Below are 99,876 nucleotides of genomic sequence, written 5' to 3'. Positions count from 1 at the left end.
GGGTGAAGGAGCGGTGTCCGGTGCGTGCGGTCGCAAGGCGCCGGAGCGTCCTTGTAGCGGAGCTACCAGGGCGGTTCGGCAACGCGGCGAGCGTGCGTGCCGGGCGCCGCGACGCCGCGGAGACCCGTCAGACACCCCCTAGGCACGCGCCCTGCCCTTGGGTGCATCGGTGTGCCCGAGGCGGGGCGTTCGCCATGGGCCCAGGGTGGCGTCGCTGACGGTAGGCTCGGCCGAGCCCGCAAGTACCGGGGCGCGCCCACGCCGCAAGGAGCCCCGCATGCCGCTGCCGGTGCTGACCGCCGTGGTCCTGGCCGAGCTCCGCAGCCGCTTCGGACCGGGCCTGTTGGAGCCGCGACCGCTCGCCATGGGCGCGTGGTCCCGCGCGTACGCCCTCGCCGTCGACGGCCGCGAGCTGGTCGTCCGGGTCGGTCACCACGGCGAGGACTACCTCAAGGACGCGGCAGCGGCCACCAGGTTCGCCTCGTCCGTGGTGCCGGTCCCCGAGGTCCTCGCGGGCGGCGAGGCCGACGGGCTGTGCTACGTCGTCTCCGAGCGCATGCCCGGCACCGCGCTCGACGACCTCGACGCGGAACAGGTCGAACGGGTGCTTCCCTCGCTGCTCGGGGTGCTCGACGCGATCGGGTCCGCCGATCTGGCCGGCACCGCGGGCTTCGGGATCTGGCGCTCGGACGGCACCGCCCCGCACCGCGGATGGGCCGAGGCCCTGCTCGAGGTCGGCGAGGACAGACCGCGCTTTCCCGGCTGGCGCGACACCCTCGCGGCCTCGCCGATCGGCATGGGCCCCTTCGAGCGGGGGCTGCGACAACTGCAGGGCCTGGTAGGGCAGTTGCCGGACCTGCGGGAGCTGGTCCACTCCGACCTGCTCAGTCGCAATGTCCTGGTCTCGGGGGACACCGTCGCCGGGGTGCTGGACTGGGGCAACTCGATGTACGGGGACTCCCTCTACGACGCGGCCTGGCTGATCTTCTGCTGGTCGCTGTACCCGCAGTGGAAGTCCGTCGACATCCGCGCGCGGCTCAGGGAACACCTCAGCGTCGGCGGCCGGCCGCCGGCCGGTTTCGACGAGCGTATCCACACCTATGAGATCCACATCGCCCTCGGCGCCGTCGCGGCCTGCGCCTTCCGAGGACGCTGGGACCAGGTCGAGTTGTTCGCACGGACCGTGTCACGCCTCGCCGCAGCCTGACTACTGTTCAGCCCCACCCGGGGCCGGCTCGTCCTGAGGGGTTGCGGCCCGCCGGTCGGCCGATCGGCGTCCAGTGACGAACACAGCGACGATCGACACCGCACCCGTGCAGATGATCGCCGCGCCCTGCGTCTTCGCGCCCACGTCGAACGCATGCCACGCGACAACCGCCAGAACAACCAGGGCGGCAAGGCCTGTCGCGTGTCCTATCGACTGGGCGATCAGTCCGGCCCAGGCCAGTCGTTGCCGGTGTCGCTGATCATGCCGTTTCTGTTCCAACAGCACGCGGGCCACCTCAGGAGCCCTCTCGTTCAGGAGGGCAAGTTCCCGTACCGTGAACTCGCCGCCGGACGACGATCTCTGCCGTGCTGACCGGGATCCCGTGGATGAGCTCATACGGACCCACCCACCGGGTTTTCGTCCTCGACCCTGAGGCCGAGAGCGAGACACAGCTCATGGACATCGTCGGCGAGGGTGGCTTCGAATGCTGGAAGCGGTTCGCGCGGCCGGTCCGCACCGCCCAACAGATCGAGGGTGCCGCCCACCCCGGCCAGGAACGCCCGCCATGTCGCCCTTGTTCTCCGGCTCCTCTCGGCCGGTTCACCGGTTGCCGCGACGGTCTTCGGCACCGCGATGCGGGCCACGTCCAGCGCACGGAGCCAGGCTTCGGCAGTCGGAGGTCCTGCCCGGTCCGCGGCACCCGGGCCGAAGGCGACTCGCGCCAGCTCCTGGAGCGGTGGCGGCAGCGCCTGTGGATCGACCGTGCCGCGGGGCGCGGTATCGCTGCCGGTGAGGAGTCGGAAGATGAGCACCGCGAGCGCGAAGTCGTCGCTCGCCGCGGTGGCCGGCTCTGCCGTGCCGGGGAAGTATTCCTCGGTCACCGGGTCCGTGAAGGAGACGGATTCGAATTCAATGAATTCAACGAACCCGTTCCGATCGACGACCACACTGCTGCCGGACAAGTCGCCGATGACGATGCCATCGCCATGCATGCGGGCCACCATGAAGGCAAGATTCCAGCAGACACCCAGCAGGAACCGCTGGTCCGGTCCTTCGGAGAGCCGAAACCGGGATGAAGGGTCAAGCAGCTCCTCCAGCTTGACGTGATCGCCCAGGAGGGGCATCGCGTATCCCAGCACCGCACCTTCCCGGCTCTGCACGAGCGCGGTCGGCCAAGCGACTGCGGGCTCCGGGGCCTCCTCACCGGAGCGGCTGCCGAACGGCATCCCCAACAGCCCCCGCAGTCTCCGTTCCTGCAGGGGGCCGGGTGGCTCACGGTAGATCTTGACGATGTAGTCCGCGCGGCCCTCAATGCGATAAAGAGCCGCCTGGTCGTCGACCTCTGACGGCACCTCAGCAAGCGGTACCGGCACGCCGTCCAGCAGTACGGTCCGTCCGGTCACCGGATTACCGCCCTCAGCAGAGTTTTGCTCCAAGGCTATCGGATCGAAGCAGCGCGGTCAGCGCCTTGCCGGGAACCGCTGCAGCGCCCGACACCGCCGGCCCAGCGGGGATCACGAGCCAACCAGAACACAGGTCCGAATAGTAGGCAGTCGAACGATGATCCCTGGAATCGCAGCAGTTCAGTGCCACCGATAACCCTCCCGGCCGACAGGAAAAGCCGCGATTTCGGGCCGTTCGCCAAAGAATCTTGCCGGACATCCTTGCTGTGGATCTTCCCGCCGCCCCAATATCTTAGTTGCCGAGAACCAGCCGGGGATTTAGGCGTTCCTGCGCCTACGCCCATGACTTCACCGCCGCCAGGCCGATCAGTTCGGTCTCTTCGGCATGAGTGAACGCCCTCAGCAGCAACGTCACCGGAATAAGCGCGGCGGGCCCCATATCCGGCTGCCGACAATTCTCGGAATTCCACTCCGCGAGACCACGCGACCAGAATGAGGTCCTGCCATGACTGTGTCATCCGTTCCGATTCCCGGTACCACCCTCGTCGGCCAGGCGCGCTCGGTGGTGTGTTCCAGCCTCCTGATGCAGGACGCACTTCCCACCGGCGGAATCTCGGTGCGGGAGGGGGAGAACCAGATGGCGTTGTTCGCCAACCCCTTCCTGGACGGGAAGGAGGAGGCGCTCGTCCTCAACCAGAGCGGCGCGCTGACCTATGTGCAGCGCACCGCGTCGTCCGCCAGCGGCTGGCAGCAGGTGTCCGTCGACACGTCCGCCGGCGCGCCGCCCCTGCTCGGCGGCGAGGTGGCCGTGATCGTCAACCCCTACGACCTGAGCGTGTGGGCGGTGTACACCGCCGCGTCGGCGGCCGAGGCGGAGCAGGTCTCCGCCTTACGCCTGACCGCGCAGACCGTCGACGGGGTGGCCAGCTGCAGCTGGCAGGCCATGCCCGGGGCGATATCGTTCGCCGGCGCGTCGATGCCGGCGATCTCGCGTCTGCGGGTGGCCTACGACGGAACGACGCCCCACGTGGTCGGGCTCACCGAGACCAACACCCTCGGCTACATCAACCCGCTGTTCACCATCGCACCCGGGGGCACCGCCTTCTTCGGCTGGTCGGTCCTCCCGAACCCGCTGACGGGCGCTCCCACCGACAGCTTCGACTACACCGTGCAGTTCGGGGTCAACCAGGCCCCGGAGGTCTACCTGCTGCAGGGCCCCAACCTCAGCATGCTGACCTTCTTCCCGGTGTTCTCGAGTGCGCCGGTGTCGGGCACCGCCGCCGAACTGGTGGGCGCCTACCAGCTGCCGAGGGGCAGCCGCGGTTCGGCGACGGGCTGCGTGTACCTGGACGCCGCGGGCGATCTGGTGACCTACAACAGCGTGTACGGCATGAACGGCCCGGTGGCCCACTTCGGCACGACGTCCGGGCTGGGCCTGATCACCGCCAGCCTGTGGACCGACGCGAACCGCATGCTGCATGTGTTCGGGCTCGACACCGACAAGACCCTCCGGCTGCTGAACCAGGCCAGCTGGGCCGACGGGGCTCCGGCCTGGGCCCAGGCGGTGTCCCAGGACGGAACCACGACCACGCCGGCGCTGATCGGGGTGCACCCGGGCGTCGCCGGCCTGGTGCTGGACCCGTTCCCCGACCTGCTGCCCAGCGAACTGCTGTGGCAGGAGGGGACACAGGCCGCCGACATGTGGTGCGTGTGCACCCAGGACGTCGCCTCGGCCCGCTGGGCCATGGAGCCGATCCGGCTCACGGATGCCGCCTCGCCGATCGTGACGGCCGCCCACTACGTCTCCGACATCACCGTGCTGGACGGGGTCGGCACCCCGTTGGGCGGCCTTCCGGTCCAGGTCTCGGCCGAGTCGCGGCTGGAGATCATCTCCGGCGGGATGTCCTGGCTGGTCGGGCCCGGCTACTCGGCGACCCTGACCACGAACCGGCTGGGCCGGATCCGCATCGCCGTCCCGGCCCGCGCGCTGGTACCGCCCGCCATCCACGTCGACGCCCCCGGGCTGGTGCCCGGCGCGGTGATCCAGCCGGCCTCCGACGTGCACGAGTACCTGGCCGGGACCGGCACCCTCGCCTCCCAGTCCGCGCCGTTCAGCGGCACCGCCCTGCTCGCCGCCACGGCCGGCGGGGTCAATGTGGTCAAGCCGGGGACGACGCTGGCGGAGGCGACCGCGGCGGCCACCGGAGTGCAGCAGGCCTTCACCGCCGCCGCGGGCAAGCCGCTGACCTCCCGGCTGCTCACCGGCCCCGGTCCGGCCCCGGAGATCCACGGCTGCGCGGTGGGCACGATGGCCGACGGCCGGGTGGGGTACCGGGAGTTCGGCAGCGCCAAGGAGGTCGAGGACTACCTCGCGGGGATCAGGGCGCTGCCCGAGTACGGCGGGATCCTGGACGAGTTCCTCGACTTCCTCGGCAACATCTGGGAGGGCATCAAGAACGGTGCGATCGAGGTCTACAACGTCTACCAGGCCGAGGGCTTCTTCGGGGTGGTGATCTGGATCGGCGGGAAGATCGTCGAGGTCGCCAAGGTCGTCATCGACGGGGTGGAGACCGCCGGACAGGTCGCCGAGGCCTACTTCAACACCGTGGTCCAGGACATCACCGACGCCCTCGACTGGCTGCAGTCGCTGTTCGACTTCAGCGCGATCTGGAACACCAAGAAGGCCCTGGCGGACGGCCTCACCAAGGTCGTGGACCTGGGCATCGCCACCCTCGACTACGCGGGCACCCTGGCGGACCGCTGGTTCCAGGAGAAGGAACAGGAGGTCACCACCCTGTTCACCACGCTCAAGAAGCAGTTCGCCACCACGGCGGTCGGCGACTTCGCCAACATCACGCCGCTGCCGCCCACCGCCAACGGCAGCGTTCCCACCCAGCAGGAGCTGCGCGGCAACCCGCAGGCGACCTGGTTGCTCAACCACCTCATGGATTCCGAGAGCAGCGGCGCCCTGCTCGGCAGGGCCGCCGTCAGCATTCCCCCGGACTCGCCGCTGGTGACCGCGTTCACCCAGTTCCTCCAGGACCTCAACGCCAGCGCCCTGGTGGACGACGTCACCACCACGCTGGGCGACCTGGCCACCGCCGCCTCCGTGCTGTTCGACCCGGCCAACCCGGCCGTCGCCCAGACCACTTCGGTGCTGGCGCTGCTGAACGACATGGAGAACCTGGCACTTGACGTGCTGCAGGCGCTGGACACCCTGGTCAACAAGATCCTCGGGCTGGCCGCGACCATCGCCCGCAGCGTCGACGACCTGCTGGACAGCAGCCTGGACCTGCTCGGCCCGATCGGCAGCCTGATCCAGTGGATCCTGGAGGAGGTCGACGGCCCCGACATCGACCAGCTGACCCTGGGCGACTTCCTGCTGCTGGTCATCGCCTTCTACGTGACGACGCTGTACAAGCTGTTCTACGGCGTCGACGAGCAGCCGTTCCCCACCGGGGTGTTCCCGCTGCTGCCCGGCCCGCCCTCGGCCACCGGCGTGGCCGGCGACGAGCCCGACCCGGACTCCATGCACACCTGGCAGCTGTTCTGCGGGTTCGCCGGGGTGTTCAACTCGCTCCTCAACTTCTACGGCGACCTGTGCATCATGTGGGACAAGGTGGATCCGGTGCTCAACCCCCTGATCTGCATCGGCGCACTGCTCACCCAGGTGCTCAGCGGTGTCGCGCTCTCGGCCCCGCCGGTCACCGGCCGGGAGTGGGAGGGGCCGGCCACCGGGGCGTTCGTCGCGCAGCTGTTGGAGTGGCTGCTCGGCTTCGCGGTCTGCGCCGCCAGCCTCTCCGAGGTGGCCGAGGCCGACACCGTGTGGCTGAAGAACCTCAACGGCATCGCCGGACCGGTCGTCAACACCCTGTTCGGAGTGGCGAACCTGGCCTGCCTGGCCGCCGACGACGCCCAGGCCAAGGCGACCGCCTACACCTGGGGCAGCGACATGGTCTCCGTCATCGGCGCCCTCGACTCGGTGATCCGGATCGACACCGGCCCGGAGGAGCCGGACGAGTCGCTGCCGTGGCGGGTCGGGATCACCGCCGGGGTGAACGTGGGCACCAACCTGACCGCCGCGGTCATGACCATCGTCTCCGGCGTGACCCGCACCCGGCCGGAGATCACGTTCGACAGCCTCGATCCGATCGCCGAGGGAACCGCCGGCCAGCCGTTCGTCCTCGACGTCAAGAAGCACACCACCGGCGGCGACAAGCCCTGCAACAGGCCGCTGCAGAAGTTCACCATGACCGGGGCCGAGGGCTCGGGCCTGACCATCGACCCGGACACCGGCCAGGTCACCGGCACCCCCACCAGTGCGCTGAGCTACGACGTCACCTTCACGGTCAGCGACAGCAACTGTCCGGCCTACGAGTCGGAAGCGGTCACGGGAAAGATCACCATCGGGAGTTCGCTCTCCGCGCCGCCCCACCCCCGGGGCCACGGCGACCACCACGACCACTCCGGCCACCACGACCACGACGGGCACAAGCACAAGGGCCACGGCGGCCACCGCGCCGACTCGTAGACCCAGCTATTGGGTGACCCCGGGCTGGGCGACGCTGGTCGTCCAGCCCTGGTCGAGCAGGCGGCAGACCTGGTCGACCGCGGCGGCGGGGTCGGGGCGGGAGCCGGCGAACGCCAGGGTCTCCAGGGTGAACCGGGCGTAGGCGGCGCAGAGCAGATCGTCCTGCGGGCGTCCGGTCTGCTCGGCGAGGGCGTGGGCCAGGGCGGTCTCGTGGCGCAGGGACATCGCGTGGGCGTACTCGCGCAGGGCCGGGGTCTGCCGGACGAGCTGCTGGAGGGCGGCGAAGCGCGGGTCGCGGGTGTGCGGCGAGGTGACGTACTCGGTGAAGTGGGCCCGCAGCGCCTCGGGGATGGTCAGGCCCGGCGGCCGGTCGGTGACCGCGCCGACCAGGGCGGCCTCATGGCCGGCGTCCTCGTCGAAGACCAGGGCCTCTTTGCCCTGGGGGAAGTAGTTGAACAGGGTCGACACCGACACATCGGCGACCTCGGCGATCTCGCGCACGCCCACCTGGTCGTAGCCGCGTTCCAGGAACAGCCGCAGCGCGGTGTCGGCGATCGCCTGCCGGGTGGCGGCCTTCTTGCGTTCGCGCCGCCCCACGGGCGCCGCGCTGTCGGTCGTCGTCCTGTCCATCCGCCCAGCCTACCGGGAATATTGCGATTGCACCATAATTGGAACTGTTGTAGTTTTGGAGCTGTTGGAGAAATTAGCACCGAAGGGATTCCCCATGAGCTCCGTAGCACCCACCCACGCCAGGATCAGCGTCATCGGCGCCGGACCCGGCGGCCTGACCTGCGCCCGCATCCTGCAGCGGCGCGGCCTCGCGGTCACCGTCCACGACCGCGACGCGGGCCCCGAGGTCCGCAACCAGGGCGGCACCCTGGACCTGCACGCCGACAACGGCCAGATCGCGCTGCGCGAGGCCGGTCTGCTGGAGGAGTTCTTCCAGCTGGCCCGCCCCGAGGGGCAGGAGATGCGCCAGTTGGATCCGGCCGGCGCGCTCCTCTCGCACCAGCTCCCGAAGGCCGACGAGCTCTTCAAGCCGGAGATCGACCGCGGCCGACTGCGCGACCTGCTGCTGGACTCCCTGCAGCCGGGAACCGTCCAGTGGGGCCACGCCCTGGAGTCGGTCGACGGTCCCGCCGACGGCCCCCGGCAGCTGCGCTTCGCCGACGGCAGCACGGTCGAGACCGACCTGGTCATCGGCGCCGACGGCGCCTCCTCCCGGGTGCGCCCGGCCGTGTCCCCCGCCGTCCCGCAGTACTCCGGGGTGAGCTTCCTGGAGGCGTGGTTCAACGACGTCGAGAACAGCCACCCCGAGATCGCCGAGCTGGTCGGCCAGGGCGGTGCCCACGCGGCCGACGGCGAGCGCGGGATGTTCGCCCAGCGCAACGGCGGCAACCACATCCGCGTCTACCTCATCCAGCGCGTCCCGGTCGACTGGATCAGCCGGAGCGGCCTGGCCGCGGACGACACCGACGCCGTCCGCGCCCTGCTCCTGGAGCGCTACGCCCACTGGTCGCCCCGGCTGCGGCGGCTGATCACCGACAACGAGGGCCGCTACATCCAGCGTCCGATCTTCGCCCTGCCGGTCCCGCACACCTGGGAGCACAACCCGACCGTCACCCTGCTCGGTGACGCCGCCCACCTGATGCCCCCGCTGGGGGTGGGCGTCAACCTCGCCATGCTCGACGCCGCCGAACTGGCCGTGGCCCTGGCCGAGTCCGCCACCGTCGCCGACGCCGTCCGCGCCTACGAGCGGACCATGCTGCCGCGCTCCGCCGAGAACGCCAAGATCCTCGAGGGCGGCGCCGAGTTCCTGCTGTCCGTCGAACTCCCCGACCTCGGCGACGACGAGGGCGACGACAAGGGCGACGACGCCGTTCGGCACGCGGGGCGGTGAGGTCCACGTCGGTCAGGCGCAGGCCCGGGGCCGTATGCCAAGCTGAAGGCCGACTGTCACGAGGGAGTGCGGCAATGCTTGGTTCGTCTCCGGTCACGGCGTTCCTGCCGTCCACGGATCCGGTCCGGTCCCGGGCCTTCTACGAAGGTCTGCTCGGCCTGACCGTGACCGCGTCCGACGGGTTCGCGCTAGTGCTGGAGGGCGCGGGAACCACCATCCGGGTCACCCGCGTCGAGACGTTCACTCCCCAGCCGTTCACCGCGCTGGGCTGGGTGGTCCAGGACATCGCCCGGGTGATGAGCCAACTCGCGGAGCAGTCGGTCGAGTTCGTCGTCTTCGAGGGCATGGGCCAGGACGCCGACGGCGTCTGGACCGCTCCGGGCGGCCACCGGATCGCCTGGTTCAAGGACCCGGACGCCAACCTGCTCTCACTGACCCAGTACGCCTGACCCGGTCCCCCGCACCGGCCCCTGGTCCGTGGACGCGTCCAGGATCAACGCGCCCTTGTCACCGGCGTAGTTGTACAGCGTGTTGCGCGCCGGCCCGGACCAGTTCATGGTGCTCCTCGACGCCGGCGGGGACCGGGCGGCGCGTCTCTATTTGCGTATGGACGCAATTAAGGGGAGACTGCTCTCGGCACCGTCCCCTGCCGCGCCGCGCGCGCCGGGCCTGTGCCGGTACGACCGGAACGCTGGAACCGCATCCCCGATTGGAGGCAGCCATGGGCGCCGACCCTCCCAGTCCCCGCTGCCCCCAGGGCAGTCGCTGACGCACTGATTCGCCCGCTCCGGGCCGCCCCCGGAGTAGTCCCGCACGGCCGTCCGGGCCCTTCGGTCCGGCCCGCCGAGCCTGCCTGCCTACTTGGCTCCCCCTTCTGATTTCTCTCCACGCCGGACGCCGTCCCGGCCTGCCCGCACCCCTGTTCCGCTACCGCCCGCCTGCCGCGCGGTCACGGGAACGCGGCTGGGCCGGGCCGGACGCGTCCACCGTGTGGCTGGAGGTTCCTGTGATGCCGTTCCGTACGAGCGGCCCCGCCGCCTCGCGCGCCTCGCTGCCGTCCCGGGCAGCGGGCCGCCTCGCCCGCACCACCTGGGTGGACCTGGTGGTCGCCGCCGCGGTCCTGGTGCTGCTGTATCTGACCCTGCGCGTGGGGCAGGGCACCACCGTGCGCTTCTCCACCAGCCAGAGCGCCAAGGTCGACACCGACCCGGCCCGGCTGCCCTACGACGCGGCGCGCAGCCTGCTGCGGATGTTCGTGGCCCTGGCCGCGTCGGTGGTCTTCACCTTCGTCTACGCCTACACTGCGGCGCGCAGCCGGCGCCTGGAACGGATCCTGATCCCGGCGCTGGACATCCTGCAGTCGGTACCGGTCCTCGGCTTCCTGACGGTGGCGGTGAGCGGATTCATTGCGCTGTTCCCCGGATCGATGCTGGGCCTGGAGTGCGCGTCCATCTTCGCCATCTTCACCTCGCAGGCCTGGAACATGACCTTCGGCTTCTACTACTCGCTGACCGCCATGCCGCGCGAACTGGACGAGCTCTCCCGCTCCCTACGCTTCACCCGCTGGATGCGCTTCTGGAAGGTGGAGCTGCCGTCGGGGGCGATCAGCCTGGTCTGGAACGGGATGATGAGTTTCGGCGGCGGCTGGTTCTTCCTGGTCGCCTCCGAGGCGATCAGCGTCAACAACAAGGACTACGCCCTGCCCGGGGTCGGCAGCTACGCCGGGGCGGCGATCGCCGACGGCGACCTGGGCAAGGTCGGCTGGGCGATCCTGACCATGGCGGTCATGGTGATCGGCGTCAACTTCCTGTTCTGGCGCCCGCTCACCGCCTGGGCCGAGAAGTTCAAGAACGAGCAGTCCGAGGCCACCGAGGTCCAGCGCTCCTACGTCCTGGACCTCCTGCGCCGCTCGCACTGGCCCCGGCTGCTGGGGTACGTGCTGCGCCCGGTGGGGCGCGGCCTGGGCCGGGCCGCCCGGATCCTCGGCACCGACGACCGGCCGCTCACCCATGACCCCGCCCGGCAGCGCACCGGCGACATCGCCTTCGCGGTGGTGGCCGGCGGCCTGATCCTCTGGGGGCTGGCCGGGCTCGCGGAGTACCTGCACGACACCTCCGGCCTCGGCGTCTTCGGCGAACCCCTGCTGCTGGGGCTGGCCACCCTGGGCCGGGTCCTGCTCCTGGTCGCCGCGGCCACCGTGGTCTGGGTGCCGATCGGCGTGCGGATCGGCTTCTCGCCGAAGCTGACCCGCATCGCCCAGCCGGTGATCCAGGTCCTGGCCAGCTTTCCCGCCAACTTCCTCTTCCCGCTGGCCGTCTGGTTCTTCCTGCGGACCGGGCTCTCGATCGACGTCGGCGGAATCCTGCTGATGGCGCTGGGCGCCCAGTGGTACATCCTCTTCAACACCATCGCTGGGGCCATGTCCATCCCCACCGACCTGCGCGAGGCCATGGACGATCTGGGCGTGCACGGCTGGCAGCGCTGGCGGCGGCTGATCCTGCCCGGGATCTTCCCCTCCTATGTCACCGGCGGCATCACCGCCTCCGGCGGCGCCTGGAACGCCTCCATCGTCGCCGAGGTGGTCACCTTCGGCGGCACCACGCTGACCGCGACCGGCCTGGGCGCCTACATCGCGCAAGCGACCGCCGGCGGCGACTTCCCCCGCCTGATCGCGGGCGTGGCCGTGATGAGCCTGTATGTCGTCGCCCTCAACCGCCTGCTCTGGCGCCGCCTCTACCGCCTCGCCGAGACCCGCTACACCCTCTGACTCCGACCCGCCGCGCCCTCTGACCCACCCTCAGAACGGCCGATCTGCAAAGGAGCCTCCCATGGTTCTGAGCGCCCTGCGCAACCTGCGCACCACCCGCACCACCGCTCCCGGCGGCAGGACCGCCACCGCCCCGCCCCCGGCGGACGGCGACGTCCTGCTCGCCACCGCCGCCCTGACCAAGTCCTACGCCGGGGCCGACGGCGAACTGCCAGTGCTGGCCGGCATCGACCTCCAGGTCCGCGCGGGCGAGATCGTCGCCCTGCTGGGGCGGTCCGGCTCGGGCAAGTCCACCCTGCTGCGCTGTCTGGCCGGGCTGCTGCCGCCCAGCTCCGGCACCGTCTCCTACCGCGGCACGCCGCTGACCGGCGCCAACCCCGGTACGGCCATGGTCTTCCAGACCTTCGCGCTGCTGCCCTGGCTGACCGTCCAGCAGAATGTCGAGGTCGGCCTGGAGGCCCGCGGCGTCCCCGCCGACCGGCGCGCCCTCGCCGCCGTCCAGGCCATCGACCTGATCGGCCTGGACGGCTTCGAGGACGCCTACCCCAAGGAGCTCTCCGGCGGCATGCGCCAGCGCGTCGGCTTCGCCCGCGCCCTGGTGGTGGAACCCGACGTGCTGATGATGGACGAGCCCTTCTCCGCCCTGGACGTGCTCACCGCCGAGAACCTGCGCGGGGAGCTGATGGAGCTGTGGGAGTCGGGCCAGTTCCCCACCCGGGCCATCGTCCTGGTCACCCACAACATCGAGGAGGCCGTGCTGATGGCCGACCGCATCGTGGTCCTGGGCTCGCGCCCCGGCACGATCCGGGAGACCTTCCAGGTCGACCAGCCGCGTCCCCGGGACCGGCAGTCCGCAGACTTCGAGGACCTCATCGACCGCGTCTACCGGACCATGACCGGCCGCGCCAAGGAGACCCGCACCCCCGGCCGCACCGAGCCGGTCGGCCTGGAGAAGCGCACCATGGCCAACACCCCGCTGCCCACAGCGAGTGTCGACGGACTGTCCGGGCTCGCCGAGATGGTCGCCCACCGCGGCACCCGCTGCGACCTGGCCGACCTCGCCGACGACCTGGGCCTGGACGTCGACGACGTGCTCCCCCTGGTCGACGCCCTGGAACTGCTGGGCCTGGCCAAGGTCAGCGAGGACGACCTGATCCTGACCGAACGCGGCACCACCTTCGCCGGCGCCGACGTCCAGCAGTCCAAGGAGATGTTCGCCACCGCCGCGCTCGACGCCCCGCTGGTCAGGCTGATCACCACGAGCCTGCGGCAGAACTCCGACGGCGTCCTGCGGGCCGGCTTCTTCCGCGACCTGCTCGCCCACCACTACACCAGCGAGCAGGTCGCCCAGCAGCTGGAGACCGCCACCGACTGGGGCCGCTACGCGGAGCTCTACTCCTACGACGCCGACCGCCAGTCCTACCGCCTCGACCGAGACCCCCGCCCCGACCAGGCGCCGGAAGCGCCTCCCGGCCCCTGAGCCCCGCCGGAGCCCGCCGGGCGGGGCCGGGCGGGGGCCGGGGCCTGGCGGGCCGGGGGTCAGCCGTGGGCCGGGCCCACCCCGCGCAGCGCCACCAGGCCCGAGCAGGGCGGACCGGGCCCGCCGGGCCGGGGCCGGGACGGGCCAGAGCCAGACCGGGGCCGGGACGGCCTACTGCCCGGCCGCCGGCCGCCGCGCCCGCAGCGGGCCGGCGGCCCGTCCCGACTGCTCCTTCGCAACTCCCGCAGGCTCTGCGGGCTCCGCGACCTCTGCGGGAGCAGCCGCTACCGCCGCCCGCCCACCCGAGCCGCTCAGCGCCGCGCCTGCCACGCCAGCCGCGGCTACCAGCGAAGCCTCCTCCAGCAGCCCGCGCACATGCGGGCCCGCTGCCCGGTAGATGATCCGGGTCCCCTCGCGCCTCGACTCCACCAACCCCGCCGCCCGCAGCTTGGCCAGATGCTGCGACACGGCCGCGACATGCGCGCCCAGGAGCTCCGCCAGGCTGCCCACCGGCAGCTCCCGCCGGCTCAGCGCCCACAGCAGCCGGTACCGCGTCGGATCGGCCACCGCCTTCAACACCGCGACCGCCCGATCGGCCCCGGCCGCATCCCATGCGTCAACTTGCGTTCCCATGCAAATACCCTAACCGCCCGGCCCACGGGCAGTGGGGCGACGTCGGCGTGTGCCTGCGACGGGCTGGAGCCTGCCCGCTAGGGTTCGCCCTGACCAGAACGTCCCTGAGGAGGAGTCACGATGACCGAGCGCCGGACCGGCACGGCGGGCCTCGCGCTGATGATCGGCGCCCTCGGGGTGGTCTTCGGCGACATCGGGACCAGTCCGATCTACACCCTGCAGACCGTGTTCGATCCGGACGACCCGCATCCCGTGCCGGTCTCCACCGCGAACGTCTACGGGGTGGTCTCGCTGGTGTTCTGGTCGGTCGTGATCATCGTCCTGGTCACCTACGTCCTGCTGGCGATGCGCGCCGACAACGACGGCGAGGGCGGCATCATGGCGCTGATCACCCTGCTGCGACGGACCGGCTCGTCCCGGGGACGGCGCACCACCGCCGTCCTCGCCGCGCTGGGCATCTTCGGCGCGTCGCTGTTCTTCGGCGACAGCATGATCACTCCGGCGATCTCGGTGCTGTCCTCGATGGAGGGCCTCAAGGTGGTCCAGCCGTCGCTGGACAGCGCCGTCGTGCCCGGCACGGCGGCGATCATCGTGGTGCTCTTCCTGGTGCAGCGACGCGGCTCGGCCGCGGTCGGCCGGCTGTTCGGCCCGGTGATGATCGTCTGGTTCACCGTCATCGGAGCCTGCGGCGTGCGCGGGATCGTCGACCACCCGCAGATCCTGCGGGCGCTGTGGCCGAGCTACGCCCTGGGCTTCCTGGTCGGCCACTTCGGCACCGCGTTCTTCGCCCTGGCCGCGGTCGTGCTCGCGGTGACCGGCGCGGAGGCGCTCTACGCGGACATGGGCCACTTCGGCCGCCGGTCCATCACCCGCGCCTGGCTCTTCCTGGTGTTCCCGGCCTGCGTGCTCAGCTACCTCGGCCAGGGCGCGCTGATCCTCGCCGACCCGCACAACATCAGCAGCCCGTTCTTCCTGCTCGCCCCCGGCTGGGGCCGACTGCCGCTGGTGATCCTGGCCACCGCGGCCACCGTGATCGCCTCCCAGGCGGTGATCACCGGCGCGTTCTCGGTCGCCTCCCAGGCGGCGCAGCTCGGCTATCTGCCCAGGCTCCGCATCGCCCACACCTCCGAGTCCACCGTGGGCCAGATCTACGTGCCCTGGATCAACTGGCTGCTGATGGTCTCCGTGCTCACCCTGGTCTTCGCCTTCCGCAGCTCCGCCGCGTTGGCCTTCGCCTTCGGCATGGCCGTCACCGGCACCATCACCATCACCACACTGCTGTTCTTCTACCTCGCCCGGGCGCGCTGGCACACGCCGGTGTGGCTGATCACCGTCGGCGCGACCCTGCTGCTCACGGTGGACCTGCTGTTCGTGGCCGCGAACGTGACCAAGCTCGTCCACGGCGCGTGGCTGCCGCTGCTGATCGGCTTCACGGCGTTCACCGTGATGACGACCTGGCGGCGCGGGCGCAAGATCGTCACCGCGGAGCGGGAACGGACCGAGGGCCCGCTGCGCGGGTTCGTCGACCAGTTGCACTTCCGGGAGGTCCCGGCGGCCCGGGTGCCCGGCACCGCCGTCTTCCTGAACCGGGGCTCGCTGACCACGCCGCTGGCCATGCGCGCCAATGTCGAGCACAACCATGTGCGCCACGAGCAGGTGGTGATCCTCTCCATCGAGACGGAGACCGTGCCGCGCGTCCCGGACGATCAGCGGACCACCGTCGACAACCTCGGCTACGCCGAGGACGGCATCATCCACGTCACCGCCCGGTTCGGCTACATGGAGACCCCGGACGTGCCCGCCGCCCTGGCCCTGCTCGACCCCGCCGACACCGAGGGGCAGCTGCGGCTGGACCAGGCGTCCTACTTCCTGTCCACGATCGAACTGCGCTGCGGAGAGGCCCCGACCATGGCCAGGTGGCGCAAGCGCCTGTTCATCGCCACCTCCCACATCACCGCCGACGCCGCCGAGTACTTCGGCCTCCCCCGCGGCCGCACCGTCATCATGGGCTCCCAGATCGAGGTCTAGGGTCTGCCCGGCCGCTGCGGCGGCGTCAAAGTAGCGACCATCTGCATATGGGAAGCGTCAAGGCGCTTTGCTCGGCCCACCCCTCAGATGTTGCATGAATACCAGGAGGTCCCACGGATCTCCCTGCGAATCGAAATGCAGCCGCAGAGCAGGCAGAGGGAAGCGAACCACCATGGCTGAGAACGTCCGGATCGTCGTCGGCGTCAGCGGATCACTGAGCAGTCTGGCCGCGCTGCACCACGCGGTGGCGGAGGCGCGGCGGCTGGACGCGGTGCTGGTGCCGGTCCTGGCCTGGCACCCGGTCGGCGGGGAGTTCGCCTACCGCTCCTCCCCCTGCCCGCCGCTCCTGCGCGAATGGCAGCAGGCCGCCCGCAAGCGCCTGGACACCGCGTTCGAGCAGAGCTTCGGCGGCTACCCCGCCGGGCTGCGGATCCAGCCCATGGTGGTGCGCGACGACCAGCCCGGGCGGGCCCTGGTGCAGGTCGCCGACCGGCCCGGGGACCAACTGGTGGTGAGCACCGGGCGGCGCGGCCGGCTGGTCCGGCTGTTCCACGGCTCGGTCAGCCGCTACTGCCTGGCCCACGCCCGCTGCGCGGTCACCGCCGTACCGCCGTCCGAACTGCTGGAGGCACTGGAACTGGCCGCCCGCGACGGCGAGCCGATGACCCTGCCGACCCGCTGGGGCCGCGCGGCCCACAGCGCCTGAGAGCGGTCGGGACCGATCCGAGGGGTGGTCGTGACGGTGCCGGTGGGGCGGGTCGTCGTGGGGGTCAACGGGTCGCCGAGCAGCCTGGAGGCGCTGCGCGCGGCGGTCGACGCGGGACGGCGGGAACGGGTCGAGGTGCTGGCGGTGCTGGCCTGGACGCCGGTGGGCGGCGAGACGGGCTACCGCCGCGCCCCCAGCTCCGACCTGCTCGCCCTGTGGGAGGCGCAGGCCTGCGTGCGACTGCGGCAGAGCTTCGAGCAGGCTTTCGGGGGTTATCCGAGCGGGGTGGCGATCCGCCCCGTGGTGGTGCGTGCCGAAGCGGGCCACGGCCTGGTGTCCATCGCGGACCGGCCGCACGACCTGCTGGTGGTGGGGGCCGGCGAGCGCGGCTGGCCGGCCCGCTGGTTCCATGGCGCCACCTGCCGCTATGTCGTCGCCCACGCCCGCTGCCCGGTGCTGGCGGTCCCGCCGCCCGCCCTGCTGAGGGAACTGCCCCTGCGGCAGCGGCACCGGCTGTACACCGCCTCCTCCGCGGAACTCCAGGCCGCCGCCCCGGCGTCGCGCACGACCCCACGCCCCGACTCCCCGGCCGCCCCGGTCACGGACGAGGGCTGATCCGGGTCAGGAACGGAAGCGCGGACGCGTCACCGGGTTGCGGGGTGCCGCACAGGGCCAGCAGGGCCTGGTACCTGAGCTCCACGTCGCGCCGGTCGACTGCCTCGGGCACCGTGGCGTCGCAGGAGTTGAGGATCAGCTGCGCCTGGACCAGCAGCACCTTCCGCCGCTCCGGATACACGGTCTGCTCCCCGACCTTGTGCAGGGCGTCGAGTTGACGGATCATCACCGCAGGCATCCCGGCGGCGGCCTGGCGGATCTTCTCGAAGGCGCGCTGCACCAGCCGGTCGTAGTCCACCTGGTAGGCGATCACCCGCACGTAGCCGTGCCTGTCGCGGTGGATCCGCTGCGGATGCCAGCCCAGAGTGATCCGGCAGAGGCAGTCGCTCAGCCAGTCGATGCAGGTCAGTGCGGTGAAGGTGTCGTTCACTGCGGGCGAGAGGGCGCGGATGGCGATCTCGACCAGTTGGTCGATGCCGAAGGAGATGTCCTGGGTCAGCGTCCGGTAGGGACCGGTGACCTGTCCCTTGGCCAGGTTCGCCGCCACGTGCGGGGCGGCCTCGGCCGGCCACACCACCGCCAACGGGCTTCCCTCGACCAGGAAGTGGCCAGGACGGTAGGGCAGGTGGATGACGGCCTCGCTCTCGCGGGCGATCCGGATCAACCGGTCGTGGCGCAGGTACTGCAGATACCCGCTGGCCGGGGTCGGGATCACCGCACCGGCGCTCTCCATCCGTGACAGCAGCTCCGCCGAGGACAGGCCGCGCTCGCGTCCGTCCACCCCGCCGGCGTCGGCGCCGCCCTGCTCGGCGATCGCCCGGGCCAGGTCCCCGGCGATCGCGGCGATCACTTCGGGGAGTTGGATGGCCTTGGCGATGTGGTTGATGAAGTAGATCAGCATCGCCAGGTCGATCACCGTCAGCGCCAGGGCGACGGTGATCGACAGGTGCGGGACGAAGTCGCCGTGCGGCCCGGGGCCCACCGCCACCAGGACCAGGATCATGTAGAGGAAGCTGGCCACGAAGGTGCCCAGGGTGAGCTGGGTGCCCCGGTCGCGGATGAAGTTGCGCAGCATCCTGGGGCCGAACTGGGTCGAGGCCAGGGTCAGCGCGACGATGGTGATCGAGAAGACCAGGCCCACCACGGTGATGACGGCCGCCGCGACCGTGGTCAGGACCTGCCGGGCGCCGTCCGCGCTGCCGGCCAGCACCCAGTCGGGGAAGTGCAGCCGGCCGTTGTAGGCGATGCGGTCCAGGGCGACGGTCCCGGCCCAGAGCACGACCGCGAGCAGCGACTCCAGCGCGGGGACGAGCCACAGGTTGGTACGCAGCGCCTCGCGCCGCCAGTCGGCGGCGCGAAAGCCGTAGCGGTGGTGGCGGTAGCGCAGTGTGTGAAAGGGAGAGGTCAGCACCGGGAGCTCCTGAGGGCAGCGGAGGAGGCGCGGACCCCCTGGGGGTACCGCGCGCCGCCGACCAGACTTCCCGGCTCACCTGAGCCCGAGCCTATCCGACCGCCCCGGCGGCCCGCCCCTGATATCCGAACCACCGGGCAGCAGCGGGGCGCGGACCTGTTCGTAGCCGGAGGCCATGACGCGGCCGGTGCCCGGCTAACCCGAACGACTCCTAACGCACCACGCGGTAGCGGAGGTAGACGATTTTCGAACCGAAGGTGCGGGTGTCGAGGAGTTCGAGATTCGCCCGGCGCTCCTCCCGGGGGAAGAACGGGATGCCGCCGCCGACCAGTACCGGGTGGACCCTGGGCCGGTACTCGTCGATCAGATCCAGCGCCGCCGCCTGCGCGGCGAGGGTCGCCCCGCCGATCGCGATGTCGCCCTCGCCCGGCTCCGCGCGCAACCGCTCGATCTCCTCCGCGAGACCGCCGGAGGCCAGCCGGGCATGGCCCTGGACCGTCGACAGCGTGCTGGAGAACACCACCTTCGGCAGCGGCTTCCACAGCGCGGCCCACTCCAGCATGGGGGCGTCGAGCGTGGGGTCCTGGTCGGCGGTCTCCCAGTAGAGCATCGTCTCGTACAGCCGACGCCCCATCAGATGGACGCCGACCTCTCGGATCTCGTCGGTGACGAAGCGGAAGAGCTCCTCGTCGGGTTCCGACCAGTTGAAACTGCCGTCCGGCCCGACGATGTAGCCGTCGAGTGAAACGCCCATCGAACAGGTCACGTTGCGCATCAGAAGTCCACCTCCGCCACCAGGTTAGCCGCGGAGGCATGAACCGCGCACGAACCGCGCCGTGGGGACGGCACCGTCCGTACCGGGTGGAACCGCCCCTTGGAAAGGCCCGCCAAGAGCGTCCACGCTGCGGAACAATGCGGGCATGACGGAACTCCTCCCCGGTGCCAATGTCCCTGCTCCCCCGGGCCCGCTGACCCTTGTGGTCCGCTGGTCCTGTGGCTCGGTGCTGGACGCCTCGGCCGTGCTCGTGGGCGCGAGCGGCAAGGTCCGGACGGATGCGGACCTGGTGTTCTACAACCAGCCCGAGGCGGAGGGCGGCGCGGTGCGCCACCAGGGCGGCGCGCCGGGACGCCAGTCGCTGCTGGTGCAGCCGGAGCGGCTGCCCGCCGGCGTGCAGCGGGTGGTGATCGCGGCCACCCTGGACGACGGCAGCTTCGCCGACGTGCGCGACCTGGCGCTGGAACTGCACGACGCCGGCGGCGCGGTCACCGCCGTCTTCCCGGTGCGGCGGGCGGCCCAGGAGACACTGCTGCTGCTCGGCGAGGTCTACCGGCGCCAGGACGGCTGGCGGCTGCGGGCCCTCGGCCAGGGCTACGACACCGGACTGGCCGGACTGGCCGCCGACTTCGGCGTCGCCGTGGACGAGGAGCCGCCCCCGAACGGGGCCGCGCCGCAGGCCGCCCCCACCGACCCGGTCTCGCTGCGCAAGGAGATCGTGCGGGTGAACCTGGCCAAGCGCGGCGCCGCCGGGGTGCGGGCCCGGGTCGCGCTGGTGCTGGACCGGTCGGGGTCGATGCGTCCGCTCTACAACGGCGGCACGGTGGGCCGCCTGGTGGAGCGAATGGCTCCGGTCGCCGCCGTGATGGACGACGACGGCTCCCTGGACGCCTGGATCTTCGCGGACCACTGCGCCCGGCTGCCCACCCTGACGATCCCTCAACTCGCGGAGTGGATCGAGCGCAACGTCTATATCCGCTCCGGGCACCGCCAGCTCCCGGAACTCCCGGGCGGACGCTCCCGCGTCCCCGACCACCTGGTGGACGTCTTCGGCGGCAACAACGAGCCCGAGGTGATCCGCGACATCCTGGCGTACTACGCGGAGCGGCCCGGCGATCCGGTGCTGGTGCTGTTCTTCTCTGACGGCGGCATCAACCGCAGCAAGCAGATCCAGGAGCTGCTCACCCAGGCCGCCGCCAAGCCGCTGTTCTGGCAGTTCATCGGCCTGGGCAAGTCCGAGTACGGCATCCTGGAGCGCTTCGACACCCTGCCCGGACGGGTGGTCGACAACGCCGGGTTCTTCCAGGTCGACGACTTCGACCGGATCACCGACGCGGAGCTCTACGACCGCCTGCTGGGCGAGTTCCCGCAGTGGCTGACCGAGGCCCGGCGGCTCGGCATCCTCTGACGTCCTCCGTCTTCCGTCTTCCGTCTGACGTCTTCCGTCTGAGTCTCCTCACCGAAGCCTGCCCGGAGCGGCGCGAGCCGCCGCTCCGCCACGCCCTGACGGCGCCGCAACGCCGCCCCGCCGAGGGCCGGCCCCGCCCGTGGCAACTTTTGGCAAGCGCTTTCCCGCCTGCGGCAGCGAGATTACAGTCCCATTTCCAACCGTTTACCGATACTCAACTCGTCGCCTTGGAGGCGCCCATGAGTACTCGTTTCCGCGCGGTCGCAGCCGCCGCGGTCGCCCTGGCCTTAGCCGCCGCACTCGGCGGCCTGCAGGCAGCCGACGCGGCCGACAGCCCGCCGCCCGCGCAGTACCAGGAGATGCACGCGGACTGCACCGTCAACCACGAGCTCTCCGACGACCCGATCGTCTTCCCCGGCGTGCCCGGCGCGTCGCACAACCACACCTTCATCGGCAACCCGACCACCAACGCGTTCTCCACTCCGGACTCGCTGGTCGGCGGGGCGAGCTCCTGCGAGGACCCGCTCGACGCCTCGGGCTACTGGTTCCCGACGCTGTATCAGAACGGTGTCCCGCTGATCCCGGACAAGCCGGTGATCTACTACAAGTCCGGCGTCAAGGACTACCGCACCGTCCAGCCGTTCCCGGCCGGCTTCAAGCTCCTGGTCGGCGACGCCCACAACACCGTCCCGGCGAACTTCACCGGCAGCTGGAAGTGCCCGGGCAACGCCGGCACCGACTTCCCGGCGTCCTGTCCGAACGGCAGCTCCCTGGTGGTCCGGCTGCAGGCGCCGAGCTGCTGGGACGGCGTCCACCTGGACTCCGCCGACCACAAGTCGTACATGGCGTGGCCGGTCAAGGGCGTCTGCCCGGCCGACCACCCGGTGCCTCTGCCCATGCTCGAAGCCAAGATCCCCTATCCGCTGGCGAACGGGAACACCAGCGGGCTGACCCTGGCCTCCGGCCCCGCCTACACCTTCCACTACGACTTCATGAACGGCTGGAACGCGGCCCGCCAGGCCTACTTGGTGGACTACTGCATCCACGGTGGCCGCCAGTGCAACGGCTACGGAGTGGACACCAAGAACCCGTAGCGCATGCCCTTCGACGGCGGCGCCCTGCCCTCGGGGCGCCGCCCCACCCACCCCGTCAGGGAGACACCATGCGCGTCCCGATCCTCCGAGGCCGGATCCTCTCCGGCGTCCTCACCGCGGCACTCGCCGCCACCGGTCTGATGGCCACGGCCGGCGCCGAGTCGGCGCACGCGGCCACCTGCGACACCGCCACCGATGTCGCCCTCAACAAGCCCGCGACCGCCTCCTCGGTCCAGGGCAACAACTACCTTCCCGCCAAGGCCGTCGACGGCGACACCGGCACCCGCTGGTCGAGCCAGGCCAGTGACCCGCAGTGGCTGCAGGTGGACCTCGGCCCCGGCACCGCGGTCTGCCAGGTGGTCATCAACTGGCAGACCTCCTACGCCAAGTCGTTCCAGTTGCAGTTGTCCGACGACGGCAGCACCTGGAACCCGATCTACTCCACCACCGCCAACACCGGTGGCGTGCAGACCATCAACGCCGCCGGCACCGGCCGCTACCTGCGGATGTACGCGACCCAGCGCAACAACGGCTACGGCGACTCCATCAAGGAACTGGTGGTCCACAGTTCGTCCGGCGGCGGAGGCGGGGGCGGCGGCAGCTGCCAGACTCCCCCGCCGGTCGCGCAGGACCTCGGGCCGAACGTGGTCGTCTTCGATCCGTCGATGTCCAGCGCCACCATCCAGAGCAGGCTGGACGCCATCTTCGCGCAGACCGAGACCGACCAGTTCGGCGACTACCGCTACGCGGTGATGTTCAAGGCCGGCACCTACCACGACATCAACGTCAACACCGGCTTCTACACCTCGGTGATGGGCCTGGGCCGCAACCCCGACGACGTCACCATCAACGGTGACGTGACCGTCGACGCGGGCTGGCTCAAGGGCAACGCCACCCAGAACTTCTGGCGTTCGATCGAGAATCTGGCGATCACACCCAGCCACACCGCCGACCGCTGGGCCGTGGCGCAGGGAGCCCCGATGCGCCGGGTGGACATCCACGGCGACCTCAACCTGGCTCCCAGCGGCTACGGTTGGGCCAGCGGCGGCTACATCGCCGACAGCAGGGTCGACGGCTCGATCAACCCGTACTCCCAGCAGCAGTGGTACACCCGGGACAGCCAGATCGGCGGCTGGGGCAACGGCGTGTGGAACATGGTCTTCTCCGGTGTGAAGGGCGCCCCGGCCACCAGTTTCCCCAAGCCCCCGTACACCACCCTGCCGACCACTCCCGTGGTGCGGGACAAGCCCTACCTCTACCTCAACGGCGACAGCTACAACGTCTTTGTGCCGAGCCTGCGCACCAACGCCTCCGGGACGACCTGGGCGGGTGGTTCGACACCGGGCACCTCGGTCCCGCTGACCCAGTTCTACGTCGCCCGGCCCGCCGACTCGGCCGCCACCCTCAACAACGCCCTGGCCTGCGGGCTGAACCTGCTGTTCACCCCGGGCGTCTACCACCTGAACCAGACCCTGAACGTGACCAGGCCCGACACCGTCGTGCTGGGCATCGGCTACCCGACGCTGATCCCGGACAACGGCGTCGGCGCGATGAACGTCGCCGACGTGGACGGGGTCAAACTCGCCGGGCTGCTGTTCGACGCGGGCCCGGTCAACTCGCCGAACCTGCTGCAGGTCGGCCCAGCCGGCGCGACCACCAGCCACGCCGCGGACCCGACCACCGTCCAGGACGTGTTCTTCCGGGTCGGCGGGGCCGGCCCCGGCAAGGTCACCACGGCGCTGGTCGTCAACAACGCCAACACCATCATCGACGACATCTGGGCCTGGCGCGCCGACCACGGCTCCGGGGTCGGCTGGACGGTCAACCCCTCCGACACCGGCCTGATCGTCAACGGGGCCAATGTCTCCGCCTACGGGCTGTTCGTCGAGCACTTCGAGAAGTACGAGGTGCTGTGGAACGGGCAGGGCGGACGCACCGTCTTCTTCCAGAACGAGATGCCCTACGACCCGCCGAGCCAGTCCGCCTGGCGCAGTGACGCGGGCGGGTACGCGGCCTACAAGGTGGCCGACACGGTCACCTCCCACGAGGCGTGGGGCCTGGGCTCCTACTGCCTGTTCACCGCCGATCCGAGCATCGTGGCCGACCGCGGCTTCGAGGCACCCGACAACCCGAACGTGAAGTTCCACGACATCTTCACCATCTCGCTGGGCAAGGGCTCCATCGCGCACGTCATCAACAACACCGGCGGGTCGACCGGCACCACGGTCAGCCCGGTGCCGATCGTCAGCTACCCCTAGCGATCGGCAACAGCCCTGGCGCGGGGTCGGCGCGGGGCGGGACCGGTCGACTCCCGTACCACCAGCTGCGTCGGCAGCACGGCGGACCGCCGTGCTGCCGACGCGCTGCCGTTGTTGGTACGGCTGCCGCTGTCGCCGAGGCGGGCCAGCAGCATCGACACCGCGACCCTCCCGGCCTGCTCGATCGGTGCGGTGAGCGTGGTCAGGCCGGGGTGGCAGAAATCCGCCCCGAAGATGTTGTCGCAGCCGACGATGCTGATCTCGCCGGGTACGGCGACACCCCGTTCCCGCAGGCGGGCCAGCATGCTGATGGCGAGCAGGTCGTTGAACGTCATGCAGGCCGTGGCACCGGTGCTGATCAGCGCTTCGGCCGCGGCGGCCCCTGGTTCCCGGCCGACCGGGAACGGTCCGATCCGCCGGACCGGCAGCCCGTGCCGTCCCGCCGTCTCGACCAGGGAACGCCAACGGGCCTCGTTGGCCCAGGAGTTCTGCGGACCGGAGAGGTAGACGATCTCGCGGTGCCCCAGCGCGACCAGATGCTCGGCCGCCTGGACCACCCCGGACGGCGAGTCGATCACCACACTCTGGACCCCGTGCACCCTGCGGTTGATCACCACCAGGGGCAGGGTGGTGTCCAGTTCCGCGAGCTGCCTGCCGGTCAGCCGCGAGGCGGCGAGGATCGCCCCGTCGATCGACTGCCGCAGCTTGGACAGCATATGTGATTCCAGCTCCGCGGAATTCTCGCTGTCAATGAGCAGGTTGGCGTATCCCGCGGCTTTGAGCTGGTGCTGCGTTCCCCGGATCAGCCCGAAATAGAACGGGTTGGTGACGTCGGAGACCAGAACCGCGACAGTTTCGGCGCGGCCCAGCGCCGGCGCACGCGTATGCGTGCCCGGCACATAGGACAATTCCCGGGCCACGGCCTCGATCCGCTCACGGGTGACCACGTTCACCCGGCCCGGCCGCGACAGCGCACGGGACACCGTGGACGCGGCGAACCCGGTAGCCGCCGCGATGTCGTTGATGGTGACGCGCCGTGAGCGTTCCCCGCTGTCACGATTGTCCATGGATTCAAGGAACCACGCCCGCCAATACATGGCAAGCCCCGTGCTCGCATTTTTCGCACGACCGCATTTCACCCGGTTCCGGGAAATCTCTTTCGCGGGAATTCAGTTGAACACGGGATTTCTTTTCCGAGTCCGTCCACGATGTGCTTACCGGAGCCGCACAGAACCGATGCATTCCCGTCCTGTCGGTCATGCCGGTACCCGCAGGAACCTCCGGTCGCGCGCGGCGACCGCACCGCGCGATCCGCACGCCCGCAGGACGACGTCCAGCACCGCCGCCGGGTCGGCGGCGTAACTGTGGGCGAACCAGGGCATGTTGGCCTCGACCACCGCCCACTGCTCCTGCCCACTGTCGGGGTCCTGGAGCAGACCCACGTCCACCGCCACGGCGCTGGGCAGCGAGTCCCGCTCGGCCGCCAGCAGCCGCTCCGCGAACGCCCGCACCGGCTCCCGGTTCGGGTCCTGGTCCAGCGGGGCGGTGTCGAGACGGCCGTAGCGGGCGTAGCGGCTACCGGTGACAACGCGCCCGTCCAGCACGAACAGCCGGTACTCCACCGCGAAGGTCACCACGTCCGAGACCAGCACCGCGGTGTCGGGGCCGATCCGCTCGCCCTGGCGCGGCAGTCGGCTCCCGTCCGGGTAGACCGCGGCGGGGAACTGCTTGTCGCTGGGCGGCTTCACAAACACCGGGTGCCGCAGCGCCCACGCCTCCGAGAGCGTGGTCAACTCGATGCGTCGGCCGGTGAACTCCTCCGGCAGCCCGGCGAGCCAGTCGTCGGCGGGCTCCAGCAGCGCCAGATCCAAGGCCCCGGCCATCCGGTCCGCCGCCAAAGGGCCCCCGTACCAATGGACCTGACGCCCCGCCAGCGACTCCAGCGGCGCCGCGCCGTCCAGCACCACCACCTCCAGGCCACGCCGCACGGCGGCCTCCGCGAGCAGCAGCGACGTACTGCTCCGCTGCGCCGGCAGTAGCAGGACAGCCCGGTCGTCGGTCGTATTCACGCCTGCGGCCGAAACTCATGGACGACCTCGATCGGCCCCACGATGTGCTGGTTGAACTCCTGCAGATCCTCGGCAGGCACCCAGAGCTCCAGAATCGTCCGCCCGCCCGCCTGCTGGACCGGGTAGCGGGCCAGGTAGTCGGCCTCGACCTCGAAGCGGGTGACGTAGCCGACGCCGGAGGCGGGCACATTCCAGTCCCGGGCGATCCGGATCGCGTAGTCCTCGTTCAGGACCGGGTAGAAGATCGGCTGCTCGGGCAGCCGCGGCGGCCACGCAGCCCAACCCGACGCCTCGACCAGGGCCAACTCCTCAGGACCGGTCGGACGCCACAACGTCGTCGTCGCCACCACCCTGCTCATCGCGCACACTCTCCACTGCTCCGCACCCACCCGGCCGCCCACCGTAACCCGAGCACCAGGCCCACAACCAGCGGATATCCCCGCGCCCCAGGTCAGTGCAACGGTAAGTGGCTTGCCCCGGCACGCCCGGCCAGGGCATGCTCGCCGATATGACTACACGCATGGGCGGTCGGCCCACCCACCGTTGACCGCCGAGCGGTGGGCACCGGGCGGTACTCGCACCCACAAGAAGCCCACCCTCCACGACCACGCCCTCGCGTTGCGCGCACGCCACGGCCCCGGCCCTTGGCCGCACTACGGTGACCCGCTCCCGGACGCGCTGCCGGACCCCTCGCGCATCCGGCTCATCGGCGGCGGCGCGGATGGCCTGTGCCTGCCCGAAGGCACCGAGTCTTCCATCCCGAGCGCCGCTGCTCTCGCCGACCGCATCCAGCGCATCACTGCCACGCGCCTGGACCACGAGGCGGTAGCCGAGTTCCACGACGCGCTGACGCATTGGCGTGCACTGGCGTTCGCCGACGATCTCAGTACCGAACTCCGCCGTCGCGCCCTGCCCCGCACCGGCCTGCGCGTACTGGGCAGACGGCTTGCCGCACACGGCACCCACCGCAACCCCGTGAAGATCGGCCTGCTCCTGCTCGGCCTCGGCGGCGACCACAGAGATCGGGAACTCCTGCTGCTCCTGGGCACGTTGGACGAACTCACCCTCTTCGCCGCGGTAGCCCTCCTCCGCTCACAGCCCGACCCGGACACCGCCGTGCACACGCTCGCGCAGCGGGTCGCCGGCTGGGGCCGGATCAACGCCGTCCGGCGGTTGCAGGGCACCGACGACCCGGTGATCCGGGCCTGGCTGCTGCGCGAGGGCTTCCGCAACACCGTCATGAACGTTTACCTGGCCCCTCTCGCCGCCACCACGGGCCGTCTGCACGAGGCACTGGCCGCCTCGTCCGTCGACCAGCAACTGCTCGACGGCGCGGGCAGCATCCTCGCCGCCCTCGCCGACATGCCCTCCAGCGATGTGGGGCCCGGCCTGGCCGAGTACCCGCACTCCGTCCCTGTGCTCCGCCGCTACGCCGACCTGGTCGACACCGCGGCACCCACCGTCGACTGCCTGGAGAACCTTCTCACCATCGCCGGCTTCCTCCGCCGGGCATCCGAGGACCTCGCCTGGTCACCCGCCGACCTGCAGCAACTGACCGGCCGCTACCAAGCCCTGCTCAACGATCCACGTTGGCCCGGGCTCCTCCGCGCCCACCTCGCCGACCCGCACCGTCCTGACTTCCATGCCGCGCTCGGCCCCGCCTCGGCCCTCGGGATCGACCCCATGCCCGAGGCACTCGCCCGCCTGGACAGCGCACCACCGTTGACCGACTACACCTGGTACTGGGCCCTGCGTCACACCGACGACCGCGACCAGGCCGAGCACATCGCCACGCTGGCCGCACTCCAACTGACCGAATCCCTACCGACCGCGCCCCGCCCCGGCAACAGCGGCCACATCCTGCGCATACTCGCGTCGGTACTCGGCCGCCATCCTGGAGTCGGCTGGCCAATCCTGCACGCCGCTCTGCTCAGCTCCGACGCCGACACCCGAGGCGCCTCGCTCCGCACCCTCGCCGCCTGGCCCAGCGAGGAACTCCCCGCCGAAGCCATCGCGTACCTGGGGCGATGCTGACAACACGGCGACCCGCTCGTGGGGCGGGGGTCAGTTCTTGCGGGCCAGGAGGCCGATCTGGGGGAGGGCCTGCTCGTCGGGGCCCGCTTGGTAGCCGAGGTCGGGCCGCCAGTTGGCGCAGTAGACCACGCCGGGTTCGATCAGCTCGAAGTCGCTCACCAGGGAGGCGAGTTCCTCCTTGGACCGCAGCTTCATCGGCGCGATGGCCTTGGAGTACAGCTGGGCGGCCCGCTCCAGCCGTTGGGCCGCGCCCGGCTTCGCGGTGCCGTGGGAGATCATGAGGTAGCTGCCCGGCGGCATGGCCGCCCCGTAGGCGGCGATCACCGCGCGCACCTGGTCGTCGTCGGTGATGAAGTGCAGCACCGAGCTCAGCAGCACCGCGAACGGCTCCTGCGAGCCCAGCCGCAGGAGCCGGGCGGCCTCGGGGTCGCCCAGGACGCGGTCGGCGTCGCGCAGGTCGGCCTCGATGCTCAGCGCCCGGTCGTTGCCGGCGACCAGCACCCGCCGCTCGCGCGCGGCCAGGGGGTCGTTGTCGACGTAGACGGTACGGGCGGTGGCGTCGGCGGCCTGCGCGATCTCATGCACATTGTCCATGGTCGGGATGCCCGCACCCAGGTCCAGGAAGCTGCGGACGCCCGTGTCCGAGAGGTGCCGCACGCAGCGCTTCAGGAAGTCCAGGCTCACCCGCAGCAGCGCGGGCAGCTCAGGCATGACCTCCACCACGGCCTCCGCCGCCCCGTCGTCCGCCGGGAGGTTGTGCCCACCGCCCAGGTACAGGTCGTAGACCCGGGCGATGCTCGCCCCCTGCTGCTCCTGGGCCTTGTCCGCCCCGGGCTGATCCCCCATCACCACACGCCTTTCCGAGTCCTGCGTCCACCCTTCCGGGCCCGACGATCATCCCAGCTGCGGGCAGTTCCGGGCAATCACACACGCAGGCTGTCTGACGGTTCGTTCCCGGCTCCGGCGACGGCCGCCGAGGTCGTGCCGGGGGCACACCGGCCAGACCTCGCAGGGCCGCGGGTTAGAGTCCTTCAAAGGGTCACGGACCGGGAGGACATGTGCGACGCGGCGACGTCTGGTGGGTCGAGTTCGACGAGCGGCGGCCGGTGGTACTCCTGTCGGAGGAGGAAGCGGATGGGTTCCGGGCGATGCAGGTGGTGGCTCCGGCGGAGGTCGACATCAGCGGTCTCGGCGTCGAAGTAGCGCTGGGAGCCGCAGAAGGACTGCCCTTTGCGGGCGTCCTGCGGTTCGCCGTCCCGCACCCGGGCTTCACCCCCTGCACCTGGCTCACCACCGTCTCCCGGGACGACCTGATCGAGCGGGTCGGCAGCCTGTCCCCCGCGAAGCTCGGTGCCGTTGACGACGCCCTCCGCCTCGGCGAGCAGGAGCAGGAGTGGACCCCGGCGACGGCCAGGATGTTCAGCGACATCAGGGACGCCCTCCGCGCCGGGAACGCCCCTGGAACACCCCCGGGACGTTAGGCCGACCTGCGCCGGGAGCGGGGTGCGGGGCCGAGGGCCGCGATGAGCTGCTCGCGGGTCATCTTCGAGCGGCCGGCGATGTCCTGCTCGCCCGCCATGGCGTAGAGCTCGGCCTTGCTGAGCCCGCTCAGATCCTTCGTGATCTTGGTGACGGTCGCCTCCTTCCTGCTCTTCTCCTCCTTCCCCTTCCCCTTCTGCGCGTCGCCCACGGACGCCGCGCCCGCGCCCGCGCGGTTGAGGCTGGCGCGCAGCGCCTCCATCAGGTCCACGACATTGGTGGCTTCGGGCGCGGCGTCGGCGCTGACGATCTCATTGCCGGCGCGCTTGGCGTCGATCAGCTCGTGCACCCGGTCCTCGTAGGAGTCCTGGTACTGCTCGGGGTCCCAGTCGATGCTCAGCGCGTCGATCAGCCGCCTGGCCGCGGCGAGTTGGTCGTGGTCGACCTTGGTGCGCTCCGGCATCGAGGGCAGTTCGTCGGCGGGCGTGCGGACCTCGTCGGCGTAGTGCAGGGTGTGCAACTGCAGGACGGGGCCGCCGGGGCGGATCGCGGCCAGGTACTCCTTGCCGCGCATGACGAAGTTCGCCACCGCCGCGCGCCGGCTGTCCTCCAATGCCTCCAGCAGCAGGCTGTAGATCTCCTGGTACTCCTTGCCGCGCGGGGCGAGGTAGTAGGTGGAGGTGAAGTACACCGGGTCAACCTGGTCGAGCTCGACGAACCCGGTCACCTCGATCACCCGCGAACGCCCGGGGGCGATGTCCTCCAGTTCCTTGGGCTCGATGACCACGTACTGGTCGTCGCCCAGGTCGTAGCCCTTGACGATCTCCGAGAACTCCACCTCCTGGCCGGTGCGTTCGTTCACCCGGCGGATCCGGACCCGGTCGGAGGTGCCGCGCTGGATCTGACGGAAGGAGGTCGTATGGTCCGCGGTCGCGGAGTACAGCGCCACCGGGACGGTCACCAGGCCGAAACTGAGGGCTCCGGTCCAAATCGCTCGCGCCATCTCTCTGCTCCCTTGTCCCTTGTCTGACGGGTTCTCGGTCAGGCTGCTCGGTCAGGCTGCTCGGTCGGCGAGGTGCTGCTGGTGGGCTGCCGCGTCCCGGGCGCGGCCCTGGGCCTTGCGGGCGATGCGGTCGGTCTCCTCGACCTTCGCCCGCGCCGTCCGCTCGGCCGCGGCCAGCGTGCGCTCCAGGTCGCGGGCCTGCTCCAGGCGCTGCCGCAGGTCCTCGACCTTGCGCTGGACCCGCTCGCGCTCCCGGGTGGCCTTGTCCAGGGCGCGACGGGCGGCGTCGGCCGCGGCCTGGGCCTGCTTGGCCTCCTGCTGTGTCTCCGCGGCCTGCCGCCGTGCGGCGGCCTGCTTGTCCCCAGCGTCGGGCGGGACGCCAAGGACGCGCGCCCGAAGCGGCCCCGACGACGGCGACGAGGGCGACCGCGGCGACGACCCCGCAGCAGCCGTGGCCGCGCCGTGGAGGGTGGTCAGCCGTCCGCCGGCGAACGCGGCGGCGCGCTGCGGGTCGGCCAGGACCGCCATCAGGTGTTCCTCCAGGTCGGACAGGGCGGCCTCGCCCACCGGGTGGCCGGCCTCGGTGGCGGCGGCCCTGGCCTGACGGGCCAGGGCGTTGACCACCGCCCGGCGCTGGGCGGTGAGCGCACGCAGCTCCGGGCCGTCCAGGGCGTCCTGCGCGGCGCGCAGTTCCGCGCCCAGGTCCAGCAGCGCCCCGGTCTCCTGCTGGTGCCGGCGCACCAGCAGGTTGGCCAGCCAGGCGCCCTGGGTGGGCCGCCGCAGGGCCTTGATCCGGTTCGCCAGCGCGAGCTCCGGCACTGCCCTGGCCTGCTCGAACGCGGTGTCGCGGGCCCGGGTGAACTCGGGCGGGGGCAGGCTGTAGAGCTGGTCGGCGACCTCGTCGAAGTCCACAGCACCGCCTCCTCCCCCTGTCGTGTCCCACATGTCGTGCTGACCATTTTCAACCAATTTGCCATGATTCGGTATGCGGAAGCGGCCGAAGGGGATACGTCCTGCCATGGAGCCCGTGGAAGCGCTGGAGCGGATCGCGTTCCTGCTGGAGCGCGCCCAGGCGCCGACCTACCGGGTGCGCGCCTTCCGCCACGCCGCCGAGGTGGTGGCGCCGCTGTCGCAGGTGGAGGTACTGCAGCGGGCCCTCGCGGGTCGGCTGACCGCCTTGGAGGGCATCGGCGCCACCACCTCACGGGTGATCGCCGAGGCCGCCGCCGGCCAGGTCCCGACCTATCTGGCCGATCTGCTCCAGCAGCGGTCCGAGAGCCCGCTCACCGAAAACGGTGCAGGTCAGACCCTACGGACGGCGCTGCGCGGTGACTGCCATCTGCACTCCGACTGGTCCGACGGCGGCAGCCCGATCGTCACCATGGCCAAGGCGGCCCGCTCGCTGGGCCACAGCTGGGCGGTGCTGACCGACCACTCCCCGCGGCTGAGGATCGCCGGTGGACTCAGCGCCGAGCGGCTGCGCGAGCAGCTGGACGTGGTCGCCGCCCTCAACGCCGAACTGGCGCCGTTCCGGCTGCTGACCGGGATCGAGTGCGACATCCTGTCCAACGGCGCGCTGGACCAGGAGGACGAGTTGCTGGAGCGGCTGGACCTGGTGGTCGCCTCGGTCCACTCGGGCCTGGCCATGGACCCGGCCCCGATGACCCGACGGCTGGTGCGGGCGGTGTCGAACCCGCTGGTCGACGTGCTCGGGCACTGCACCGGACGGCTGGTCGCCGGAAAGGGCCGGGCCGAGTCGCGCTTCGACGCGGAGCTGGTGTTCGCCGCCTGCGTCCAGGGCGGCACCGCCGTGGAGATCAACAGCCGGCCCGAGCGGCTGGACCCGCCCCGCCGCCTGCTCGCCGCGGCCCGGGACGCCGGAGCGCTGTTCGCGATCGACTCCGACGCCCATGCCCCGGGCCAGCTCGACTGGCAGATCCTCGGCTGCGCCCGCGCCGAGGAGTGCGGCATCACCCAGGACCGGGTGATCAACACCTGGACCGCCCCTCAGCTGCTCAGCTGGACCCGCACCCGCCGCACCCCACGGGCGACGACCCGGCAGCAGGGCCGATGAGCAGCGCCGAGCGCGCCGGTCACGCCTCGCGCACCGTGGTCGACGTCGGCGGGCGCCCGGTGCGGCTGACACATCTGGAGCGGGTGCTGTATCCGGAGTCCGGCACCACCAAGGCCGCGGTCCTGCACTACTACAGCCAGGCCGCGCCGGTGTTCCTGCCCCATCTGGCCGGTCGGCCGGCCAGCTTCCTGCGCTGCCCCGAGGGGGTGGCGGGCGAGCGGTTCTGGGCCAAGAACATCCCCGCCGGGGCCCCGGACTGGGTGCAGACCCTCGACGTCCCGGTGCACACCAAGAGCCTCCGGCAGGTGGTGGTCGCCGACCTGGCCACCCTGACCTGGGCCGGGAACCTCGGCTGCCTGGAGATCCACACCCCGCAGTGGCAGCACGCCCCGGAGCGGCACGACCGGCTGATCATCGACCTCGACCCGGGCGAGGGCACCACCATGCTGCACACCTGCGCCGCCGCCCTGGCGGTCCGGCTGGCGCTGGCCGACGACGGCCTGCGGGCGTGGCCGAAGACCAGCGGCTCCAAGGGGATCCATCTGATCGCGCCGCTGCGCCCGGCACCGGCGGACATGGTCAGCGGCTACGCGAAGCGGCTGGCGGCCCGGCTCCGCGACCAGTACCCGCAGCTGATCGCCGACAATGTGCGCCGCGACCGCACCGGCCTGGTCCTGCTCGACTGGTCGCAGAACACCGGCGCGAAGACCACCGTGGCGCCCTACTCGCTGCGTGCCATGCCGACCCCCACCGTCTCCACCCCGGTGACCTGGGAGGAGATCGCCGCATGCGAGGATCCGGCCGGGCTGGTCTTCACCCCCGACGACGTCACCCGCCGCATCGCCGAGCACGGCGACCTGCTCGCCCCGCTGCTCGACCCCGCCACCGGCCAGGACCTGCCGCAGTGAGCAGCGCCAAGCCGGTGCTGCAGCCTCCCCTGGAGGTGATGCGCCCCAGGGCCGTGGCGGCGATCCCGGAACCGGACTCGCTGCCGGGCGGGGTGCGCTACGAGATCAAACTGGACGGCTACCGCTGCCTCGCCTTCGCGCGCGGGCCCGAACCGCCGGTGCTGCAGTCCCGTTCGGGCCGGGACATGGCCGCCGACTTCCCCGCCATCGCCGCGGCCGTGGCCCGGCTGCCCGCCGGCCTGGTGCTGGACGGGGAGGTGTGCGCGTGGAAGGACGGCCGGCTTGCCTTCGGAGCCCTGCGCACACCCGCCGCGCGCACCGGGGCGGACGGGATGTCGCTGGCCCTGGTGGTCTTCGACCTGCTCGCCCTGCCCGGCCGCGACATCCGGCCGCTGCCGCTGCGCGAACGGGTCGCCCTGCTGGACGAGGTGCTGAAGTCCGGTACCCCGCCCGGGATCCAGGCCGTGCTGGCCACCACGGACGAGGCCGAGGCCCGGCACTGGTACGAGACGCTGGAGCCGCAGGGCATCGAGGGCCTGGTCTGCAAGGCCCTGGACAGCCCCTACCTGCCGGGCGGCGCGGGACGGTACTGGCGCAAGGTACGCCACCACGACACCGTGGACGCCGCGGTGCTCGCCATCACCGGCACCCCCCGCCGCCCCCGCCTCCTGCTGCTGCAACTGGCCGATGGGACAAGGGTACTGACGAGCTCTCAGCTCGACCCGCCACAGGCCCGAACGGTCGGCGAAGCCCTGGCTGGTCTGATCGGCGCGCCCGAACAGGACCCGGACTTCGGCCCCGTGCGCCCGCTGACCGAACCGGTCACCGCCGAGGTCACCACCGGTACCGGACGCCACATCGTCCACCGTTTCATCCGCCTGCGCGGCGACTGACTCCCCCGCCCGACGGGCCACCGCCGAGGACGGGGCGCTACAGCCAGCCGCGGCGGACCGCCTGCGCACCGGCCTGGAAGCGGCTGGTGGTGCCCAGCCGCTCCAGCAGGTCGGTGATCCGCCGACGCGCGGTGCGTTCGCTGATGCCGAGCTGCCGGTGGATCGCCTCGTCCTTGAGCCCGGCGTTGAGCAGGTGCAGCAGCGAGAGGTCGGCTTCGGTCAGGTCGGGGTGGGGGCCGGCCTCGGCGGCGGGGCCGGCGAAGACCGGGGTGGCCTGGGCCCAGTGCACCTCGAACAGTTCGCGCAGCGCGTCGCAGAGCCGGGAGGGCCGGACCAGGGCGGCCGTGGTCCTGGTGCCCTCCTCGCTGGCGGTGAGCGGGATGACGGCGTTGCGGCCGTCGACCAGCACCATCTTCAGCGGCACCCGGGGGACGACTCTGGCCTCCTCGCCCAGGGCCACCAGGTCCCGCAGCCGGTCGGCCCGGTCCGGGATGGCCAACACCTCGGTCGCGTACAGGGCACGCACCCGGATGCCGCGGGCGAGCAGGTGGCGCTCGGAGTCGGACGCGCTGGTGTCGGCGGTGACATAGGGCGGGGTGTCCAGGGCGAGCACCTCCCGTTCGGCGCCGGCCATCAGTTCCGCCAGCCGGGCGGTGATCTCGGTCGGCCCCTCGATGACCTCGACCAGGCCGTTGGTATTGGAGCGGAGTTGGCGCTCGTGGTACTCCGCGCTGTAGACCTCCAGCGCGCTGGAGGTGCGCTCCAGTTCCAGGCGCCGGGTGCGGATCAGCGCGGCGAGGCCGATCCGCGGGTCCACGGCGGTGTAGCGGGTGGGGCGTCCCGCCGTGGGGATCGCGAGCCCTGCGGCGATCAGTTCGTCCAGCATCCGGCGGGCGGTCTCGGTGCCGCAGGACTGCTGCCGGGCCAGTTCGGCCACGGTGAGCTGCGACGCTCCCACCAGACGGCGGTAGGCGCGCTCGGTCGCGTCGTCAAGGCCAAGGGATTCCAGCACGCGGTGTCCGTTCCTCGCTCGGTGGCCCCCGACCGGAGGGAACCATGGCCGATACCGGTACCTGGCCGGACCCGGCCAAGGTTTTCCCTCCCCCTGGGGCTGGTGCGGGTGGAACAGTACCTGACATTCGCTCACCCCCATTCCCGCGAAGAGAGACGTCCGGTCAATTGAGAAGCACACGAAGGTACATACGCTCCCGTGCGACGACGGCAGCGACCGTGCTGGCGCTGGGCGCGGTCCTGCTGAGCGTCCCCGCCGCGCACGCGGACGGCTCCGCGCAGCACAGGACCGTGCGGCTCACCGCCGGTGCGATCGCCCAGCTCAGCAAGCGCTTCCAGAACCGCATCGACGGCACTCCGGCCCAGGTCGCCTCCGTCGAGGCCGCCAGCACTGCGGCCACTCCGCAGGCCGCACCCGCTGCCGGCGGTGAGACGACGGCCGCGCCCTCGCTGAACCTGCGGCAGACCGGTCAGTTGGAGACCGCCCGCGGTTTCGCGGAGACCATGACGCTGGGCGGCACCGGCGACTGGGTCGGCGTCTTCACCGGCGGCACCGTCATCCGCTACGACGCCCAGGGCAATCCCGTCTGGGACCGCGGGGCCACCTCGCTCTACCAGGACTGGAAGGTCACCCCGAACAACTGGTACCAGACCGACCCGTACCTGCCGAACCTCTACGAGGGCTACAACCCCTACGAGATGTCGGCCACCGGCACCCACCCCTACGCCACCGGCGACTTCAACCACGACGGTGTGGCCGACGTGGCCGTGGCCTACGCGGTCGGCGACAACCCGTTCCGCCCGTCCGCCTCGCCCGGTTCCCAGCTCACTTACGGCACCTTCGTCACCGTCCTGGACGGCCGCAGCGGCAGGACGCTCTGGAGCAAACTGGTCCCGAACTACGTCGGGAACCTGCTGGTCGAGGACGGCAAGCTGATCGTGGCCGACGACACCGGGCCCAACTGGCAGTACGACCCCACCGCCGAACAGGGCGACTCCCGCAGCAATCTCACCGCCTACGGCTTCACCCCGGCCAAGGGCGGCACACTCACCGGCACCGCGGCCTGGACCTACTCCACCCATGCCCCCAACGCGAGTTGGGGCGACCTGGAGTCGCTGGGCAACGGCCGGCTCACCGCCTCCTGGTCCGACACCCCGATGGGTCTCGGCAGCCCGCGCCCGGCCGCCGGCCAGGTGCTGGTGCTCGACGCCGCCGACGGCCGCGTCGCGGTGGACGCCAAGACCCCCGGCTACCCGCGGATGCTGGTCAAGGACCCCAGCGGGAACCGTGTCCTGGTCGTCGAGCAGAACGACCCCTTCGACGCCGTCCGCTGGGACCTGACCGCGATCGACGCCCGCAGCGGCGCCCGTACCGTGATCACCTCGCGCGAGGGCACCATTCCCGAGGCGTTCCAGGTGGTCCCCGACGCCCATGGCCAGCAGGCCCGTTACGCGGTCGCCGAGCTGGGCATCAACGCCGATCTGACGGATGGTCAGAGCAGCGTCTCCGGCCTGGACGCCCACGGGAAGACCCTCTGGCAGCACACCACCGCCTCCAGCGTCGGCGGTGCCAACGCCCCCACTCTCGCGCTGAGTTCCACCTCCCGGGGCAGCGGCGAGGTGGTCGCCTCGGTCTCCGATCCGGAAGCCGACTCCGCCGCCGACCCGGACGGCCCGCAGCACACCCAGGTGATCGGCTTCAACGCCACCAGCGGAGCCGTCGACTGGAAGCAGCAGGGCGCCCTCTCCGGTGACCAGTTCACCAGCTACCAGGGCCGGTTGCTCACCGTGGGCTACGACGACACCGCCTACACCTTCGACCCGCAGCAGGGCCGCCCCAAGGCGACGCCGCTGCTCGGCGACATCTTCAGCGCCGTCGCCGCAGACGTGAACGGCGACGGGGTCAAGGACCTGGTCGTGGGCGGCCAGAGCCGCGGCGTCTTCGCCGTCGACGGCCGCACCCTCAAGAAGCCCATGCCGACGATCCTGTGGCGCTCCACCGTCAGCGGCTCGGTGCACGATCTGAAGGCCGCCTCCTTCCCCGACCAGCACGGCCGGGGCGGCGCATCCGTCGTGGCGGCGACCGGCTCCGGTTTCGCGGTGCTGGACACCCGTACCGGCGCGGTCCGCAGCGATGTCGACACCCGCAGCGGCTACGTCGGCTCGGTCACCCTCAGCGACGACGGCCGCGGCGGCTCCGAGATCGTGGTCCCGTCCGACACACTGACCGCGTACCGCGCGGACGGCAGCAAGGTCTGGAGCTACCGGCCCGCCGGAACCAGCGGCAAGAGCCTGGCCTTCTCCGACGTCGCCACCGACGGCGCAGGCCATCTGCTGCTCGAGTACGGCGGCACCAAGTCCGACTCCGACCCCGCCGCCAAGCTCTCCGACCCGGCTCCGACCGTGGTCAGCCTGAACGCGGCCACCGGAGCACCGCTCTGGAGCGAAGCCCCGAGCGATCCCGGCGCGCTGTGGATGTCGCCCGGCGCCAGCGTCTACGCCGACCCGAACGTCCCCGGAGCGGACGGACACGGTGTCGCCGTCGCCCTCCGCGGCCAGTTCCCCGGCGCCGCCAACGAGCACCTGGTCCAGATCCTGGACGCCCGCACGGGTGCCGTGGTCAGCAGCCATGAGGACTCGGGCTACAACTCCTTCGAGTCCTTCACCGCCGCCAAGGCCTACGGCCTGGTCGAGACCCTCTCGTTCGGCCACACCGTCTACCCGGCGGACGGCGGCGCGCCGTACAACCTGACCGACTACCTCAACGCGCACTCCGGCGCGTTCGCCACCGGCGCGGACGGCAGCCAGGCGTATGTCGCCGCCGAGGAGGGCCTGAGCGCCTACGCCCTGCCCTTCCCGACCAACGGTGACACCGTCCTGGACGCGGGCAGGGACTTCGCCCTGGGCGCGAACGCGGTCACCACCGCGCAGTTGAGCGACGGCCCGGGAACCGACCTGATCGGGCTGGCCTTCGACTGGTTCGGCTACGACATCCCGCTGCAGGCCGTCGACGACGGCGCCGACTTCTCCCCCGACTACTACCCGCACGGCATCACCGTCGACAAGCTCAGCGCCGCCGAGGCCCGGGCTGGGGCCAAGGCCCAGGTTTCGAGCAGGGCAAGGGTGCACAGCACCGCCGACATTCCGACCGCCCCGACCACCCCGACCGCTCCGGTCAGCGCGCCGGTGCTGCCGGATCCGGGCCTGCCCAGCGGCATCGTCACACCCTCGATCGAGGTCAGGTCCACCACCTCGGTGACCACCGCGGGTTCGGACACCACCGCGGCCGAGGTGACCAGCGGCTACACCCCGCAGCAGATCCAGACCCGGTTGGGGCTCAAGGGCGACGGCAGCGGCCAGACCGTCGCCATCGTCGACGCCTACGACTACCCGACGGCCGAGGCCGACCTCAACCACTTCGCCGCGCACTTCGACCTCCCGCAGACCTGCGACTCGGTCAGCAAGGGCACGGACTGCTTCGACTTCCAACAGCACTACGCGGACGGCACCCGGCCGGCCGGCAACAGCGGCTGGAACGAGGAGGCGGCACTCGACATCGAGTGGGCCCACGCGGTCACCCCGCACGCCGCCATCGTGCTGGTGGAGTCCGCCGACGCCGGCATGGCCGCGCTGGAACGCGCCGACGACGCGGCGGCAGCCCTGCACCCCGCCGCCGTCAGCAACAGCTGGGGATCCGGGGAGTTCTCCGAGGAGGGCTTCTACGACAGCCACTGCAGGCTCGCCGACTCGGTCTGCGTCCAGTCCACCGGTGACAACGGCTACCCCAGCGGCTACTCCGCGACCAACCCGTACGTCCTCGCCATCGGCGGCACCAGCCTCCACCTGGACCCCGACGGCACCACCACCGGTGAGACCGCCTGGAGTTCGACCGGCGGCGGGCTGAGCTTCTTCGAGAAGCGCCCCGCCTACCAGGACGGCGTCCAGCCCTCGGCCCTGCGGGCGACCCCGGACGTCAGCATGGTCGCGGACCCGAGGACCGGCGTGCCGGTGTACGTCTCGCTGTTGCAGGGCAGCACCCTGCGCTCGCTGTGGCTGGAGGTCGGCGGCACCAGCCTGTCGGCCCCGATCTGGGGCGCCGTCCTCAGCTCGGCGGACCAGCTCCGCGCCGCCGCCGGCAAGCCCCACCTGGCCTCGTCCGGCCCGGACGGCGACACCGCGCACGGCGATGTGTACGGGCTGGGCAGCGGCTACCTCAGCGACATCACCTCCGGCTCCAACGGCGCCTGCGGCGCCGAGTGCACCGCGGGGCCCGGCTACGACACCGTCACCGGCTTGGGCTCCCCCACCGCCGGAGTGGACGCCGCGCTCGCGGCCATGAAGTAACCGCCTGAACGAGCGACCCCTTCGCCCCGCCGGGCCCGTGCCCGGCGGGGCGAAGCCATATATTGACAGTCGACTCCCATTTAGGAGTTACTCTCTTTTAGAGGTTCACTCCTAGGAGGTCGTCATGGACCGTTCCCCCCGCCGTTGGCTGGCGCTTGCCGCCCTCACCCTCGCGGTGCTGATCGTTGCGCTCGACGGCACCGTCATCAACGTCGCCCTGCCCACTCTCTCCGCCGAACTCGGGGCCGACAGCGCCCAGTTGCAGTGGATAGGCGGCGGCTACCTGCTCGCCCTCTCGGTCGCCATGCTGCCGGTCGGCCTGCTCGGCGACCGCTACGGGCACAAGCGGCTGCTGCTCGCCGGAGTCGGGCTCTTCGGTGTCGCGTCCCTGGTCGGCGCGTCGGTGCACAGCACCGGCGCGGTGATCGCGGTCAGGGCCGTGCTCGGCCTTGGCGCGGCGATGATCCTGCCGCTGTCGATGGCGGTGCTGCCCCGGATCTTCGACCAGGAGGAACTGCCCCGGGCCATCGGCGTCTGGACCGCCGCCACCGCGCTCGGCATGCCGGTGGGGCCGGTCGTCGGCGGCTGGCTGCTGAACCACTTCTGGTGGGGCTCGGTGTTCCTCTTCAATGTGCCGGTCGCGGCCCTCGCCCTGGTCGCGGGCCTGTGGCTGCTGCCCGCCGACCCGTCCCGCGGCTCCGCCGGGGCGAATCCCCGCGCACCGTTCGACAGCCTCGGCACGGTGCTCGGGGTGCTCGGCATCACCGCCCTGGTCTACGGCACGATCCAGGCCGCCGGGCAGGGCTGGGGCGACCCGGTGGTGCTCAGCACCCTCGGCGCCGGGGTACTGCTGCTCGCCGTGTTCCTCCGGCACGAGCGCCGGTTCGCCCACCCGCTGGTCGACCTCGGGCTGTTCGCCGACGCCCGGTTCCGCTGGGGCGCGGTGATCGCGGTGTTCGTCAACTTCGCGGTGATGGGCATCCTCTTCGTGGTCCCGCAGTACCTGGAGGCGGTGCTCGGCAACGACGCCTTCGGCACCGGGCTGCGGGTGCTGCCGCTGATCGTCGGACTGATGCTGTCCGCCGCCGTCAGCGAAGCCCTGGTGCCCCGGCTCGGGGTGCGGGTGGTGGTCCCGACCGGACTGCTGCTGCTGGCCGGCGGGGCGTTCCTCGGCGGAACCGCGGGCACCGGCGACGGCTACGGCTTCACCGCGCTGTGGCTCAGCCTCACCGGCCTCGGTTTCGGGGTCGCCGTGGTGCCCGCGACCAGCATGGTGATCCAGTCCCTGCCCAGCGAGCGCACCGGCGCGGGAACGAGCCTGCTGGAGACCGTGCAGCAGCTCGGCAGCGTGCTCGGCGTGGCCGCCCTGGGCACCCTGCTCAGCCTCGGCTACCACGCCCGGCTCCACCTCGGCGGGCTGCCCGCGGACGCCGCGCACAGCGCCCGCGAGTCCGTCACCGCGGCCGGCGCCGTCGCCGAGCGGCTCGGCGACCCCGCCCTGGGTACCACCGCGCACGCCGCCTTCGTCCACGGCATGGACCTGGTGCTGCTGTTCTGCGGGGCGGTCGCCCTGCTCACCGCGCTGGCCGCGGCCCTCCGGCTGCCGCGCCGGACGGCGGCGCCGGGCCCCGCGGCCGAGGAGGTGCCCGCGGTTGTCGCCGCCGCGCGGTAGCACGGAGAATCACCGCATGTGCACCGAGAAGACCCCGGTCGTGACCGCGCCGCAGCCCGCCCCCGCCGAGGGCGGGCTGCGCGCCCGCAAGAAGCAGCGGACCCGGGACAGCATCCGCCGCCACGCCTACCAGCTGTTCGCCGAACAGGGCTACGAGGCAACCACGGTGGACCAGATCGCCGCCGCCGCCGAGGTCTCCCCCAGCACCTTCTTCCGCTACTTCCCGGCGAAGGAGGACCTGGTCCACGCCGACGACTACAACCCGATGCTCGCCGAGGCCCTGCGCTCGCGTCCGGCGGACGAACCGGTGATGGACTCGATCCGGCTCACCCTCGCCGAGTCCTTCGACCGGATCCTCGGCGGCGACCGGGAGGAGCTGCTGCTCAGGACCAGGCTCACGCTCACCGACCCGGCGGTCAGGGCCGGCGCCATGGACGAGCAACTGCGCAGCCAGGCCGACGTCGCCGCGATGATCGGCGAACGCACCGGCCGCCCCGCCGACGACCTGGACGTCACCGCCGCCGCTGCCGCGATCATCGCCGTGTCGATGGCCGTGGTACACCACTGGGCCGAACGCGACGGAGCCCCCGACCTCGCCGACCTCTACGACCGCCAGTTCGCCCGCCTGGCCGAGGGCCTGCGCTTCTGAGCGCCGCAAGGGCCGGGAGTAGGGGTTTGCCCACCTCGGAAGTGGGTTTCGGTCCATAGCGTCCCTGCGGGCCCTCACCGCAGCATGATCCCAAGGCCACAGCGTGGCCCGTGCTGTGTCAGAGAACCCCTGGGAGGGCCCGTGGTCACCACTCCGTCCATCGACCAGATCCGAGACCGAAGCCGAGACCGAAGCCGAGGACGAGCGCTGATGACGCGCCGTCATCTGCTCGGGACCGCGCTGGCCGCCGGTGCAAGCCTGCCGATCGCCGCAGCCGGCCGGGCCTGGGCGGCTCCGACCGGCTCCGACCCGCTGCTCCCCGGGCCGCTGCGCCCCGTCCTGCCCAGGCCCACCGGGCCGTACCCGGTGGGCACGGTTGCGCTGCACCTGGTCGACCGTTCACGTCCGGATCCGGTGGCCGGTCCCGGGCACCACCGCGAGTTGATGACCTCCGTCTGGTATCCGGCCCGGGGCGTCGGGCGGTATCCGACGGCGCTGTGGACGCCGCCCGCCGTGCTGCGCCCGCTGCTCGCGTACAACGGCTTCCCGGCCGACGTGGCCCTTCCGCCCCGTACGGTCGGCCATCTGGGCGCTCCGCTGCGGCGGACGGCCGAGCGCCTTCCCGTCATCCTGTTCTCGCACGGCGCGCACGACCACCGGGCAGAGAGCACCGTCGTGGTGCAGGAACTCGCCAGCCACGGATATGCGGTGGTGACGGTGGATCACACCTACGACGCCTTCAGTGAGTTCCCCGACGGTCGGATCACCGTCCCGCTCGACAACCCGTCGTTGGGCGCGGCGGACTTCGCCACGGACATCCGGTTCGTGCTGGACTGCGTCGAGGAGCTCGCCGCGGGCCGCAACCCGGACGCCGACCACCGGACGCTGCCGACCGGACTGGCCGGCTCCCTCGACCGGCATCGCATCGGGATGTTCGGCAACTCGAAGGGCGGGACCGCGACCGCCCTGGTGATGAGCGCGGACCCGCGCGTCCGGGCCGGGCTGAGCATCGACGGCCCGATGCAGCCGCTGATCACCACCGAGCTGGACCGTCCGTTCATGATGATCACAGCCGAATTCACCAGGGCCCTGGAGCCGAGCGTGGCCGAGTTCTGGTCGCGGTTGCGGGGCTGGCGGCTCAACATCCAGGCCGCGGGCGCGGTCCACTCGTCCTACAGCGACACCCAGGTGCTGATCCCGCAACTGGCGAAGGCCGCCGGGATGAGCGACGCGGATCTGCTGGACTGGGTCGGCACCCTCCCCCCGTCCCGGGCGGTGCGCATCCAGCAGGCGTACCCGCTCGCGTTCTTCGACCTGCACCTGCGGCAGCGGCGGGAACACCTGCTCGACGGCCCCAGCCCGGCCTTCCCCGAGGTGACGTTCCTCCCCTGACGCCATGACACCCTGGCGCAGCAGTTCAGGGGCCGGGCTGTACGGACGGGGACGAGGCGTCCGGGATCAGCAGTCGGGGGGTGCCGCTGCCGTCGGCCGGGACGGACCAGACGTCCCAGCCGTCGCCGGAGGGGCGGACCCGGCCGTACAGAACGGTGTGTCCGTCCAGCCAGGCCGCCTGGTCGTCGATGCTGTGGAGCTCAGCGAGCGGGGTCTCCGTGAGCGTCGCCAGGTCCAGGACGTAGAGCCGCCAAGGCCGGTTGGCGCTGGCGTTGACCCGCTTCTTGAAGACGACGCGGGTGCCGTCCGGCGACAGCGAGGGGCATTCGACGTTGCTCAGCAGGGTGCGGGCGGTCCAGCGCCGGTAGTCGCCCCGCACCAGGTAGGTGCTGCCGCCCGTGCGCACGGTGGCGTAGAAGGTGTTGTCGTCCGCGGCGAAGCCGACGCCCCAGTAGTTCACGTCCGAGGCGTGGTACGCATGCCCGTTGAGGGTGAGCGGAATGCTCTCGATGCTGTCGGTGAGCCGGCCGGTCCTGGTGTCCAGGATCGAGGTGCGGGTGGAGAAGTCGTCGCGGAGGTACGAGTCGCCCTGGACGAAGGTGGTCCAGGACAGCATCCGGCCGCTGGCCGAGACCCGGGCCCGGTTGGGGAAGCCCGCCGTCCGCACCTGCCGGACCTGGTGCAGGCCGCTGTCGAGCACGGTGACATAGGTGGCCGGCACCGGGCCCTTGCGCTGCAGGCAGATGCCGGTGCCGCGGGCAGCGTACAGCCGGTCGCAGAGCAGGCCGCCGGTGCTCCGCGGGCCGTCCGGACGGGCGGTCGGCACGCTGGCCAGTTGGCCGAACCCCGGGCCCGGCGCGGTGTCGCGGAACAGGATCCGGCCCGGCGCGTCCAGCCGCACCTGCCCGTGGGACGACCCGTGGGACGACCCGCCGGCCGCCACGGCGGACGCGTCGCCGCGCGAGCGCAGCACATAGCCGGTGAGGCCGACGGTGAGGGCGAGCGCGACGGCCACCAGTACCAGCAGTCGGAGGCGTGTGGTCACGGGCGTCGTCCTTCGTCGCGGAGCGGGAGGATCCAGAGCGCGGCGAGCACCGCCGCCACCAGCGCGGCCAGGGCCAGTGCGACCGCCGGGTGCAGTCCCCACCGGGTCCAGGCCGCGCCGAAGAGCACGGACGAGCCCAGCGCGGCGACCGCCTGGCCGGTCTGCACCAGGGCCATGCCGCTGGCCCGCAGCTGCTCCGGCAGCATCGGTCCCACCGCGGCCATCAGCACCCCGTCGGTGGCGGCGTAGAACAGCCCGTGCAGCACCAGCGTCACCGCCAGCAGCGCCACGCCGCCGAGCGGGCCGAACAGCAGCAGGTACGCGCCGAGCAGCGCGCCGTACCCGCCGAGGAACACCCGCAGTCGGCCCAGCCGGTCGGCGACCCGGCCCAGCGGCACCGCGAGCAGCAGATAGCCGGCCGCGGTGCCCAGCGGCAGCAGCGGGAAGTACGCCGCCGCGATGGCCAACCGCTGCTGCAGCAGCAGGTAGACGAAGGAGTCGCTGAGGGTGACCGCGCCCAGCAGCGCGGCGCCCAGGCAGACCCGGCGGAAGCCGGGGAGCAGCAGCAGTCCCAGCGCGCCCCGGAGCGAGGCCGGCTCCGCGGCGTCCAGGGCCTGGCGCCGGTCGCGGACCAGCAGCACCAGCATCAGCACCGCGAAGGCGGCGACGCAGAAGCTGGCGACGAACACCGTGTCGTAGCGGTCGGGCGCCACCAGCAGCAGGCCGAAGGCGGCCAGCGGGCCGAGGAAGGCCCCGGTGGTGTCCAGTGCCCGGTGCACACCGAAGGACCGGCCCAGCGTCTCCGGGGTGCTGCTCAGCGAGATCAGCGCGTCCCTGGGCGCGGTGCGCAGCCCCTTGCCGGTACGGTCGGCGGCGATCACCGCGCCGAGCAGCGGCACCGACGAACCGGCCGCCAGCAGGCCCAACTTGCAGAGCGCGGAGAGCCCGTAGCCGACCCCGGCCACCAGCTTGCGGCGCCGGCGGCGGTCGGCCGCGTGGCCGCCGGCGAGGCGGACCAGCGCGGTGACGCCGAAGTACATGCCGTTGAGGGCGCCGAACTGGAGCGGGTTCAGGCCGAGGGTGTAGATGAGGTACATCGGCAGCACTGCGGTGATCATCTCCGAGGAGATGTCGGTGACCAGGCTGACCGATCCCAGCGCCAGCACATTGGGCGCGACGGACGCACGGGACCGGGCCGGGGCGGAGCCGGACGCCGGGTGGGCGACGGCGCGGCTCGACGAGATGTACATGACTGTCCTCCGGGGCTGGACGGGCGGGGCGAGCGGTCGGAACCGGTCGCCCCGCCCGGGTGACGCGGTGTCAGCCGGCGATGGTGTACGGGTCGCCGTACGTGTGCCAGGACAGGGACGGGTTCAGGTCCAGGTCGCCCTGGTCCAGGAAGACCCGCTGCTCGGTGTCGACCCTGCTGGTGTCGCCGTGCGGGGCGTCGGCCCGCATCGCGGCGGTGCGGGCGGTCAGGAAGGCGTCGAGGTAGGCCGTCTCGTCGCCGCCCTGCGCCGGGGTCCGGGCCTGCCGCAGGGCGGTCGCACGGATCCGGGCGAACTCGGCCGGGCCCGCGCCGGGGCCGGGGGTGACCAGTGCGTCGAAGTAGACGAACTGGCCGAGCGCGTGCAGCCCGTCGGCCTTGGCCTGGGCCACCGCCGGGTCGAAGGACTCCCGGTTCAGCTCGTCGTCCTGCGCCGTGCGGAACACCGGGTCCGCCGCCGCGCGGTGCCAGGCGGCGGTGAACGGCGCACCGAGGCCGGTGTGCGCATGGCTGCCGTCCACCCTGCGCAGCGCCGGCAGGTAGCCGGCCAGTACGTTGTGCGGCTCGCGCCGGGTGTAGAGCTCGACCAGGGCGAGCAGGTCGCCGGTGCTGGAGTGGAAGCCCGCGATACCGGCCGTGTAACCGCGGCCGTCGCCGATGTCGTCGATGTAGGTGTACTGCTCCTTCCAGTCCAGGGAGGAGTTCGCGGCGCTGGAGACCACTTCGAGGGCGATCTCCCGCTTTCGCGGGTCGGTCAGGTCGCCGGTCGACCTGGGCACGGCCGCCTGCACGGCCCCGGCCCCGGCCCCGGCCTTGGCCGCCGCTGCGGCGGTGCCGTAGACCTCGAACTCGTAGAGCGAATAGCCGTAGCTGGTACCGCGCTTGGTGCCGTACATCCGGACGTAGCGGCCGGTCCCGCTCAGGGTCAGGTCGTCGGTGCCGCCGTTGCCGGAGGCGGTGCTGTAGACGGTGGTCCAGGTCTTGTTGTCGTCGGAGGTCTGGATGCTGTAGGCCTTGCCGTAGGCCGCCTCCCAGCTCAGCTTGACCCGGCTGAGAGCGGTGCTCCTGCCCAGGTCCACCGAGATCCACTGCGGGTCAGTGCCCTCCTTGCTGCCCCACCGGGTGGTGGACTTGCCGTCGACCGCGTTGGCGCCGCCCAGGCTGGTGCTCTCGGTCGAGGAGGTGGTGGTCGGCCGGTTCAGCGCGAGGTTGGCGCCGCCGGCCGGCGGGCTGGTCGGCGGAGAGGTTGGCGGCGTGGTCGGCGGTGTCGTCGGCGGCTTGGTCGTCGGCGTGCCGCTGGTGTCCCAGATCCCGCTGATGGCGCTCGCCGAGGCGGCGCTGCCCAGGGCGGGCAGCCCGTACATGTCCTCCAGCGTGCGCAGCAGCGAGTAGTGGGTGTACTTGGTGGCGGAGGTCGCACCGGGCTTGACCCGGGCGCCGACGATCATGGTGGCGATCTGGTTGGTCGAGTCGTCGCCGTCGTCCTCGTCCCAGGTCAGCACCAGGGCGCTGTTGTGGGTCTTGGCCCACTGGATGTAGCCGTCGAAGTTGCTCTTCAGCCAGGTGTCACCCTGCTTCACCGTGCCGTCGTGCATGTCGTCGTTCAGGGTCGGCGTCACGAACGAGACGGTCGGCAGCTTGGTGTAGTCGGTGGGGAAGCGGCTGTAGCGCAGGTTGGACGCGGCCGGGATGTCGGCGAAGTCGACCCAGCCGTTGTGCTTCCTGGCGTAGCCGCTGTCGCCGTCGTCGCCGCAGTCCTTGGAGCCGTCGGAGGGCAGCGCCTCGGAGTAGCCGACGAAGGTGTGACCGCTCGTCAGCAGCTGGTTGCCCAGGTTGTCGGCGCTGAAGTCGTGCGGGCAGTCGTCGTCGGCGACGCCGTGCGTGGAGCCGGAGAACAGCGCCACGTAGTTGCCCTGGCTGGGGTGCGTGGTGCCGTGGAAGTTGCTGAACGACGCGCCTTGCGTGGCAAGGGAGTTGATGTACGGGGCGTCCTTGCTGCCGACGATGTCGTCGTAGAACTTGTTCTCCTCCATCACCACCACCACGTGGTCGTACAGCGGCAGCCCACCGGCCGCGGCCTGCGGCTGCGCGGCGCCGGCGGGGCCCGCGGCGGACGGCACGGCGGCGGCCGAGGCCGCCACGCCCAGCACGGTCAGCGCGAGGGCGGTGGCGGCGGCGATGAACCCCCGCCGGGTACGCCGGGAGGACGTGGATGCGGACGCGGCCATGGACGCGGGCGTGGGCGGAGGGGGGTTGGGCGGTGTCATCGGGTTCTCCTTGCCGGGCGGGGAAGGCCCCCTCGGCACGGCAGGCCGGAGCGCCGTCCGACGGCAGGAGTCGGGCGTGCGTGGGACCGGTGGCACCGCGAGAGAGGGCGGGCACGTGCCGCGAAGGGGCACAGGCGGCATAGGGCCGCGTGCAGCCGGGTCAGAGACACCTGAGCGCGTCCAGTTCTGAACTTCCGCGCCAAGCTGCTGAGAGAGGTTTCTACTAGCCGTGACGACGACCTGTCAATCGTTTGGCCCGGGCTGCGGGCGTCCCCGGGTTGGCCGATCTGTTCAAGACAGCGCCGACGGAGGCCGATAGCGTCGCGAGCATGGACACCACGGCAGCGGAATCCCGTCACCTCAGCACCTATGTCGACCGGCCCGCCCAGCAGGTCTACGACTACGCCTCGGACCCGTCCCACCTGCCCGCATGGGCGCCCGGCCTGGGCAGCTCCGTCGAGGAGGTCGACGGGAAGTGGATCGTGGACTCCCCCATGGGCCGGGTCGAGGTCGCCTTCGCGCCCAGAAATGAGTTCGGCGTACTCGACCACACCGTGGCACTGCCCTCGGGCGAGACCTTCTACAACCCGATGCGGGTGACCGTCCACGGCACCGGATGCGAGGTGGTGTTCACCCTGCGCCGGCAGCCGGAGCTGAGCGACGAGGAATTCGCCCGCGACGCGGACGCGGTGTCCGCCGACCTGGTCGCGCTCAAGCGGGTGATGGAGAGTACAGACTGACCTGCTGCCTACTGGCCTCGGGAGAGGGGCAGTCGGACGGCCGGGGGAAGCGGCGTCAGCACCGGGTCGGCCTGGAAGGACTGCAGCATCAGGGCCGCGAAGCGGCGCGACGCCGCCACCCTCATCCCGGGCGACTCGGCCCGGATGCCCTCGTTCGCCATCAGCGCCAGGCTGATGTCCTCCAGCACGAAGTCGTCCCGCAGCAGCCCCGACTCCTTGGCCCGCCGCACCAGTTCGAGCAGCAGGCGCAGCGTCCGCTCCCGGTCCGCCGCGAGGTAGGCCGCCTCCGGCAGCTCCGAGGTGAAGGCCCGGGCGAAGCCCCGGTCCAGGGCGTGCACCTCCATCAGCCGCTCGATCACCAGGCTGAACCCGCTCCAGGGGTCGTCCGCCGCCAGCCCCTCGTGCACGATCGCCGAGCAGGAGGCCATCTGCTCGGCAAAGGCCTCGGCCAGCAGCGCGTCCTTGGTCTGGAAGTGCCGGTAGACGGTCGCCACCCCGACCTCGGCGCGCCGGGCGATCTCCCGGATCGGCACGTCCAGGCCCTCGGCGGCGAAGGCCGCGCGGGCGACGGCGAGGATCCGCCCCCGGTTGTCCCGGGCGTCGGAGCGGAGCTTCGTTATCACTTGGGCCGTCACCGCTCTCACTTTAGCCAAACGGACGGGGTGCTCCGTTACGTTCGGCGCCATGAGAGCCATTCAGTTCACCGAGTACGGGCCGCCCGCCGTCCTGCACACCGCCGAGGTGCCGCCGCCGCAGGCCGGACCGGGCCGGATCCGCATCGCCGTACGGGCCTCCGGGATCTCCCCCGGGGAGACCTACATCCGCGCCGGGACGCTGCGTGACGTGGTGCCCACAACCTTCCCGTACCGGACCGGGTTCGACGCCGCGGGCGTGGTGGACCAGGTCGGCGACGGGGTCACCGGCGTGGCCGTCGGTGACGAGGTGTTCGGCATGACCACGATGGCCGCGCGCGGCGCCAACGCCGACTTCGCGGTGCTGGCCGCCTGGGCGCCCAAACCGCCCGCCTGGAGCTGGGAGGAGGCGGGCGGCGCCGCGGGCAGTGTGGAGACCGCCACCCGGGTCCTCGACCGGCTCGCGGTCGGCGCCGGGGACACCGTGCTGGTGCAGGGCGCGGCCGGGGGTGTGGGAGCGGTCGCGGTCCAGTTCGCGGTCGCCCGCGGCGCCACCGTCATCGGCACGGCGAGCGAGGGCAACCACGCGTTCCTGCGCTCCCTCGGCGCGCAGCCGACCAGCTACGGGCCGGGGCTGGTCGAACGGGTCCGCGCACTGGCCCCGGCCGGGGTGGACGCGGTGTTCGACTGCGCCGGAGGGTCGCTGCCGGATCTGATCACCATCGCCGGAGGCACCGCGCAGGTGGTCACGATCGCCGACTTCGCGGCAGCGGCCCACGGCGTCCACATGTCGCACGGAGTGCCGGCCGACAGCACCGGCACGGCCCTGGGCTCCGCCGCCGACCCGCAGGCGGTGCACGGTCTGGCCCTCGCGGTCGCCCTCGCCGCCGAGGGCCGGCTGCGGGTGCCGGTCGCCGCGGCCTTCCCGCTCACCGAGGCCGCTGCCGCGCATGAACTGAGCGAGAGCCGCCACGCCCGGGGAAAGATCGTGCTGGTCCACTGATCCGCTATTGAGTACAGTTGACTGTATCGAATTGGTCAGCCGTCCTCAGGAGCAGCCCGTGAGCAGCACCGTTCCCGTTCAGACCGTCGCCGACGGTGTCGACCGCCTGGGTGACCGGGCGGTCAACTTCTACCTGGTGCACCACCCCGACGGGCTGCTGCTGATCGACGCGGGACTGCCCGGCCACCTCGCCCAGTTCCAGCGGCACCTGGCCGCACTGGGACGCGAGCCGGCCGACATCAAGGCCGTGCTGCTCACCCACGCCCACCCCGACCACACCGGCCTGGTCGCCCCGCTGCACCGGGCCGGCGCCGAGGTGTGGGTCCAGCGCCAGGACGCGGCCATCCTGAGCGGCGGTCCGCGCAGCGCGATGCGGCTCGCCAAGCCGGAGGGGTCGATGCTGCGCTACCTGCTGCGCCGCCCGAGCGGCATCGGCGCCCCGCTGCACATGGCGCGGAACGGCGGCTTCACCGCGCCCCCGTTCGCCGAGGCGCGCGAGTTCGAGGGCGACACCGCCTTCGAGACGCTGCCGGGCCGGCCCCGGGCGGTGGCGGTCCCCGGCCACACCTCCGGCAGCACGGCCTATGTGTTCGAGGACCGCGGCCTGGTCTTCACCGGCGACGCGCTGGTCACCCACGACGGCCTCACCGGCCGTCGCGGGCCGGGGACCGTCAGCCGCGCGTTCACCCACGACAGCGCCGCCGCCCTCGCCTCCCTCGACCGCCTGCCCGAACTGCCGGACGCGGTCCTGCTGCCGGGCCACGGCGACCCGTTCACCGGCGGTATCGCCGCCGCCACCGCCGAGGCCCGCCGCAGGGGCGTCGCCTGAGACCGGGCGCCGCGGTCACCTCCGGTCGGCCCGGGCGCCGATCACACCTCGATGACGATCTTGCCCCGGGCGTGCCCCTCCTCGACGGCGCGGAGCGCGGCGTCCGCCCGGTCGAGCGGGAAGGTGGCGGTCACCAGGGGGCGGAGGGCGCCGTCCAGCACCAGCTCGGCCACCGCGTCCAGGACCGCGGCGGTGCGCTCGCGGGCGACCGCGGCGCCGCCGAGCTTCGCCACCGTCTCCCGGTCCGCGCCGCTGATCAGTCTGGCGCGGTCGGCGAGCAGTTCGGCCGCGTCCTCCAGCGCGCTGCCGCCGACCAGGTCGTAGACCGCGTCGACGCCTTGCGGCGCGGCGGCCCGGATCCGGTCCACGACGCCGGGGCCCGAGGCGACGTGCACCGCGCCCAGCGACTCCACGAACTCCTTCTTGGCGGCGCTCGCCGTGCCCACCACCTTCAGCCCCCGGTGCAGCGCGATCTGCACCGCGGCCACCCCCACCCCGCCGCCGGCCCCGGTCACCAGCAGCGTCGCCCCCGGCGGCAGCGCCAGCTGGAGCACGCCGTCGTAGGCGGTGGCCGCCGCGATCGGCAGGGTGGCCGCGTCGGCCCAGGACAGCGCCTCCGGCTTGTGCGCGGCGACCGCCACCGGCAGCAGGGCGTACTCGGCGTAACCGCCGGCCACCGTGTTGCCGAAGACGGCGTCGCCGACCGCGAAGCCCTCGACCCCCTCCCCCAACTGCTCCACCACACCGGAGACCTCACCGCCGAACACCGCGGGCAGCACCGCCGCCGGGGCGCCCAGGGGGCTGTAGCCCGCGCGGCGCTTCCAGTCCACCGGGTTCACCCCGGCGGCGCGGACCGCCACCAGCAGCTCGCCCGGGCCCGGCACCGGACGCGGCAGCTCGGCGAAGGACTCGACCTCGGGACCGCCGTGCCGGGAGTAGGTGTAGGCCTTGGCCATGGCATTTCCTCGCTTCGTCGCAGATACGTCGTCGTCCGGCACCATCATCGTCGCCGAGTATTGACCGCATACTGCGGCAACATGTCACTGCGATAGCCTCGCCGGGTGAAGGCTTATGTGATCCATGAGAACCCGGACTGGTACCCGCCGTTCGCGGCGGCCTTCGAGGCCGAGGGTGTGGACCACGAGCCGTGGCTGCTCGGCGCGGGCGTGCTGGACCTGGACGCCGAGCCGCCGCGCGGGGTGTTCTGGTCCCGGATGAGCGCCTCCGCCCACACCCGCGGCCACGGGCTGGCCAAGGAGCACACCCGCTCCGTGCTCAACTGGCTTGAGGCGCACGGCCGCAGGGTGGTCAACGGGCGCCGGGTGCTGGAGCTGGAGATGAGCAAGGTGGACCAGCTCACCGCGCTGCGCGCGGCCGGCATCGAGGTCCCCCGCACCCTGGCCGTGGTCGGCCGGGAGGCGCTGCTGGACGCGGCGGCCGGGCTGCCCGCGCCCTTCATCGCCAAGCACAACCAGGGCGGCAAGGGGCTCGGAGTCGCCCTCTTCGAGAGCGCCGACGCCTTCGCCGACCATCTCGCCGACCCCGGCTACCAGCCGCCCGCGGACGGCACCACCCTGCTGCAGGAGTACCTGGTCGCCGCCGAGCCGCGGATCACCCGGGTCGAGGTCGTGGACGGCGAGGTCGTCTACGCGCTGACCGCCGACACCGCCCGCGGCGGCTTCGAGCTCTGCCCGGCCGACGCCTGCGCGATCGACGGCAGCGACGGCGGCCTCTCCGCCCCGAGCCTGTTCGCCCTGCGCGAGGGCTTCGACCACCCGGTGCTCAAGCAGTACCTGGACTTCGCCCGACGGCACCGGATCGAGGTGGCCGGCTTCGAGTTCATCGAGACCGCCGACGGCCGCCTGGTCACCTATGACGTCAATACCAACACCAACTACAACCCCGAGGTCGAGGCCGCCGCGCCGCGCTCCGGGCCCCGGCAGGTCGCCCGCCTGCTCAAGCGGCTGATCGCCGAAGAGGAGAGCTCCTGATGCGCTACGGGTACTGGATGCCGATCTTCGGCGGCTGGCTGCGCAACGTCCCCGACGAGGAGATGTCCGTCGACTGGCCGTACCTCCGCGACCTGGCCGTCGCCAGCGAGGGCCAGGGCTTCGACCTCACCCTGATCGCCGAACTCAACCTCAACGACATCAAGGGCCACCGCGCGCCCAGCATCGACGCCTGGACCCTCGCGCCCGCCGTCGCCGCGGTGACCACCCGGCTCGAGCTGATGCTCGCCGTCCGGCCCAACTACCACCAGCCCGCGCTCACCGCGAAGGCCCTGTCCACCCTGGACACCATCGCCCCCGGGCGGCTCAGCCTGAACGTGGTCTCCTCCTGGTGGAAGGACGAGGCCGCCCAGTACGGCGTGCCCTTCGACGTGCACGACGCCAGGTACGCCCGTACCGCCGAATGGCTGGAGGTGCTGCACCGGCTGCTCACCGAGCGGACGGTCACCCACCACGGGCCCCTCTACGACCTGGAGGGCGCGGTGCTCGAGCCCAAGCCGAGCCGCCGGCCCACCGTCTACATGGGCGGCGAGTCCCCCACCGCCAAGGATTTGATCTCCGCCCGCGGCGACGCCTACGTCATGCACGGCGACCCGCCGGAGACCATCGCCGCGAAGATCGCCGACATGCGCGAGCGCCGGGCCGCGAAGGGCCTACCGCCGCTCACCTTCGGCGTCTCCGGCTATGTGGTCTGCCGCGACACCGAGCAGGAGGCCCAGCAGGAACTGCGCCGGATCCTGGACGTGCGCTCCTCCCCCGAGGCGTACGCCTCCTACCAGGACTTCGTGGAGGGCTCGCACCTGGAGTCGGCGGTCTCGCTGCAGGAGTACAGCGTCTCCAACCGCGGGCTGCGGGCGGACCTGATCGGCACCCCCGAGCAGATCAGCGCCAGGATCGACGCCTACGAGCAGGCCGGTGTCGATCTGATGCTGCTTCAGTTCTCGCCCCAGCACCGCGAGATGGAGCGTTTCGGCCGCGACGTCATCGCCCCGGCGCGAGCGCGGTGACGGGGGACTCACCCTGGTGACCCGGCTTGGCGCATTGCGGTTGGAACTTAGGCAAGGCTAACCTCAGCTTGCCTGTGGTTCCCCCATGCGAGCGAGAACGGTTACCCATGCCCTTTTCCAGTCGGATACCCCCTGCCCTGACCTCTTCAGCGGCGCCCGCCCCGTCGACCCCGCTGGGTCCTTTTGCGGACAGCGCCGTGGCCTGGACGACCTGGGTGACCCTGATGGGATTCGTCGGACTGACCGCCCTCGCCGTCCTGGCCGCCGGGCCTGCCGCCCGCCGGGCCGGTTCCGACACCCTGGCCGCGGTCACCGCGCGGCTCGCCCGGGCCGCGGTCGTCCTGGGCCTGCTGGCCGTGCCGGCGGTGCTCACCGACCTCGCCCGGGGCGCGTCCGAGACCGGCGGCTACGACTACCGCGCGGCCTGGAACTCCCTGTACGACGGCAGCAACGACGGACGGCTGTCAGGGCTGGAAGTGACGCTGATTCTGGTCGGCGCCGCGCTGATCGCCCCGCTCACCGTCCGCGCCGTCGCGGCCGGTCCGGCCCGGCGGTGGCTGCTGGCGGCCGGGCTCGGCGCCGGGGCGGTCGCGCTCGGGACCACCAAGTTCCCCGACCGGACGCCCGACGACTGGGGCCGCACCGGCTTCGAGACGCTGATGTGGATGCTGCACCTGCTCGGCGGCGGCGTCTGGCTCGGCGGGCTGATCGGCCTGGTGCTGCTCGCCCTGCCCGGCGCCGTCGCCCCCGCCGACCGGGGCGGGTTCTGGGCCCCGACGATCCGCCGCTTCTCCGCCGCCGCGATGAGCTGCGTCGCCGCCGTCACCCTGTCCGGCCTGTTCCTCTACTGGGAGCATGTCGACGGCCCGTCACAACTGCTCAGCACCATGTACGGACGGGTGCTCGGGGTGAAGATCCTGCTCTTCGGCGGCCTGCTGCTGCTCGGCGTCTTCAACCAGTTCTGGCTGCACCCGCGGATCGAGGCGCTGCGGGCCGGCGGCGACCGGCGTCCGCTCGGCACGCTGCTGCTGCGGAGGTTCCCCGCCGTGGTCGGCACCGAGGTCCTGCTCGGTCTCACGGTGCTGTTCGTCGCGCCGTTCCTGCACGGCTCGGCCCGCAACCAGGCCTTTCAGGCCGGCCTGGCCAAGCACTCCGCCGCCGTGACGGACACCCTGCCCAAGCTCGCGCCCAAGGTGGCGCACGCCTCCACCTGGGCCTGGGGCACCGCGGAGACCGTCCTGGTCATCGCCCTGATGATCGTCGGCTACCGGATCTCCGCACGCCTGGCCCGCCGCCGCGGCGCCGCCTTCACCGCGGCCGTCACCCCCGCCGACCCGGGCGACCTGGTCGAGGCCTGACTACGGGGTGACGATGTTGAACTCGGGGTCGAACACGTCCATCACCGAGGCGAGGGACTCCCAGACGGAGGGGTCGCCGTCGACCGTCAGGCCGTACTTGGCGATGACGGCGGCGGCGTGGGCCGGGTCGAGCAGCAGGGCGGCCATGGCGGCCTTCGGGCCGGTGACGGTGAGCTGAGCGTCGGCGGCGTGGCCGGGGCGGGCGTTGAGGACACCGTGGCGGACCCACATCGTCCACGGCTCCCCGCCCTCCCCCTCCGGGCTGCCCGGCCCGGTAAAGCCGAGGTTGAGGCGTACCTCGACCTCGGCCGCGGCCTTGCCGATGACATGGACGCCGATGAAGTCGAAGAGCAGCTCGATCGGCATGGCCAGGATCGTGTCCAGGTTGTCGGTGTGGACCACGCTCTTGGCCCGGACCCCGTCGCGCAGCTCCTGGGCGGCGGTCAGGAAGATGGCCCGGTACTGCGGCACCTCGGCCTGGTAGCCGAGCTGCTCGTAGGCGTCGGCCTGGAGGTTCTTGGCCTCGGCGTCGGCGGGGTCGGCGAAGACCAGGTGGTGCAGGACCTGCACGGCCCAGCGGTAGTCGCCGGTGCCGATCGCGTCGCGGCCCTCCTGGAGGATCCGGTCGCGGCCGATCAGTCCGACATGCCGCCTGGCGTCGTCCTGGGGCAGCAGCGGCATGATGCTGGCCGGGTCGCCGTCCCAGAAGCCGAGCTCCTTGTGGAACACCGCGCGGACATTGTGGTGCAGCCCGCCGTGGTAGTAGCGGTTGAACCACTTCTGCCCGATGGCGTCCGGCAGTTCGACGATCTCGGCGGCCTCCAGCGGGGTCAGCCCCTGGTTGGCCAGCCGCAACGACTGGTCGTGGATGTACTTGTACAGGTCCCGCTGGGAGGCCAGGAACTCGGTGACCGTCTCATTGCCCCACACCGGCCAGGTGTGCGGCCCGTAGTGCACCTGCACCTCCGCGCCCCAGCGGACCAGGGTCTCGTCCAGGTAGCGGGCGAAGTTGCGCGCGTCGCGGGTGCGGGCGCCGCGGATGGTCTGGATGTTGTGCATGGTGTGGTTGGCGTTTTCGGCGCAGGTCAGCGCCTTGATGGCGGGGATCCAGATGTGCATCTCCTCCGGCGCCTCGGTGTCCGGGGCGTAGAGGAACTCGAACTCCCAGCCGCCCAGCGTCCGCTTCTCGCCCGTACGGGTGATCGGGTCGGTGGGCGCGATGTAGCTGAACCTGGTGCGGAACCCGTCGTCCTCGGAGCCGATGCCGCCGGTGACCACTCCGCAGTCGCAGTGCGGCAGCAGCAGGCCGAAGGTGTAGGCCATCCGCCGCGACATGGCGTTGCCGGTGATCACGTTCTCGCCGATGGCGTACTTGTTGAAGGAGGCGATGGTGCCGGGGGCGATGATCGGGACCTTGCCCGAGGCCACGTCCGCCTCGTCCACAATGCCCTTGACCCCGCCGTAGTGGTCGAAGTGGGTGTGCGTGTAGATCGCGGCCACCACCGGCTTGTCATTGCCCAGCTCGCGGCGGAACAGCTCGAGGCCCGCCTTGGCGAGCCCGACGTCGGTGCCGAAGTCGATCACGACCAGGCCCTCGGGGGCGTCGACGATCGTGATGTTGGCGCTCAGCCGCACCTGGTAGAGCCCGTCGACGACCTTGTACAGGCCCTCACGCTTGATCAGCTGGGACTGACGCCACAGGCTCGGGTTCACCGAGTCCGGCGCGGGGGTGTCGTCGGCGATGTAGTCGAGCATGTGCGCGTCCCGCAACAGCTCGCCCTCGTCGCTGAACAGCTGGTCGGGGAAGCCGGCCAGGAAGCCGCGGTCGACGTCGGCGAAGTCCTCCCGGTCCTGCATGGCGTAGCGGGCCACTGCGTCCCGGTTGACCTGGGCGGTGAAACTGCTCGCCTGCTGCGCCTCAGCCATGCTGCACTCCCCTGAGCCCGATATGCCGGAAAACACCAGAAAGTCTCTTCGCAGGCTAGGGGAGCGCCGTCCGGTGCGCGACCTGGGCCCGGGCAGCCCCGGGGTCACCCCAGAGGAGGGTTCGCGGGCGAGTACTCCGGCTCGGTCCAGCGCAGCGGCAGCGCCCCGGGCAGTTCGACCGCGGCGGTGAGCTCGAAGGTGACCGACCGGTCCGCCCAGTCGGTCCTGGCCTCGCCCGTGAGCAGCAGCAGGCCACCCGACTCCCAGTCCGGGAGCAGGAGTCCGGCCCGGGGGTTCTGCTCCAGGTTGCCCAGGGTCATGAAGGCGCCGTTGCCCGGGTACTCCCGCCAGCGCAGCGCCGTCGGCGACAGGGACTCGACGAAGCCGGGGTTGCCGCCCCGGTGCGAGGCGTCGGGCCGGCCCTCGCCGTCCGCGGTGGCGAGGAAGAAGGTGTCGGCCGTGCTGACGGTGAGTCGCTGAACCGTCGTCAGCGCGGCGGCCCGGCGGGCCGGTCCCGGTCCGGGGGTCGGGGCGGAGTTCGGGGCGGCCGGGACCGGACGCCGCTTCTGGATGTACTTGGGGCAGTTGGCGAAGACCTGCTCGGTGTGCAGCACAAATCCCAGCTCGTCCGCCCGGGCCGTGCCGTTGACCCGCATCCGCCGCCGGGTGGCCGGCTCCAGCGCGATCGTGCCGATCGGCACAGCCGCCCGCCCGCGCAGGGTCTCCCGCAGCGGGTCGTCCGGGTGCGGGGCGGCGGCGACCCGCACCGAGCGCTCGTCGGGGACGCCGAGGAAGCCCGGCTCACCGGCCAGCGCCGTCGCCCACATCCGCCCGGCACCGTCGGCCGCGCCGACGACCAGCAGCTGACGCTGCGCCAGGAACTCGGCGGCGACGGCCGGGACCGTGTCGCGGAAGCTGCGGCCGAGGTGGTCCGCACGTTCGGTCTCCCCCGCGAGCGCCTGGGCCGCGCGCTCGCCGCTGTGGTAGCCGGTGGCCGCCACGGCTAGAAGAATCCGCAGGTGGGGGCGTCGGAGAAGGGGGCCTTGCCCTCGTCCGCGACACCGCTGCCGGTGAAGACCTCCAGCCGGGTGCCGTCCGGGTCGCTGAAGAAGACGCCGCCGGAGTCGCGGCCCTCCCCGTGCGGGACCACGCCGTCGTACTGGAAGGCGGCGCCGCGCTCCTTGAGCGCCCACTCCGCCTCGCGCACCTCCTGCACCGTGTCGACCTCGAAGGCCAGGTGGTGCAGCCCGGCCCGGTCGGACTGGTGCGCCCCGGCCGCCTGCTGCCAGATGGTGAGCACCAGCCTGCCGTCCTTGCCGAGGCTGGCGACCCGGCGCTCGGGCACGGTGCCGGGTGCGGAGCCGCCGAGCACCTGCAGGCCGAGGACGTCACGGTAGAAGGCGACCGAGCGGTCGAGGTCGGTGACATTGATGCCGACGTGTCCGGTGCGCAGCGAGGCGGGCATGGCAGGGCTCCTGATCTCAAAGGGTGACTCTAACCGTTCACCTTGACCATAAAGGTTAGTCAGCACAGCCTGCAACCCTTCCCATGGATCTGAACGGTTAGAGTGGAGGCCATGGACGCCCTTGCCGACCCCCGACCGCTGCGCGGCGAGCCGATGTCGCTGGACCTGCTCAACACCCGCTGGCACGACAGTGCGCTCTTCCACCGGCCCGACGGGCTCGCCGTCTGGCTCGGATCCAACGGCCTGACCGGCCGGGCCCCCGACGCCCCGGCGACCCTCGCGGCCCTCCTGGAGACCCGGAACGCCCTGCTGGCGCTGCGCGCGGACGCCCGCGACGGCGCCGCGCTGAACGCCGTCCTCGAGCACGGCCGGGTCCGGCGCACCCTGGACGCCGACGGGCTGCCGCAGCACGAGCCCGAGGTCGCCGACCCGGTCTGGCTGCCGGCCTGGCTCGCCGCCGACGACTACCTGCGGCTGCTGCAGCGCGGGCCGCAGCGGATCCGCGAATGCGCACACGAGCGCTGCATCCTGACCTTCTTCGACACCTCCCAGAACGGCCGCCGCCGCTGGTGCGACATGTCCGGCTGCGGCAACCGCGCCAAGGCCGCCCGCCACTACAACAACAGGCTTGGGGGCGTGGAGGCCTGACGGGGCGAAAGAAGAAAAGAGGGACCGGCTGAACCGATTCGGAGCGGGCGGCGTAGATGTCTGCGGCCCACTCGCCACCGGAGTTGCCGGTACCTCTCAGGGAGCATCAGGATGACCAGAAGGCTGATATCCGCCGCGGCGCTCGCCGCCGCGGTGACCGTGTCCGTCGCGCTGACCACGACGGGCGCGGCCAGTGCCAGCCCCCAGCACCAGGGCCACCACCCGGCGTCCCCGCACGGGGTGACCCAGACGAACCTGGTCTCCGACCAGGCCGGCAAGGCCCAGCTGACCGACCCGAACCTGGTGAACGCGTGGGGCCTGTCGCGCGGGCCGAACACCCCGCTGTGGGTCTCCAACGCGGGCACGATGACCTCGACGCTCTACAACGGCGCGGTCAACGGCAGCCCGGCGGCGGCGCTGCCGCTGGTGGTCAAGATCCCCGGCGGCCCGGTCACCGGCCAGGTGTTCAACAGCAGCACTGGGTTCGCCGTCCCCGGCACGACCACGCCCGCCTCGTTCCTGTTCGCCACCGTGGGCGGCACCATCGCGGCGTGGACCGGCGCGTCCGGCACCCAGGCCGTCACCGCGGCGACCGTGCCCGGCGCCGCGTACACCGGGCTGACGCTGGCCTCCAGCCCGTTCGGCCCGCTGCTGCTGGCGGCCGACTTCCACGACAACCGGATCGACGTCTTCAACTCCTCCTTCCAGAAGCTCGACGTCAGCGGCCTGTTCAAGGACCCGTCGGTGCCGCGCGACTACGCCCCGTTCAACGTCCAGGTGCTGGGCGACAGCGTCTATGTGACGTACGCGCAGCAGGACGCCGCCAAGCAGTTCGACGTCCCCGGCGCCGGCCACGGCTTCGTGGACAAGTTCACCTCCTACGGCACCCTGGTCAAGCGGATCGCCTCGCGCGGTGAGCTGGACTCGCCGTGGGGCCTGGTGGTCGCCCCGGCGTCCTTCGGCCGCTTCTCGGGCGACCTGCTGGTCGGCAACTTCGGCAACGGCACCATCCACGCCTTCGACCCGGCCACCGGCCGCTTCGCCGGCACGCTGACCGACACCAACGGCCGCACCCTGCGGATCGACAAGCTGTGGGGCCTGATCACCGGTGACGCCGTCGCCGGCGGCCCGAACAGCATCTGGTTCAGCGCAGGACCGGACCAGGAGACCCACGGCCTGCTCGGCATCCTGACCGCCAAGTAGCCTGCGGGACAGCCGGGGTGGGGAGTCGGGGCGTCAGCCGTCCCGCTCCGCGCCCCGGCCGTCACCGTCGCCCCGGCCCTCGCCGAGGAAGTCCAGCATCGCCGCGACGAACTCCGGTGCGGCGGCTGCCGTCCGGTGGTCCCCGGGCACCAGGGCCAGCCTGCCCAGGGGCAGCGCCGCGGCCAACTGGTCGGCGGAGGCGGCGCGTTCGTCCTCGCTGCCGATCAGCACCAGGGTCGGCACCCGGACCCCGCCGAGCGGCTCCACCGGTGTGGCCACGACCGAGTCCAGCACATGCAGCAGGGCGACCGGGTCCTCGCCGCTCGACCGGTACCACTCCGCGGCCCGCGCCTCCGGCGAGCCCGGCTCGAACGTTCCCGCGCCGGCGAAGACCCGCCTGACGAACCCCCCCGCCCCGCCGCCGATGCCGAGCACCTCGCGCAGACCCTGGCCGCCGACCACCGACCGTCCGGGTGTCGCGCCGCGCACCAGCATCCGCACCACGATGCGCGCGCCGAGCGAGTAGCCCCCGAGGTCGTAGTCCTCCAGCCCCAACTGCTCGACCAGGGCCAGGCCGTCGTCGGCCAGCACGTCGAGGGGGTAGGCCGAGGCCTGCTGCGGTCTGGCGCTGGCGCCGTGCCCGCGGAAGTCCGGCAGGATCACCCGGTGGCCACGTGCCGCGAGCGCCTCCGCCTGGCCGTGGCGCAGCCAGAGCGTCCCGTCCCCGGTGAAGCCGTGCAGCAGTACCAGCGGTCGGCCGGTACCCACCTCCCGGTGGGCGAGGCGCACGCCGTCACGGCCGGAGAAGTGGGACACCGTGGGACTGGACATGTGCCGGAGCGTATACCTGAGGGCTGTTCACCGCGGCGGCGGCGCGGGCCGGGGCCGGTGGAGTCCTGCGGGACACTGGTGGCTCAGCTGTCGCGACGAACAACCGAGGTGACCTTGTCCCGCACGACCGATCCCCTTGTCCCGGTGCAGCTCCCGACCCAGACCTGGGGCCGACCCGACTCCGAGCGCTCACTGCTGCTGCTGCACGGGCTCAGCTCCACCGCGGGGGCCTGGTGGCGGGTGGCGTCCACGCTGGCCGCCGAGGGCTGGACGGTGACGGCCCCGGACCTGCGCGGCCACGGGCGCGCCCCGCGGACGGTCAACTACGACCTGCGCGCCTACCGCAACGACGTCCTCGCCCTGCGCCCGGCGGCCCCCGGGCCCTGGGACGTCGTGGTGGGCCACTCGCTGGGCGGCGCGACCACCGTCCACGCCGCCGCCGCGGACCCGCAGTGGGCCAGGGCCGTCCTGCTGCTCGACCCGGTCATCAACCTCGCGGACCCGATGCGAGACAAGATGATCAAGGAGATCCAGGCCGACATCCGCCGCACCGACCCCGGTGACTACATGTCAGGACCGCGCCCCTGGCACCAGGAGGACGCCTGGCAGCGGGTCCTGGCCAACCGGGCCGTGAGCGACTACGTCATCGAGAGCTCGCTGCGCGCCAATGTGCCCTGGTCGTTCGGCGACCTGCTGCTCTCCGTCAAGGCACCGGTCCGCGTGCTCGGCGCCGACCCGGCCCGCGGGCTGGCCATATTCACCGCGGAGGAAGCCGAGGCGCTGGCCGCCGGAAACACACAGCTGTCCTTCGACGTCGTGGCCGGGGCCGGCCACTCCATCCACCGGGACGACCCGGAGCGGGTCATCGACGAGGTGCGCACCCTGCACGAGCGCGGTCTCGGGTAGGTGTAGGCCTACCCCGGCTGTAGGTTCCGGCCCATGGCACCGACCGGGCCCGGCCCAGCACCATGATCTCCGTGGCCGCGGTTCGCGGCCGGAGGATCAGAGGGGGACCGGTATGTGGCCGTTTCCGATACACGCGGGGGCCTGGCCGTCCTGCGTGATCGTGGCGTTGACCGCGCTGTGCGCGGTGTGGGCCTACCGGGCGGAGCGGGCGCCGGACCTCCCGGCGCCCGCGGCGGGCCCGCTCGACCGCTTCGGCTGGCCGGTCGTGGCGGGCCTGATGGGCGCGGCCGCGTACGGCAGCGCGTCGGTGCTGCGGGTCGACCTGCACAATTCCGGAGCCGTCGGTTCCTCGCTGCTGCTGTCGGTGCCGGACCTGCAGCCAGGCGGCCCGCTCCCGTCGGCGCTGCTGCTGGCCGGCCTGCTGGCCGCCGTGCTGCCCCCTGCGGCGCACACGCCGGGGCGCTGGCTGCTGCCGGCCGTCGCCGTGGCCACCGGCGAGCTCCTGGCCTGCCTGAACGCGTTCTCGCACACACCGGGCTCGACCGGGCTGAGCCTGCTGCCGGGCGGCCTGGTGGTCCTGGTGCTGGCCGCGCTCGCCGGGACCGCCCTGGTCAGACCGGCCGCCGGCAGGCCCGCGCGGCTGGTCGGAGCCGGGGCGCCGAGGTCCGCGCGCTGGGCCCTGCTGCTGCCCGCCGTCGTGGTGATGGCCGGCGGTGTGCTCGGCCTCGACCCGTGGTCGCCCGCGTTGCCGACCGCCGGAACCGGGCCGGCCGTGACCGGCTACCTGGTGGGGCTGGCGCTGCTGGTGGCGGTCGCGGCCGTCCTGGTCCGCTGGCCGAGGGCGGCGGCGGACCTGGCCGCCCTGGGGCTGGTGGGGGTCGGCGCTTACGACATCGTCCAGGGGGTGTTCGCGCGCTCCCTGGTGGTGGTCGTCGTGGAGCGGCACGGCTCCGCGCCGGGGCCGATACCGCCCCTCCCCCTCGACGCGGGCAGCCATATGGCGGTGGTCGGCGGCATCCAGGGGGCGCTGCTGCTGGCCCTGGGCCTGTGGCTGCTGCCGCGGACCGTGCTGCCGGACGCCAGGCGGCTGCTGGGACGGGAGCCGGATCCGGCCCTGGCCCGGCGGGTCCGGGTGCTGACCGCGACCCGGGCCGAGGCGGTCAGCTCCGCCGCCGCGGAACTGCGCCGGATCGAGCGTGATCTGCATGACGGCGCGCAGGGGCGGCTGGTCGCCATCGGAATGAACCTGCGGGCCGCCGAGGACATGATCACCAGCAGTCCGCAGGAGGCAGCCGCGCTGGTGGTGGAGGCCCGGGTCGCCTCGGCGGCGGCGCTGGAGGAACTGCGCTGCCTGGTCCGCGGGATCTACCCGCCGGTGCTGGCCGACCGGGGCCTCGGGGACGCGGTCCGGGCCCTGGCACTGGACCTGCCGCTGCCCTGCGAGACCGAGCTCGACCTGCCCGAACGGCTGGACGCCCCACTGGAGTCGGCCTGCTACTTCGCCGTCGCCGAGGTGGTGACCAACGCGGTCCGGCACGCCTCGGCGCGCAGCCTGCGGATCCGGATGGCCCGGGCCGACGGCATGCTGCGGATCGAGGTCACCGACGACGGGGTGGGCGGCGCGGATCCCGCCGCGGGCAGCGGGCTGGCCGGGGTGGAACGACGGCTGGCGGCCTTCGATGGCATCCTGGCGGTCAGCAGCCCGTCCGGGGGTCCGACGATCGTGGTCATGGAGGTGCCGTGCGGCTAGTCGTCGCGGAGGACCTCTTCCTGCTCCGCGAAGGGCTGGTCAGGCTCCTCAAGGCCCGCGGGTTCGAGATCGCGGCGGCCACCGACAGCGCGCCGGGCCTGCTCCGCGCGCTGCTGGAGTTCCGGCCGGACCTCGCCGTCGTGGACATCAGGCTGCCACCCACCCACACCGACGACGGGCTGCGCGCGGCGCTGGCGGCCCGGGAGCGGATCCCCGGGCTGCCGATCCTGCTGCTCTCGCAGTACGTCGAGCAGATCTACGCCCAGGAACTGCTCGCCGACCAGGCCGGAGGGGTCGGCTACCTGCTCAAGGACCGGGTGTTCAGCGACGACCAGTTCGTCGACGTGATCCGGACGGTGGCCGCGGGCGGCACGGTCATGGACCCCGAGGTGGTCGGCAAACTGCTCGGCCGCCGCGGTCGCGGCGCACCGGAGCCCCTGGCCAGGCTGTCCGCGCGGGAGCGCCAGGTGCTGGAACTCATGGCCGAGGGCCGCTCCAACAGCGCCATCGCCGGCCGTCTCTTCGTCAGCGAGAAGGCCGTGTCCAAGCACAGCACCAGCATCTTCACCAAGTTGGAGCTCGCTCCCTCCGACGACGACAACCGCCGGGTGCTGGCCGTGCTCGCCTACCTCATGTCGGAGCCGCCGGGTCGTTGAGGTCTGCCCGGGGCAGGGCAGGGGCAGGGCAGCGGCAGCGGCAGGGTCCGAGTCAGGGTCGGCGGGCGGCCGGGCGCGGGAGGGCCTGTTCGGTCCAGACGGTCTTGCCCCGGCCGGTCGGGCGGGTGCCCCAGCGGTCGGTGAACTGGGCCACCAGGTCGAGTCCGCGTCCGCCCTCGTCCAGCGCCCTGGCCTGGCGCGGGCGCGGGATGGAGTCGCTGCCGTCGGCGACCTCGCAGATCAGCACCCGGTCCTTGATCAGGCGCAGGGTGACCGGGCCGCTGCCGTAGAGCACCGCGTTGGTGACCAGCTCGCTCACCGCCAGCTCGGTGGCGTACGCCAGCTCGGTCAGGTCCCAGGCCCGCAGCTGCCGGGTGACGGCGGCCCTGGCCTCCGGTACGGACTGGGTGCTGGCGGGGTACTCCCAGGTCACCACGGCCTCGGGGGGCAGCGTACGGGTGCGGGCCAGCAGCAGGGCGATGTCGTCGTCGGTGGTGTTGTGCGGGCTGGCGCAGACCCGCTCGGCGATCTCGTCCAGGCTGCCGTCGCCGGCGCCGAGCACGTCGGCGAGGTGCGCCAGGGCGGCGTCGCTGTGGTGCCGGCGCAGGTCGAGCAGCCCGTCGGTGTACAGCGCGATCACGGTGCCCGGGGCGACCGGCAGGTCGACGGTGCGGAACAGGGTGCCGCCCACGCCCAGCGGCGGGTGCTCGGGGAGCACGGCGAACTCCACCTTCCCGTCCGGGTAGAGCAGGGCCGGCGGCGGCTGGCCGGCCGCGGCCATGCTGCAGGTGGCGGTGACCGGGTCGTAGACCAGGTAGAGGCAGGTCGCGGCCAGTTCGTAGCGCTGCTCGCTCTCGCCGGTGCGGGCGACCAGGTCGTCCATCCTGGCCAGCAGCTCGTCCGGGGCCAGTTCCAGGTCGGCCAGGGTGTGCACGGCGGTGCGCAGCCGCCCCATCATCGCGGCGGCGTGGATCCCGTGCCCGGCCACGTCGCCGATCACCAGCGCCACCCGGGAGCCGGACAGCGGGATCACGTCGTACCAGTCCCCGCCCACCCCGGCGTCGGTGTCGGCCGGGACGTAGCGGTGGCTCACCAGGACCGCGCTGGTACCGGGCAGGTGCTGCGGCAGCAGCCCCTCCTGCAGCGCCAGCGCCAGCTCCCGGCTGTGGCTGAGCGCCCGCTCACGGACCCGGGCCTGGGCGACGAAGACGGCCAGTGCGGCGGCGCTGGAGACGAAGGCGAGCTTGATCAGCCATACCGCCGTGCCGTCCTCGAGCAGCTGGTGCCGCAGCAGCACGTACGCCGCCACGGTCAGCCCGCCGACCAGGGCGGTGCCCAGCACCGCGTGCACGGCCGCGGCCAGGAACGGCACCACCGCCAGGACCATCCCGTAGTGCCCCGACGGCTGCGCCACCAGCAGCGCGACCACCGCCAGCAACAGCACCGCGCTCGGCAGCAGCTGCCAAGCGCGGGACCTGGAGAACGAGCGCACATGCAGGTGCGCTCGCATGCTTGCTCCCATGCTCGGCCAGCCTTCCCTTGCCGCCGGCCCGCAGCTCCCTACCCGCCGTCGGCCGATCTCGCGGGGTACAGCCCGCGCACTTGGTCATCTTTTATCAGCATACGTTCTACTTGTCCGTAACCGGCAGGGTGCGCGAGCGCTGCTGCACGCCCGGGACGCCGTAGGGATAGTCGGACACGATCGGCGCGCTGGCCTGGTCGAGCAGCGCCGTCTCCTTCTCGGAGAGGTGCAGTCCTGCGGCGGCCAGGTTGTCGTCGAGCTGCTCCAGGGTGCGCGCCCCGAGGATCACCGAGGTCACCGCGGGCCGGTCGGCGACCCAGGCCAGTGCCACCTGGGACAGCGACACCCCGCGCCCCTCGGCGACCTGCCGCACCGCGTCGATGACCTGCCAGGTGCGCTCCTGGGCGTTGCGCGGGGCGTAGGCCTCCATGCCGCGCCCCGGGTCCTCGCCGAGCCGGGTCGCACCGGTCGGGCTCTCGTCCCGCCGGTACTTCCCGGTCAGCCAGCCGCCGGCCAGCGGCGACCAGGGCAGGATCCCGATCTCCTCGTTGCGGCACACGTCGATCAGCTCGAACTCGATGTCGCGGATCAGCAGGTTGTACTGCGGCTGCAGCGTCACGATCGGCGTGAGCCCGCGGAACTGCGTCAGCAGCGACGCCTTCTGCAGCTGCCAGCCGAGGAAGTTGCTGACGCCCGCGTACCGGATCTTTCCGGCCCGCACCGCGTCGTCGAAGAAGCCGAGGGTCTCCTCCACCGGGGTCAGCGGGTCCCAGGCGTGCGCCTGGTAGAGGTCGACGGTCTCGATCCCGAGCCGCCGCAGGCTGGCGTCCAGCGCCCGGGTCAGGTGACTGCGGGTCAGGCCGGCGTCGTTCGGCCCGTCGCCCATCGGGAAGCGGCCCTTGGTCGCGATCACGAGCTGCTCCCGCACCCCGGGGCGGGCAGCCAGCCAGCGGCCGATGATCTCCTCCGAGAGGCCGCGGGAGTAGACGTCGGCGGTGTCGATGAAGTTGCCGCCCAGCTCGACGAACCTGTCGAGCTGGGCGTGGGACACGTCCTCGCTGCTCTCCTTGCCGAACGTCATCGTGCCCAGGCACTGCGCGGACACCACGGTGCCGGTGCCGCCCAAGGTGCGGTATTCCATCGGTCTGCCTCCAGGGGTGGGATTCGGTACCGAGTCTGCCCGCCGGAAATTAAGCTGTCCAACAGTGGAATCTGATGGCTTTGAGCAGCAAGAGCGATGAATGACAGCTCCCACGTCCGCAGGATCAGCTCTGCGGAGCCAGGGTGAAACTCTGGGCGGTATCGCCGGCGGTACAGGCCCACTGCTGCAGGCGGGTGCCGTCCGCGGTGGACAGGCCGGTGACGTCCAGGCACTCGGTTCCGCTGTTGCGGGCGGTGAAGGTGTAGCTGCCGTCGGCGTTCTGGGTGGGCTTCCACTGCTGGTTGCTGCCGCCGCCGTAGGACCACAGCTGGATCTGGGCGCCGTTGCCGGTCGCCCCGGCCCCGCCGGTCACGTCCCAGGCCTCGTTGGTCGCGTTGCGCGAGACGACCTGGTAGTAGCCGCTGTCGGTGGGCTGGAACTGCCACTGCTGGTTGTGGTTGCCGCTGCCGCAGGTCCACTGCTGCACGGCGGTGCCGTTCGCGGTGCCGCCGCCGGTGGCGTCGACGCACTTGCCGCTGTTGGCGTTGGTCACCGTGTACCAGGCGGACGAACTGATGCTCCCGCCGGTTCCACCACCCGTGCCGGTGCCGAGGACGGGCCAGGTGAAGGTGGCGACGGCCTTGGCCGGCAGGGTGTAGCTGAAGGACTGCCCGTTCTCGGAGACGTTGAAGGTGTGCGGATTGGAGGCGTCGGCGTTCAGCACTTCGAGTGCGGTCGAGCCGTCCGGGTTGCGGAAGGCGACATCCTCGACATTGCCGGACCCGAAGGTGTTGGAGTCCAGCCGCACCGCGCCGGGCTTGACGAACTTGCTGGCCTGGCCCAGCACGTAGTACTCGGCGTTGTACGCGGCACTGCCGTTGGAGTTGTTGACGGTCACCACGCCGGTGCAGGTGGTGCAGTTCATGGACGGGCCGCCGCTGGGGTCCAACGCCATGTTCCAGGTGACCACGGACTTGGCCCAGTTGCGGGTGGCGCCGATGATCAGGTTCTCGGTCTGCCAGTCCAGTGAGTCCGAGAAGGTGTTGGCGGTGTTGGCCGACTGGCTTCCCGAGCACTCGGTGAAGTAGGTGTCCTTGCTCGGGTAGGCGTTGTGGACCGTGCTCTGCGCGTCCGGGGTGCCGCCGTAGCAGTGCCAGGCGGTGCCCGCGGTGTACTGGGCGGCGGTGGCGTTGCCCAGGATGGCGGAGGGGAAGGACGTGTCGTTCCAGTTGTGGTCGTAGCCCAGGATCCCGGTGTTCAGACCGGCCGCCCTGATCGCAGGACCGAGGTAACTGCCGATCAGGGTGGTCTCCTGAGCCGCCGTCAGCGTGGACCCCGGGTAGTTGGACGGCGAGTACTCGGGTTCGTTCTGCGGCGTCAGCAGCGAGACCGGGACGCCGGCGGCCTGGTACGCCTGCAGAAACTTGACCAGGTAGTTCGCGTAGACCTGGTAGTCGGCGCTGTTGAGGGTGCCGCCGATCATCGAACCGCTGCTCTTCATCCAGCCCGGCGCGCTCCACGGGGTGGCCATCACGGTGGTGGCCGGGTTGAGCGAGAGGGCCTGCTGCAGCAGCGGCAGGATGTAGGCGTTGTCGTGGGAGACGGAGAAGTTGGCCAGCGACGGGTCGCTCTGCCCGGAGGGCACGTCGTCGTAGCTGTACGCCGAGCGGGCGAAGTCCGAGGCGCCGACCGGCTGCCGCAGGAAGTCCAGACCGATACCGGAGTTGGGGTCGAACAGCTTGGACATGATGGTGTTGCGCTGCGGCGAGTTGGCGATCAGCCAGGCCGAGGAGTCGGTCAGCGAGGCCCCGAACCCGGTGATCGACTGGTACGTGGTCGACGGGTTGACGGTGATCGTCTGGCTGCCGGAGCCGGCTCCCGAGGCGAACGCGGTGCCCGTCTGCGGGGCCAGCAGTTTGCTCTGGTCGGCGGTGGTCTCCCAGACGGAGACGGCGGTCCCGGTGGCGGCGTGAGCCGTCCCGAGCGAGGCCACCGTCCCGCCGACGAGCGCCGCAGCGGCCAGCGACGCAGTGAGGATCCTGGTGCGGGTACGGGACAAGACTGTCCCTCCTTCACAGATCTCGCGTGAAACATTATGAAAATTTTTCTGGAACACCTTCGAAACACAGATAAGCGGGGCATGCCAACACTGTCAAGACTGCGCGCAGCAACGCCGTGCATGAAACAGAATGATGAAACAGAAGTGGTCACCGCGGCGGCGCTCAGTTCAGGTAGCCGATGCCGGCGTGGCAGTGCGCCACCGCCTCGAGTGCCGGCGAGGTGGGCGCCTCCTCCCCAGCGAGCGACTCCAGCGCTCCGGTCGCCGGTACGACCAGCACCTCGCAGTCCGCCCGCGCCCAGCAGTAGCGGGCCACCGAGCCGTGCAGCAGACCCTGCGGACCGCCGTGCCCGCCGCTGCCGACGACCAGCAGATCGGACGGCCGGTCGGCCATCGCCACCAGCGCCCGTCCCGCCTCGGAGCGCACCACCCGCGGGTGGATCCGCAGACCCCGCGGCACACCGTCGAAGGCCAGCTCGACCACACTGTCCAGGCGGACCCGCGCGGCGAACTCCAGCTCCGACAGCGGGCGCAGGCTGTCCCCGTCGCACGCCATCCAGGCGATCACCGGAACCAGCACCGCGTCCCGTCTGCGGGCCTCCACTGCCGCACGCCGCACAGCGGCGAGGCTGCTGAGGGATCCGTCCACCCCCACGACGACCCGAGCGCCTTCGATCATGGCGATTCGCTTCCTTTCCAGCTCACTGGGTGATTCCGTTCTCCATGAGATCCCCAGCTCAGGCCCTGGCAGGCACTCCTTGACGCGGCGACTACACCGCAGCCGCCGTCCTTGACGGCACCCTGACGCCGGGCGTCAGGCGCGGGTGAGCCTGCCGCGCTTGAGGTGCAGGATCTCGTCGGAGGCGGCGGCGACCTCGCGCGAATGGGTGAACACGATGACGCACTTCCCCCGGTCGTGGGCCAGCTTCCGCAGCACGGTGATGATCTCGGCCGCGGTGTCGTGGTCGAGGCTGCCGGTGGGCTCGTCGGCGAACAGGATGTCGACCTCGCAGGCCAGCGCCCGGGCGATGGCGACCCGCTGCTGCTGGCCGCCGGAGAGCTCCGGGGTCCTGCGGTGGCGGTCGCCCTCCTCGATGCCGAGCAGGTCGAGCAGCTCGACGGCACGCTGCTTCCGCCCGCCGCGGCCGACGCCGGTGATCTCCATGGCCGAGGTGATGTTCTGCACCGCCGTCAGATAGGTGAGCAGGTTCAGCGACTGGAAGACCATGGCGACATGCCGGTTGCGGTAGGCGCCCAGGCCGAGGTCGGCGATGTCCCGGCCGTTGAACGAGACCGTCCCGGAGCTGGGGCTGTCGAGCCCGCCGGCCAGGGCCAGTAGGGTGCTCTTGCCGCTGCCGGACGGGCCGACCACGGAGTACATCCGGCCCGACTCGAACGCGTAGCTCACCTCCTTGAGCACGGCCCGCTCCCGCCCCCGGAAGGGGTAGGTCCGGGTCAGACCGGTGAGCTGGAGGACAGGGGTGGTGACAGCAGGAGTGGTGGGGGTCATGGTCAGTCGCCTTTGCTGAGGATGGTGCGCGGCTTCAGGCGCAGCACGGTGAACCCGGGGATCAGGGTGGCCAGCACCGCGATGCCGAGACCGGCGGCGCCGACCTTGGCGATGTCGCCCGCGCCGAGCCGGATGCTGATGTGGTCGACGGGTGCGCTGCCGGCGCCCGCGCCGTTGCCGGACGTGGAACCCGTGCCGGATCCCGTCCCGGACTGGGTGCTGCTCAGATCGACGGACGGATCCTGCGCCCCGTTCTTCGCCGCGGAGACCTCACCGGCCAGCAGCCGGCTGCCCATGCTCTGCGAGAGGAACTGGCTGACCCCGGCCGAGAGGGCGACGGCGATCAGCGCGCACACCAGGACTTCCACCAGCTGCTGCCCCAGCAGCCTGGGCTTCCGCTCCCCCAGGGCGAGCAGGATGCCCATCTCCCTGCGGCGCTCGCGCAGCGACAAGGTGACGATCAGTCCGATGATGACCGCCCCAGCGACGGCGACCAGCCAGACGGTGAGGGTGGCGAAGCCGGCCGTCCGGTTGATGGGTCCGAGCAGGGTCTGGTACTGCTTGTCGTTGAGGCTGAGCGGGAAGATCACCGGGTCCAGGCCCGCCGCCCGGGCGTCCTTCTTCAACTGGGCGAGGTCGCCGGGGGCGCTCAGGGTGAAGGTGGCCTGCTTGATGACGCTGCCGTGGGGACCCGGCGTGTTGCCCAGCAGCGCGCTGCCGCCCTGGGGCGAGACATAGAGGTGGTTGGCGGGGTTCATCATCGCCGGGGTGTACTGGTTGCTGTCGGCGCTGCTGTCCTGGTAGATGCCGACCACGGTGAAGCCGATCCCGGCCTTGCTCGCGCCCATCTCGCCGACGGCCAGGCTGACCCTGTCACCGACCTTGAGGTGGTTCCTGGCCGCCATGCGCTGCTCGACCAGCACGGCGTACCCGGTCGTGCGCGGTGTGATCCCGACCCCTGAGACGATCTTCGATGTGCCGTTGCGGAAGTCGGGCATGATCGAGGAGTCCCGTACCCCGTCCGCCTTGAAGAAGTCGGTTCCCGTGGTGTCGGTGCCCACCGGGGCGGGGATCGGCTGGTACAGCTGGGCGCTGCTGGTGGGAGCGGCGCCGGCGTCCGTGGTGTAGTTGTACGACAGCACCACCTCGGAGGTCTTCCCGACCTTGTCGACCGGTCCGCTGTAGAGGTTGCCGGCCGCACCGATGGTGCCGCCGGACTGGCCGCTGGGCATCGAGGCCATCCTGCCGGAGTTGATCAGGGCGTTCAGGTCCAACTGCATGGTGGCGACCACGCCGACGGACTTCTTGGCGTCGGCGGCGGCCCGCGCGGCGGACGACTGGATCAGGAACCCCGACAGGACGAGCGTGCAGATGACGGAGAACAGTCCCGTCAGCAGCGCGGTCCTGCCCAGGTGGGCGCGCAGTCTCCACCACGCCCGTTTGAACAGATTCATTGCGGTCTCTTCACTGCGTAGCGGTGATCATATGGACAGCAACCGACCCTAGGAAGGCCCGCCTTTGGACCGCGTTTGCACGTCCACGCGGCTCGGCGAGGTCTCACACACGGTTCAAACACGGCCTGTGGTAGATATGGGAGGACCAGCCGGGGGAACCGAGCAGAGGAACACCTGGCATGCGCGTGCTTGTGGTCGAGGACGAGGAGTACATGGCCCGCGTCCTGCAGATCGGGCTGCGGCGCGAGGCCATCTCGGCGGACGTGGTGCACGACGGCGCCACCGCGCTCGAGTGGCTGACCGTGCACGACTACGACGCGGTGGTGCTGGACCGCGACCTGCCCGGGGTGCACGGCGACGAGGTCTGCCGCCGCCTGGTCACCCTCAGGCCCGAGTGCCGCATCCTGATGCTGACCGCCGCCGGCCGGCTCGGCGACAAGGTGGAGGGGCTGGGCCTGGGCGCGGACGACTACCTCGCCAAGCCCTTCGACTTCCCCGAACTGGTGGCCCGGCTGCGGGCCCTGTACCGGCGCAGCCCGCTGGCCCACGGTCCGGTGCTGGTCTTCGCCGACCTCAGTTTCGACACCCACCGCCGCCAGGTCAGCCGCGCGGGGACCCCGGTCCGGCTGGCGCCGAAGGAACTGGCTGTGCTGGAACTGCTGATGCGCGCGGACGGGGGCGTCCTGTCGGCCGAGTACCTGCTGGAGAAGGCCTGGGACGAGCACACCGACCCGTTCACCACCGCGGTCCGCCTGGTCGTCCACACCCTGCGCAAGAAGCTCGGCGACCCCCCGCTGCTGCATACCGCGATCAGCGCCGGCTACTACCTCGGCGCCCCGGAGTGAGGCGCACCCTCAGCATCCACGGCAGGCTGTTCGCGGGTTTCGCCGTCACCCTGGTCGCCTGCTGCGCGCTGATGGTCGCCGTCATCTACCTCGGCATCCGCTATCTGCCGACCTACGAACTGGGCGGCTCCACCAGCAGCGTGGCCCCGGCGACCTCCTTCGCCACCTCCCCGACCACCGCTCCGACGTCCGGCCCGACCTTCGGCCCGGCCCCGGCGGGCCGGGACCACACCATCGCGGTCCGCACCAAGCAGGATGTGTGGCACACCGTGCTGATCACCTCGGTCAGCGGGCTGCTGCTGGTCACCGTGCTCGGGCTGGCCGCCGGTCGGATCGTCTCCCGGCGGCTGCTGAGACCCCTGCACCGCATCAACCGGGCCGCCGCCCGGGCCGGTGCCGGAGACCTCAGCTACCGCATCAACGCGGACGGGCCCGCCGACGAGATCACCCAACTCGCGGACACCTTCGACGCGATGCTGGCCCGGCTCCAGGAGTCCTTCACCGCCCACCAGCGGTTCGCCGCCAACGCCTCCCACGAACTGCTGACCCCGCTGGCCACCAACCGCGCCATCCTCCAGGTGGCCGCCGCCGACCCCACCGGCGCCGAACTCGTGGAACTCGTCCCCATGCTGGCGGCGAACAACGAACGCAACATCACCATCGTCACCGCGCTGCTGCAACTCGCCGGGGCCGAACACGCCCAGCCGGACGCCGACCCGGTGGACCTGACCGCCCTGACCGCCCGGGCGGTCGCCGATTGCACTCCGCGGGCCGAGGCCCAACAGATCACACTGGTAACGGAGTTGGACCCGGACTGCGCCGTCGTCGGCAATGCCGCACTGCTGCGGCAACTGCTGGTCAACCTGCTCGACAACGCCCTCGGCCACAACCACCCCGGCGGGTCGGTGCACCTCGCGCTGCAGCGGGACCACGCGGTGACCCTGGAGGTCGACAACACCGGGCCGCCGGTCGATCCCGACACCACCGAGCGCCTCTTCGAGCCCTTCTACCGCTCCCAGGCCAGGATCCACAGCAAGCGCTCGGGGCACGGACTCGGGCTCGCCATCGTGCACGCCATCGTCCAGGCCCACCACGGCAGCATCACCGCCACCGCCAACCCGCACGGCGGACTCACGGTCTCGATCGAACTGCCGGTCCGCGCGTTCTAGGCCCGCACGGCGAGGTCGTCCAGCACCGGGGGCAGGCCCACGGTGAGCATCTTGGTGCGGACCGAGCCCAGGATCCGGGCCAGGAAGAAGCCGCCGGGGCCGGTGAAACCGGTGTGGTCGTAGCGGAAGCGGGTGCCGCCGTCGTGCGCCTCGAGCCGGTAGGCGACCTCGGTCACGGCGCCGCCGCCCTCGTCCTGCCAGGAGTAGCGCAGCAGCGAGGGCTCGTGTGCTTCCAGCACCTCGCACACCACGACCCCGCTCCAGCCCGGTTTGGGCTTGGCGATGAACGTGAAGCGGGTGCCGACCGTGGTGTCGAAGCCCTCCGGGCGGCCCCCGGCGCCGGTGGCGGTCCAGCGCGGGATCAGCTCGGGGTCGGTCACCGCGCGCCAGACCCGCTCCGGCGGGTGCGGATAGTCACGGACGATGTGGATCTCACTCATCAGATACTCCTTCCATTTCTTACAGCTACTGAAAACTTACTGTAGCAGAAATAATATGGCGGCCGGACTATGCTCCGACCATGAGCACACGCACAGTGGACTGGACGGCCCTGCGCCGCCGCGCGGAGCAGCCCGCGGCCGAGGGCCTGCGGGAACGCAAGAAGCGGCTGATGCGCCAGCAGCTGTCGGACACCGCGACCGAGATGTTCATGGAGCGGGGCTTCGACGCCGTCCGCGTCTCCGAGGTCGCCGAGGCCTGCGGAGTGTCGGAGAAGACGGTCTTCAACTACTTCCCCACCAAGGAGTCGCTGCTCCTGGACCTGGGCGAGGCCACCATGGACGCGCTGCGGACCGTCCTGACCGACGCCCGCCTGTCCCCTGTCGAAGCAGTGCTTGCGATCCTGTCCGACGAACTGCGCAGCATCACCTCCTGGCTGGCCGCACAGGACGACGCGACCTGGGCCGAGGCCGTGTTCCTGCGCTTCGGCATGCTGATCAGGTCCACCCCCTCCCTGCGCGCCTACCAGCGCGACATGGCCGACCGGCAGGTCGCGCTGGCCGCCGGGATCCTGGCCGAGCGCACCGGGACCAGCCAGGACGCCCCCGAGCCGCAGATCGCCGCCACCGCCCTGCTCGGCCTGTGGCCGGTCCAGTTCCAGTCCCTGGGCCGGCACCTCGGGCAGGGTCTGACGCCCGATCAGCTGCACCGGGCGGTCAGCGCCGACGTGGGGCGCGCCGCCCGGCTCATCGACTCCGGCCTGCGGACGTTCGGAGCAGCCGCGAAAACGGGCTGACCCGGCCCCGGCTTCAGCGCGTCAAGCCCCCGTAGCCGCGTGCGCGAAGGCCGCGGCCTCTACGGCGGAGGGCTGGGCGGCGGTGCCGCCGGCGGACCGGGTGGACAGGGCGCCGCAGGCACAGCCCAGCGCCATCGCCGCGGCGAGGTCGCCGGAGTCCAGCCATCCGGCCAGGAATCCGGCGTCGAAGCTGTCCCCGGCCCCGACCGTGTCGACCGGCCTGACCTCGGTGCCCCGCACCGTCAGCGGTTCGCCCCGGTCCAGCGTCACCGCGCCGCGCCGACCGCACTTGACCACCGGGGTGGGCCCTGCGGCAGCCAGCGCGGCCAGTGCCTCCGGGACCGTTCCGGCGCCGGTCAGCGCCAGTGCCTCGGCCTCGTTGGGCAGCACCAGGTCGCAGCCGGCGAGCAGGCCCTGGGCCAGCGTCCAGCCACCCGCCGGGTCGTCGTTGGTGTCCAGCGAGGTCGTGCCGCCCGCGGCCCTGGCCGCGCGGAAGTGCCCGGGGAGCAGCGGGGCGAGCGCGGGCTGCAGGAAGTAGGAGGCAGCGTGCAGATGCCTGGCCTCGGGCAGCGTGGTCGGGGCGAAGGACGGCAGGCAGCCGGGCGCGGTGAGGATGGCCCGGTCGCCGCCGGGTTGGTTGAGGCACACGGTGAGCGCGGTCGGCAGGGTCGGGTGCCGGAGGCAGCCGCTGATGTCCACGCCCGCGGCGGACAGGGTGTCAAGGACGAAGTCCCCGGCCGCGTCCCGGCCGACCATGGCGACCAGCGCCGTGGACAGCCCCAGCCGGGCCGCCCCGTGCGCGACGATCGCGGCCGAGCCGCCCAGCGCGAGCGCCCCGGACTCGACCAGGGTCTCGGCCTGGCCGACCGGCGGCGTCGCCGGTGCGCCGCTGACCAGGACGTCCGGATTGGCGTCGCCGACCACCAGCAGGTCCAGCCGGGCCATCAGCGGGTCCCCAGCGGCAGCGGGGCCCGCAGCTCCAGCGGCAGGGCGTCGCCGTGGGCCGCCGCCATGTCGTCGCACAGCGACCAGATCTGATCGACGGTCAGCGCCGCCGCGGTGGCCGGGTCGCACATCGCGGCGTGCCGGATGTGCCGGGGGTCGCCCTGGACGGCGGCGGCCACGGTCAGCTCCACCACATTGAGGAAGCTGCGGTTGAGCGCGGCCAGCTGGGCCGGCAGCGCGCCGACGTGGTGCGGGTGCACGCCGAGCCGGTCCAGGGTGGCCGGGACCTCGACGGCCGCGCCCTGCGGCAGGTTGCTGATCAGGCCGGTGTTGGCGGTGGTCACCTGGATGGTCCGCCGCTCGCCGGTGACCAGGCTGTGAATCACCTGCGGGGCGTACTCGGCCGCCTCCTGCACCGCCGGGTCCTCGGCCGGCGGCCGGCCCGCGGCGAAGGCGTCGCGGACCCTGGCGTACTCGGCCAGGTTCTCCTCGCTGATCACGGTGTAGCCGCGGACCGGGATCCGCAGCCGCTCGACCTCCCGCTGGTGCGGCAGGTACCAGGGCACGTACTCCGAGGAGTGCTCGCTGGTCTCGGTCGGGAAGCGGCCCAGCCGCCGGTACATGTCCACCCGGACCCGGCGGCGCAGCTCCGGGTCGTCGGCGATGGCCCGGTCCAGCGCGGGGTAGAGGTCGCGCCCCCGGTGCTCCCAGCGCAGGATCCAGCCCTGGTGGTTGACCCCGGCCGAGACCACGTCCACCTCCTCGTGCGGGACGCCGACGATCGCGCAGAGGTCGTGCACCGTCCAGAACACCGAGTGGCACAGGCCCACGGCCTTGACCCGCGGCGCGATCGCGGCCAGGTACTGGAGGTTCATCGCCATCGGGTTGGTGTAGTTGAGCAGCCAGGCGTCCGGGCAGACCTCGGCGATGTCCTCGGCCAGGCCGCGCAGCAGCGGGAAGGTGCGCAGGGCGCGGAAGATGCCGCCGATGCCGAGGGTGTCGCCGACGGTCTGCCGCAGCCCGTAGGTCTGCGGGACGTCGAAGTCGGTCAGGGTGGCCCGGTGGCCGCCGACGGCGACCATGTTGACCACCACGTCGGCGCCGTCCAGGGCCTTGCGGCGGTCGGTGCTCGCGGTGACGACCGGCCGGGCGCCGTACTGCTGAGCGGTCATCAGGGCGAGCCCCTCGGCGACCCGCAGCCGGTCCTGGTCGATGTCGTGCAGGGACAGCCGGACCTCGGAGAGTTCCGGGAAGGACAGGATGTCCCGCAGCAGCTGACGGGTGAACACCACCGAGCCGGCTCCGACAAAAACGATGCGAATCACGGGCTTTGGGCCTTTCTCAGGGAGGGATCCGGCTCAGCGCAGGGCGGACGGGCGGAGCACCACCGCGCGGGTGAGGTGGCGCGGGGTGTCCGGCTGCAGGCCCTTGGCGCTCGCCAGGGTGACGGCCAGGCGCTGGGCGGCGACCAGGGAGGCGAGCGGGTCGAGGTCCTGCTCGATCCACAGGCCGCCGGTGGCGGCGACCTGCGCGGCCAGGCCCTCGGGGGCCGGTCCGAACATCCAGACCGCCGACCGCTGGTCGGTAATGGCGATGGGGCCGTGCCGGTACTCCATCGCCGGGTAGGACTCGGTCCAGCTGAGCGCGGCCTCCCGCATCTTCAGCGCGGCCTCGGCGGCCAGGCCGACGGTCCAGCCGACACCCAGGAAGGTGAACTGGGACCGCTCGGTGAGGCCCTCGGGCAGCGGCTCCGCCAGGACCCGTTCGGCGTCGGCGACGGCCCGGGTCAGGTCCTCGCCGAGGTGCGCCCGCAGCAGGGTGAGCGCGGTGGTGGCGAAACGGGTCTGGACCACCGAGCGCTCGTCGGCGAAGTCCAGCACCACCGCCTGGTCGGCGGCCTTGACCGCGGGGGTGTCCGGGTCCGCGGTGATCACCGTGCTGGGCGCCGAGGTCCGCTCCAGCAGGTCGAGCACCTCGGTGGTGCTGCCGGACCGGCTCAGCGCCAGGTAGCGGTCGTAGCCGCGGCCGGCGGGCAGTTCCGAGGCGGCGAAGGCGTCGGTCTCCCCGTGGCCGGCCTGCTCGCGGAGCCGGGCGTAGGCCTGGGCCATGAAGTACGAGGTGCCGCAGCCCACCACCGCCACCCGCTCGCCGCTCCGGGGCAGCTCCGGCAGGCCCGCGGCGGCCAGTTCGATCGCTCGCCGCCAGCAGGCGGGCTGGTCGGCCATCTCGTTCTGGACATGGGTGGTCACGACGACTCCGTTCGGTGAAGGTGAAGGGCGGTGCGCGGGTGGTCAGCCCTTGAGGCCGCTGAAGCTCATGGTCTGCACGAACTGGCGCTGCGCGAACAGGAAGCCGATGATCAGCGGCGCGGTGGCCACCACATTGCAGGCCATGAGTTCCTGCCAGTCGATGTGGTGGGCGCCCTGGAAGTTGAGCAGTCCGAGCTGGATCGTGTACAGCTTGGGATCGTTGATCGCGACCAGCGGCCAGAGCAGGTCGTTCCAGGAGTTCAGCAGGGTGAACACGGCCAGCGTCGCCAGGGCCGGCTTGGCCAGCGGCAGCACGATCCGGAAGAACACCCCGAAGCTGCCCAGGCCGTCGATCCGGCCCGCTTCCTCGAGTTCCTTGGGCAGCGACAGAAAGAACTGCCGCATCAGGAAGATGCCGAAGGCCGAGGTCAGGAAGGGCACGAAGGCCGCGGCCAGGGTGTCGATCAGACCCAGCTTGGAGAACATGAAGTAGGTCGGGATCATCAGCATCTGCGTCGGGATCATGATGGTGGAGAGCAGCACCACAAATCCGACGGTCCGGCCGCGGAAGGACAGCCGGGCGTAGGCGTAGCCGCCGAGCGAGCACAGCAGCAGGTGCGAGCAGATGGCGATCCCGGAGACGATCGCCGAGTTCATCATCCAGCGCGCCACCGGGGCGTCGCTGAACAGCCGGACGTAGCCGCCGATGTGCAGCGCGGACGGGATGAACCGGGGCGGGAAGCGGTTGATCTCGCTGTTGGCGGTCAGCGAGGTGAGCAGCATCTGCGCCAGCGGCGCCAGGAAGAGCAGCGCCAGCGGGGCGAGGAACAGGTGCCAGCGGCTGAACCGGCGCCTGGGCCTGGTAGCAGCGGAAGGGGTCGGGGTCACGACGTCGGGTGCCATGGGTGCCATCAGAAGGCCTCGCTCTTGCTGCGCTTGGAGTAGGCGAACAGACCGAGCGTCAGCAGCAACGTGGCCGCGAACAGCGCGTAGGCGATCGCCGAGCCGTAGCCGTAGCGGGACAGTTCGAACGCCTGGTTGTAGATGAAGTAGACGACCGTCTGCGAGGAGCCGAGCGGGCCGCCCCTGGTGGTGGTCAGCACCAGCTCGAAGATCTGCAGCACCGAGACGGTCTCCCAGACCCCCACGAACACCGTGATCGGCGCGACGGCCGGCAGCGTCACATGCCGGAACACCTGCCAGCGGTTGGCACCGTCCAGGGTGGCCGCCTCGACGATGTCCTGCGGGATGTCCTGCAGCGCGGCGAGGTAGACGATGACCGAGAAGGCCAGGTCGCCCCAGAGGTAGATGAGCGCGATGACCCACATCACCTCGTGACGGTCGGTCAGGAAGCCCTGCCGGGGCAGGTGCAGCGCCCGCAGCGCGTTGTTCGCCAGGCCGAACTGCGGGTCGAAGACGTAGTTCGCCAGGATCCCGGTCGCGGCGGCGGACACCACCAGCGGCACGAAGACCGCCGTCCGGTAGAAGGCGATGAACCGGATGCTGCGGTTCAGGGCGGTGGCCACAAAAATGCCCAGGACCAAGACGATCGGGACATACAGCACGGTGAACAGCACCGTGTGGTCGACCGCTGCCCGGAGGTCCGGGTCACTGGCCATGGTCCGGTAGTTGGCCCAGCCGATCGACCGCGGCGGGGTGAAGCCGTTCCAGTGCTCACGGGAGATCAGAAACGCCCAGCCGGCCGGGAACAGGGTCAGCGCCACGATGATGAGCGTGGCCGGACCGGCGAAGGTCCATCCGGTGAGGTTGGCGACCACCCGGCGCCGGCGGCGGGACCAGGTGCCGCGCGGAGGGTCGGCCGCGCGGTCGGCGGCGTCGGCGGCGGCAGCACGGTCGGCGGCGCCGCCGGTGCCCCCCTGGCGCGGTCGGCGGCTGCTCGGGGTGCGGCTGCGCTCGTGCTCGGAGATGAGGATGCCGCGCTTCATCAGTCGCCCTGCGCCAACGCCGTGTCGGCTGCCTTCGCGGCCTGGTCCAGCGCGGTCTTCGGGTCGCCCTGGCCCTGCAGCACCTGGGCGATCGCCTTGCCGAGCACCTGCGACAGGCCGTTGTAGCCGGGCACCGTCGGACGCCCGAGCGTGGCGTTCTTCAGGTTGTCCTCCAGCGTCTGCGCCCCGGGGTACTTGGCGGCGTACGCGGCGAACTCCGGGCTGGCGGCCTCGCTGCTGCGCAGCGGGAGGTTGCCCGAGGCGAGGTTGAACTTCGGGTCGATCGCGGCCGAGGTCAGCCACTGGTCGAAGGTGTAGGCCCAGTAGGCCCGGTCCGCGTCGTGGTGGTCGTACAGGGTCCACAGGTCGGGGCCCGAGATGGTCTGGTGGTTCTGCCCGTCGAACGCCGGCAGGTAGACCACGCCGTAGTCGAGGCCGGCCGTGACATTGTCGGCGAGCTGCCAGGGCCCGGTCATCAGCATGCCGACCAGGCCGGACTTGAACAGGTCGGCGTACTTCTGGTCGTCCTGGGAGAGGTACACCGACTTGTCGGTGACCGCCATCTGCTGCAGGAAGGTCAGCGCCGAGACGCCGGCGGCGGAGTTGAACGCCGCCTTCTTGTTGTCCTTGGTCAGCACGCTGCCGCCCTTCTGCCACAGCAGCGGCCAGAAGTGCCAGGTGGTGTCCTCGGAGCCGGACACCGAGTAGGCGGTGCCGAAGACATTGTGGGCCGGGTCGGTCAGCTTCTTGGCGTCCGCCCGGAACTCGTCCCAGGTCCAGCTGTTGGTCGGCTGGGGCAGTCCGGCCGCGGCGAAGAGCTTCTTGTTGTACATGACGGCGATGTTGTCCACGACCGCGGGGAAGCCGATCACCTGGCCGTTGGGGGTCGCGGTCTGCCGGGCGGCGCCGGGGAACTCGTCCCACTTCACCGCGGGGTCGGCCACCTTGCTGGTGATGTCGAGGGTCCGGCCCGACAGTTGCATCTCGGTGGCCCAGCTGCCGAAGTTGTAGGAGATGTCCGGGTAGGTCCCGCTGGTGAACGCCGCGGTCAGTTTCGGCAGCAGTTGGTCGGTGGTCGGGGCGCCCGGCGACATGTCGACGGTCACATTGGGGTGCAGCTGGTGGAACTGCGCGGCCAGGCCCTCCATGATCTTCTCCGGTGCCTGGTCCTGCCCGGTCCAGATGGTGATCGTGGTCGGCCTGGCGGTGTCCAACGCGGCGTTCGCCGTGGACTTCGCGCTCGAACAGCCCGCCGTGGCGCCGAGTGCCATCGCCGCCGCCAGGGCAACCGCGACACCTGCGCGGTACCGGGCGGGTATCGCCGATCTCCTGTGCATCACATGCCCCTTTCCTCGGGTCGGGGACATTCAACGGGGCGGTCCCAGCACGGGCAAGGAACTGCTCGAATCACTCAGAGTGGCTGCGCGTTTCCCGGCGACCGATCAAATCTCGATCATCAGCACGCTTGATGTGCCCATATCCGTTCGCTACGATTCCGGGAACGTCGGATTCGATCATTCGACGTCAGAGGTACGCCCATCCGGTATGTGGCCGACGCCATGAGTCCGGACTGAGTCGCCAGGATCGCCGTGGGCATCCGAGGCGGGGACGTGCCCACCGCCCGATGGAGCTCCAGGATGACCGCCATCCGCGCTCGTGCCCCAGGCGGCCGCCGCACGGGAACCGTGCGCCAATCCGACCGGGTCTCGGCGATCCTCGACCACCTCGCCGCCAGTGGGTCGGTCGACGTCACACACATCGCCGCCGAGCTGGGCGTCTCGCTCGCCACGGTGAGACGCGACCTCTCGGCGCTGGAGGAGCAGAGCCTGCTGACCCGCACCCACGGCGGCGCGGTGGCCCGCGACGACGCCCACGTCCTGCCGGTGCGCTACCGCGACAGCCACGGCCGGGCACAGAAGCAGGCCATCGCCCGCGCGGCCCTGCGCGGCCTGCCCTGCGGACCGTACGTGGTGGCGGTCAACGGCGGCACCACCACCAGCGAACTCGCCCGGCTGCTGGCCACCAGGACCGAGCTGACCGTGGTCACCAACGCGCTGAACATCGCCAACATCCTGGTGAACCGCCCCCGGGTGAAACTGGTGGTCACCGGCGGCGTGGCCCGCTCCAACTCCTACGAGCTGGTCGGCCCGTGGGCGGCCGGGACGATCGGCGGCATCAACATCGGCACGGCCTACATCGGCATCGACGGGATCAGCGCGGCGGGCGGGCTGTCGACCCATGACGAGGTCGAGGCCCAGATCAGCGCCGTGATGATCGGACGCGCCCGCCGGGTGGTGGTGGTCGCCGACGGGTCCAAGGTCGGCCGCAGCCTGCTGGCCCACATCGTCGCGGTGGCGGACATCGACGAACTGGTCACCGACTCCACCGCCGACCCCAGCGAAGTGGCCGCGCTGCGGGCGCACGGGGTGAAGGTGACCATCGCCGACACCCCGTGACCTGCGTGCGGCGGGCTGAGCGGTGCGGGCTCAGCAGTGCGGGCTCAGCACGCTGTGGGCGTCCAGGCCGGTGCCGGACCGGAACGCCGCCCAGCCGGTGTACGTGGTGCCGTGCCAACCCCACTGCATGCCGCGCGCGGTGCCGCCGACGGCCGCGTAGGTGTTGTGGTCGACGGTGTCCCCGCGCCCGGAGTCGGAGCGGGCCACCGTACCGAGCAGCAGCACGCCGCCGCCGGCCGCGCAGACGGTGTTGCCGGTGATCCGGTTGCCGCTCTCGTGGTACTGGATCAGGAACTCCGGCGAGCCGTCGTGGTCGGTGTTGTTGTCCCGCAGCGCGTTGCCGGTGAAGACATTGTCGAAGGAGCGGCCGGTCTGCACGCTTCCGCAGTCCTCCTTGCCGTCGCAGTAGCCGCCGGTGGTGATCCCGACGAAGCGGCTGTACCGGACCTGGTTGTCACGGACCGTCACATGGTCGGCCGCGCCCCTGGGGTTCTCCGCCGCGACCTCGATACCGATGTCGTCGCGCAGCGCCGTGTTGTCCGCGATGACGATATGCGTGCCGCCGTCGACGTAGATGCCGTCCGCGCAGTTGCAGTAGGCCCCGTCGGAGTAGTACGCCGGGTTGCCCTCGGAGATGATGCGCTCGACCCGGTTGGAGCCGATGTAGCCGTTGCGGGCCCGGTTCAGGTCGGTGTAGCGGTAGCGCGCGGGCAGGGTCGGCTCGTAGCCGATGGCGTCGATCCCGATGTTGTTGTTGTCGTGGATGCGGTTGCCGGTGATCCGCCAGCCGTCCACGTTGCCGTTCACCACGACCGACTCGCTGGCGCCCAGGGTGAGGTGGTCGACCTCGTTGCCGTCGATGCTCAGGTTCCGCACGGAGTGCGCGGCCGAGTCGCCGTAGACGGCGATCCCGTGGGCGTTCATGTCCATGCTGCCGCGGGTCCCGTTGTGGTTGCCCAGGTCGTGGACGTGGTTGCCGGTGATGCGGACGCCGTCGTCCCCGCCGTGCACATAGATGCCGATCGGCATGGCGTTGACGTCGCCGGTCCGGTAGCCGGTGATGTCCAGGCCGCGGACCGTCACCCGGGTGCTGTCGGCGATGGTGACCATCGCGGAACGGCCGCCGGGCGGGACGGTCAGCGAGGAGCCGTCCAGCACGGCGTGCTCGCCGGGTGCGGCCGTGACGGTGATGCCGCTGACGTTCCGCAGGCTCACCCGCTGGGCGTAACGACCGCCGCGCAGCTCCACCGTGCCGCCGGCCCGACCGGCCCCGCTCAGCGCGGCGACCGCGCGCTGCACGGTCCTGAACGGAGCGGCACGCGTCCCGGCCCCCGCGTCGGACCCGCCCGGGGCGACGTACACGGTGCGACCGCCGGTCGCGGCCGGAGCCGGGGACGGGGACGGGGACGGGAAAACGAACAGCGCGACCGCGGCGAAAGCAGCGGCCAGGGCCGTACTGCCCCCTGGGAATGACATCAACCGAAACTCCTCCGTGAATTGAATTTCCTGGCGCGGTCGGGATTCTGCCATCCGTTCCCTGGGGCGTCAACGATGACATTCCAGATCGGCGAAACCGCTCATACGGCATGACCGTTTCAACGCACCCATGGTCGCCCAACAGCCCTGACCTGCAATGATTATGACTACCCGTCGGCCGGGAGCCAAGCGCGCACGGAAAATGAGCACTTTCGCCGTCCGGCTCGACCCGGAATGGATTCCGTTGAATAAATAGCCCATCGAACGCGAATGCCGACCGGCCAAAAGGACCGGTCGCGGGTGATAAACCCCTTCGCGCAATCGCTGGAGGTAGTCCATGTCCCATGTCCGTGCGTCCCGTGTCCGTACGTCCCGCAACCTGGCCGTGGCCGTTGCCGCCGCGGTCCTCGCCACCCTGGCGACGGCCCCGACAGCGTCCGCCGCTCCCGCCGCTCCGGCCCCGGTCAGCTGCTCCGGCTGCTGGCACCCGGCGCTGCAGACGTCCTGGAACTGGGTGATCTCCAAGGTGCCCACCGCGCCGTACCGCAAGGTCGCCATGTACGACATCGACGGCTTCAACGCCTCGGCCGCCGACGTCAAGGCCCTGCACAACGCCGGGATCAAGGCCGTGTGCTACCTGTCCGCGGGCACCTACGAGGACTGGCGCTCGGACGCCTCGCAGTTCCCCTCCGCGCTGCTGGGCAAGTCCAACGGCTGGCCGGGCGAGAAGTGGCTCGACATCCGCGACATCCAGAAGTCCGGCAGCGTACTGCACTCGATCATGGACGCCCGGCTGGACATGTGTCACCAGAAGGGCTTCGACATGGTGGAGCTCGACAACGTCGACGGCTACACCAACAGCACCGGCTTCTCGCTCAAGGCCGCCGACCAGACCTACTTCAACGCCACCCTGGCCAATGACTCGCACGCCCGTGGGATGAGCGTGCTGCAGAAGAACGACAACGAGCAGATCCCCACCCTGCTGAAGTACTTCGACGGCGCCCTCAACGAGCAGTGCAACGAGTACCAGGAGTGCACCACCGCCCAGAACGGCGACTACGGCTACGACCAGTACGTGGCCGCGGGCAAGCCGGTCTTCCAGGCCGAGTACAACCTCGCGACCTCGAAGTTCTGCTCCAAGGACAACGCCGCCGACTTCAACGGGGTCAAGTTCAGCATCGACCTCGACGACTCGACGTTCCAGCCGTGCCGTTGACCGTCCGCTGAGCCTCTGCTGAGCGACCGCCAAAGAGCAGGGGCTGTCGGGTGCACGTACCCCGGCGGCCCCTGCTGACCCGAGTACGGATACTCATGCGCGGGCCCGCCCCGGGCCTGCCGCAGACTCGCTGCGTGCGAAATCATGTGCAGCGGTCCGCCCGGCTCACGGTCCCGGCGCTGCCCCGGGAAGCCGCGTCCGAGCTCAGTGGGGCACCGTCGACGCGGTAGTCGAGGCCCGGAGCAGGTCGCCGCGGCTGACGATGCCGATCAGCCGACCGGCCTCGTCCACCACCGGCAGCCGCTTGACCTGCCGCTGCTCCATCGCCCCGACCGCCTCCAGGACGGTCCATTCGGGACGGGCGCAGACGGCGGGGCCGGTCATCAGGCCGCGCGCGGTGCCGGCCCGGTTGCGGTCCAGCAGGTCCGCTTCGGAAACGACACCCAGCGGCCGGTCCTGGTCGTCGATGACCGGTACCGAGCTGATGTCGTTTCGGACCAGCAGCTGGGCGATCTCCTCGAAGGGGGTGTCTGGGCCGACGCTCACGACGCCCGGCGTCATCAGTTCTCCCACAATTCGGTGTCGCATCGTCAGATCCCTTCCCAGCGGTGGTCGGCCGGCTGCCGCTCCCGCCTCCACTCTCGCCGCCGGTCCTGAGCCGGGCATGGGCCGTCCGGGCCCCGAGGCACCGGCCGATCGGCCCCCGTCGCCAGGACCGCCGCACCCGCTACGGTGAGCACCGGACAGGCACACCTGTCTGCGGCAACCCCGGAGGCAGCCCGTGAGTGCGGAAGAAACAGCGTCCCGGCTGCCCCGGCTTCGGCTGGACGAGCTGCTGGGGGAACTGCAGTCGCGGATCGACGCGGCCCGCGGCACCCGGGACCGGGTGCAGAGCCTGCTCGAAGCGGTGATGTCGGTGGGCCGCGAGCTGGACCTGGCCCAGGCCCTGCGCCGGATCGTGGAGGCCGCCGCCGTCCTGGTGGACGCCCGCTACGCCGCCCTGGGGGTGATCGGCCCGGACGGGGAGCATCTGTCGCAGTTCCTGACGGTGGGGTTGGCCCAGGACCAGATCGACGAGATCGGTAGGCTGCCCTCGGGGCACGGGATCCTGGGCGAGTTGATCCGCCACCCGGAATCGCTGCGGCTGACCGAGCTGTCCTCCCATCCCGCCTCGTACGGGTTCCCGGCCCACCACCCGCCGATGCACACCTTCCTCGGCGTGCCGGTGCGGATCCGCGGCCAGGTCTTCGGCAACCTCTATCTGACGGACAAGCACGGCGGCCAGGACTTCGACGCCGACGACGAGGCGGTGATCGCCACCCTGGCCGTGGCGGCCGGAGTGGCGATCGACAACGCCCGGCTCTACGAGGAGGCCCAGCGCCGACAGGCGTGGCTGCAGGCGGGCGCGGAGATCACCCGCAGCCTGCTGTCGGGCAGCGAGCGCCTGGAGGTGCTGCGGCTGATAGCGCAGCGGGCCATGGAGATCACCGGTTCGGTGCTCGCCGACGTCACCGTCCCGGTGGCGGGCACGGACCAACTGGTGGTGGAGCTCGCGCTGGGCGCGGACGCCTCCGCGCGGCTCGGCCTGACCATCCCGGTCAACGGCACCCTGTCCGGGGCGGCGTTCTCCGGCGCAGCCCCGGAGACCAGCACCGACCTGCGCACGGACCTGCGGTTCCCGGCCGGACCGCGCCGCTTCGAGGGCATGGGCTCGGCGGTGGCGGTGCCGCTGGGGACGGCCGGCGGCCAGGTCCACGGGGTGCTGCTGCTGGCCCGGGCCGCGGGGGAACCGGTGTTCAGCATCGAGGAGACCGGGCCGCTGCTGGGCTTCGCCGACCAGGCCGCGCTGGCCATGGAGCTGGCCGTGCGCAGGAGCGACGCCGACCAGCTGGCGCTGCTGGAGGACCGCGACCGGATCGCCCGCGACCTGCACGACCTCGCCATCCAGCGGCTGTTCGCCACCGGGATGACCCTGCAGAGCGCCACCCGCTTCATCGAGCATCCCGGGGCCTCGGAGCGGGTCCTGCGCGCGATCGGGGACCTGGACGACACGATCAAGATCATCCGCTCCACGATCTTCGGACTCCGGGCGCGTGAGGCCGAGGGCGGCCAGACCCTGCGCTCGCGCGCGGCCCGTGCGGTCGGCGAGGCCCAGTCGTCGCTGGGATTCGGGCCCCGGCTGAGCATGGAGGGCCTGCTGGACACCGATGTGCCCCAGCAGGTGGCCGAGGACGTGATGGCGGTGCTCACGGAGGCGCTGAGCAATGTGGTCCGCCATGCGCGGGCCACCCGGGTCGAGGTGGCGCTGCAGGCCACGGCCAAGGAGGTGGTGCTCACGGTGAGCGACGACGGGGTGGGGCTGCCGTCCGGGGGCCGGCGCAGCGGGCTGGCCAACCTGGCCGAGCGCGCCGAGGGGCTGGGCGGGTCCTTCGAGGCCCTCGGCCCGGCCGAGGGCGGCACCCGGCTGGTCTGGCGGGCGCCGCTGGACCGTGCTTAGGGCCGGGTCAGACCCTAGGGCCGGGCCGCGGGCCCGCGCTCGTGGGTCTGGGTGGCGATGACCGCGGCCTGGACCCGGCGTTCCACCCCGAGCTTGGCCAGCAGCCGGGAAATGTGGTTCTTGACCGTCTTCTCGGCCAGGAACAGCCGCTGTCCGATCTGACGGTTGGTCAACCCCTCCCCCACCAGGGCCAGGATCTCCCGCTCGCGCTCGGTCAGGGCGGACAGCGCGTCCGGCGGCTGCTGGTCCTTGACCGCGTCGCCGCGCATCCTGGCCATCAGCCGGGTGGTGGCACCCGCGTCGAGCATGGACTGCCCGGAGGCGACCGTGCGTACGGCGGTCACCAGGTCGGTGCCGGTGATCTGCTTGAGGACGTAGCCCGAGGCCCCGGCCATGATGGCGTCCAGCAGGGCCTCCTCGTCGTCGAAGGAGGTCAGCATCAGACAGGCCAGCTCCGGCATCTGCGAGCGCAGCTCGCGGCACACGGTCACCCCGTCGCCGTCCGGCAGCCGCACGTCCAGCACGGCCACGTCCGGACGCAGGGCGGGCACCCGGACCAGGGCCTGGGCGACGGTGCCGGCCTCGCCGACCACCTCCAGGTCCGGCTCGGCGTCCAGCAGGTCCTGCACCCCGCGGCGCACCACCTCGTGGTCGTCCAGCAGGAACACCCGGACGGGGCCCTTCGCCGTGCCTCCTGCAGTGCTCTCGGACATCGCGCGACCCCGTGTTCCCGGTTCGGCCCGCTGTGGCGGGGTGGGTTGCATCCTGCCCTGCCCCGGAACCGGTGACCAGGGCCGACCGGCCCTATTCCGGGCCGGGGCCGACCGGCCCCTGTGGGCCAGGTGGCGGAGGGTCCCGTTCGGCCCTGTGCCGAGTGCGTGGGACCGGGGCAGGCTGGACAGGAGAGCTTCCACCACCCGCCGCGCCCTTTTCCCCTTCCCACCGGAGTGCCCCGCCATGAACCAGTCCCTGTCCGATGCCGAGGTCCAGGTCCTGGACGCGCACTGGCGCGCGGCCAACTACCTGGCCGTGGGTCAGATCTACCTGCTGGCCAACCCGCTGCTGCGGGAACCGCTGCGGGCCGAGCACGTCAAGCCCAGGCTGCTGGGCCACTGGGGCACCTCGCCGGGCCTGAACCTGGTGCACACCCACCTCAACCGGCTGATCCAGGCCCGGGACCTGGACGCGATCTGCATCTGGGGCCCCGGCCACGGGGGCCCCGCCGTGCTGGCGAACTCCTGGCTGGAGGGCAGCTACACCGCCGCCTACCCCGACATCACCAGGGACGAGGAGGGGATGCGCAAGCTGTTCCGGCAGTTCTCCTTCCCCGGCGGCGTCCCCTCCCACGTCGCCCCGGAGACCCCAGGGTCGATCCACGAGGGCGGCGAACTCGGCTACTCCCTCGCCCACGCCTACGGCGCGGCCTTCGACAACCCCGGCCTGCTGGTGGCCTGCGTGATCGGCGACGGCGAGGCCGAGACCGGCCCGCTGGCCGGATCCTGGCACGCCAACAAGTTCCTCGACCCGGTCCACGACGGCGCGGTGCTGCCGATCCTGCACCTCAACGGCTACAAGATCGCCAACCCGACGGTGCTGTCCCGCATCCCCGAGTCCGAGCTGGACCAGCTGCTGCGCGGCTACGGCCACGAGCCGATCCACGTCACCGGCGACGACCCGCTCACCGTCCACCGGGCCATGGCCGCAGCCCTGGACGACGCCGTCGACCGGATCACCGCCGCCCAGCGCGCGGCCCGCGAGGACGGCGCCACCGAGCGGCCCCGCTGGCCGATGATCGTGCTACGCACCCCCAAGGGCTGGACCGGCCCGGCCTTCGTCGACGGCCTGCCGGTCGAGGGCACCTGGCGGGCTCACCAGGTCCCGCTGGACCAGATCCACACCAACCCCGAACACCTGGCGCAGCTGGAAGCCTGGCTGCGCTCCTACCGCCCGGAGGAGCTGTTCGACCAGCACGGCCGCCCGCACGCCGAGGTACTGTCGCACATCCCCGCGGGCGACCGCAGGCTCGGCGCCAATCCGCACACCAACGGCGGGCTGCTGCTGCGCGAACTGCCGATCCGCGAGCTGGAGCAGTTCGCCGTCCCGGTCGACAAGCCCGGCACCGCCCTGCACGAGCCCACCCGGATCCTGGGCGAGCTGCTGGCGCAGGTGATGGCCGACACCGCCCAGCGCCGCGACTTCCGCCTGGTCGGCCCGGACGAGACCGCCTCCAACCGGCTGCAGGCCGTCTACCGGTCCACCGGCAAGGCCTGGCAGGCGGAGGTGCTGCCGGTGGACGAGCACCTGGCCCACGACGGCCGGGTGGTGGAGATCCTGTCCGAGCACCTGTGTCAAGGATGGCTGGAGGGCTATCTGCTGACGGGCCGTCATGGCCTGTTCTCCTGCTAAGAGGCGTTCGTCCACATCATCGACTCAATGGTGAACCAGCACATCAAATGGCTCCGGACGACCCGTCAGATCCCTTGGCGGGCACCGATCGCCTCGCTGAACTACCTGCTCACCTCGCATGTCTGGCGGCAGGACCACAACGGCTTCTCGCACCAGGACCCCGGCTTCGTGGACCACGTCCTGAACAAGAGCCCCGAGGTGGTCCGGGTCTACCTCCCGCCGGACGCCAACACCCTGCTCAGCGTCGGCGAGCACATCCTGCGCAGCCGCGACTACGTCAACGTGGTGGTGGCCGGCAAGCAGCCCAGTTTCGACTGGCTCACCCTGGACCAGGCCCGGGTGCACTGCGCCCGCGGCGCCGGGATCTGGGAGTGGGCCGGCACCGAGGACGGCAGCCGCGACCCGGACGTGGTGCTGGCCTGCGCGGGCGACGTGCCGACGCTCGAGGTGATGGCGGCGGCCCAACTGCTGCGCGAGCACCTGCCGCAACTCGCGGTACGGGTGGTCAACGTGGTGGACCTGGCCCGGCTGATGCCCGCCGCCGAGCACCCGCACGGGATGAGCGACAAGGAGTACGACGCGCTGTTCACCCCCGACAAGCCGGTCATCTTCGCCTACCACGGCTACCCCTGGCTGATCCACCGGCTGGCCTACCGGCGCACCGGCCACGCCCAGCTGCATGTGCGCGGCTACAAGGAGTCCGGGACCACCACCACCCCCTTCGACATGGTGGTCCGCAACGACCTGGACCGCTACCGCCTGGTCATGGACGTCATCGACCGGGTCCCCGGCCTGGCCGTCCGCGCCGCCGGCGTCCGCCAGCAGATGGCCGACGCCCGGACCCGGCACCACGACTGGATCCGCGCCCACGGCACCGACCTGCCCGAGGTCGCCGACTGGACCTGGACCGGCTGACCACCACCCCGCACGGCAGTGGGCCCCGTCGGATTCACCGACGGGGCCCACTGCCGTGCGGTCAGCGCGGTCCCGGCGGGACCGGCGGGCTCGGCATGGACGATACGGAGCGGGAGTTCCCTGTGCGAGGCCTCCTCCGCGGCCCAGTCCAGGGCGTGCCGACAGGACGGCTGCCCGGCGCACAGTGAGTGCGCCGGGCAGGTGAGGTGAGGGTCTGTCAGGCGGTGACGGGCTCGGGGTTCGCCGCCGGGTGGCCCAGTAGCTCGTCCCCCTCGGGGACCCGACGTGCGTGCCGGATGCCGAGGCCGACCAGCACCGCGAAGACCAGGGCCAGGACGAACGAGGCGATGGCCGCCCACAGCGCGAGCGTGGCGAAGACCGAGAACGCATAGGCCTCCAGCAGCAGTCCGCGCAGCGTCGTGCCCTGGAAGGACGTCTGCACCTCGGCGGTCAGCGCGGCGTTCGTCGGGTTGGCCCGTGCCGCGCTGCTGACCTGGGAGTACACACCGCCGTAGGGCATCTCGGAGAGGTGGACCGCGATGTAGTGGTCGGCGTACGCCTTGGCCTGGGAACCGGTCGTCAACTGCTGGCCGGCGTACTGGTCGAGGTAGGGGCCGATCTTGGGGCTGCTGAGTTCGGTGCTGCCCTTGGCGGGGAAGGCGATCTGCTGCTGGGCGAGCTGACTGTGCACGCTGGAGTCGGCGAAGCTGTAGCCCCACAGGGCCAGCCCGCCGGCGATCAGAAGCATCAGGACCAGGGCGAATCCGCCGATGCTGGCGAGGACGTCGAATACTTTGCGGCGCATGAGCGTCACCTTTCATAGCCGGGCTCCGGGTAGTGGTTTGATCCTGCGTCAGCTCCCCGGACCGGCAGCAGGGACCAATGGTCCCGCCCCACCCGGGAAAGGGCCCTGTCTGTCCGGCCGGCCGGGGACGGGGGCCGATCGGCCCCGTGCGGAACCCCGGACCCCGCGCGCACAGTGGGGACGACAGCGAGAGGGACAGGGAGCAGACCATGACAGCGACACAGCACAGCGCCAGAATCGACGCCGGGACCGGGACCGCCGTGCACGAGCCCCGGCCCGCGCCGGACCGGATCGCCTGGGACGGGCTGCCCCGGCACACCCCGGTCAGCGATCTGATGACCCGCCAGGTGGTGACGGTCGGCCCGCGCACGGACTACGCCACCCTGGTGGCCGCCGTGCGCGAGCACCACCACGACCTGCTCCCCGTGGTCGACGCTGAAGGCCGGGTGATGGGCCTGGTCGCCGCCTCCGACCTGCTCGCCAAGCTGGCCCTGACCGCCCTGCCGCCGCGCGGCATCCGCTTCGAGACCCGCCAGGTCCGCGCACTGCGCCGGAAGGGCGCCGGCGTCGTGGCCGGCGAGCTGATGACCGCACCCGCCTGGACCGTCACCGCGGGCACCAGCGCCGCGGACGCGGCCCGGGTGGCCCTGCGCCACCGCATCCACCACCTGCCGGTCACCGACGACCAGCACCGCCTGGTCGGCATGGTCTGCCTCTGCGACCTGCTGGGCGCCGTGCGCAGGGACGACGCCGAGATCCGCTCCGAGGTCCTCTACCTCGCGGTCGCCACCGACAGCGGCACCGACCGCGCCACCCTGCGGGTGGACTGCGACCACGGCCGGATCCTGCTCGACGCCCGCACCGCCCGGCGCAGCCAGGCCGCCACCCTGCTCGACCGCGTCCGCGCCGTCGAGGGAGTGGTCGACGTCGCCGACACCCTGCGCTGGGACATCGACGACCTGCTGTGACGCGTCGTCGACCGACCGACCCGGTGCCTTCCCCGGGGATCGGGAACACACTGGACTGTACGGCGGTCCCCGCCGCAGCCGAGGAGGCGAGAACGATGGCAGCGCCCGCAGCCGCACCCACTCCGTCCCACCCCGCACCCCGCCGCTCCCCGTTCGGCGCGGCGCTGGCCCGCCGCCACAATCCGCTGTGGCGCCGCACCGACACCCTGCGCGACCGGCTGCGGGTGCTGCTGGTGCTGGCCCTCACCGCCACCGCGGCGGCGTCCGTCCTGCTCGCCCTCGGGCTCTACCAGCACGACCGGGCGCACGCCCTGCGCTACGCCGCGACCCTGCACCGGACCCAGGCGGTGGCGCTCAGTGACGCCAACCAGCAGAGCGGCGGCCTGGGCGCCGACTTCACCGCCCTGGTCCGCTGGACCGGCCCCACCGGCGCCGAGCGCCAGGCCCGCGCCGCCGCCGACCCGGGGACGGTGACCGGTGACCGGGTCACCGTGTGGCTGGACCGGGCCGGCCAGGTGGCCGCCCCGCCCACCAGCGCCGCGGACTCCTCCGGCAGGGCCACCCTGCTCGGCTGCCTCGCCCTCACCGGCGGCGGCGCCCTGGTCCTGGCCGGGAGCGCGCTCACCAGGACCTGTCTGAACCGGGTCGACCTGCGGAACTGGGACCGCGCCTGGGCCGCCGCCGAACCGGCCTGGACCGGACGCAAGTAGCTCAGTCCAGGGCGGTGTGCAGCCGCACGGTGGTGCCGCCCTGGGCGGTCGAGCGGATCTGGACCAGGTCGCAGAGCTGGTGCACCAGCCACATGCCCCGGCCCCCGTTCTGGTCGATGGTGGGGCGCACCCGGCCGATCAGCGGGTCCTGGATGTGGCCGGAGTCATGGAACTCGCAGACCAGGGTGCCGTCCTCGACCCAGCTGCGCAGGGTTCCCCGGCCGCCGCCGTACTTGGTGCTGTTGGAGGCGACCTCGGTGGCGGCGATCAGCAGTTCCTGCAGCCGGGTCGGGTCCATACCGTGCTCGGTGGCGCAGGCGGTCACCTTGGCCCGCACCGCGGCCAGCTCCCCGGTGCGGAAGGCCAGCTCCTGGGCCGGGTCGCACGGTGCGCCGAGCTCCGCGAAGGCGTAGGGCTCCTCGACGAAGCCGGGGTTGGGGCCGTGCACCCCGGCGGACAGGGCCTGCGGGTGGCAGCGTCCGGCCGCCTCCAGTACGGCGGAGTCCAGCAGCGTGCTGTCGTAGGGACAGAGCAGCCACCAGGCCGGGGACCGGGCGAAAGCCAGGTTCAGCAGCCATTCGTGGTAGCGCAGCTCCTCGGCCTCGGAGGCGGTCCGCCCGTCCCAGGAGGACTCGCTGATCCCGCGGACCGCGTGTCCGTCGGCGGCGCGCTTGGTGATCCACTCCTGCCAGGCCGGGATCAGCCGGCCCGGGTTCCGGCCCAGCGCCGTGACGTCCAGGAAGGAGACGCCGCCGGCCGCGCCGCCGGCCTCCAGCCGGTCGCGCAGCAGCCGTTCCTTGGCCGAGGTGACCGCCACCAGCACCACTTCGCGGCCGGCCCTGGCGTCGTCGATGAAGGACAGCACCCCCTGCAGGAACTGGTCCTCGCCCTCGTAGGCGTACAGCTCGTGCCGGAACCCGGGCTCGGGGGCCGTGGCCGCCGCGGTCGGGGAGCTGCCGGGTGGCTGGGTCATGGCGCCAGCTCCACCGGGATCTGCGGGGTGTCGTAGCCGAGCAGGCTCCAGCAGCGCCGCACCGTCCCGTTGACCCCCTCCAGGACGACCTTGCGTCCGGGCAGGGCCCGGACGCAGCCCGCCAGGGCCTCCATCGCGGCAGCGTCCATCAGCTGCAGGTCCTGGCACCGCAGCCGTACCGTCGCGGACCGGGCCAGCAGTTCGCCGACGGCGGTGCGGAAGGCTGCGGCTCCGTCGGCATCGATCACGCCGCTCACACTCCAGCAGTCCGGTCCCGCGCTGAACATCCGAAAATCGGGCATCGGTGCTCGTCTGCCCATCTGGTGGGGATGCACACCGACGGCCAGTTCCAGTGTCGCCCGGTCGAAGCCGTTCCGGTGGTAGGCGCAGACCATCAGCGTCCCGGTGTCGGCGACCAGGGCGTCCAGGTCCAGCTCGTGCCGGGCGACGGTCTGCGCGCTGGCGCCGCCGGGCCACAGCGAGTCCGCCTGCGCCAGCACCCGCAGCGCGCGGAAGCCCTCCCGGCAGGCGGTGTCGGCCTCGCGGCGCACCGCGGCCAGCACGGCCTCGGTGCCCCACTCGACACCGGCCACCCGCTCCGCACCGGGGTCGAGGAGCAGGCCCTGGGCGGTGCCGCGGTGCGGCCAGCGGGTCTCGGCCGAGCCGACGACCAGGACCTTGTCGCCGAACAGCGCGCCGTCGGCCAGGAAAGCGCGGGCGGTGGAGCCGAAGTCCTCGCCCTGCTCGACCAACCAGCAGACATGGTCGCCGGCGTCGACCAGGTCCAGCGTCGGCAGCGCACGCGTGCCCCTCAACCCTGCCTCCTCGCTCGCTGTCGTCGGCAGCCTATCGGTGCCCGGTGGGTCAGCCGGCGCCGCCGCTGCCGGGGATGCGCTCCAGCAGGCCGCGGAGGTCGTCGGCGTGCTCCTCCTCCTGGGCCAGCAGGTCCTCGAAGACCCGCCGGGTGGTCGGGTCCTTGTCGCCCAGCCACTGGCAGATCTCGGTGTACGAGGCCACGGCCACCCGCTCGGCGATCAGGTCCTCCTTCACCATCTCGATCAGGTCGGCGCTGGCGTCGTACGGGGTGTGCGACCGGGTGCTCAGGGTGTCCGGATCGAAGTCCGGCTCCCCGCCCAGCTGCACGATGCGGGTGGCCAGCTTGTCCGCGTGCTCCTGCTCCTCGCCCGCGTGCTCCAGGAACTCGGCCGCGACCGGCTCCGAGTACAGGCCCGTCGCCGTGTAGTAGTGCCGCTTGTAGCGGAGCACGCAGACCAGCTCGGTGGCGAGGGCCTCGTTCAGCACCTGCAGCACCCGCTGCAGGTCAGCGCCGTAGGCGTCGGTCACCGGGCCCTTGTCGATCTCCTTGCGGGCACGTTCCCTGAGCGTTTTGACGTCCGTCAGGAAATCGGTCATGGGGGCCGCCTTTCTTTGTCACGCAGAGTTTTGTCATGGTTATCACGGGTTTTTACACATTCGGCCGATGCCGCGCCTACCCCGTCGGGCCGATCCGCATGCCGGGTCTCAGCGGACCCGCCGGGCGCGCAGCAGCGCGGCGCCCCCGGCCAGCAGCCCGGCGCCGGCCACCGCGGCCAGCAGGCCGTGGTGCTGGGAGGCCCAGAGCTGCGGGCTGCGGGTGGTGGAGCGGTCCTGGAAGCTGCCGCGGGCGGTGTAGTCGTGGCCGCCCCTGCCGTCGGCGGGCTTCCAGAGGTTGGTCGGGTGGTCCCGGTCCTGCAGGCGGTCGTCCTGCTGGGCGGAGAAGCCGGTCCTGGCCAGGTAGCGGTCCAGCAGGCCGGGCGCGACCGCGTTGGCGACCAGGGTGCCCAGGGTGCTGCCGCCGACCCAGTACTCGCGCCGTCCGGGGTGGTCGGCCGCGTACAGCACGGCGCGGGCGGCGAGCTCGGGCTCGTAGATCGGCGGGACCGGCTGGGCGGGCTCGGGCAGGCGGGACAGCACCCAGTCGAACTGCGGGGTGTCGACCGCCGGCATCTGCACCATGGTGGTGCGGATGCCGCTCCTCTCGTGCAGCAGTTCGCAGCGCAGCGCCTCGTTGAAGCCCTGGATGGCGTGCTTGGAGCCGCAGTAGGCGGTCTGCAGCGGGATGCCGCGGTAGGCCAGCGCGGAGCCGACCTGGACGATGGTTCCGGCGTCCCGCGGCCGCATCCGGGCCAGCGCGGCCATGGTGCCGTAGACGTAGCCGAGGTAGCTGACCTCGGTCACCCGCTTGTACTCGGCGGCGGTGATCTCGCTGAAGGGCGCGAACACCGAGGTGAAGGCGACATTGACCCAGACGTCGATCGGGCCGAAGGCCGCCTCGGCCTGCGAGGCCGCGCGCTCCACCTGGTCCGGGTCGGCCATGTCGGTGGGGACGGCCAGCGCCTGTCCGCCCAGCCGCTCGACGTCCGCGGCGGCACCGGCCAGGCCCGCCTCGCCCCGGGCCAGCAGGGCGACCTTCGCACCGCGGGCGGCGAAGGCCCGAGCGGTCGCACGTCCGATTCCGCCGCTCGCGCCGGTGACCACGACGACCTGAGCGGACTGCGGTGTGCTCATGAATCCTCCAGAAGGAAAGTGCGGGGCAGGCTCGTCGCCTACCCTGCGTTCCTTCCGCGATACGTCACCGGCGCCGTGCGCCCGGCTACGCGGCGTCGGCGTCCCGGGGCAGGCGGCGGACCGAGACCGGCCGGCGCAGGTCCTGGTGGGCGCCGCTGGCCAGCATCCGCACCTCGTCACCGTCGCTGATCTCGGCGCGTACGATCCCGGTCTCGTCGCAGTACACCGGGTGGCCGCCGGGGCCGCTGGCCCGGGTGCGGCGCACCAGCACGGTGTCCTCGTGCCCGCGCGGCTCACCCGGCGCCGGGGCGGCGAAGACCAGCTCCCGGACATCCGTTGTCTCGTCGTAAGGCACCATGGCGATCCTCCTGGAGTCGCGGCCTGCCCGGCGGGGCCGGAGAATCCGGCCCGGGGCCCGTACCGTCGGGGCATCCGCGCGCGGACGCGCTCAGGCCCTCCTCCCTTATACCCATGTGGCCCGATATGACCGCCTCGCCGCCGTATCAGTGCCGGACCTGCCGCACACAGGCCGGTGGCCCCCCGTTCGGACGGGGGGCCACCGGGTGGAACGGCTGGAATACGGGATCAGGGATCCGGGCGGATCAGTCCTTGAAGGCGTCCTTGGCCTTTTCGACGGCCTGCTTGGCGTCGCCCTTGACCTGGTCGGCCTTGCCCTCGGCCTGCAGGCGCTCGTTGCCCACGGCCTTGCCGGCTGCTTCCTTGATCTTGCCCTTGACCTTGTCCGCGGTGTTGCCGGCCTTGTCCTCGGTGCTCATCTGCTGCTCCTACCGCTTGTCGGTCGTCCTGTCCTCAAAGCGCGTACCCACGGACCGCGAGGGCACGCAGCGGACTTCCGCCCGCGCATGGGGCGGTCGGAACGGGACAGAAGGATCATCGAGAGACAGGGGACCATCATGGTGCGCACGCGGGCCGAGGCTCGGACCCGGCACCCGCGGCACGAACGGCGCGGAGAGGCCGGCTGCCCGCGGTGGTCGCCACGCTGGTGGCCGTGGCCCTCTACCTGGGGCTGCCGCAGAACCTGCTGTTCGCCCCGCGGTTCGTCCTGCCGGGGCTCGAACTGCTGCTGCTGGTACCGCTGGTGGTCCTCAATCCGCGGCGGATGACCCGGCAGACCCGGGCGTCGCGGATCCTGTCGCTGGCGCTGGTCGGGCTGATCGCGGCCAGCAACCTGTTCGCCCTGGGCCTGCTGGTCCACGACCTGGTCAGCGTCGGCGTCAAGAACGGCAGTTCGCTGCTGGTGGCCGCGCTGCAGGTCTGGCTCACCAATGTCATCGTGTTCGGGCTCGCCTACTGGGAGTTGGACCGCGGCGGCCCGGTCAGCCGCACCCAGGTGCCGCGCGAGGAACTGCCCATGGCGGACTTCCGCTTCTCCCAGGACGAGAACGACGACGCCGTCCAGGAGGTGGCCGACGGCTCCAGTACCACCGCCGACTGGGTGCCCACGCTGACGGACTACCTCTATGTGTCCGTCACCAACTCGACCGCGTTCAGCCCCACCGACACCATGCCGCTGTCCACCCGGGTCA

At 71.7% G+C, this 99,876-nt stretch carries 86 protein-coding genes and 2 pseudogenes (1 of these 88 only partly in view); 42 read left to right on the top strand and 46 right to left on the bottom strand.

Going from position 1 to position 99,876, the window contains the following annotated elements:
- Positions 1-277 precede the first annotated feature (277 nt).
- Positions 278-1,207 carry a phosphotransferase family protein gene (locus ACEZDG_RS28975; protein WP_380514938.1) on the top strand — a complete coding sequence of 310 codons (930 nt, stop codon included), beginning with the start codon at positions 278-280 and terminating at the stop codon, positions 1,205-1,207.
- Here ACEZDG_RS28975 and ACEZDG_RS28970 read toward each other — a convergent pair whose 3' ends face one another.
- A complete protein-coding gene (locus tag ACEZDG_RS28970; RefSeq protein WP_380514935.1) occupies positions 1,208-1,492 on the bottom strand; it encodes a hypothetical protein in 285 nt (94 codons plus the stop codon).
- Positions 1,493-1,599: 107 nt separating this feature from the next.
- Positions 1,600-2,610 carry a hypothetical protein gene (locus ACEZDG_RS28965; RefSeq protein WP_380514932.1) on the bottom strand — a complete coding sequence of 337 codons (1,011 nt, stop codon included), beginning with the start codon at positions 2,608-2,610 and terminating at the stop codon, positions 1,600-1,602.
- Positions 2,611-3,193: 583 nt separating this feature from the next.
- Between ACEZDG_RS28965 and ACEZDG_RS28960 the strand changes: the two genes are divergently transcribed.
- A complete protein-coding gene (locus ACEZDG_RS28960; protein WP_380514929.1) occupies positions 3,194-7,141 on the top strand; it encodes an Ig domain-containing protein in 3,948 nt (1,315 codons plus the stop codon).
- A gap of 6 nt (positions 7,142-7,147) precedes the next feature.
- On the opposite strand, the gene ACEZDG_RS28955 is transcribed toward ACEZDG_RS28960, so the two are convergent.
- Positions 7,148-7,771 (bottom strand): TetR/AcrR family transcriptional regulator, encoded by a 624-nt coding sequence (locus ACEZDG_RS28955; protein ID WP_380514926.1) that lies wholly within the window; start codon positions 7,769-7,771, stop codon positions 7,148-7,150.
- Between the two features lie 94 nt (positions 7,772-7,865).
- Between ACEZDG_RS28955 and ACEZDG_RS28950 the strand changes: the two genes are divergently transcribed.
- Together ACEZDG_RS28950 and ACEZDG_RS28945 are read left to right on the top strand one after the other, a co-directional pair.
- Entirely contained in the window at positions 7,866-9,041 is a 1,176-nt protein-coding gene (locus tag ACEZDG_RS28950; RefSeq protein ID WP_380514923.1) for an FAD-dependent oxidoreductase, read from the top strand.
- 74 nt (positions 9,042-9,115) lie between these two features.
- Entirely contained in the window at positions 9,116-9,490 is a 375-nt protein-coding gene (locus tag ACEZDG_RS28945; RefSeq protein WP_380514921.1) for a VOC family protein, read from the top strand.
- Here the strand turns inward: ACEZDG_RS28945 and ACEZDG_RS28940 are convergent.
- Positions 9,470-9,598, bottom strand: coding sequence for a hypothetical protein (locus tag ACEZDG_RS28940; RefSeq protein WP_380514918.1), 129 nt, complete (start codon positions 9,596-9,598; stop codon positions 9,470-9,472). The two genes, ACEZDG_RS28945 and ACEZDG_RS28940, sit on opposite strands and share 21 nt — an antisense overlap.
- Positions 9,599-10,050: 452 nt before the next feature.
- Here ACEZDG_RS28940 and ACEZDG_RS28935 point away from each other — a divergent pair, with 452 nt between their 5' ends.
- Positions 10,051-11,808 carry an ABC transporter permease gene (locus ACEZDG_RS28935; protein WP_380514915.1) on the top strand — a complete coding sequence of 586 codons (1,758 nt, stop codon included), beginning with the start codon at positions 10,051-10,053 and terminating at the stop codon, positions 11,806-11,808.
- Between the two features lie 61 nt (positions 11,809-11,869).
- Positions 11,870-13,288 carry an ABC transporter ATP-binding protein gene (locus tag ACEZDG_RS28930; RefSeq protein ID WP_380514913.1) on the top strand — a complete coding sequence of 473 codons (1,419 nt, stop codon included), beginning with the start codon at positions 11,870-11,872 and terminating at the stop codon, positions 13,286-13,288.
- A gap of 171 nt (positions 13,289-13,459) precedes the next feature.
- Here the strand turns inward: ACEZDG_RS28930 and ACEZDG_RS28925 are convergent, their stop codons facing one another.
- Positions 13,460-13,855, bottom strand: a complete 396-nt coding sequence (locus ACEZDG_RS28925; RefSeq protein ID WP_380514910.1) for an ArsR/SmtB family transcription factor — start codon at positions 13,853-13,855, stop codon at positions 13,460-13,462.
- A 186-nt stretch (positions 13,856-14,041) separates the two neighbouring features.
- On the opposite strand from ACEZDG_RS28925, the gene ACEZDG_RS28920 reads away from it, so the two are divergent.
- The 3 genes from ACEZDG_RS28920 (at position 14,042) to ACEZDG_RS28910 (ending at position 17,270) form a co-directional block, all read left to right on the top strand.
- A complete protein-coding gene (locus tag ACEZDG_RS28920) occupies positions 14,042-15,949 on the top strand; it encodes a potassium transporter Kup (protein ID WP_380514908.1) in 1,908 nt (635 codons plus the stop codon).
- Between the two features lie 172 nt (positions 15,950-16,121).
- Positions 16,122-16,655, top strand: coding sequence for a universal stress protein (locus tag ACEZDG_RS28915; protein WP_380514905.1), 534 nt, complete (start codon positions 16,122-16,124; stop codon positions 16,653-16,655).
- Between the two features lie 30 nt (positions 16,656-16,685).
- The gene (locus ACEZDG_RS28910; protein WP_380514903.1) at positions 16,686-17,270 is read left to right on the top strand and encodes a universal stress protein; all 585 of its coding nucleotides are present in this window, start codon (positions 16,686-16,688) and stop codon (positions 17,268-17,270) included.
- Here the strand turns inward: ACEZDG_RS28910 and ACEZDG_RS28905 are convergent.
- Together ACEZDG_RS28905 and ACEZDG_RS28900 are read right to left on the bottom strand one after the other, a co-directional pair.
- Complete coding sequence (locus tag ACEZDG_RS28905; RefSeq protein WP_380514901.1) at positions 17,254-18,681, bottom strand: DUF2254 domain-containing protein; 1,428 nt, start codon at positions 18,679-18,681, stop codon at positions 17,254-17,256. The two genes, ACEZDG_RS28910 and ACEZDG_RS28905, sit on opposite strands and share 17 nt — an antisense overlap.
- 211 nt (positions 18,682-18,892) lie before the next feature.
- Positions 18,893-19,456, bottom strand: coding sequence for a dihydrofolate reductase family protein (locus ACEZDG_RS28900; protein WP_380514898.1), 564 nt, complete (start codon positions 19,454-19,456; stop codon positions 18,893-18,895).
- A gap of 145 nt (positions 19,457-19,601) precedes the next feature.
- Here ACEZDG_RS28900 and ACEZDG_RS28895 point away from each other — a divergent pair, with 145 nt between their 5' ends.
- From ACEZDG_RS28895 to ACEZDG_RS28885, 3 genes are all read left to right on the top strand, one after another.
- Positions 19,602-20,864 carry a vWA domain-containing protein gene (locus ACEZDG_RS28895; RefSeq protein ID WP_380514895.1) on the top strand — a complete coding sequence of 421 codons (1,263 nt, stop codon included), beginning with the start codon at positions 19,602-19,604 and terminating at the stop codon, positions 20,862-20,864.
- A 239-nt stretch (positions 20,865-21,103) separates the two neighbouring features.
- Positions 21,104-21,958 carry a DUF1996 domain-containing protein gene (locus tag ACEZDG_RS28890; RefSeq protein WP_380514892.1) on the top strand — a complete coding sequence of 285 codons (855 nt, stop codon included), beginning with the start codon at positions 21,104-21,106 and terminating at the stop codon, positions 21,956-21,958.
- A 68-nt stretch (positions 21,959-22,026) separates the two neighbouring features.
- On the top strand, positions 22,027-24,216 hold the full coding sequence (locus tag ACEZDG_RS28885) for a discoidin domain-containing protein (RefSeq protein ID WP_380514889.1): 2,190 nt from the start codon (positions 22,027-22,029) through the stop codon (positions 24,214-24,216).
- On the opposite strand, the gene ACEZDG_RS28880 is transcribed toward ACEZDG_RS28885, so the two are convergent.
- The 3 genes from ACEZDG_RS28880 to ACEZDG_RS28870 form a co-directional block, all read right to left on the bottom strand.
- Positions 24,213-25,283 (bottom strand): LacI family DNA-binding transcriptional regulator, encoded by a 1,071-nt coding sequence (locus ACEZDG_RS28880; RefSeq protein WP_380514886.1) that lies wholly within the window; start codon positions 25,281-25,283, stop codon positions 24,213-24,215. The genes ACEZDG_RS28885 and ACEZDG_RS28880 overlap by 4 nt on opposite strands.
- 189 nt (positions 25,284-25,472) lie before the next feature.
- A complete protein-coding gene (locus tag ACEZDG_RS28875) occupies positions 25,473-26,285 on the bottom strand; it encodes an ATP-grasp domain-containing protein (RefSeq protein WP_380514883.1) in 813 nt (270 codons plus the stop codon).
- The gene (locus tag ACEZDG_RS28870) at positions 26,282-26,644 is read right to left on the bottom strand and encodes a hypothetical protein (protein WP_380514880.1); all 363 of its coding nucleotides are present in this window, start codon (positions 26,642-26,644) and stop codon (positions 26,282-26,284) included. Before ACEZDG_RS28870 ends, ACEZDG_RS28875 begins: the two co-directional genes overlap by 4 nt.
- A gap of 259 nt (positions 26,645-26,903) precedes the next feature.
- Here ACEZDG_RS28870 and ACEZDG_RS28865 point away from each other — a divergent pair, with 259 nt between their 5' ends.
- Positions 26,904-28,319 (top strand): hypothetical protein, encoded by a 1,416-nt coding sequence (locus ACEZDG_RS28865; RefSeq protein WP_380514877.1) that lies wholly within the window; start codon positions 26,904-26,906, stop codon positions 28,317-28,319.
- A 30-nt stretch (positions 28,320-28,349) separates the two neighbouring features.
- Here the strand turns inward: ACEZDG_RS28865 and ACEZDG_RS28860 are convergent, their stop codons facing one another.
- Positions 28,350-29,165, bottom strand: a complete 816-nt coding sequence (locus ACEZDG_RS28860; RefSeq protein ID WP_380514874.1) for an SAM-dependent methyltransferase — start codon at positions 29,163-29,165, stop codon at positions 28,350-28,352.
- Between the two features lie 212 nt (positions 29,166-29,377).
- Here ACEZDG_RS28860 and ACEZDG_RS28855 point away from each other — a divergent pair, with 212 nt between their 5' ends.
- Complete coding sequence (locus ACEZDG_RS28855) at positions 29,378-29,800, top strand: type II toxin-antitoxin system PemK/MazF family toxin (protein WP_380514871.1); 423 nt, start codon at positions 29,378-29,380, stop codon at positions 29,798-29,800.
- Here the strand turns inward: ACEZDG_RS28855 and ku are convergent.
- On the bottom strand, positions 29,797-30,801 hold the full coding sequence (ku, locus tag ACEZDG_RS28850; protein WP_380514868.1) for a non-homologous end joining protein Ku: 1,005 nt from the start codon (positions 30,799-30,801) through the stop codon (positions 29,797-29,799). The two genes, ACEZDG_RS28855 and ku, sit on opposite strands and share 4 nt — an antisense overlap.
- Positions 30,802-30,852: 51 nt before the next feature.
- On the bottom strand, positions 30,853-31,713 hold the full coding sequence (locus tag ACEZDG_RS28845) for a hypothetical protein (RefSeq protein ID WP_380514865.1): 861 nt from the start codon (positions 31,711-31,713) through the stop codon (positions 30,853-30,855).
- Between the two features lie 106 nt (positions 31,714-31,819).
- Here ACEZDG_RS28845 and ACEZDG_RS28840 point away from each other — a divergent pair, with 106 nt between their 5' ends.
- From ACEZDG_RS28840 to ACEZDG_RS28830, 3 genes are read left to right on the top strand one after another with little or no spacing between them, the layout of a single operon-like run.
- On the top strand, positions 31,820-32,875 hold the full coding sequence (locus tag ACEZDG_RS28840; protein WP_380514862.1) for a PHP domain-containing protein: 1,056 nt from the start codon (positions 31,820-31,822) through the stop codon (positions 32,873-32,875).
- Positions 32,872-33,783, top strand: a complete 912-nt coding sequence (gene ligD, locus ACEZDG_RS28835) for a non-homologous end-joining DNA ligase (RefSeq protein WP_380514859.1) — start codon at positions 32,872-32,874, stop codon at positions 33,781-33,783. Before ACEZDG_RS28840 ends, ligD begins: the two co-directional genes overlap by 4 nt.
- A complete protein-coding gene (locus tag ACEZDG_RS28830; RefSeq protein WP_380514857.1) occupies positions 33,780-34,676 on the top strand; it encodes an ATP-dependent DNA ligase in 897 nt (298 codons plus the stop codon). Before ligD ends, ACEZDG_RS28830 begins: the two co-directional genes overlap by 4 nt.
- Before the next feature lie 37 nt (positions 34,677-34,713).
- Here the strand turns inward: ACEZDG_RS28830 and ACEZDG_RS28825 are convergent, their stop codons facing one another.
- Positions 34,714-35,688, bottom strand: a complete 975-nt coding sequence (locus tag ACEZDG_RS28825) for a helix-turn-helix domain-containing protein (protein ID WP_380514854.1) — start codon at positions 35,686-35,688, stop codon at positions 34,714-34,716.
- Between the two features lie 218 nt (positions 35,689-35,906).
- Here ACEZDG_RS28825 and ACEZDG_RS28820 point away from each other — a divergent pair, with 218 nt between their 5' ends.
- The 4 genes from ACEZDG_RS28820 (at position 35,907) to ACEZDG_RS28805 (ending at position 43,744) form a co-directional block, all read left to right on the top strand.
- Positions 35,907-40,031 carry a S53 family peptidase gene (locus tag ACEZDG_RS28820; protein WP_380514851.1) on the top strand — a complete coding sequence of 1,375 codons (4,125 nt, stop codon included), beginning with the start codon at positions 35,907-35,909 and terminating at the stop codon, positions 40,029-40,031.
- Between the two features lie 124 nt (positions 40,032-40,155).
- On the top strand, positions 40,156-41,703 hold the full coding sequence (locus tag ACEZDG_RS28815; RefSeq protein ID WP_380514849.1) for a DHA2 family efflux MFS transporter permease subunit: 1,548 nt from the start codon (positions 40,156-40,158) through the stop codon (positions 41,701-41,703).
- A 16-nt stretch (positions 41,704-41,719) separates the two neighbouring features.
- Positions 41,720-42,352: an acyl-CoA-like ligand-binding transcription factor gene (locus ACEZDG_RS28810; RefSeq protein ID WP_380514846.1), complete on the top strand. Its 633-nt coding sequence runs from the start codon at positions 41,720-41,722 to the stop codon at positions 42,350-42,352.
- 210 nt (positions 42,353-42,562) lie between these two features.
- Positions 42,563-43,744: an alpha/beta hydrolase family protein gene (locus ACEZDG_RS28805; protein WP_380514843.1), complete on the top strand. Its 1,182-nt coding sequence runs from the start codon at positions 42,563-42,565 to the stop codon at positions 43,742-43,744.
- A 25-nt stretch (positions 43,745-43,769) separates the two neighbouring features.
- On the opposite strand, the gene ACEZDG_RS28800 is transcribed toward ACEZDG_RS28805, so the two are convergent.
- The 3 genes from ACEZDG_RS28800 to ACEZDG_RS28790 all read right to left on the bottom strand — a co-directional run bounded on the left by ACEZDG_RS28800 (position 43,770) and on the right by ACEZDG_RS28790 (position 48,323).
- Entirely contained in the window at positions 43,770-44,789 is a 1,020-nt protein-coding gene (locus ACEZDG_RS28800) for a hypothetical protein (protein WP_380514841.1), read from the bottom strand.
- Positions 44,786-46,039 carry an MFS transporter gene (locus tag ACEZDG_RS28795; protein ID WP_380514838.1) on the bottom strand — a complete coding sequence of 418 codons (1,254 nt, stop codon included), beginning with the start codon at positions 46,037-46,039 and terminating at the stop codon, positions 44,786-44,788. The genes ACEZDG_RS28800 and ACEZDG_RS28795 overlap by 4 nt, the downstream gene beginning before the upstream one ends.
- A gap of 70 nt (positions 46,040-46,109) precedes the next feature.
- Positions 46,110-48,323, bottom strand: a complete 2,214-nt coding sequence (locus ACEZDG_RS28790; RefSeq protein ID WP_380514837.1) for a chitosanase — start codon at positions 48,321-48,323, stop codon at positions 46,110-46,112.
- A gap of 329 nt (positions 48,324-48,652) precedes the next feature.
- Between ACEZDG_RS28790 and ACEZDG_RS28785 the strand changes: the two genes are divergently transcribed.
- The gene (locus ACEZDG_RS28785) at positions 48,653-49,063 is read left to right on the top strand and encodes an SRPBCC family protein (protein ID WP_380514834.1); all 411 of its coding nucleotides are present in this window, start codon (positions 48,653-48,655) and stop codon (positions 49,061-49,063) included.
- Between the two features lie 8 nt (positions 49,064-49,071).
- On the opposite strand, the gene ACEZDG_RS28780 is transcribed toward ACEZDG_RS28785, so the two are convergent.
- Complete coding sequence (locus ACEZDG_RS28780; RefSeq protein ID WP_380514831.1) at positions 49,072-49,698, bottom strand: TetR/AcrR family transcriptional regulator; 627 nt, start codon at positions 49,696-49,698, stop codon at positions 49,072-49,074.
- Positions 49,699-49,747: 49 nt separating this feature from the next.
- On the opposite strand from ACEZDG_RS28780, the gene ACEZDG_RS28775 reads away from it, so the two are divergent.
- Together ACEZDG_RS28775 and ACEZDG_RS28770 are read left to right on the top strand one after the other, a co-directional pair.
- Positions 49,748-50,698: an NADP-dependent oxidoreductase gene (locus tag ACEZDG_RS28775; RefSeq protein ID WP_380514828.1), complete on the top strand. Its 951-nt coding sequence runs from the start codon at positions 49,748-49,750 to the stop codon at positions 50,696-50,698.
- Between the two features lie 58 nt (positions 50,699-50,756).
- The gene (locus ACEZDG_RS28770) at positions 50,757-51,527 is read left to right on the top strand and encodes an MBL fold metallo-hydrolase (RefSeq protein WP_380514827.1); all 771 of its coding nucleotides are present in this window, start codon (positions 50,757-50,759) and stop codon (positions 51,525-51,527) included.
- 41 nt (positions 51,528-51,568) lie between these two features.
- Here ACEZDG_RS28770 and ACEZDG_RS28765 read toward each other — a convergent pair whose 3' ends face one another.
- On the bottom strand, positions 51,569-52,483 hold the full coding sequence (locus ACEZDG_RS28765) for an NADP-dependent oxidoreductase (RefSeq protein WP_380514824.1): 915 nt from the start codon (positions 52,481-52,483) through the stop codon (positions 51,569-51,571).
- A gap of 105 nt (positions 52,484-52,588) precedes the next feature.
- Here ACEZDG_RS28765 and ACEZDG_RS28760 point away from each other — a divergent pair, with 105 nt between their 5' ends.
- The 3 genes from ACEZDG_RS28760 to ACEZDG_RS28750 all read left to right on the top strand — a co-directional run bounded on the left by ACEZDG_RS28760 (position 52,589) and on the right by ACEZDG_RS28750 (position 55,901).
- On the top strand, positions 52,589-53,518 hold the full coding sequence (locus ACEZDG_RS28760; protein ID WP_380514821.1) for an ATP-grasp domain-containing protein: 930 nt from the start codon (positions 52,589-52,591) through the stop codon (positions 53,516-53,518).
- Complete coding sequence (locus ACEZDG_RS28755; protein WP_380514819.1) at positions 53,518-54,543, top strand: LLM class flavin-dependent oxidoreductase; 1,026 nt, start codon at positions 53,518-53,520, stop codon at positions 54,541-54,543. The genes ACEZDG_RS28760 and ACEZDG_RS28755 overlap by 1 nt, the downstream gene beginning before the upstream one ends.
- Positions 54,544-54,740: 197 nt before the next feature.
- Complete coding sequence (locus ACEZDG_RS28750) at positions 54,741-55,901, top strand: CopD family protein (RefSeq protein WP_380514816.1); 1,161 nt, start codon at positions 54,741-54,743, stop codon at positions 55,899-55,901.
- On the opposite strand, the gene ACEZDG_RS28745 is transcribed toward ACEZDG_RS28750, so the two are convergent.
- The 3 genes from ACEZDG_RS28745 to ACEZDG_RS28735 form a co-directional block, all read right to left on the bottom strand.
- Positions 55,902-57,827, bottom strand: coding sequence for an alkyl/aryl-sulfatase (locus ACEZDG_RS28745; protein ID WP_380514813.1), 1,926 nt, complete (start codon positions 57,825-57,827; stop codon positions 55,902-55,904).
- 104 nt (positions 57,828-57,931) lie between these two features.
- On the bottom strand, positions 57,932-58,828 hold the full coding sequence (locus tag ACEZDG_RS28740; protein WP_380514810.1) for a pyridoxamine 5'-phosphate oxidase family protein: 897 nt from the start codon (positions 58,826-58,828) through the stop codon (positions 57,932-57,934).
- Between the two features lie 2 nt (positions 58,829-58,830).
- Positions 58,831-59,292, bottom strand: a complete 462-nt coding sequence (locus ACEZDG_RS28735) for a VOC family protein (RefSeq protein ID WP_380514808.1) — start codon at positions 59,290-59,292, stop codon at positions 58,831-58,833.
- Positions 59,293-59,403: 111 nt separating this feature from the next.
- Between ACEZDG_RS28735 and ACEZDG_RS28730 the strand changes: the two genes are divergently transcribed.
- On the top strand, positions 59,404-59,940 hold the full coding sequence (locus tag ACEZDG_RS28730; RefSeq protein WP_380514804.1) for a CGNR zinc finger domain-containing protein: 537 nt from the start codon (positions 59,404-59,406) through the stop codon (positions 59,938-59,940).
- A gap of 111 nt (positions 59,941-60,051) precedes the next feature.
- A complete protein-coding gene (locus tag ACEZDG_RS28725; protein ID WP_380514801.1) occupies positions 60,052-61,143 on the top strand; it encodes a TIGR03118 family protein in 1,092 nt (363 codons plus the stop codon).
- Between the two features lie 33 nt (positions 61,144-61,176).
- Here the strand turns inward: ACEZDG_RS28725 and ACEZDG_RS28720 are convergent, their stop codons facing one another.
- The gene (locus ACEZDG_RS28720; RefSeq protein ID WP_380514798.1) at positions 61,177-61,974 is read right to left on the bottom strand and encodes an alpha/beta fold hydrolase; all 798 of its coding nucleotides are present in this window, start codon (positions 61,972-61,974) and stop codon (positions 61,177-61,179) included.
- 144 nt (positions 61,975-62,118) lie between these two features.
- Between ACEZDG_RS28720 and ACEZDG_RS28715 the strand changes: the two genes are divergently transcribed.
- The 3 genes from ACEZDG_RS28715 to ACEZDG_RS28705 all read left to right on the top strand — a co-directional run bounded on the left by ACEZDG_RS28715 (position 62,119) and on the right by ACEZDG_RS28705 (position 65,286).
- A complete protein-coding gene (locus ACEZDG_RS28715; RefSeq protein WP_380514795.1) occupies positions 62,119-62,880 on the top strand; it encodes an alpha/beta fold hydrolase in 762 nt (253 codons plus the stop codon).
- Between the two features lie 112 nt (positions 62,881-62,992).
- Positions 62,993-64,630: a sensor histidine kinase gene (locus ACEZDG_RS28710; RefSeq protein ID WP_380514792.1), complete on the top strand. Its 1,638-nt coding sequence runs from the start codon at positions 62,993-62,995 to the stop codon at positions 64,628-64,630.
- Positions 64,621-65,286 (top strand): LuxR C-terminal-related transcriptional regulator, encoded by a 666-nt coding sequence (locus tag ACEZDG_RS28705; protein WP_380514790.1) that lies wholly within the window; start codon positions 64,621-64,623, stop codon positions 65,284-65,286. Before ACEZDG_RS28710 ends, ACEZDG_RS28705 begins: the two co-directional genes overlap by 10 nt.
- A 52-nt stretch (positions 65,287-65,338) precedes the next feature.
- On the opposite strand, the gene ACEZDG_RS28700 is transcribed toward ACEZDG_RS28705, so the two are convergent.
- From ACEZDG_RS28700 to ACEZDG_RS28675, 6 genes are all read right to left on the bottom strand, one after another.
- The gene (locus tag ACEZDG_RS28700) at positions 65,339-66,796 is read right to left on the bottom strand and encodes an ATP-binding SpoIIE family protein phosphatase (protein WP_380514788.1); all 1,458 of its coding nucleotides are present in this window, start codon (positions 66,794-66,796) and stop codon (positions 65,339-65,341) included.
- Between the two features lie 118 nt (positions 66,797-66,914).
- Complete coding sequence (locus ACEZDG_RS28695) at positions 66,915-67,949, bottom strand: aldo/keto reductase (protein ID WP_380514786.1); 1,035 nt, start codon at positions 67,947-67,949, stop codon at positions 66,915-66,917.
- Positions 67,950-68,073: 124 nt separating this feature from the next.
- Complete coding sequence (locus ACEZDG_RS28690; protein WP_380514784.1) at positions 68,074-70,008, bottom strand: RICIN domain-containing protein; 1,935 nt, start codon at positions 70,006-70,008, stop codon at positions 68,074-68,076.
- Between the two features lie 163 nt (positions 70,009-70,171).
- Positions 70,172-70,687 carry a universal stress protein gene (locus tag ACEZDG_RS28685; RefSeq protein ID WP_380514781.1) on the bottom strand — a complete coding sequence of 172 codons (516 nt, stop codon included), beginning with the start codon at positions 70,685-70,687 and terminating at the stop codon, positions 70,172-70,174.
- Positions 70,688-70,822: 135 nt separating this feature from the next.
- Complete coding sequence (locus tag ACEZDG_RS28680; RefSeq protein ID WP_380514779.1) at positions 70,823-71,518, bottom strand: ABC transporter ATP-binding protein; 696 nt, start codon at positions 71,516-71,518, stop codon at positions 70,823-70,825.
- Between the two features lie 2 nt (positions 71,519-71,520).
- Positions 71,521-72,972 (bottom strand): ABC transporter permease, encoded by a 1,452-nt coding sequence (locus ACEZDG_RS28675; protein ID WP_380514776.1) that lies wholly within the window; start codon positions 72,970-72,972, stop codon positions 71,521-71,523.
- 179 nt (positions 72,973-73,151) lie between these two features.
- Here ACEZDG_RS28675 and ACEZDG_RS28670 point away from each other — a divergent pair, with 179 nt between their 5' ends.
- Together ACEZDG_RS28670 and ACEZDG_RS28665 are read left to right on the top strand one after the other, a co-directional pair.
- A complete protein-coding gene (locus ACEZDG_RS28670) occupies positions 73,152-73,817 on the top strand; it encodes a response regulator transcription factor (RefSeq protein WP_380514774.1) in 666 nt (221 codons plus the stop codon).
- The gene (locus ACEZDG_RS28665; protein ID WP_380514771.1) at positions 73,814-74,986 is read left to right on the top strand and encodes a sensor histidine kinase; all 1,173 of its coding nucleotides are present in this window, start codon (positions 73,814-73,816) and stop codon (positions 74,984-74,986) included. The genes ACEZDG_RS28670 and ACEZDG_RS28665 overlap by 4 nt, the downstream gene beginning before the upstream one ends.
- Here the strand turns inward: ACEZDG_RS28665 and ACEZDG_RS28660 are convergent.
- A complete protein-coding gene (locus ACEZDG_RS28660; protein ID WP_380514768.1) occupies positions 74,983-75,426 on the bottom strand; it encodes an SRPBCC family protein in 444 nt (147 codons plus the stop codon). The two genes, ACEZDG_RS28665 and ACEZDG_RS28660, sit on opposite strands and share 4 nt — an antisense overlap.
- 80 nt (positions 75,427-75,506) lie before the next feature.
- Between ACEZDG_RS28660 and ACEZDG_RS28655 the strand changes: the two genes are divergently transcribed.
- On the top strand, positions 75,507-76,220 hold the full coding sequence (locus tag ACEZDG_RS28655; protein ID WP_380514766.1) for a TetR family transcriptional regulator: 714 nt from the start codon (positions 75,507-75,509) through the stop codon (positions 76,218-76,220).
- Between the two features lie 21 nt (positions 76,221-76,241).
- Here the strand turns inward: ACEZDG_RS28655 and ACEZDG_RS28650 are convergent, their stop codons facing one another.
- The 6 genes from ACEZDG_RS28650 to ACEZDG_RS28625 form a co-directional block, all read right to left on the bottom strand.
- Positions 76,242-77,165, bottom strand: a complete 924-nt coding sequence (locus ACEZDG_RS28650) for a carbohydrate kinase family protein (protein WP_380514764.1) — start codon at positions 77,163-77,165, stop codon at positions 76,242-76,244.
- The gene (melA, locus tag ACEZDG_RS28645) at positions 77,165-78,487 is read right to left on the bottom strand and encodes an alpha-glucosidase/alpha-galactosidase (protein WP_380514957.1); all 1,323 of its coding nucleotides are present in this window, start codon (positions 78,485-78,487) and stop codon (positions 77,165-77,167) included. Before melA ends, ACEZDG_RS28650 begins: the two co-directional genes overlap by 1 nt.
- 36 nt (positions 78,488-78,523) lie before the next feature.
- On the bottom strand, positions 78,524-79,390 hold the full coding sequence (locus tag ACEZDG_RS28640; RefSeq protein WP_380514955.1) for an SIS domain-containing protein: 867 nt from the start codon (positions 79,388-79,390) through the stop codon (positions 78,524-78,526).
- 66 nt (positions 79,391-79,456) lie between these two features.
- Entirely contained in the window at positions 79,457-80,317 is an 861-nt protein-coding gene (locus ACEZDG_RS28635; RefSeq protein WP_380514761.1) for a carbohydrate ABC transporter permease, read from the bottom strand.
- 8 nt (positions 80,318-80,325) lie between these two features.
- Positions 80,326-81,360, bottom strand: a complete 1,035-nt coding sequence (locus ACEZDG_RS28630) for a carbohydrate ABC transporter permease (protein ID WP_380514758.1) — start codon at positions 81,358-81,360, stop codon at positions 80,326-80,328.
- Entirely contained in the window at positions 81,360-82,697 is a 1,338-nt protein-coding gene (locus ACEZDG_RS28625; RefSeq protein WP_380514755.1) for an ABC transporter substrate-binding protein, read from the bottom strand. Before ACEZDG_RS28625 ends, ACEZDG_RS28630 begins: the two co-directional genes overlap by 1 nt.
- Positions 82,698-83,045: 348 nt before the next feature.
- Here ACEZDG_RS28625 and ACEZDG_RS28620 point away from each other — a divergent pair, with 348 nt between their 5' ends.
- Positions 83,046-83,816, top strand: a complete 771-nt coding sequence (locus ACEZDG_RS28620; RefSeq protein WP_380514752.1) for a DeoR/GlpR family DNA-binding transcription regulator — start codon at positions 83,046-83,048, stop codon at positions 83,814-83,816.
- A gap of 30 nt (positions 83,817-83,846) precedes the next feature.
- On the opposite strand, the gene ACEZDG_RS28615 is transcribed toward ACEZDG_RS28620, so the two are convergent.
- Positions 83,847-85,292, bottom strand: coding sequence for a hypothetical protein (locus ACEZDG_RS28615; protein ID WP_380514750.1), 1,446 nt, complete (start codon positions 85,290-85,292; stop codon positions 83,847-83,849).
- 337 nt (positions 85,293-85,629) lie between these two features.
- Here ACEZDG_RS28615 and ACEZDG_RS28610 point away from each other — a divergent pair, with 337 nt between their 5' ends.
- A complete protein-coding gene (locus tag ACEZDG_RS28610; protein ID WP_380514747.1) occupies positions 85,630-86,508 on the top strand; it encodes an endo alpha-1,4 polygalactosaminidase in 879 nt (292 codons plus the stop codon).
- Between the two features lie 237 nt (positions 86,509-86,745).
- Here the strand turns inward: ACEZDG_RS28610 and ACEZDG_RS28605 are convergent.
- A pseudogene (locus ACEZDG_RS28605) lies at positions 86,746-87,096 on the bottom strand (CBS domain-containing protein); the annotation flags it as partial.
- A gap of 193 nt (positions 87,097-87,289) precedes the next feature.
- Here ACEZDG_RS28605 and ACEZDG_RS28600 point away from each other — a divergent pair.
- Entirely contained in the window at positions 87,290-89,005 is a 1,716-nt protein-coding gene (locus ACEZDG_RS28600; RefSeq protein ID WP_380514745.1) for a sensor histidine kinase, read from the top strand.
- A 14-nt stretch (positions 89,006-89,019) separates the two neighbouring features.
- On the opposite strand, the gene ACEZDG_RS28595 is transcribed toward ACEZDG_RS28600, so the two are convergent.
- Complete coding sequence (locus ACEZDG_RS28595; protein WP_380514743.1) at positions 89,020-89,718, bottom strand: response regulator; 699 nt, start codon at positions 89,716-89,718, stop codon at positions 89,020-89,022.
- 244 nt (positions 89,719-89,962) lie between these two features.
- Between ACEZDG_RS28595 and ACEZDG_RS28590 the strand changes: the two are divergent.
- Positions 89,963-92,326 (top strand): annotated as a pseudogene (locus ACEZDG_RS28590) (phosphoketolase family protein).
- A 217-nt stretch (positions 92,327-92,543) separates the two neighbouring features.
- Here ACEZDG_RS28590 and ACEZDG_RS28585 read toward each other — a convergent pair.
- Positions 92,544-93,131, bottom strand: coding sequence for a hypothetical protein (locus ACEZDG_RS28585; protein WP_380514740.1), 588 nt, complete (start codon positions 93,129-93,131; stop codon positions 92,544-92,546).
- Between the two features lie 209 nt (positions 93,132-93,340).
- Here ACEZDG_RS28585 and ACEZDG_RS28580 point away from each other — a divergent pair, with 209 nt between their 5' ends.
- Complete coding sequence (locus ACEZDG_RS28580) at positions 93,341-94,099, top strand: CBS domain-containing protein (RefSeq protein WP_380514737.1); 759 nt, start codon at positions 93,341-93,343, stop codon at positions 94,097-94,099.
- Positions 94,100-94,194: 95 nt separating this feature from the next.
- Positions 94,195-94,809, top strand: coding sequence for an Rv1733c family protein (locus ACEZDG_RS28575; protein WP_380514735.1), 615 nt, complete (start codon positions 94,195-94,197; stop codon positions 94,807-94,809).
- Between the two features lies 1 nt (position 94,810).
- Here ACEZDG_RS28575 and ACEZDG_RS28570 read toward each other — a convergent pair whose 3' ends face one another.
- The 6 genes from ACEZDG_RS28570 to ACEZDG_RS28545 all read right to left on the bottom strand — a co-directional run bounded on the left by ACEZDG_RS28570 (position 94,811) and on the right by ACEZDG_RS28545 (position 99,105).
- Positions 94,811-95,782, bottom strand: a complete 972-nt coding sequence (locus tag ACEZDG_RS28570; RefSeq protein ID WP_380514733.1) for an anti-sigma factor RsbA family regulatory protein — start codon at positions 95,780-95,782, stop codon at positions 94,811-94,813.
- Positions 95,779-96,597, bottom strand: a complete 819-nt coding sequence (locus ACEZDG_RS28565; protein ID WP_380514730.1) for an MEDS domain-containing protein — start codon at positions 96,595-96,597, stop codon at positions 95,779-95,781. The genes ACEZDG_RS28570 and ACEZDG_RS28565 overlap by 4 nt, the downstream gene beginning before the upstream one ends.
- A 49-nt stretch (positions 96,598-96,646) precedes the next feature.
- Entirely contained in the window at positions 96,647-97,195 is a 549-nt protein-coding gene (locus ACEZDG_RS28560) for a ferritin-like domain-containing protein (RefSeq protein ID WP_380514727.1), read from the bottom strand.
- 108 nt (positions 97,196-97,303) lie between these two features.
- Entirely contained in the window at positions 97,304-98,329 is a 1,026-nt protein-coding gene (locus ACEZDG_RS28555) for an SDR family oxidoreductase (RefSeq protein ID WP_380514725.1), read from the bottom strand.
- Between the two features lie 85 nt (positions 98,330-98,414).
- On the bottom strand, positions 98,415-98,687 hold the full coding sequence (locus ACEZDG_RS28550) for a DUF6296 family protein (RefSeq protein ID WP_380514723.1): 273 nt from the start codon (positions 98,685-98,687) through the stop codon (positions 98,415-98,417).
- A gap of 244 nt (positions 98,688-98,931) precedes the next feature.
- A complete protein-coding gene (locus ACEZDG_RS28545; RefSeq protein WP_380514721.1) occupies positions 98,932-99,105 on the bottom strand; it encodes a CsbD family protein in 174 nt (57 codons plus the stop codon).
- Positions 99,106-99,317: 212 nt separating this feature from the next.
- Between ACEZDG_RS28545 and ACEZDG_RS28540 the strand changes: the two genes are divergently transcribed.
- Positions 99,318-99,876, top strand: partial view of a hypothetical protein gene (locus ACEZDG_RS28540; RefSeq protein ID WP_380514719.1) — the 5' portion only. Its footprint extends 83 nt past the window's final position; the window shows 559 of its 642 coding nt (coding positions 1-559); the start codon lies at positions 99,318-99,320; the stop codon falls past the right edge of the window.

This window comes from Streptacidiphilus alkalitolerans (assembly GCF_042511045.1).
Taxonomy (GTDB): domain Bacteria; phylum Actinomycetota; class Actinomycetes; order Streptomycetales; family Streptomycetaceae; genus Streptacidiphilus; species Streptacidiphilus alkalitolerans.
The sequence above is the reverse complement of the archived record's forward strand: the minus strand, read 5'-3'. Positions and strand labels throughout refer to the sequence as shown.

Bases quoted from the DNA above. Each gene is read 5' to 3' on its own strand.
- ACEZDG_RS28975 (WP_380514938.1), top strand. From the start codon at position 278: ATGCCGCTGCCGGTGCTGACCGCCGTGGTCCTGGCCGAGCTCCGCAGC.
- ACEZDG_RS28960 (WP_380514929.1), top strand. From the start codon at position 3,194: ATGCAGGACGCACTTCCCACCGGCGGAATCTCGGTGCGGGAGGGGGAG.
- ACEZDG_RS28955 (WP_380514926.1), bottom strand. From the start codon at position 7,771: ATGGACAGGACGACGACCGACAGCGCGGCGCCCGTGGGGCGGCGCGAA.
- ACEZDG_RS28950 (WP_380514923.1), top strand. From the start codon at position 7,866: ATGAGCTCCGTAGCACCCACCCACGCCAGGATCAGCGTCATCGGCGCC.
- ACEZDG_RS28945 (WP_380514921.1), top strand. From the start codon at position 9,116: ATGCTTGGTTCGTCTCCGGTCACGGCGTTCCTGCCGTCCACGGATCCG.
- ACEZDG_RS28940 (WP_380514918.1), bottom strand. From the start codon at position 9,598: ATGAACTGGTCCGGGCCGGCGCGCAACACGCTGTACAACTACGCCGGT.
- ACEZDG_RS28935 (WP_380514915.1), top strand. From the start codon at position 10,051: ATGCCGTTCCGTACGAGCGGCCCCGCCGCCTCGCGCGCCTCGCTGCCG.
- ACEZDG_RS28930 (WP_380514913.1), top strand. From the start codon at position 11,870: ATGGTTCTGAGCGCCCTGCGCAACCTGCGCACCACCCGCACCACCGCT.
- ACEZDG_RS28920 (WP_380514908.1), top strand. From the start codon at position 14,042: ATGACCGAGCGCCGGACCGGCACGGCGGGCCTCGCGCTGATGATCGGC.
- ACEZDG_RS28915 (WP_380514905.1), top strand. From the start codon at position 16,122: ATGGCTGAGAACGTCCGGATCGTCGTCGGCGTCAGCGGATCACTGAGC.
- ACEZDG_RS28900 (WP_380514898.1), bottom strand. From the start codon at position 19,456: ATGCGCAACGTGACCTGTTCGATGGGCGTTTCACTCGACGGCTACATC.
- ACEZDG_RS28895 (WP_380514895.1), top strand. From the start codon at position 19,602: ATGACGGAACTCCTCCCCGGTGCCAATGTCCCTGCTCCCCCGGGCCCG.
- ACEZDG_RS28890 (WP_380514892.1), top strand. From the start codon at position 21,104: ATGAGTACTCGTTTCCGCGCGGTCGCAGCCGCCGCGGTCGCCCTGGCC.
- ACEZDG_RS28885 (WP_380514889.1), top strand. From the start codon at position 22,027: ATGCGCGTCCCGATCCTCCGAGGCCGGATCCTCTCCGGCGTCCTCACC.
- ACEZDG_RS28880 (WP_380514886.1), bottom strand. From the start codon at position 25,283: ATGGACAATCGTGACAGCGGGGAACGCTCACGGCGCGTCACCATCAAC.
- ACEZDG_RS28870 (WP_380514880.1), bottom strand. From the start codon at position 26,644: ATGAGCAGGGTGGTGGCGACGACGACGTTGTGGCGTCCGACCGGTCCT.
- ACEZDG_RS28860 (WP_380514874.1), bottom strand. From the start codon at position 29,165: ATGGGGGATCAGCCCGGGGCGGACAAGGCCCAGGAGCAGCAGGGGGCG.
- ku (WP_380514868.1), bottom strand. From the start codon at position 30,801: ATGGCGCGAGCGATTTGGACCGGAGCCCTCAGTTTCGGCCTGGTGACC.
- ACEZDG_RS28840 (WP_380514862.1), top strand. From the start codon at position 31,820: ATGGAGCCCGTGGAAGCGCTGGAGCGGATCGCGTTCCTGCTGGAGCGC.
- ligD (WP_380514859.1), top strand. From the start codon at position 32,872: ATGAGCAGCGCCGAGCGCGCCGGTCACGCCTCGCGCACCGTGGTCGAC.
- ACEZDG_RS28815 (WP_380514849.1), top strand. From the start codon at position 40,156: ATGGACCGTTCCCCCCGCCGTTGGCTGGCGCTTGCCGCCCTCACCCTC.
- ACEZDG_RS28810 (WP_380514846.1), top strand. From the start codon at position 41,720: ATGTGCACCGAGAAGACCCCGGTCGTGACCGCGCCGCAGCCCGCCCCC.
- ACEZDG_RS28805 (WP_380514843.1), top strand. From the start codon at position 42,563: ATGACGCGCCGTCATCTGCTCGGGACCGCGCTGGCCGCCGGTGCAAGC.
- ACEZDG_RS28795 (WP_380514838.1), bottom strand. From the start codon at position 46,039: ATGTACATCTCGTCGAGCCGCGCCGTCGCCCACCCGGCGTCCGGCTCC.
- ACEZDG_RS28790 (WP_380514837.1), bottom strand. From the start codon at position 48,323: ATGACACCGCCCAACCCCCCTCCGCCCACGCCCGCGTCCATGGCCGCG.
- ACEZDG_RS28785 (WP_380514834.1), top strand. From the start codon at position 48,653: ATGGACACCACGGCAGCGGAATCCCGTCACCTCAGCACCTATGTCGAC.
- ACEZDG_RS28775 (WP_380514828.1), top strand. From the start codon at position 49,748: ATGAGAGCCATTCAGTTCACCGAGTACGGGCCGCCCGCCGTCCTGCAC.
- ACEZDG_RS28765 (WP_380514824.1), bottom strand. From the start codon at position 52,483: ATGGCCAAGGCCTACACCTACTCCCGGCACGGCGGTCCCGAGGTCGAG.
- ACEZDG_RS28755 (WP_380514819.1), top strand. From the start codon at position 53,518: ATGCGCTACGGGTACTGGATGCCGATCTTCGGCGGCTGGCTGCGCAAC.
- ACEZDG_RS28745 (WP_380514813.1), bottom strand. From the start codon at position 57,827: ATGGCTGAGGCGCAGCAGGCGAGCAGTTTCACCGCCCAGGTCAACCGG.
- ACEZDG_RS28735 (WP_380514808.1), bottom strand. From the start codon at position 59,292: ATGCCCGCCTCGCTGCGCACCGGACACGTCGGCATCAATGTCACCGAC.
- ACEZDG_RS28730 (WP_380514804.1), top strand. From the start codon at position 59,404: ATGGACGCCCTTGCCGACCCCCGACCGCTGCGCGGCGAGCCGATGTCG.
- ACEZDG_RS28725 (WP_380514801.1), top strand. From the start codon at position 60,052: ATGACCAGAAGGCTGATATCCGCCGCGGCGCTCGCCGCCGCGGTGACC.
- ACEZDG_RS28720 (WP_380514798.1), bottom strand. From the start codon at position 61,974: ATGTCCAGTCCCACGGTGTCCCACTTCTCCGGCCGTGACGGCGTGCGC.
- ACEZDG_RS28710 (WP_380514792.1), top strand. From the start codon at position 62,993: ATGTGGCCGTTTCCGATACACGCGGGGGCCTGGCCGTCCTGCGTGATC.
- ACEZDG_RS28700 (WP_380514788.1), bottom strand. From the start codon at position 66,796: ATGCGAGCGCACCTGCATGTGCGCTCGTTCTCCAGGTCCCGCGCTTGG.
- ACEZDG_RS28695 (WP_380514786.1), bottom strand. From the start codon at position 67,949: ATGGAATACCGCACCTTGGGCGGCACCGGCACCGTGGTGTCCGCGCAG.
- ACEZDG_RS28685 (WP_380514781.1), bottom strand. From the start codon at position 70,687: ATGATCGAAGGCGCTCGGGTCGTCGTGGGGGTGGACGGATCCCTCAGC.
- ACEZDG_RS28680 (WP_380514779.1), bottom strand. From the start codon at position 71,518: ATGACCCCCACCACTCCTGCTGTCACCACCCCTGTCCTCCAGCTCACC.
- ACEZDG_RS28675 (WP_380514776.1), bottom strand. From the start codon at position 72,972: ATGAATCTGTTCAAACGGGCGTGGTGGAGACTGCGCGCCCACCTGGGC.
- ACEZDG_RS28670 (WP_380514774.1), top strand. From the start codon at position 73,152: ATGCGCGTGCTTGTGGTCGAGGACGAGGAGTACATGGCCCGCGTCCTG.
- ACEZDG_RS28660 (WP_380514768.1), bottom strand. From the start codon at position 75,426: ATGAGTGAGATCCACATCGTCCGTGACTATCCGCACCCGCCGGAGCGG.
- ACEZDG_RS28655 (WP_380514766.1), top strand. From the start codon at position 75,507: ATGAGCACACGCACAGTGGACTGGACGGCCCTGCGCCGCCGCGCGGAG.
- ACEZDG_RS28650 (WP_380514764.1), bottom strand. From the start codon at position 77,165: ATGGCCCGGCTGGACCTGCTGGTGGTCGGCGACGCCAATCCGGACGTC.
- ACEZDG_RS28640 (WP_380514955.1), bottom strand. From the start codon at position 79,390: ATGGCCGACCAGCCCGCCTGCTGGCGGCGAGCGATCGAACTGGCCGCC.
- ACEZDG_RS28635 (WP_380514761.1), bottom strand. From the start codon at position 80,317: ATGGCACCCGACGTCGTGACCCCGACCCCTTCCGCTGCTACCAGGCCC.
- ACEZDG_RS28630 (WP_380514758.1), bottom strand. From the start codon at position 81,360: ATGAAGCGCGGCATCCTCATCTCCGAGCACGAGCGCAGCCGCACCCCG.
- ACEZDG_RS28625 (WP_380514755.1), bottom strand. From the start codon at position 82,697: ATGCACAGGAGATCGGCGATACCCGCCCGGTACCGCGCAGGTGTCGCG.
- ACEZDG_RS28615 (WP_380514750.1), bottom strand. From the start codon at position 85,292: ATGTCATTCCCAGGGGGCAGTACGGCCCTGGCCGCTGCTTTCGCCGCG.
- ACEZDG_RS28610 (WP_380514747.1), top strand. From the start codon at position 85,630: ATGTCCCATGTCCGTGCGTCCCGTGTCCGTACGTCCCGCAACCTGGCC.
- ACEZDG_RS28595 (WP_380514743.1), bottom strand. From the start codon at position 89,718: ATGTCCGAGAGCACTGCAGGAGGCACGGCGAAGGGCCCCGTCCGGGTG.
- ACEZDG_RS28585 (WP_380514740.1), bottom strand. From the start codon at position 93,131: ATGCGCCGCAAAGTATTCGACGTCCTCGCCAGCATCGGCGGATTCGCC.
- ACEZDG_RS28580 (WP_380514737.1), top strand. From the start codon at position 93,341: ATGACAGCGACACAGCACAGCGCCAGAATCGACGCCGGGACCGGGACC.
- ACEZDG_RS28575 (WP_380514735.1), top strand. From the start codon at position 94,195: ATGGCAGCGCCCGCAGCCGCACCCACTCCGTCCCACCCCGCACCCCGC.
- ACEZDG_RS28570 (WP_380514733.1), bottom strand. From the start codon at position 95,782: ATGACCCAGCCACCCGGCAGCTCCCCGACCGCGGCGGCCACGGCCCCC.
- ACEZDG_RS28560 (WP_380514727.1), bottom strand. From the start codon at position 97,195: ATGACCGATTTCCTGACGGACGTCAAAACGCTCAGGGAACGTGCCCGC.
- ACEZDG_RS28555 (WP_380514725.1), bottom strand. From the start codon at position 98,329: ATGAGCACACCGCAGTCCGCTCAGGTCGTCGTGGTCACCGGCGCGAGC.
- ACEZDG_RS28550 (WP_380514723.1), bottom strand. From the start codon at position 98,687: ATGGTGCCTTACGACGAGACAACGGATGTCCGGGAGCTGGTCTTCGCC.
- ACEZDG_RS28545 (WP_380514721.1), bottom strand. From the start codon at position 99,105: ATGAGCACCGAGGACAAGGCCGGCAACACCGCGGACAAGGTCAAGGGC.